Origin of the sequence: Picosynechococcus sp. PCC 7003 (genome assembly GCF_001693255.1) — a bacterium.
In the GTDB taxonomy this organism is placed as follows: domain Bacteria; phylum Cyanobacteriota; class Cyanobacteriia; order Cyanobacteriales; family MRBY01; genus MRBY01.
The window spans coordinates 2,229,828-2,345,170 of sequence record NZ_CP016474.1 but is presented as its reverse complement, the minus strand read 5'-3'; the positions used below and the strand labels follow the sequence as shown (position 1 = coordinate 2,345,170).

Here is a 115,343-nt window from a genome sequence, read left to right as displayed (position 1 = left end):
ACTTCCATTGATTAGCGCTTGTGTCCCAATAAATGCCATATGCAGAATTTCTATTTTTAGTATCATCAATATTTTTTATTTTGAATTTCAACCAATAGCAAAAACTATTTTTAGAAAAATCAGGATGATTAAGAGCATATTCCTCTAATGTTAATTGGGCCAGTTTTTGCCTAGGAAATTGTTCAATAAAATCTTGCCTTGTTTTTTCTATACCTTCAGGTCTCTTTAGACTGTTTTTTTGCTTCCAACTTATAAGATATTCTCGCCAATTCATAATCTAAATTATATGCATTCAAAAAACAATAATTATCTGTAGCTCTTGTTTTACTTTTAGCGATTTGGCCAGAAATAATGAAATGATATGAGTTGCTTGATATATTTTTGTTTGAGCTGATTTTCGTTACTTTTAATATTTCTAAATTTATATTTCACTTATTCGAGCAAGTTTAAAAAAAAGTTGTCACTTGACAATGAGGCGAGTTATTCAATACTAAACCAATAAATTTGATATATTTTAAAATTGACTAAGTTTTGACATATTGCCACAGAGATTTTTCAAGTCAAAGTATTGATCGCTTTTTCAATCCTAGCTCGAACTCCTGCTTCTGGCTCTGAGTTCATAAACACTTGTAATTTCTCTTTAATCAGCATTTTCTGCGTATCATTAATGCTGCAAGCTAAACCTTCTAGTCCGGCGATCGCCCCATAGCGCACCACCCATTCACCATCCTCAAGGGCCAAAAATAGACAATCGCAAACTTTTTGCTGCTGTATTTCTCGCTCAGAATCGGGCACTTTTTGCCACTGAATATTTCCCAACCCCTTAGCCGCAGAACGACGCACACTAAAAGCAAAGTCTTTATTAGCGGCTTCGATCAGCAAATCTAAAGCGCGGGGATCACCAATGCCGGCAAAGACCCGCAGCATCCACGCCCGCGCCCCATAGTTATAGCCATCGACATTTTCGAGGAGGTAGGGCACAACGGCCTCACCAATATTGATCAAACCATTGACCGCTGCAACGGCCGCTCCTGGGTTATTAAACTTCAGCACCTCTACCAAAGTAGGAATGGCTTGCTCATCTTTTGTTGCCGCAAGCTGCGCCACATTTTTGACCAGGTCTTGGGCGGAGGTGGGGTTGTTAACGGCACGAATTAAAACTTCGACGGTCATGGGTTCAGAAATTAGCGATCGCAAAAAACTTAGGGATAGGGATTTGGTTAAAAAAGGTTCCTAGAGCAGACTATCCATTAAGTCGAGCAATTGTAAACCGTCCGCATCGAGGGTCATGGCAGTACGTTGTAAATGGGATTCGAGAATGCCCTTGAGGGAAATTAACTTGAGGCTATTTTCGGCATAGGCTTTGGCGATCGCCTGACCGGCTGGAACATAGCCGATGGCACCTAGATCGAGGAGGGCCGAGCGTCGCAATTGTAATTGAGGGCCATTCAGGGCTTCCATTAACTGTTCAGCATAATGGGCTTCCTGGGTCAGTTGATACAAAGCCCGTAACGCCGCATAGCGTATCTTGTCGAAGTCATGGTCTAAAAATGGCTTAATATCGGCGATCGCCTCCACGGCACCAATCGTCCCTAACGCCTCAATCACTGCTTCATAGGGCTGCACTAAATGGGGTTTGCCCTCAGCCTTAACCGCCGCCGCAACGCCACCGGCGAGTAGTTTTTGCAAAGCTGGAATTGCCTGTCGATCCCCCAACATCTCCAACGATTGGGCCGCCGACTCCCGCACATAATAATCTGGACTGGCTAAACTCTCGATCAACGGCGTCACTGCAGCCAGATTGCCTAATTTACCCAACGCTTTTGCGGCGTTCCGACGTAAAGGATAACCCCCATCTGGTGAGCGATCGGTTTCGTCCTTTAAAGCCTCCAGGAGAGCATGCACGGCCCGCTCATCTTGCACCCGGAACTTGCCAAACCACCAAGCCGCATAATAGCGTTTGCCCGGATCTGCTGTTTGTTGGATATTGGCGATCGCCTCCTCCAGGGTCCAGGCCTCTGCCATCTGCCAATCTGCCATTGTTAAAATCTTCCCCGAAAAAACAAACCGGAGTAACCGAGAGCCATAAACACTCCCCATTACCCCGCTGAAAAACATAAGTTAAATATCAAAAACTTTCAAATATCTAAGTTTATTCTGCTTCAGCTGCCGCAGCTGTGCCGCCATCATAGGGTTTAATCGAAACGATTTTGCCCCCCAGACGTAAAATCCGTTGCATCTCATCATTCATGCGAGCATAGGGCACATTGATAAAAACACTGCCACTGCGACGAAATGCGTATTCTTGATTGTCCGTTTCTTCTGTTTGGCGCAGCCCCTGTACTTCATAGGTAAAAACACGCGAAGCCGCTTCCGTTCCGTTCGCAAATTGACTCAACATGGTTCTTTCTTGGAACTCCGTAAAAGATTTATGTACAATAAACGCTTAAGGTAAAGTCGCCAAAACCAGGCACAAAATCGAGAAGCTTAGACCCCCTCTCAAATTTTGTCCCTGATTTTCATCAATTACCCACTCCGGTAACAATCAGAGATCACGCGCAAACGAGACCTCTAAGCTTTACTGGCCGGCAGGTGAAATACTGGCGACTCTACCACCCATCCGCTGAATTTCTTGCAGCTTCTGAGACAGACGAGATACCGGTACGAAGAAAACGCGACTGCTACGACGAATCCGAGGATAGCGAGGCGTAGACAACGCCGCAACTTCAACCCGGACAACTTGATCATCCGCGCTCAAACCAGTGGAACCACCAAGGGATTGACCAGGATGATAATCATCAGCCGCAGACCGGAAGGCCCAACCTTCATTAACACCAGAAGGACCAACCACCGCAGAGGTTGTGTTACGCGCGAGCTCTTGGGCTAAACGAGATGCACTTCCCGCGATTTGAGCGCGATCGCTGTTGGCATAACCCCGTTGTAGACTAAACATCCGGGTAAAACCAACGGTACGGTGTCCAGTTTGAACAACATAGCTACGGATGTAGGGCACAATATTGTCCCCGAAGTTTTCCGTGTATTCAGCGCTATCAATGTAAGAATTGATATCCGCTTCAAATCCCTCATTCTGGTAGCGATCGAGGTGTTCAACCACTTCAGACTCATCATAGGGAGCCCGACCCAATAAGTGCTTGAAGTTCAGTTCAATCACACGGGTTTGGAAATTGTTGTATAAAAACTTTTCTTTATATAGCTCAGACTGGGCCACGGCACGGACAAAATCCCGCACAGAAATAAACCCATTCGTGAACAAAGACTCCGCAGCTGTTAAACGCTCAGAGGACATGATGTAATCATTGCCCAAAACCTGGCGATAAACGGCGCGGATGACGGTTTGTGCATCATCTCGAGAATAGTTAGCGCGCAGTTCGACCGGTGATTGATCAAACGCAGCGGTTCCCAAGCGAGAGGCAGCGACAGTAACTGGCATGTGCCTAATACTCCTTGTTAAACCAATGTTTTTAGATAGAGCAAGACCCGGAAAAGTAAGTAGAACCCAACACTTAAGCTGAAAACCACTTACCCATCCGGGCCTAGACTAAGCAAAATTAGCTGAGAGCGTTAATTGCGTAGTCGATGTAGTTGTTAGTTTCAGTAGCAGCATCGCCAGTCAAACCGTGGTTTGCTTTGATGTGCTTGAGAGCTTCAACATACCAGCTGGGAGAAAGATCGAAAGTACGGTTGATTTCGTCAACACCAGCGATGAGGTACTCATCCATGGGGCCAGTACCACCAGCAACTAGGCAGTAGGTAACCATGCGGAGGTAGTAACCGATGTCACGAGCACACTTGTCTTTACCGCGCTGGTCAGCAGCGAAGTTGTTGCCAGGAGTGCTGGTGGTGTAGGGGAACTTGCTGTAAACCGCTTGAGCAGCACCATTAACGAGAGTGTCAGCTTTTGCAGTCAACGTTTGAGCCGCTTCAAGGGCGAAAGCACCTTGACGAAGACGACCATAGAGGTACTGGAGCTCAGTGTTGCTGAGGAAACGGCCTTGAGAATCAGCGAGTGCTACTGCTTCGGTAAGAGGGGTTTTCATTGTCAGATTATCTCCCTATGGATTATCAATAATTTTCTTTAAAAGGGCGCCTTACGATATGGGTAAGACTTAAAACGGAAAATGTCAGAGTTGAATTAAAAAAGATTATTCAACAGCTTTGGCAGCAGTTTCGAAGTAAAGTTCGATTTCCTGTTGGAGAGAGCTGCAGTCACCAGCAGTTACACCAGCGGGATCCATAACAATCGCTACAGCGGCTTTACCCATTGCACGTACACCAGCAGCAACGGAAGCACCGGGAACACCAAGAGCAACATAGGTTTCACGGAGGCCGTTGAGGCAGCGGTCGTTGAGTACGGACGCATCACCAGTGAAGGTTGCGTAGGTTACATAACGGAGGATGATTTCCATGTCGCGAAGACAAGCAGCCATGCGACGGTTGGTGTAAGCATTTCCACCGGGAGCGATGAGTTGGGGCTGGTCAGCGAAGAGTTGACGAGCAGCGTTGGTAACGATGGAAGACGCATTGTTGGTCATGCGGCTTACGGCATCAGAACGCTTGGTACCTTCGGCAACAACTTTTTTGAGAGCTTCGAGCTTGTCGCTAGAAATGAACTCACCTCGGGCATCAGCCTGAGAAACAACCCGGGTAAAAATATCAAACATGTTTTTATCTCCTACTTATATTTTGATGAGTGGGATTTATTTTGTGCGGTTTGCTTACTAACAAGAGTGAAGCAAGTGCTGAGGGGCTCTCTTGCTGAAAACAAAACCTTAGAGTCTGTCAAAGGTTGTGTTTTCGAGTTGGAAACTTAATCCCCAAAGCCAATTAAGAGTGTCAGCTATTTTTGCTTGTTTTTCACCTTGGTATTTAAGAAACTTTACATTCATTGAATTTTTCAGATTCTTAAAGTTACCAGATGAAAATCATGCTAGTTCCTTAGAACCTGTAGGGTTTCTAAGGAGTGCTGCGGATGACTCTTAATCTTAGGTAAATGTTATACAACGTCTGTCGGCCTTTAAACATTACATCTTGTAAAAAGATCTGTCACAAAAGTTCACATTTGCAGGCGATCGCCGCTGATTTTCTCAGGGAATCCTTGGGCTAGATAGAAGAATAGCAGGGCATTTGCAAGGTTGAGCAAAGCGGTTTCTAAGTGGACTCCCCCTAAGGTTAGATCTCTGGATTTTTAAAATTTCACAAAAAATCAACTCGGAAAACCAAACTGAAAGACCGGATTAATGAGTCGATATACTCAAGGACGTTCCTGACCTAGGGCATACTTTTCTTGTCGATCAGATATTGATCGGGGAACGTAACAAAATGTGAACTTACACAAAAAACCTCCCTTGAATAAGGAAGGTTGTGGAAGATTTTTTTAGATTACTTTAAGGATTTCCTGGGAGGATTTATCCTTCAGTTTCGGAACCAGTGGCAGTTCCTCGGAAGATCACATCGGACTCTTTAACGAAACCGCTGTAGGCTTCCATGCCGTGCTCACCAATGTCGAGACCCCGGAGTTCTTCGTCTTTTTCAACCCGAATACCACCGAGGACTGCCGATAGGGCATACCAAACAATGAAGCTAAAGGCGACGGTAAAGCCACCGATGGAGAGAATTCCGACGATTTGGGCAATTAACTGTTGAATACCACCACCAGTGAATAAGCCCCCATCCATCTTAAACAGACCAACGGCGAGAGTTCCCCAGATACCGCAGACGAGGTGAACAGAGGTCGCGCCAACGGGGTCATCAATTTTGATGGCATCAAAGAAGGCAACGGAAAAGACAACGATTACACCGGCGATCGCCCCGATGATTACAGCAGAAAGGAAGCTGACGCCGTCACACCCAGCCGTGATCCCAACAAGACCGGCCAAAATACCGTTAATGATCATGGATAGATCCGGCTTGCCATCCTTAATCCAAGAGGTTGCAGTTGCTGTGATCCCCCCAGCAGCAGCAGCGAGGTTGGTTGTAATCGCAATGTAAGGAACCGCAGCATCAGCAGCTAACTGAGAACCGGGGTTAAACCCAAACCAGCCAATCCAGAGAATCAAGCAACCCAAGGTCGCAATACTCATGTTGTGGCCAGGAATTGCATGGACTTGACCATCGCGGTATTTACCTAGGCGAGGCCCAACAATGGCAGCACCGACAAGGGCCGCCCAACCACCTACGGAGTGAACAATGGTTGATCCAGCAAAATCATGGAAGCCGAACTCAGCGAGCCAAGTACCGTCCCACTGCCAGTGACCAGTGATGGGGTAGGACACAGCAACGAGGAGGAAACTGAAGATTAAGAATGCATCGAACTTAATCCTCTCAGCAACTGCCCCGGAGACGATGGTTGCGGCGGTTGCAGCAAAAGCAACTTGGAAAAGGAAGGATACGCTTTCTGGAACAAAGTTCAGAATTTGCGTGTCACCATCCATGGTGTACCACTCTTCACCAGCGTAGGGAACGCTACTGCCGTTAAAGAAGAACCCTTGCGTACCAATGAAGGCATTCCCTTCACCGTACATAAAGGCATAGCCAATAGCCCAATAAGCAATAGTAGCTACAGCAAAAACGATCAAGTTTTTGGAGAGGATATTGACCGCGTTTTTCTGACGGCAAAAGCCGGCTTCAAGCATTCCGAAGCCTGCGTTCATGAAGATAACGAGGACAGAAGCAATCAGAAGAAAAATAGTGTCAAGAATGATTTGTACTTGACCGGCTGCATCAACGGCATCGGATTGCGCCATTGCAGCAGTACTCCAAACGACGGTGATAATCGCCGCTAAGGGAATACAAGCAAGCCAGGCAGGAGAGAAATGGCGGGAGAGCTGACGGGCAAAACGAAGCACCACACTGTTATCTGTTGTGTGGGGAGACTGCAGGTTTTCCCGTGCCCATCCACGTTGTTGAAAAGTTGACTTAGGCATTAGTTTGAGATGTTGTTTAGGCATTCACTCAATGGAATAACACAGGCAAAATTCGCTAATGGTAGCAGAAGTAACCTTTTGAAAAGCCATCAACGAAAGTTGCCGAAAAATCATCTATGGTCTGAAGCTGCACCAAGCTCGGTCTGGCACCTAAGGGCCTTAAAGTTTTCATGGTGATGGGATTTGGGGTTTTCACCATTGAGGACTTGCTGACATTTATTCAGAGCAAAGATGTTTTTAAAAAATCAAATCCCAACGCAAGTTTAAGGACTGATTGCGGTTATTCTAAGGCACCCTGGTTTTTAAAATGTTTACCACTAACATTCTGTATAAAATGATACGCTTCAAGCAGGCGAAAGGGGGGATCAGAATAGCTCTAACCCTTGCGATGTAAGCTTTTTTTAAAGTACGTCCTAGTGCTACTGCGATTTACCAAACGGGATCGCTGAAGAGGTGAATGGTAATTTCAGGGCGATCGCCAGGGATACCACTAATGCAAGCGCAGAGATTTGTACCATCGTCTAATTCCACTTCACAGGCATGACATGAGCCCATCAAACAGCCTGTGGGGATCGCCACCCCAGCCCGCCGTGCCACTTCGATCATCGGCTCTCCTGCTCTGGCAGCGACGGTAACATCATTGGGCATAAAACGAACGGCGATCGCGGACATAAAAGCGCAAAACTCCAAGAGTTAGGAACAATAAACTAAACTAGGGAATCCCAGCCAACCGTAGACTAAAGAATTCCATCGGAAAACATTTTGGAGACCGTTACTGCGTAAAATGATAATCCGTTATAATGGCTCCCTGCATTGGGATGCTTTCCACGAAGCCATCAGAGCCTCTTATTTTAACAAAATTAAGCTTTAAGAAAATTTGCGACAAGGAGAAAACGTTTGGTGACTACAGCCTTAAACACAACCAAATCCGAAGAGATTTTTAGTGCCGCCCAAAAGCTGATGCCTGGTGGTGTTAGCTCCCCGGTGCGGGCCTTTAAATCTGTTGGCGGACAGCCCATTGTTTTTGATCGCGTCAAAGGCTCCCGCGTTTGGGATGTCGACGGCAACGAGTACATTGACTATGTGGGTACTTGGGGGCCTGCCATCTGTGGCCACGCCAATGATGAAGTTAATGCAGCGCTCCGGGAAACCCTCGAAAAAGGAACCAGCTTTGGCGCCCCTTGCCTCAAAGAAAATATCTTGGCTGAAATGGTGATCAATGCAGTCCCCAGCATTGAAATGGTGCGCTTTGTAAATTCCGGTACAGAAGCTTGCATGTCAGTGCTGCGTTTGATGCGGGCTTTCACCGGGCGGGAAAAAGTCATCAAGTTTGAAGGTTGCTACCATGGCCATGCTGATATGTTCTTGGTACAAGCCGGATCTGGGGTGGCAACTCTGGGTTTACCCGATTCTCCTGGTGTGCCCAAAACCACCACTGCCGCTACCTTGACGGCTCCCTACAATGACCTTGAGGCTGTCAAAAAATTATTCGCCGAAAACCCTGGTGAAATTGCTGGGGTCATCCTAGAGCCAGTGGTGGGGAACTCTGGGTTTGTGGTTCCCGATGCTGGTTTCCTCGAAGGATTACGGGAAATTACAAAGGAACATGATGCCTTACTGGTTTTTGATGAGGTGATGACGGGTTTCCGGATTTCCTACGGTGGTGCCCAAGAAAAATTCGGGGTGACGCCGGATCTTACAACCCTAGGTAAAGTGATTGGCGGTGGGCTACCTGTGGGAGCCTATGGTGGCCGCAAAGACATTATGTCCATGGTTGCTCCAGCGGGGCCTATGTACCAAGCAGGCACCCTCTCAGGGAATCCCTTGGCGATGACAGCGGGCATTAAAACCCTTGAGTTGCTGCAGCGCCCTGGCATGTATGGACAATTGGAAACCATCACGAAAAAGTTAATCGATGGCTTGTTAAGTATTGCGCGGGAAGCGGGCCATGAAGTCACGGGTGGCAACATCAGTGGTATGTTCGGCATGTTTTTTACGGGAGAACCTGTCCGTAATTACGAAGATGCGAAGAAATCGGACTTACACAAATTCAGCCGCTATCACCGTGGAATGTTAGAACAAGGGATTTATCTCGCCCCTTCTCAGTTTGAGGCTGGTTTTACGTCCCTTGCCCACACCGATGAAGATATTGAAAAAACCTTGGCTGCGGCTAAGGTAGTCTTGAACAATATCTAAGGTTCAATTTTCGATTCTGTTTTTGAGCTACAGTGTTCCCTCTTTCTGTCACGAAAGGGGGAATTTTTCTGGGGATTGTGAGGAGATGAATCCGCTACAATTGCTTAAAAATTCTGTTTTCAAGGGTTTATGAGCCAAGCGAAACCAAATCCATCGTCTGAGGGAACTGAGCTTGATGGGAAGCCTCCCGAATCTGGATTAACGACGGTCTCAGAACAGACGGGATCTCAATCTGTGCGCATTCCCCCCCCCCGTTCGGATTTGGCGGAACGACATTTTTATCTGCGTAAGATTGATCCTGGTAGTCCTTGGCTTATTTCAACGGCGATCGCCGTGATGGCATTGGGTCTGTTGAGTCATTGGCTTTGGCTTGGCTTATCCGGCACCCTCGTCACTCTCTTGCTTTCGTTGCGGATTATTTTGCCTTCCCTGAAGAATTGGCTCGGGACTTTTTTGACCCCCGAAGAACGGCGTACCCTCATTGGTGTGGTGGCCTTTGTGGTGGCGATCGCCAGTTTATTGAGATTTCTTGGTTTCTATCGGTTGATGGGCCATTGGCTCAACCAGATTGTCTGGGATGAATTTGGCTCTTGGGCAGACTGGGTAGGGGCCCTGGGGCAAATTATGATCGCCGTGCTGGCCGTTTATGTCGCCTGGGAGCAGTATGTCATCTCCCGCGACTTGACTATCCAGCAAAATCGCATTACTCAGCAGCAAACCATTGATACCTATTTCCAAGGGATTTCTGACCTCGCCCTGAACGAAGAAGGACTTTTAGAAGACTGGCCCCAAGAAAGGGCGATCGCCGAAGGGAGAACTGCCGCTATTTTGAGCAGTGTCGATGCTGGCGGTAAAGCAAAAATCCTGCGATTTCTTTCCCAATCCCGATTTTTGACTCCTCTGAAGCGGGATAGTCGTTTGGGACGCGCAATCCTCGATGGTACGGGGAGCTACGCCGAAGACCGAGAATGGGGCATCCGCGTGATCGATTTGGGGGTAATGCTGGCAGGGGCAGATCTTGCCAATATGGATCTGCGTTGGACAGACCTCAGTGAAGCTAATTTAGTCCGGGCAAATTTACAAAACTGCGACTTAGTCCGGGCAAATCTTTCTCGCGCCATTTTGGTTGATGCGAATCTGCGGCTTGCGGACATGAAAGGCACAATTCTTTTTTATGGCCCCTTGGAAACGGCTAGTCCCCGCATTAAAGCAAAATTACCCAACTATCGCACTGGCGAATATACCGGAGCCGTGGTGGAAAACGTTGACTTTACAGGGGTAAAGCGCATGAGTGAAGAGCTGCGTTACTATTGCTGTGCTTGGTGCGGCGAAAAAAGTCGGGCCACGATTCCTGGAGGCTGCGAGGGAATTCCGAATAAGTTGGGCCGTTAAGTTAAATGTCTAACCCGTTTCCACTTTCACCCAGAGGGCCAAGCCGCCACCCCGACCGCGCGCCGCAATCACATCGGGAGAGACGTAAAAGTAACTGAAAAAAGCCTGTTTCCCAATGCTTGCTTCGTAGAAATCTTGCCTAGCTGTTTCACCGCCCCGGATCTGTCCTTGGTAGAGCTTCAGGCTGACCAAGCTTGCAGTTAATTGAGTAAAGTCAAAAGCCAGTAACCGCTTTTGGGCCTGAAATTTTAGCGGGCCAGTTAAAGATAAGTGCAGCGGCCCGAAGTGAACTTGATTGGTAACATTGCCCTGCTGCCAGTGCGTTGTTGGATTTTGATCCGTCAGGGCGTCATAGGCGATCGCCACCGTAACCCAAGTAGGCAAATAACGGCCCTGACCCAGCACTTTTCCCGCTTGTTTTTGGGCTTTTTTGGTGCCCGTAATAAAGGTGAGCTGCCAAGTGCCCAAGAGAGAAGCAAAAGGATAGGTCAGCTTCTCCCGCTTGGCTATTTTTTCCAACCCAAGCAACTGTGCCGTTAGGGCCTCTGGGGTGGGTCGCTGTCGCGAATCGAGAAGGACAGTGCGGGTCAAAACATCGGCTTGGGCAGTCATAAAAAAAGGGAATTCATCTTTGGTATATTGTTTGCCGATCATGCCGATAAAAGTCTAGCCCTGGCGGTGACAACCATTGGCGCTAGATTTCTCAAAGAGGCGATCGCCTTTGGATTTATTTCAAGAACTCCACTAGGGCCTGGAGTTTGTCCCAAGCTGCACCGCTAGCCATCACCGCCTGGGCTTTTTGGACACCCGCTAGATGATCCCCCCAAGGCACGACTTCCGCCACCTGGAGCGCTAAACCCGCATTCAAAGCCACCGCATCCCGTTGGGCCTGGGTTCCTTTCCCCTGGAGGAGATTCGTTAAAATTTCTTGGTTAACGGGCACCTCGCCGCCCTTCAACTCTTGCAGAGAAGCAGGAGTTAAACCCAGAGTGATTGGATCTAAAACGGTGGTGGTGACTTCGCCGCCATTGACAAGGGCCAAATCCGTTTTGTCCCCAAGACCCGCTTCATCCAAGCCTTCCCGACCATGGAGCACCATCGCCTTCGGTGTTTCCAGTTGATTGAGTGCTTGGGCCATCCGTTCAATAAATTGCGAATCATAAACACCAATAATCTGGCCCGTGGGCTGGAGGGGATTGACCAACGGCCCTAACAGATTAAACACCGTGCGAATCTTCAGTTCTCGGCGGATCGGCGCTACACTTTTCATCGCTGGATGCCAGCCCGGAGCAAACAGGAACGTAATTTCTACTTCATCGAGGGCCGCATGGACTTTTTCGGTGGGTGCTCCCAGATTAACCCCTAGGGCTTCTAAGACGTCCGCTGAACCGACTTTACTTGAAGCTGAGCGATTGCCATGTTTCGCTACTTTCACCCCTGCGGCTGCTGTAACAAAAGCCACCGCCGTCGAAATATTAAAAGTAGAGGAACCATCGCCTCCGGTGCCGCAGGTATCAATTACTGGTTGCCCGTGGTTTAACCGTTGCTGTTGCCGAGATTGGCCTTTGAGGACTTGGGCCATCCCCGTAAGTTCATCAGCCGAAACCCCCTTTGTTTGTAGGGCCGCAAGCATGGCTCCGGATAGGGCTGGAGAAATGGCTTCTTGTAGCCAACCTTCCATGAGTTGAGAGGCTTGGGTTTGGCTGAGGGATTCGCCGTTGATAAGTTGTTGGAGTAGGGCAGACCAATTTGGAGTTGTCATAGATTCGAGGCAAACGTGCTAGAGAGGTTTTCCAAAAACTTTATCGGATTCCCTCCCTTTCCGAGAATCTTTTAGAATATCCTTTGGAAAAATTTTGTTAAATGTCAGGCGAGTTGAGGGTTATGAAGGTTTTAGCGCGCATTGTTGTTTTAGGTTTCTTTATTTTCGGGCTTTGTTTGGGGACGCCGGCCTATGGGGCCAGTCCTGCGGCAACATCCCGGTCGGCGATCGATAGTGAAGATCTCGCTGGCGGCAATTTTGCAGGACAAAACCTCCAGGGGGTTGAATTTTCCCAGGTAAACCTCACCAACGCAGATCTAAGTGGCAGCGATCTCCGGGGGGCGGTTTTCAATAGTACACTCCTGGAAGCGACAAATCTCCACGGGGCCGATTTTAGCAATGGCATCGCCTATCTTTCCAAGTTTACGGAGGCGGATTTAACCGATGCGATTTTTGTGGAGGCGATCCTTTTGCGATCTACCTTTGAGAATGCGAAGATTGACGGCGCAGATTTTAGTTTTGCCGTGTTAGACGGGCCCCAACAGAAGAAGCTCTGTGCCGTGGCTACAGGGGTGAATCCAGTGACGGGGATTGCCACTGCTGACTCTTTAGGCTGTTAGGATGGACTGTGTCTTTTGATTTTCATTGGGACGAATTTGGGGGAATAGCTTCCCCCTTTTTTTATGGTAATGGCAGTAATTTAGAGGGCTTCTAAGGGATTAACGGTATCAATCACCGAGAGACTGGCATCGTCATTGACCGTCCAAACATCATAGTTTCCAGCCACATCGCCATTTTCATCGAAGTCAACGTTCCCGCTGGCACCTTGGTAGTTAATCGCTTGGCCTTCACGGACTAGGGCGATCGCCTCACAGGGATCACTCACTTCCTGACCATCGCCACTGGTGACTTCCCGGAGTTTATTTTTGATGCCTTCACCGGTATTTACATCTGCTGCTTCAGCAGCCAACATCATGGCGATCGCCGCATCCCAGGAGTGGGGAACATAGGCGGTGACATCCTTGCCTGTTTTTTCTTTCCAGAGGGCGGTAAAGGCTTCTAATGCCGGGCCATCCGCACCGGGCACCGTCCCCAAAGCCCCCGCAATAATTGACTGACCAGCGGCGGTCGTGCCCACCTGTTGCGTAAAGTCTTCGCTGTAGACGCCATCGGTCAAGAGAATAGTGATCCCTTCGCTTAGGCCCTGTTCATAGGCCGCTTTGAGCAATAAACTACCAGTCTCTGCATAGAGCACCCCAAGGACAGCATCGGGTTCCCCAGCAAAAGCCGCCGCCGCTTCACTATCGAGGGTGGCCGCTTTCGGGTCATAACGCACCGGATTATCTTTGTTGACAATGGTACCCCCGAGATTTTCAAAGGCTTTGATGAATTCTTGCTCAAAGCCCACGCCATAGTCGTTGTTAATTACCACGGTGGAGACCCGTTCAAACCCTTGTTTTTGCGCCAACACAGCCAATGCAGGGGCTTGGTAACTGTCAGGGGGCGCAGTTCTCGCCCAATAGCCATCGAAATCACCATTAGCAGCTCGTTCTGTGAAAACAGGACTGGTACTGCCGGGGGAAACGAGCATCACTTGGTTCCGAACTGCAACATCAACAGCAGCACTAGAAACGCTGCTGGCAAAGGCCCCCACAACCCCGGCGACTCTATCGACTTCTGCCAGTTTCGTCATCGCCGCGCCCCCGGCGGTGGGGTCTGTTTGGGAATCTTCTTGGATGAGCGTCACAGGTTGCTCATTGACGCCCCCGCAAGCGTTAATTGTCTCCACGGCAAGTTCCACGGCGATGGGCATATTTTGACCAATGGAGGAAAGGTCGCCAGTGGTGGGGGTCAGGGAGCCCAATTTCAGGCCCTCAGCGCCGGTATTGGTACTGGTTTCGCCGTTGCCATCGGTGGGGGCAGTGGTGTCTTGGCAGGCTCCGGTGAAGGTTGCGATCGCCGCGAGGGAAAGGGCGATCGCTAAATTAAATTTCGATGTTTGCATGGTTCAGAAATTTTTCAAAAAAAGATTAAAATCCCTCTCATTTTATGCACAAACCCCAGGATGCAACCCCAAGAAAGGGGAGAAGGCAATTTACAATAGTTAACATTGCTTGAGGGTAAAACTGACTATGGTTGCTGCGCCAAATTCTCCACAACTATCGACCCAGCCGGCTTGGTCACGACTTTTTTCGAACCCCGCCCAACCGTTTGATTTAACGCCTCTGCCCGTTCTAGAGGGGGCAATTCCAGCAGGATTACGGGGGAGCTTGTTCCGCAATGGCCCTGGACGTTTGACACGGGGAGGACAAGCCATGGGCCATTGGTTTGACGGCGATGGCGGCATTTTGGGGGTGTACTTTACAGAAACAGGCGTGCAAGCCCAATATCGCTATGTAGAAACCCCCTACTTTCAGCAGGAAGCGGCAGCAGAAACCTTACTCTATCCCAACTATGGCACCCTCGCTCCGGGACAAATTTGGCAGCGGTGGGGGAAACCGGCGAAAAATTCGGCGAATACTTCTGTATTGCCCCTAGGCGATCGCCTTTTAGCCCTGTGGGAAGGGGGAAAACCTTACGGTCTCAATGCCCAGACCCTCGAAACGTTGGGAGAGATCGACCTTGGCTTTGCTCACCCCAGCGATACTTTTTCGGCTCACCACAAAATTCATCCAGCAACAGGAGAAATTTATAATTTTGGCGTGACCTTCGGCCCTAAGGCGACATTTCAGCTTTACTGTTGTCACCCCCAGGGTGAAATTTTGCAGCAGACCCATTTTTCTGTCCCAGGCTTAAAGGGGTTGCCAATGGTGCATGATTTTGTCTTGGCCGGGGACTATCTCGTCTTTTGTATTCCGCCTGTGCGCTTGCAACTGGTGCCGACGTTATTGGGCCTCAAAACCGTCAGTGACGCCCTCCAATGGCAGCCAGAATTGGGCACGATAATTGTGATCATCGACCGCCATACCCTGAAGCCGATCAGCATTTCCCGCCACGATCCTTGGTTCCAGTGGCACTTTACCAATGGTTACGTGAACGACCACGGGGAAATTGTCCTGGAGATGGTGCGTTTTTCCGATTTTGCCAGCAATCAACAGTTTGTGGAAATTCCCCAGGGAAAAATCCAAACCTATACGAAGGGTACCCTCTGGCGTTATCGCTTAGAACCTAAAACAGCCAAAGTCATCGAAGCCTACGAAATTTGCGATCGCTCCTGTGAATTCCCCATTACCCTTGAATTGCAAACTGGGCAGCCTTGGCCCAAAACCTTTATGGGCGTCCACTGCCAGGAAACGGACATCGGCCACGAGATTATCAATGCGATCGCCGCCTTTGACCACGGCACAGAAACTTTCGCCATGGCAGACATGGGGGCAGACCATTACCCCTCCGAGCCAATTCCTGTTCAAAATCCCCAGAACCCCGATCAAGTTTGGCTGTTAACCGTTGTCTTTAATGCCTCGGCTAACCGGAGTGAACTCAGAATCTATGACGGCGATCGCCTAGAGGCAGATCCCCTTTGTATTCTGGAATTTCCTGAAATGATTCCCCCCAGCTTCCATGGCAAATGGCAGCCCGCCCTTTAAAATTACCAAGTAAAAATTCCAAGAAAAAACCCTCCAACTTGGAGGGTAATGGCTAAACAATTGAATCTTTGAAAAGTGTTCTTAGAGCGCGTTACCACGGGGTAGAACTTCTTCAGGGAATACAAATTGTTCGTGAATTTGGTCTTGCGGTGCCATCCAGGCCCGCATCCCTTCATTCAATAGGATGTTCTTCGTGTAGAACGTTTCAAATTCAGGGTCTTCCGCTGCGCGGATCTCCTGGGATACGAAGTCATAGGCTCGTAGGTTTAGTGCCAAACCCACAATACCCACAGAACTCATCCACAGCCCGGTTACAGGTACAAACAGCATGAAGAAGTGCAACCAACGCTTATTGGAAAACGCAATCCCGAAAATCTGCGACCAGAAACGGTTTGCGGTCACCATGGAATAGGTTTCTTCTGCCTGGGTCGGCTCAAATGCCCGGAAGGTATTTGCTTGGTCACTGTCTTCAAACAGGGTGTTCTCTACCGTTGCACCGTGGATCGCACAGAGCAGGGCACCACCGAGAATCCCGGCAACACCCATCATGTGGAAGGGGTTCAGGGTCCAGTTGTGGAAACCTTGTAGGAACAGAATGAAACGGAAGATACCAGCGACACCAAAGCTCGGCGCAAAGAACCAGCTAGACTGACCCAAGGGGTACATCAGGAATACACTGACGAATACCGCGATGGGGCCAGAGAAGGCGATCGCATTGTAGGGACGAATCCCCACCAGACGGGCAATTTCAAACTGACGCAGCATGAAGCCGATCAGACCGAAAGCACCGTGGAGGGCAACAAAGCTCCAGAGTCCACCGAGTTGGCACCAACGGGCAAAGTTCCAGTTGGCTTCGGGGCCCCAGAGGAAAAGGAGGGAGTGACCGAGGCTGTCAGCGGGGCTGGATACAGCAACAGTCAGGAAGTTACACCCTTCGAGATAAGAGGATGCTAATCCGTGGGTGTACCAAGAAGTAACGAAGGTGGTACCAGTCAACCAGCCACCGAGAGCCATAAAGGCGCAGGGGAACAGGAGGATACCGGACCAACCGACGAAGACAAATCGATCTCGCTTTAACCAGTCATCGAGGACATCAAACCAGCCTCGTTCCTGGGGCGCGCGTCCGACTGCAATAGTCATAAGGACGAAGTCTCCAAAATAGTAAGCAACAAAAAATTACATATAATTTCGGGTGTTTTTTTGATGAAACACCTTACTTTCGTCTAGGTTCTGTGCAAAAAATGATAGTGAATCTAGACAAATGTGAGAAAAGTTTACCTTTCTTAATACCCTATTCTAGGGGATAAATACTGGTTTTGCCAAATGTTTTTGCTGTCCTCACTCCCCTGAGACCCTTGAAATTGCCTTGATCTTGTCTCTAAATAACACCGTTATTCACCGCGCTAAGGTGATGCCTTGGCGAGGAATGTATTCTTCAATATCCAGCAGGCAATGAGTCATGTATCGCCGGAGGGTCTCACCAAAAATAAAAAGATGCCCTCATTTCATAAGGACATCCACGACTACTTAACTTTCCAGGATGTGAGCTATTTTTTTTGTTACTTTGCCGGAGCGAGGCGGATATTTTTAGCCAAACCCAGGGCTTGCAGAAAACGAATCGTCATCCAAGTCATATCAATTTCCCACCAGTTAAGACCATGGCGCGCGGAATATTGATAAGCATGGTGATTATTGTGCCAGCCTTCTCCGTAGGTTACGAGGGCAACCCACCAGCAGTTTTTCGAGTGGTCGTTGGATTCATGGCTCTTATAACCAAATTTATGGGTGGCGCTATTCACAAACCAAGTGCAGTGGAAAACTACAGCGAGACGGAGAAAAATTCCCCAAATCACGAAAGACCAGCCGTTGCCCACCCAGGCATCTCCCCAGGCGTAGAGGGCCAAACCCAGGGCCACCTGGATTAAAACCATATATTTTTGGCAAAAATTGTAGAAAGGATCGTCTTTGATATCTTTGATGTAGCGATCAATGTCACTACGGGCGGGAATCTCAAACAGCATCCAACCGATGTGACTCCACCAGAAGCCTTTGTTGGAGTCATGGGGATCAGGGGTATGGTCAGAGTGTTTGTGGTGAATGCGGTGCAGTCCAATCCAATCAATCGGCCCCCCCTGACAAGCAAGGGTGCCACAGAAAATCAAGAAATACTCAAGCCACTTTGGTACTTCAAAGCTACGGTGGGACACGAGGCGATGGAATCCTAGGGTAATTCCAATGCCACCGGTAATCCAGTGGAACAATAAAAAGACGCCCACGGCTTGCCAACTAAAGTTACCGGGTAAAAAGGCAAGGAGGGCGACTAGATGGATCAAGCTAAAGTAAATAATCGTTGTCCAATCTAGGGGGAGTTTTTGGGAAGTGGCAACAGTCATGAAATATCCTTTCTGGAAATTGTACTGTGGGACATGGTATGCGGAGACTCCGTATTTTTTCCACTGTCCTACATGATAAACACAAGCACGGTTCAGCAAAGGGAAGCTAAGAACACTTTCGAAAGACGGTGCTTATCTTGGGAGAAGTCTTTCAAAGCGAAGCACAAAAATCTTGAAAATTCGGAACTTTGGGCTGAAATGGCGCTTGGGTGTTTTCTAAACTTTACTTGTAGATGTAACCGGGTATTTTCTTCGTTAAATCAGATTTAAATTTAACATTTATTTACGAATTTAATCAAGATTTGCTGAATTTTAGCGCGGAATGATCGGAGCGTCCATTCCCTAGGTTAGAAGTTTGGGGGCTTGGTATGATTGGCTCGCTCTTACTTTTTTGTTTGTTCGTTTTACTATGAATTCTGCTGAGATTGTTCGTCGGGCGATCGCCTCCTTGACCCCTACCTTCCAAGCCATTGACCAACAAACCCAAACCAATCTCCGTAAAGTCTTGGGGGCCTTTCAAAAATATCGGGTGGGCGTCCACCATTTCAGCAGTGTGAGTGGTTATGGTCACGGGGATCTGGGGCGGGATACCCTCGATCAGGTTTACGCCGAGGTGATGGGGGCAGAAGCGGCTCTGGTGCGGGTGCAGTTAGTTTCGGGAACCCATGCGATCGCCACTGCCTTGTACGGTGTATTGCGGCCAGGGGATGAAATGCTCGCCGTGGCGGGTACCCCCTATGACACCCTTGAGGAAGTAATTGGTTTGCGGGAAGAAGGTCAAGGTTCCTTGGCGGAATTTGGCATTGGTTATCGGCAGTTAGAACTCACCCCCACGGGAGAAATCGATTGGGAGGCTCTCAACACGGCAGTGAAGCCGAAAACGCGGCTGGTGTTGATCCAACGTTCCTGTGGCTATTCCTGGCGCAAAAGTCTGTCTACGGCAGAAATTCAACGGATTGTTGAAATTGTGAAAGCTCAAAATCCTAACACTGTCTGTTTTGTGGACAACTGCTACGGGGAGTTTATCGAAACCCAGGAACCGACGGCGGTGGGTGCGGATCTCATGGCGGGATCGCTCATCAAAAATCCGGGGGGCACCATTGTCACCGGTGGGGGTTATCTAGCTGGCAAAGCGGACCTTGTCGAAAAAGCGGCCTGTCGGCTTACGGCACCGGGCATTGGTAGCCATGGGGGAGCGACCTATGATCAAAATCGGCTTTTGTACCAGGGACTCTTTCTCGCACCCCAGATGGTGGCCGAAGCAGTGAAATGTACCCATTTGGTCGCTACAGTATTTGCTGATCTCGGCTATGAAGTGCAGCCGCAACCCTTGGAAAAACGACAGGATGTGATTCAAGCGATTCGGTTGGGTTCGCCGGAGAAATTGCTAGCCTTTTGTCGGGCTTGGCAAAAGTATTCTCCCATCGGCTCTTACCTCGACCCGGTGCCGGCCCCCATGCCCGGTTATGCCAGTGATTTGGTCATGGCCGGAGGGACATTTATTGATGGCAGTACCTCAGAATTGTCGGCGGATGGGCCGTTGCGAGAGCCCTATATCGTCTTTTGCCAGGGGGGCACCCACTACACCCACGCGGCGATCGCCCTCGAAGCGGTACTGGATGCCTTTGCGGATCTCTAGGGGGTGCGGTTGGCGACGGATTGTACCAGGCCGATAGCAATGAAGTTGGTCAGGAGAGAGGAGCGGCCATAGCTCAGCCAGGGAAGTGGAATCCCCGTGATCGGCGCAATACCAATGGTCATGCCGACGTTAATCAAAACTTGGAACAAAACCATCGACAACACCCCGACGGCAATTAATGAGCCGAAATTGTCTTCGGTTTTACAGGCGATGCGGATCAAGCGGAGACACAGCAGCCAGAATAAAAACATCACGGCGATCGCCCCGATAAAGCCGAGTTCTTCGCCGATCACTGAAAAGATAAAGTCTGTGTGTTGTTCCGGGACGTAGTTGAGCTGGGTTTGGGAACCATGGTAAAGACCCGTGCCCCACAGTTGACCAGAGCCGATAGCAATGCGGGATTGGATTAGATGATAACCTCCGCCGAGGGCATCTTGTTCCGGGTGAAGAAAAAGGGTGAGACGGTCTTTTTGGTAGGGTTGGAGCATATTCCAGAGAATACCCGCCCCCACCCCGGCGATCGCATTACTCGCCATCGCCCCAACAGTGCCGATCCAGCGCCAAGGGAGAGTTAACCAAGCCGTCAGCCCCATTAAGCCAAACCAAATTAGCCAAATCGGAAAAGCAACCCCAAACAAAATCGCCGACACAATGGGCGAGATGATGAGTAAAATCCAGCCAAAATTGGCATTGGCCCAGTAGAGCATCCCCAGGGTGATCGCCCCGAAAACCAGGGAGGTACCGAGATCCTGGAGCAAAATCAGACTGCCAGGAATCGCCGCGATCACAAACACCTTCAGTAACATGGGCAGGCGTTCGGCCGTATCTTGATGGAGAGTCGCCGCCAAAGAAAGAATCAGGCTCACCTTGGCAAACTCCGAGGGTTGCACGTGAAAGCCCGCAACATTGATCCAACTCTGGGCACCGTTGGCACTCACACCAATGAACAACACAGCGATCAAAGAAAGAATACTCAGACCATACACTAACCAATGGCCAACAATCATCGTTTGGTAGCGGGAACGGGCGATCGCCAAACAAACCCCTAGACCCACACCACCCGTGACCCAATGTTGCCACCAGTCCGTCGAACCAATGTTGAGTTGAGTACTGCGGATCGCCAAACCGGCCAATACCGTGAGGCCAACGGTGACGGTCATGAGCCACCAGTCGATTCCCCACCAGGGGGCCAAAGCATTCACCAAAGGTTCCGCAAAATAAGTCCTGAACGGATGACGACGTTGGGAGCGACGAAACATAAATCATGCCCGAAAAAATCACTCCTATCTTGCCACAGACAGATGGCAGTCAACAGTAATTTGCTAGTTGTGCGGATTGGCCATCCCGATCGCCTCGGAAATGTGATTGAGATTGTGGGTTTCTAATTTTTCCAACAGACCCCGCAGGATATTGGGGATAATCCAGGGGCCTTTGTAGATCCAGCCGGTGTAAAGCTGCAATAAGCTCGCGCCAGCCGTAATTTTTTCCCAAGCATGGTCAGCGGTAAAAATCCCCCCGACGCCAATAATCGGTAAGCTGCCTTGGGTTTGTTCGTAGATGAAGCGAATCACTTCAGTAGAACGTTGACGCACCGGCGCGCCACTAATTCCCCCTGCTTCTTCGGTGACGGGGTTGCCTGTTTTTTCAAGGATTTGGGTCTTCAGGCCGTCCCGTCTGGTGGTGGTGTTGGTGGCAATAATGCCGGCGAGTTGATAGTCCTGGGCAATTTTGACAATGTTGGCGATCGCCTCCCAGTCGAGATCCGGGGAAATTTTGATAAAAATCGGCTGTTGTTTGTGATTTGCTTGCTGAAGCGCTTCGAGGATCGGCTGGATTTGTTCCCCAGCCTGGAGCGATCGCAAGCCTGGTGTGTTGGGAGAACTCACATTCACCACAAAGTAATCGGCCACCGCCTGCAACGCCTCAAAACTCCCCAGATAATCCTGGGCAGCGGTCTCAAGGGGCGTCACTTTTGACTTACAGAGGTTGATGCCGATGGGAATCGTCCGGGGTTCAATTTGCCAACTTTCTCCCAGGGTTTTTGCCATTACCGCTGCGCCAAGGTTGTTGGCTCCCAAACGATTCAATGCCGCCTGATCTGCTGGTAACCGAAATAGCCTGGGCAAGGGATTCCCCGGTTGGGCATGGAGGGTCACGGCTCCCATCTCCGCAAAACCGAACCCAAAGCGCGACCACATCCCTGCCGCCATCGCATCCTTATCACAACCCGCAGACAGTCCCACCGGATTCGGAAAATCAAGGCCCCAGAGAGTTTGCTGTAAACGTGGATCTTCAACGCAAAATTCCGCCACCATCTGCTCCTTTGCCAGGCGACTCCAGAGTAAATCCGGCGATCGCTCCAACCAATGGAGAGTATTAATCAGTTGGCGGTGCCCCTGTTCAGGGTTGTCCTTAAAGGCTGCAAGGACGAGGGGATAACCGGGTTTTGCAAAGTTCAGGAATGCCATGGCTTGGGAAGAAAAGAAGTTGGCTTGAAGGATTACTTGTTGGGAGACGAGGCTCCAGAAAAAATCCTTAGGTGTTGATTGAGTGATTCGTAATTTCTACAGGTGATGGTCATGGGGTGGTTTACGCCGCTGGAACTGTCGGGCGGCCCGCAGCGATCGCCAACGGTACATCAGCCAGAGAGAAAGAAAATAAGCCGCCACTGCCAACCCCACACCAACCACCGAAGAGCCGATAAATAAGGTACTGATAAAATTCATTCCCGCCAGGCTCAAGTCTGACCAGGATTCTAACTGAGCTTCATCGAAGGTGATCGGCTGTTGGAGCAGCACTTCTCCCACCTGAAAGTTGAAGTAAAAAATGGGCACATAGGTCAGAGGGTTACTCACCCAGGTGCCCGCCGCTGCCGTCAATTTATTGCCATTGAAGACCGTGGCCAAGAGTAGACCGATGATCGTCTGGAGACCGAAAAGCGGAAAACTTCCTGCAAATGCGCCACAAGCCCAGCCCCTGGCGATCGCCTCTGGTGTGCCTTCTTGACGCAATACCTTGAGGTACCAATACCGGATCCAACGACGCCAACGGGACAATACATATTTGAAACGTTTGTGAGGCAGCGGTTTCACAGTAACCATATGGATCTCAGCTAAAAAAAATGGGGAATTACTCCCCGACTTGATGGGTTGGATGGGAAAAGTGACTAGGCGCTCTTACCAAATTGGCGATCGTAGACCATTTCTTCCTTATCTGATTCTAGCTTGACGTCAGAACGAGGGTAAGCAACGCAGAGTAGCGCATAGCCTTCATCTTGTAACTCCGGAGAAAGCCCGATCCCCTCTTCTCGACTGACACTGCCTTCGGTAATCAGGGCGGCACAGGTGGTACAGACCCCAGCACCACAGGAGGTGGGGAGATCAATGTTGTTGGCATGGGCAACATCGAGGATGGTTTGATCTTCTGGAACGTCGATGGTGTAGGTGTTACCGCGATGTTTAATCTCTACTTTATAGGTGGTGGTCATAGGGAGAATTTTAACAATTATTTTAAGGTTTCTTTCGCTACATATTTTAAAGGATGGCCGCGCCTATTAAGAAATGTCGCTAAATCTAAACCTTAATTGCGTGGTCGCTAAGGCCGTAAAGTTCGGGTGTTAATTTGAAGGGCGAAATTCCCGTTGGAAAATCCTTTTAAAACGCTTTAATTCGTCCATTTCAAGATTAATTCCTATGTATAACGGCAATACCAAAAAAGACTATATCCAAGCTGGCCTTGTGGCTGGTTTAGGGGCTGGGGTGGCGACTTCCTTTGCAGTGGGCCAGGGACAAGATCCGGCGATCGCCGTGGCGATTACCCTAATGGCGGCGGTGTTTGCGATGGTTTGTCACCGTTACGATCTGATTTAAATTCATTTAAATTAAAAGACGAGCAGTTTAGTTTTTTTAATCCGCAATGAAGGCGATCGCCATGACCGCAGCGGGGAACCCCGATGTCCTCCAGTTAATCGAGGCGCCACAACCGCAGATCACAACCCCCCAGCAAGTCCTCGTGAAACTTCAGGCAGCCGGGGTCAATCCCATTGATACAAAAGTCCGCAGTCGAGGCACGTTTTATGATGATCCGCTCCCGGCAATTCTTGGTTGTGATGGAGCGGGCATTATCGAAGCGGTGGGCAGTGACGTCAAAAAGTTTGCCGTGGGCGATGCTGTGTATTTCTGTGATGGTGGCCTTGGCAAAGCAGGCACCGGAAATTACGCCGAATATGCGGTGGTTGATGCGCGGTTTATTGCGAAAAAACCAGAAAATTTATCCTTTGCAGCGGCGGCAGCAGCGCCCCTAATTTTAATCACGGCCTGGGAAGCATTAGGCGATCGCGCCCGGTTACAGTCCGGCCAAACGGTGCTGATCCATGGCGGAGCGGGTGGCGTTGGTCACGTAGCAATTCAACTGGCAAAACTGTGGGGCGCAACGGTCTTCACCACAGTCAGCACCCCCGACAAAGCGCGCTTAGCCCGGCAATATGGGGCCGATGAGGTGATTTTGTACCGCGACGTGGATGTGACTGAAACAGTGCACAAGTTAACCGATGAAGCTGGAGTCGATGTGGCCTTTGATACCATCGGCGGCCAAGTCTTTTGGGAGACGGTACCAGCGGTGAAAACCTACGGGGATTTAGTGACAATCCTTGAACCAGATTTTCAGCTTGGGACTCTCAAACAAGCACGCTTGAAAAATTTACGGATTAGCTTGGAACTGATGCTAACCCCCATGCTCACGGGAGATGTGGCCGGACAAATGCACCAGGCCAATATTCTCCGGCAATGTGCCCAATGGTTTGAACAAGGAAAACTCCATCTTCACTTAGGGCAAACGTTTCCCCTCGCTGAAGCGGCAAAAGCCCACGTCCTAATTGAACAAGGCTCCACCACCGGCAAAATTGCGCTCACCCTTTAGGCAAATTGTTGGGCATGGAATTGGGCATAGCGACCTTGGTGGGCGAGCAGTTCATCGTGGGTGCCGGATTCAACAATTTCCCCTTGGTCTAACACAATAATGCGATCACTACTGCGGACGGTGGCGAGGCGGTGAGCGATGACAAAAACGGTGCGGTCTTGCATAATCCGTTCTAGGGCTTCCTGCACCAAGGCTTCGGATTCAGCATCGAGGGCCGAGGTGGCTTCATCCAAAATTAAAATGCGGGGATTGAGCAAAACAGCCCGGGCGATCGCCACCCGTTGCCGCTGACCGCCCGAAAGATTGACACCCCGCTCTCCCACATAGGTGTGATAGCCCTGGGAAAATTCCGAGATAAATTGGTGAGCATTGGCAATTTTGGCGGCAGCCTCTACCTGTTCTAAGCTAAATTCCGTTTGACCAAAGGCAATATTTTGGGCGATTGTTCCGGAAAAAAGCACCGTTTCCTGGGGGACAATGCCGATCTGTTGGCGCAGACTTTTGAGGGTGACAGTGCTGGTATCGATGCCGTCGATGAGAATTTTTCCGGCCACTGGATTGTAAAAACGGGGCAATAAATTGACCAATGTCGTTTTGCCCGCCCCCGACGATCCCACCAGAGCGATCATTTCCCCCGGCTGTACCGTGAGATTGATATTTTTCAAAACAGGTTTAGCCGCTTCGTAGGCAAAGGAAACATTTTGATAGTCCACTTTCCCCGTCACAGCAGGCAACACCTGGGCATCGGCTGCTTCTACAATCGTTGGTTGAACCGCTGTCAGTTCAAATACCCGGTCAACGGAGGCTTCTCCCTCCTTAAATTCGTTGAAATTGCTGGTGGTAATTTGGATCGGGTCAATGAGCAATGCCACCGCTGCCACGTAACTCACAAACTCTGCCGCCGTTAAATTCTCCTGGGCAATTTGCCAACCCCCCAGGAAAAACAGAAAAATTACCGCCATCGCTTCCAGGAAACCCACCACCACAAATTGCAGGGCTTTAATCTGGGCGGTGCGGAACTTGGCACGACGGTTTTGCTCGGCTTCTTCGGTGAACCGTTGCAGCTCATAATCTTCAGCGGCAAAAGCTTGGACTAAGCGGATGCCGTTAAAAACTTCAGTCAAGAGAGAAGAAAGGTTAGAAGTACGGGTTTGGCTACGACGGGAAAAATCCAGGAGTTTCTCGCCAAAGGAACCAATCAAGATCGCCATCAATGGCCCAATAATCAATGCGGCCAAGGTGAGTTGCCAGTTGACATAAAACATATAGCCCAGCACTACGATCAACTGCAAAATGCTAGGCACAAACTGATGGAAAATTTTGTTGATCACTTCCCCCACCCGGTCTACATCCTCCGTGAGGCGGTAGGAGAGATCCCCCGTTTTTGCTCCCTCAAAATAGTGCAGACTTAGACGATGGAGGTGGCCATAGACCTGGGTTCGGAGTTGGATGGCAATTTTTAGGGCGGCCTTGGCCATCAGGGTATCTTGGCCGTATTGCACCGCCCCCCGGATCAAAAAGATGATCGCGGCCTGGCCTGCTAAGTTCACAATTCCCTGGATATTGCCCGCACCGATGTCGTTAGCGATATCACCCGCCAGGATCGCCAGAATCGGCCAAAAAATGGTGAAGCCGACGGTGCAAATAAGAGCTTGGCCAATGGTGAGCCGCTCGGCTTTGAGATAGGGCAATAACTGAAAATAGCTAGAACGGGGACGGCGTTTCAAGGGAATAGGTCTTTAAAAGGGTGAGCAGACCCATGGTAAGCGAATTCGGCGGAAATTCTTTAAGGAAAAATACATCCTGGGGACTATCGGTGGGATGATGATAGGCTATACCTTTATCTATTTTTTCCGGCTTCGATGAGTGTAGATTGGATTACGAGAGCAGATCGTCTCAGTGCTTTACCGCCCTATGTGTTTGCCCGGTTAGATGAGCTGAAAGCAAGGGCACGGGAACAGGGTATCGATTTAATTGACTTGGGGATGGGGAATCCAGACGGATTCGCCCCGCAAGAAGCCATTGATGCGGCGATCGCCGCCTTTGAGACGGCCCAATTTCACGGGTATCCGCCCTTTGAGGGGACTGCGAGCTTTCGTAAGGCGATCGCCACTTGGTACAAACGCCGCTATGCCGTTGAACTCAACCCTGATAGTGAAGCCCTACCCCTGCTGGGTTCCAAAGAAGGTCTTGCTCACCTTGCCCTCGCCTACGTTAATCCGGGAGATACGGTACTGGTGCCGAGTCCCGCTTACCCGGCTCATTTTCGTGGCCCACTTATTGCTGGCGCCAAGATCCACGAAATCATCCTCAAGCCGGAACAGGATTGGGTAATTGATCTCAGCAGTATTCCCGAAGAAGTGGCGAAAAAGGCCAAAATTCTCTATTTCAACTATCCCAGTAACCCCACCACCGCCACAGCACCCCGGTCTTTCTTTGAGGAAGTGGTGGCATGGGCGCACAAGTATCAGGTGATGCTCGTCCATGACCTTTGTTATGCGGAGCTTTCTTTTGACGGTTACAAGCCCACCAGTTTGCTGGAAATTCCTGGGGGGAACGAAATCGGTGTCGAATTCCATACCCTCTCAAAAACCTACAACATGGCAGGCTGGCGTGTCGGGTTTGTGGTGGGCAATGCGGACATTATTCAAGGTTTGCGTACCCTCAAGACAAACTTAGACTACGGCATTTTCTCGGCAATCCAGAAGGCGGCGGAAGCAGCACTAGGATTACCAGACAGTTATATCCAAGGGGTGCAGGAACGGTACCGGGAACGGCGCGATGCCTTGATTGAAGCCCTCGGGGAAATTGGCTGGAATATTAAACCTTCCAAAGCGACAATGTATCTCTGGGTTCCCTGTCCGCCAAGTATGAATTCCACAGATTTTGCGCTTTATGTATTGCGAACGACGGGCGTAGTTGTTACCCCAGGTAGTGCTTTTGGGGCTGGTGGGGAAGGTTATGTGCGGATGAGTTTAATCGCCCCAGTTGATCGACTTCGTTATGCCATTGGCCTCTGGAAAAAAGCAGGCATCCACTTCGATATGCCTGCCCCAGAAAATCATTAAACCCATAATATTTTCAGAATGCGTCCTCAACTGTTTGGAAAAGTTGGGGACTTTTTTTATGTAATAGATCGCGGAAATAGCCTTTAAATCAGAGTAAATAAAAGTCCAATATAGAATATAAATAATTTTCTACATCACTCAATCGATGTCGTGAGTACGTCATTGGATAAGAGAAGGTCAAAAAAAGTCGGCGTCATTGAAAGAATAATTTTTTCTATATTAGATTGTTTGTACGAATTATCAAATTTTGTATCTTAGCTTAAAAGGATTCTGGAATTTCACCTAGAGTAGGGAATTAGATAATAATCCACAATATCGTTCCCAATTTTAATTTAGAGAGTAGAAGCTTTTATGTCTAAGCTTAATGTTGATCAGAAAACTATATTTCAATTGTTATCAGATAAAAAAGCAGATTTTCTGATTCCAGATTATCAGCGTCCCTATGCCTGGGACGAAGAACAGTGTCAAACGCTCTGGGATGATCTTTTTGCATTTTCTTTCCCTAACAATAATTATGAAGAATTTGACAAAAATGACGAGTATTTTCTTGGTTCTATTGTCACCTTTAAGAATAGCAATGCACAATCAGAAGTTATAGATGGTCAACAGCGTCTTACTACAATAATGCTTATTTTGCGTGCATTTTACGATAAATTTGCTCATATGAAAGATACTAATTCACAACAAACACGTAACCGGATTGAGAAATGTATCTGGAAGACTGATGAATTTGGAAGTGCCGACAAATCAAAATTAAAAATCAATTCAGAAGTTGCTACAGATAGTGACAAAGATGAATTCCTTGACTTGCTAAAAACAGGTTCAGTAAAACCTGGAAGCAAAAGTCAGTATGTTAATAATTATCAATTTTATCAGGGGAAAATAGATATCTTTTTGCATGAATTTGCTAGTTATTTTCCGTATTTTCCAGCAAGAATCTTAGGGAATTGCATTCTTCTGCCAATAGAAGCTGAATCGCAAGACACCGCACTAAGAATATTTTCAACACTCAATGATCGTGGCCTGCCCCTCGCTGATGCTGATATATTCAAAGCTCAGTTCTATAAGTATTATGGTGATATAGATAAAAAGGATGATTTTATTGCTGAGTGGAAAATCTTGAAGAAATAACAAGCTCTGTTTTTTATCTGAGTGCGGGTGCACCAATGGATGAGCTTTTTGCACGCTATATGTATTTTCTGCGCGCTAAGGAAGGCAACAAAAGCACAACCACTGAAGCATTACGAAAATTTTATGAGCGCAATAAATACCAATATTTCAAAAAATCCGAGACAATCTTTGAATTAAAGTCTCTAGCTTTATTCTGGAAGAGCATTGCGAATCAAGATAAACAAAGATTTTCTGATTTGATTCTCAAGAAGTTATTCGTTTTGACTTACGCGCCAAATGGGATGTGGCAAAATATAGTTTCGGTATATTTTCTGCAAAATCAATCCTCCGATGGCGCATTGGAAGAATCCAAGTTTAGTCTTTTTCTAGATAGAATCACTGCCTTTATTTATGCCTATGCCATCACAAATCCTGGTGTTAATTCTTTACGCACACCTATATATGATGAAATGGTCAATATCATAAATGGTTTAGAAGTCACATTTGCGAAATATAAATTCAACAAAAGTCAAGCTAGATCATTCTTTGATAATTATAAATTCACAAATCAGCGCAACATAATACGCTCTATGATCACATGGTATGCCTATACATTTCCGGAGCAAAAACTTCTTGATATAAATGAAATATTTCACCTAGAACATATTTATTCCAAAAAAAGACAAGAAATAGAAGACGGACTAAAAAATGTGGAAGTCATCGAGTCTCTTGGAAACAAAATTCTACTTGAAGGAAACATTAATATCCGAGCATCTGATTATCGATTCGAGGATAAAAAAAAGATATATAGCGGAGAAAAAAGACGTGGCAAGAACCAAGAGCCTAGCAAGATTTCTGAAATAACTCAACTCATTGAGTACGACAAATTTGAAGAAAAACAGATAGTGGATCGTAATCGGAAAATTTTAGACAAGTTTTTTGAGTTTTTACAGCAAGAAGAATTAATCGCACGACAATAGTTGCACTCAGACGACCCTTTGTTTTCAGAAGACAGTAGGCGATGCGGACTGAACTTGTTATGTGTTCAGAACTAGGTGAGCGATCGCCCTTCACTATCGCCTTTCGTCCCCTCCCTTCGTTACACCCTTGATTACCCGTCAAAAGTCGATCCATAGCGAAAACCGGAGACAATGGGAGATAATCAGTAAAGAAATGTAAAAACCTCTCAGCAAAGGACAAACGCAACCATGCGCGTAATTTTAATGACGGGAAAAGGAGGCGTCGGAAAAACCTCTGTCGCAGCAGCCACGGGACTCCGCTGTGCCGAGTTGGGCTATCGTACCCTAGTGCTCAGTACCGATCCCGCCCACTCCCTCGCCGATAGTTTTGATGTGGAGCTTGGCCACGACCCCATCGAAGTGAAGCCAAACCTCTGGGGCGCAGAACTCGACGCCCTGCGGGAGCTGGAAGGCAACTGGGGCGCGGTGAAACGCTACATTACCGAAGTCTTGCAAGCGCGCGGCCTTGACGGTGTTCAGGCAGAGGAACTCGCCATTCTGCCCGGCATGGATGAAATTTTTGGCCTGGTGCGGATGAAACGCCACTACGACGAAGGCACCTATGATGTCCTGATTATTGACTCGGCTCCCACAGGCACTGCCCTACGTTTACTAAGTCTGCCGGAAGTGGGCGGCTGGTATATGCGTCGTTTCTATAAGCCGCTCCAAGGAATGTCCGTGGCTTTGCGTCCCCTCGTCGAACCCATCTGGAAACCCCTCACGGGTTTTTCGTTGCCCAACAAAGAGGTGATGGATGCGCCCTACGAATTTTATGAGCAGATCGAAGCCCTCGAAAAGGTGCTGACCGATAACACTGTTACCTCTGTGCGCCTTGTGACGAACCCTGAGCGGATGGTGATCAAAGAATCCCTGCGGGCCCATGCCTATCTGAGTTTGTATAACGTTTCGACGGATATGGTGGTGGCTAACCGGATCATCCCCGACAGTGTGAATGACCCGTTCTTCGCCAACTGGAAAGAAAATCAGCAGGGCTATAAACAAGAAATTCACGACAATTTCCACCCCCTCCCCGTGAAGGAAGTGCCCCTCTACCAGGAGGAATTATGCGGTTTGGCGGCCCTGGAGCGACTCAAAGAAACTCTCTACGGTGAGGAAGATCCGACCCAGGTCTATTACAAAGAAGATACGGTGCGGATGATCCAAGGGGATGGGGGCTATAGCCTAGAGCTTTATCTTCCCGGTATTCCCAAGGAGCAAATCCAGCTGAATAAAACAGGTGATGAACTGAATATCCGCATCGGCAACCACCGCCGGAACCTCGTTCTTCCCCAAGCCCTCGCCGCTCTCAAACCCTCCGGGGCGAAGATGGAGGAAGATTTCCTGAAGATTAAGTTTGCGGCCTAGACTGCCCAGAATTCTTTAAAGAAAAATTACCCAACTCTCTGTTCCGTCTCTAGAATGGGGAGTTTTTTATTGGGCCGAAAAATGTTTAGATTGCCCGACAATGGAGCGAACCCGGTAGATGGGCCGTCCCTGGGATTCGTGGTAGGTGCGGATCAGCAGTTCCCCCAAGAGGCCAAAACCAAAGAGTTGCACCCCGGCTAACAGCAGGATCGCCACCAGGAGCAACAAAGGGCGATCGCCAATCGCTTGACCCCAAAAGATCTTCAGGAACGATAAATAACCCCCCAGCATAAAACCGACGAGGATAAAAATAATGCCGAGATAACCAAAGACGTGCATCGGGCGGGTGAGGAATTTTTTCATAAACCACACCGTCAATAGATCAAGCAAGACCCGAAACGTGCGGTCTAGGCCATATTTACTGCTGCCGAACTGGCGGGCATGGTGCCGCACGGGGATTTCAGCGATGGTTGCCCCTTCAATAAACGCCAGGGCGGGAATAAAGCGGTGCAGTTCCCCATAGAGATTTAGATCTGCGAGGATTTCTGTGCGGTAGGCCTTCAGGGAACAACCATAGTCATGGAGATTGACCCCCGTCACTCGACGGATCAGAGCATTAGCGATTTTTGAAGGAAGAAGCCGCGTCCATTGGTTATCTTGCCGTTCCTTGCGCCAACCGCTGACGAGGTCGTAGCCTTCGTTCATTTTCTGGATCAGGTTCGGAATATCCGCCGGATCATTTTGTAAATCTGCATCGAGGGAAATAATGATCTCCCCCTGGGCATGCTGAAAGCCTGCCGCCATGGCTGGGGTTTGGCCGTAGTTGCGCCGCAAAATAATCGCCCGCAGGTCTTCCCGCTCGGTCGCTAATTGTTTCAAGAGTGCCGTAGAGCCGTCCTTAGAGCCATCATCCACACAAATAATTTCGTAGGCATAATTATTCCCTTGCATTACCGAAGCGATCGCCTGGATCAGGTGCGGCAGACTTTCTACTTCGTTGTAGATGGGTACCACAATCGACAGGGTTTGGGTCGTCGCGGGGGCTTCGGTAATCGGAACAGGGCTGGACATCAATGGTGGTTAAATTTGGCAGGCTAAGGATGGTGGAGCATAACTTTCCATCACGCGACCAAAACCACAGAGGGTTTGGTGGTAGGCGCGACTGATCATATCCCACGGCTCCCAAAGGCGATCGATACCAATACCATTGCGGCCCATCTCGATGCCGGAGCTATGGATATAATAGCCCTCTCCGAGGTACAGGGCGACATGGTCGATCCGTTGCTCTTTGGCAAAGAAAATCAAATCGCCGAGTTCGAGATCCTCTTGGGAGACAGGTTCAACAAAATCCCCCTGTTGATAGGAGTTGCGCGGCAACCAGATCCCCTGGGAAGCATAGGCCGCCTGAATCAATCCAGAACAGTCATAATTTGGTGCCGTTGCGCCTCCCCAAAGGTAGGTATTGGGCACTCGTTTGGCGGCGTGGGCAAAGATCAAAATATTTTCTATGCGGGCTTCGATCTCTGGCCGATCGACGGGGACAAATTCATAGGGTTCTTCGGCGACTTCGAGATATTGTAAATCCGTTTTTTTGAGCCAGGTACCATAGCCATCCTCGACCGTCATCACCCGGACAGCCTGTTCTGTTTCTTTATTGAGCATTTGCACCCGACGACCAGCGGCCGCTTGGGTACCGAGGGACTGACATTCGGGGTCGTCGTACAGATCGAGGGTTTGCAGGCAAAAGTATTCACCACTGGGAGAAGGGGACAGTTGCATAGATTTCAAAGGGGTTAGGGGGGATGGATTCAGGAGGAGAGAAATCAACGGTGCAGCCGTCTTTGCCGCCTATTCTATCCTGACTTCGGCCCGGTGCAGCGATAACTCTAGGCGATCGCCATAGGTGAGATTCAGAATGAAGGGGGCAAGGACTTCGAGGGTGGCAGGCGCTTGGAAATGGCCCAGTTTCGTTTCGGGGTGCGGGTAATAAATTAGGCCATCATACCGCTGCTGGCGGTGCTCAATGTAACAGGGACTGAAGGAAAAGGTCTCTGGGACAAAATCAGGGTGCCACTGCAGATCCGCGAACGTATAGCGGGGTTGAATCAGACTAAAGGTTTTGGGCGCAATGGAAATATTTAGAGTGCCGGGAAAATAGCCAGACAAATCTAACCCCAACCGCTGAAAATGGGGCGTTTGCAGGGCGATGGTGCCCGCTTCGTAGGGACTGTTTTTCGCTCGCCCGGAGGCCACCTGATGGCCCCGCTGCACAATACCAGCGACGCTTTGCCAAGTCATGGCTTAGTCCCGCTGGTGGGAAAATTGGTAAGCGCCGACAAAGGCTAAGGCGATCGCCACCCCTGCCAAAATGGGAATCGCGTGCCAGGGAAATTCCGAAAGAGGTAAATAGGCCGCCGCCCGTAGCCCGGTGGTGGTGTAGGTGAGGGGAATGCAATAAACAATCGCCCGAAACGCTGTGGGTAAAGTTTCTGGGTCGAAAAAGGTCGCCCCCAAGAAAGACATCGGCACGATCAAGAAATTATTAAAAATCCCCACACTTTCGAGGGATTTAACCCGCAGCCCAACAATCACCCCTAACCCCGCAAACACAGCGCAGTTCAACAGGAGTAACAGGATAAATAGCGGATTGATAAAGCTAAAAACTTTGCCCGTAAAGAGGATCGCCACAATCAGCACCGATCCTGCCGTCATCAGTCCCCGCAGGATTCCGGCCATCATTTTCCCCAGGTGTAACGCGAGGGGGTGGACGGGCAACAGAAGTAATTCTTCAAAGGTTTTGCTATAAAGGCGATCGCCGCAAATCGAGAAGGTCGTCCCCCCGAAACTAATGGTCATCGAGGACAGAGCAACCATTCCCGGCAAGATAAATTCTAAATAGGTATCTCCGGCGGGTGGGGTAATCGCTTGATCTAGGGCGCTACCCAGCCCTAAACCAAAGGCCAGAATGTAGATCAGCGGCGAAACCAAGCCCGTTGCTGCCACTTGTTTGAGGCGCACCCGCAACTTTAGCCAGTCCCCCCAAAAAACGCCCAGGGTATCTCCCCATAGATGGGCCAGTTCAGAGCGCTGACGGGGTGGCGGGGTTGTGGTGGTACGGACTTGATCGGAGACAGCTTCTAGGTTAGTCACGGTGCTTTGGGGGACAACTTTACATCGCTTCACATTATCGAATTTTACGCAAACTTGCCAGGGTTCATGTCCAGTTCACTAACAGCAGGGAGTAAATTCTGGGCTAAATTTTCAAACAAAATCAAACAGCAATGGGCCTTGAAGGATTTGGCATAAACGGGGTATTATTGTAAGCTGTGTCGATTTATAGAAACTTATATGCCTAAATTAAAGACTCGCCGTGCAGCTGCGAAACGATTCAAGCTGACTGGCAGCGGCAAAAAGATCGCCCGTCGCAAAGCGTTTAAGAATCACCTTTTGAACCATAAGAGTTCAGAACAGAAGCGTCGTCGTCTGTCTGGGATGGCCCTCGTGGACAAGAGCGATGAGAAAAATGTTCGTCTGATGCTTCCCTACGCTTAGAGACAACGAACGGTAGAAACTGTCTGGTTTCTGGAAAATCGAGAGTTTTATTACTTAAATTATATATAGGTAAAGTTTATGCCAAGAGTAAAGCGCGGTAACGTCGCCCGTAAGCGTCGTAAAAAAATCCTTAAGTTAGCGAAAGGGTTCCGGGGTTCCCACTCCAAGCTCTTCCGCACGGCGAATCAGCAGGTGATGAAGGCGCTCCGGAATGCCTACCGCGATCGCCGCAAGAAAAAGCGTGATTTCCGTCGTCTGTGGATCGTGCGGGTTAATGCTGCGGCGCGGTTGAATGGCCTGAGCTATAGCAAACTCACCCACCAACTCAAAAAAGCAAACATCGAGATCAACCGGAAAATGCTTGCTGAGCTGGCCGTTGTTGACCCCCAAGCCTTTGCTCAGGTGGTCGAAGTTGCAAAAAGTGCCTAGGTAGTGACACGATTTCGTCGGTTGTGGCATTATTAAAGGCGAAGAATTGAATTAGCCCCCAGAGTAGCCATTCTGGGGCTTTTTTGTTAGGGGGAAAGTTATGGCGCGCGGTGGAGTATTTGGATCTGGGTTGGCGATCGCCGCGAACATATTTTTCGGCTCAGCATCTTTAATCCAAGCAACGCCCCTCGAAACGATTCAAGAGCGGGGCATCCTCCGGGTGGCGGTCAAGGAAACGGTACGGCCCCTGGGTTTTCGGGATGAAACGGGGACTTTACAGGGCTTAGAGATTGAGCTTGCCCACCAACTGGCGGCAGAATTGTTAGGCGATCGCCAAGCGGTAGAATTGATTCCCCTCCCAAACCAAGAACGCCTCGATGCCGTGCTGACCGGGGAAGTGGACCTCGTGATTGCCCAACTGGGCCTCAATGCTTCTCGCCAACGGCTCGTGAATTTTAGCCCCTACTATTACCTCGATGGGATTGGCTTTGTGACGCAGGATCGCCAGATCCAATCCCTAAACCAGATTACAGATCAACAGGTCGTTGTTCTCGAAGGTTCCGAGGCGATCGCCGCTGTGCGGGCCTATTTTCCTGGGGTCACCCTCGTGGGCGCTAAATCTTACCAAGAAGCCTTAGATTACCTCGAAAATCACGAAGCTGCCCTCTTTGCGGGGGATCATTCCGTCCTTACGGGTTGGGTACAGGAATACCCCGAATATCAACTGCTGCCGGCTTGGCTCACGGGTAATCCCCTGGCGATCGCCTTTCCCAAGGGGCGACAACACCAAACCCTGAACCAAGCTCTGCAAACAACAGTGACTGAATGGCAAGACAGCGGTTGGTTAACGGAACGGATTGATCATTGGGGCCTACCCCAATAGCAACTTAGTCTCAAAAGTAACTAGCGGCGGCGAGTACCCGTCACAAAAGGAGCATTGGGTTGACCCGTGCTAAAGGAGACCGTAAAACGATCGTCACTAAATGTTCCTGTGGCAAACTTATATTCGTCTTGGCTCCAACCGAAAACTAAGCTGGGACTATTATAAAAAGACCCAAATTTAATCCCCGCATTAACACCATATCTAGCAACCACAGTATCTTCATCAAACGGTGTGTAATAGCCAGACAGAGAAAAGTTTTCCCCTAATTGAGTGCCAACCCTGAGCGTCAGACTACTTTCATCAGAATTGGGCAAAAGGCCCCCAAAGTTTTGATCTGCTGATAAAGTCATACCCCCAAGTCGGGCCGCCGCACTTATGGTTGCTCGGCTCCCGGTTGAGCCCACAAAAATATCACCAATCTGTTGATCTTGGTCAATTGCATAGTCCAAACCAGCAGCCAAAGTAAACGAATTACCATTATCCGCTGAAAAAGTCTTGGCAACATTCCCCCAAAGGCGACTGTAGTAGTCTTTATCAGGATTGAGGTAGCCAATGCCGCCTACTTCCGCTTGTACCCCAGAGTTTACATTTCGATAGCGGTAATCACCTCCAACGTAAGCCTTGAGCCAATCTTGCGTATCTTCGGCCGTGTAATCGATTAAAGCCCCTAGATAATAGCGGGTACGATTGCGATTATCTGTGCGGTTACCCGTGAAACTGAGGTGAGGTACATAGTTTGTTCGCTCACGGTAGCGAGTTTTGATGATTTGTGTTGCATCCCGTTCAAAAAACGCTAAACCAATTTGCGTATAGGCATTTTGAATATCATCAAAATCTAACAATAGCTGCTGATCGACGCCACCAACCTCGTTGAGTAATGTCGCCGCCACTTGAGCACTCAGATTATCTGCAACTTCGGCACCCCCTTCCCCATAGGCTGCTGCCACAAGACGCGGCCCACTGAAGTCCTTAAAGCGACTGCCATCTTCTAAGATTTCAATTTCACGATCTACTACAGGGGAAAGACCGACCCAAAAGCTATTCGATGTTGCCGCAGGAATATCTTCTGGAGGGGTATTCAGATCCGTAATACTTTCTGCACGGGAAACACTCCCTTGGTAAGCCGTAAAACTATTTGAAGGCAGACGGGAGTTGTTCGCAGCTGTGAACAAGTTTGCATTCACATTGGGATTAGGTGGCGCATCTCCCCCTTCCAGGGCAGGGTCAACGTCTGGTAAAAGTAACGTTGCCAACTGCACGGCGCTATCGAGGCCGAAATCCTCATCGTTGGGGATCGCCGCAAATCCGCGTACTGTGCGCCCTAAAACCGCTTCTTGATCATTTTGTTTGAGGACTTGCCGCACATTAGAAAGACCAACGCTATAGGTATTATCTAAGTTTTCCCGACGGATGGTTTGTCCTTGGCGGCCTGTCTCTGGGCCAATGGCAACAATCCCAGAGTTGGGTACATTCAGTTCAATGCCCACTTCTTGACCTGGTAAGCCCCGTTGAAAACCAGGCTGCTTGATAAAGGCCAAGTTTTCTTCTGAAACAACCCCACCGAAGGGAATGCCGGAGTCTAGGAGACGACCGGGGAGAAGGGTATCTGGATCATAACTTTGGGGATCGAAGGCAACCGGAGGTAAAAAACTACAGGTTTCGTCACTACCACCTCCTCCGGGATCAAGAATGTCACAGCCTCCTGTGAGGGTGAACTGGTATAAATAGCCTCCTAGGGTTACAGGCTGATCAATGTCCGTTTCCACCTCGCGGTCTTGGGGGGCAGAGCGTAAACGTACGTATGTGCCCCGAAAGTCTGTCACCGCGACGTTATCAGCGGTAGTTCCTTGGAAAATGTCAGAATCAAGCCGGGCAAAGCCATCAACATTCACATCACTCGTTGTGGAATCAGACACAAGGCCAGATGCGGCTATTTCCCAGTCAGAGAAATGAGAAATTGGTGTCCCATCCAGGTTTTGGGTGGTGATTAAGGGATTAACACGATTGAGAGGCATTTTTTGGAGGAAATCGTCAGTTCCGGGTTCTGGCGTTTCTTCTCTCTCTGGGGGAGGGACGGGAATTTGGGCGACGTCACTTTCTGTTTCGGGACTAGACTCCGTATTGGCAGTTTGTGGCGATGTTGTCACAGGACGAGAATTTTCTTGATTTGTCGCAACACTGTCTAGCTGCTGGACTGGCTCTGGGAGACGAGGGCGCTCCTGGGAATTAATCACACTCTCCTGTTGAAGATCGCGGACAACCGATCTAATCTCACTGAGCTCTTGTTGAATATTACTCAGTTGTTCTTGGAGGACGGAGAGATCGCCAAGCTGAGAGAGAAGCTGGGCTAACTGGATTAACTCGGCTGATGAGAGACCTGGTGCTGGTGCTCCAGAGCCACCTGTGGTGGGGATTTGGGCAACTAATTGTTCTTTCGGCAGGCTCTCTGGTGCTGATTGTGGCGTGTTTTTTGTCGGAGCAGTGGGAACACGGGCAATGAGTTGTGGACTAGGTAGAGGCTCAGAAACCGGGTTCTGAACAACTGTGGGATTTTCTACTGGAGGTGTTACAGCTTTAACTTCTGGTGCAGCAGGGGGCGAACTGACTTGCTCAAGGGACTTATCAACCCTGACACTGGTTACTTCCATGGCGGCGGCGATGGTAGCGAACGGGGTGGAGGCCATCGCGCAAAGCAGACTACGGAGAATAGGGCGAGATTTAGGCAAGGTCATTTTGCTGTGGATTGTCAAAGATAGATGGTAGCTATAAAAGTTTGCGACAAGAACACAAAGGTAGTGACGCGTAATACATTGAGGCTTAAATTAAATTCTTCTTTTAACTCAACACTATTTTGCTGCGCTAGTCGGTAAATTTCAAGGTCAATATTATTGAATATTTTTTTACAATGTTAATTTTGAGTTATCGACAAAATAACCCTATTGAAACAATATTGCAGATTGCCTGTACTGCAAAAATACAGCTAGATCTGTCGCAAAAAGTATCCACCTAGAGGAAAAAGTGCAAAAAAATCATCTTTATTAAGAAAACATCAAGGTATAGATACAATTTTTACATAACTGTTGTTTTTTTTAAATAGATGGGTATATTGTCTATTAGAGTAAAGTTAAAAGCCAGAAATCCCGATAGCTTTTAGTTATTTTAAGCATTGCTTCTCGCTTGTTTGCTCATATACCTACGTCTTCGAAATGAGCGGTGATTTCTTCTTATCAATTAAGTCACTGCTAGATATAACCAAGTCATCCATTCAATTTGGAGATATTCTAGATCCATGAAAAAACTCTCTCTTGCCCTAGCTGCTGCTAGTGCTCTCTCCCTTGGTCTCGCTTCCACTGCCCAAGCTGGTGAAGGTGGGATTGCTGCTGGTGCCGCAGCTACCTTTGATGGTGGTGATCTCACCAGTTTGTCTGTTGCTGCTGCTGTCGGTAAAGAATCTGCCGCTGTCGCAGTTCGTGCCAATGTTGGGGCCACTATTCTACAAGAAGTGGCAACGGATGGAATGGGCAATCCCATTGAGGAAGGCCAAACTCCTGATGTCACCACTGGTGCAGGAATCCCTGGAACTGGAACTATTGTCTTGGTGGATGTTGAAGGTCCGGCGACCGCCACGACTGAAGCCTATGCACTGGGTGGTTCTGGAGACATTACAGTTAATAGCATCGCCTCTTCCGAAGCACTTAATGCAAACAACGTAGCACCGAATCCCGTCCTCGAAGGCGGTGATGATACTAATCCCGGTGTTGCTCAAGCCAACAACCTTGGTAATGGCCCTGCTTCCTTTGTTGTTTTTGATCCAAGTAATGGTGGTTTTGTTACCCTTGTCGAGGGTGATGCTCCTATGTAATCCCTGATAGTTTTCCTAGACCTATTAACTATTAAGTCGATAGGGATTTGAAACTAATCAGATAAGGTGTATTGCTTAAGGGTGATGCACCTTTCTTGTATCTTTTACTAAGAGCTGATTTATAAAGCCCCCCGGCCCCCAGTTTAGGGGGGATTTAGGGGGCAAATCAAGAAATTCATTGACTTTATCAGAAGCCCCTAAGATCTATATCTGTATCATTTGTATTACCACAGCCAAGCCCGACAAGAAACCATGGCAAAGCAGCGATTGGTTAACGGAACGTATTGATTATTGGGGACGACCCTAAAGACCTGATAGACTAACAGCACTAAGTCACTGTCTAGTTTTCGGCCAGTTCGCTTAGGTCATAATCAAAAATTTTTAAGCCAAAAATTCATCATTGACTGCCTGCTGTTATGGATCAAGAGTTTCTGCCCATCTTTTATCTGTCTATCCTCGTTGCCCTGCTGGGAGGATTAGCCTTTTTTCTATTTCGCCAAGTTATTAAGACCCGGCGCGTTGAAAACACCTTTTCCCAACTACAGACCAAACTCAAGCAAGGCTCCGGCACTGCGAAAGAATATTACGAACTGGGTAGTCTCTATCTCGACAAAAAACTCTACGTCCAAGCGGCCCAACTCTTGCAAAAGGCTCTGAAAGTAGAGGATGAGCTAGAAGCTGAGAACCAAGCGCTCGTTTATAATGCCCTCGGTTATGCTTATTTCGCCCAGGAGCAATATGACCTCGCCATTCGCCAGTACAAAGCGGCATTGAAGGAAGTTCCGGATTATGTCACGGCTTTAAATAATTTGGCTAATGTGTACGAGAAAAAGCAAATGACAGCAAAAGCGCTGGAAACTTACGAGCTTGCCCTAAAAGCAGAGCCAGAGAATAAAACAGCGAAAAAACGGGCTGAATCGCTCCGAAAGCGGTTTGTTTCTCCTTAAACCCCTTCTGCCTGACAACATCTCCCCCAAGGCCCTCCCCTCTAGGGCCACCCCTCTAGCTCCCCTCTAGCTCCCCTCTAGGGGAGAATGGTACATTAGTTAGTTCTTGAACAATGTTGTAATGAGAACAGTAATGGTGGCACTGGCGATCAGGCCAAAGGCTAAATTAACCACCCAGCGCATCCCTTTTTCATAGACATCCAATTGCAGTTTAAAGGTATTGATTTGTTCGTCGACATCCCGGGCAAGACCATCGATTTTATTGTCGACATCCCGGGCAAGGCCGTCGAGCTTGGTGTCAAAATCTTGGGCGAGATGATCAATTTTATCGATCACGTCCTGGAGTGTGGGTTCTGCTTTGGGGCTGCTCATGGGGAGAAAAAAGAGGCGGTTTGTACTTTCTAAAATTGTATTTGATCCCAAGGTGCTCTTGTTGCAGCTAGAGGTCTTTTAGGGGACTGGGTTATTTCACTCGCGCTCGGAAACGAATAAATCCGAAGGAATCATCAGGATCGCCTGGGCCATCCGCAGGGGCAATGCTATCTAGCTCTACCCTCAGGGTACCATTGGGATTTGGCAGAGGAATAAAGGTGCCTGGATTGCCCGTGTCTTCTATTTGACACCCAGATGCTGCGAGCGCTGCGACGAATTCGCCACTATCTCCATCAACGCTATTGGTGAACGCAGTGGTTATGCTATTAAAAGACAGCTCAATCCCACGATTTATGTCGTAGGTGTCCGGTTCGTAGAGGAGATAATCCTGAAGTGCATCACATATCTGTACTGAACTTGCCGGTGCATTTCCTGCATTGAGGAAATAAATAGTGTATTCAACTTCATCGCCTGGGGCCGCGTCAACGGTATCTCCTGAGACTGCTACCGTCCCCGTCTTACCTTTTAGATAGTCGTTCGGCCAATTAGGATTGTTATCTTCATCTCCAGAAGCATCGATCAAGTTTATGAAGTTTATGTTGTTAACTGCCGTAATCCGTTTAACGAGAAGGACATTAGGATCGGTTCGTGGTACACAGACTTCTTCAAAGAATGTCTCCAGCTCATCTGCCAAATCCCCATAGCTTGTAATGGGGACATAATCAGCCTCAAAAGCATTACCCAAATTCGAATCATAAATATCAGGACCAGCAATCTCATCAAAGTCATTGACATCGTTGACCTCAGAACCAATGGCGATCGCATAAATATGAATGCCAGCCGCCTTAAAAACATCCGCCTCGTCAACCGCTGCTGCAATATTGTTTGTGGCCCCTAGGTCAACAGCTGGAATTCCGGCGCGGTTAGGCAGACCATCCGTGAAGAAGAAGACAGTCTCCGGAGTTATTGGTGGTTGGCTTTCTAAACTAAGAGCCGTCTGAAAAGCAGCTTCCCAGTTGGTGAATTGAGTACCAGAAAGATCGCCATAATCATCTAAAGCATCGTTAAAGGGGCCATCCACGTTTGCTTGCGTGAGTGCCGTATAGTTCAGCCGAACGATCCCATTAGTCCCAAAGGAGACAATTGCCGCTTGGCCAGTGACATTATTGTCAACAAGAAACTGTAGTACCGTTCGGATACCAGCGCGTTGTTGTTCTAGTTCAGTATTGTCAACAGATGTTGATTCATCTAGGATAAAAAGAATATTGGCATTGGGGCCACAGAAGTTTGAGGTGAGATCAGGATTCCGAATTTGAGAAATCTGGTAGTCCTCGACTTCACCATCGCTCGCCAAACCCACTGAACCCGTTGCAGCTGTCAGCGTGTCGCTCGTAATCCGGAAACGAGCATAGGTATCCCCTGGTGTGATGCCCGTTAACCCAGCCCCACTCCAAGTCAGTGCTAATGTTGGGTTGCTCGCGCCACTGTTAATTGTTGTGCTGGCATATTCGTCTGCTTCAAATACACCATTTTTATCGAAGTCAATCCAGCCATGGATTGTCTGAGAAGACCCGGTTGTGTTGGTCGCCACAATATTCGCTGCAGGGATAGTGTAGGTCGTCATCCCTGCTGTTAGTGGCGGGAATGCAGTAATGGCATCCTCGTCATCGGGAGCACCATTAATATCGTCTCCGTCTGCAGCGACTGTCGGTTGTCCGTCTGTTTCGCTGTCTGGTGGAGTTGTCCCCAAATATAGGTTTGGAGTCGTCGAGATGACATGGCGTGGCCCATTGTTAGCATCAATGGTCTGATAATCCGCTATTCCTGTTCCTGCTGAGGTATCTGGGGCATCCCCATAATCCAAAAAAATGCGACGAATTCCGAAATCTCGATTCTGAATATTATTACTACTATCAAAAGGATCTGTCTCTAAAGGACTAGTCGCCTCCCAACCCGATGGTAACGAAGCCACAGGGGCAGGGTTTCCCACAATACCAGGACTGGTACTTAAACGAATTCGAACATTTGTGTTAAATGGAACATCATCAAATGTGTACGTACCATCTGGTTGAACTGGAGCACTCGCGAGAACATTGCCATTACTATCTACTAAAATTGCATTTAAAAGGCTATCAGCATTTGTTCCTACTTCAGAACCTGTTTGGATATTTGTGAAAGTGTTATTGGCAGAATTATCAACATCATTCCAAACTGTACCACTCAAAAATTCATCATCAAAAATAGTGTAAATGGAGCTTGTAATCGGTGCTGCGCCACAAGTAGTTGTGGAAAGATTGAAAAACTTAGTAGGATCTGCATTGATCACAAATTCAATTGTTTCATTTCCTTCCGACTCTTGGTCTTGAATAATTTCGATCGGAATATTAATTAAACTTCCTGTTGCTGCTGTTCCATCATAATTTCCAGGGGGAATGGTAATGGTGACGGTATTCCCATTAACAGTACCGCCTTGAAACTGAAAATCTGAACCTAATATTGCGGTACTGGAAGATTCAACTGTGATGGTAACGTCTAAACCGGAAGAACCGACTAGACCAACCACCCGAATTTGAGGTGGATTTGTTGTGGGAGTCGTTTCGGATTCTGGTGCATTGCCTGTCTGTGCGGCAACTTCAATGACAGGCAGACCGGCAAACTGAGTATTATCAATAAAATTACCGATTGAGATGCTACCACCGGCCGTGGAGATTGCCTCAAAACCGACTCGAACAGTACTATCTGCCCCCGTATATTCGAGGCTACCGGAATACTCTACCCATCCACCTCCAGGTAATGTTGATAGATTTGTTGAAAGGATTGTTGCATTGGGTGGTGAGAGGGGAGTGATGGAACGAGGATTTGCATCACTGGCTGTCCCAAATTCAACAACTCTTTGGTTGTCGACAACAAAGCTTGCCACATCCGCAACGGTTGCACTGCTTCTACCACGGTGGTTGACAGAAAATGTAATGGTTTCCCCGTCGAGTAAACAAAGGTTCTGAAAAAGTTTGGAGTTTTCTTCTGCATTAAGCTCTGCAAAAACATTGCCATCTGGTGAAACGACATTATTGAAGCCGCTTGTCCATAACTCAATTAAATTTCTTGGTCCTGGAGTCTGAGCGGGAGTAAAACCAGAACAATTACCGCCACCATTTCTAAAGTCAGAGTGGGTTGTATTCCAGGCAGGAACACTAGTTTGGTCGACTTGGACAAAGCAACCTGAACCTGAGGCCTGAGTTGCAGCACTAATCACAATGGAACCTGGGGAGCTTGAAAGAGGGACAGAGTCAGTTAAATTTTGTTCAAAGCTAGGATTTAAAAATGACCGCTGAATAAATTGAGCTTCTGCGGTTTGAGGGAGAATACCAATAGAGGCGGTTACTCCAATGATCACCGATAAAGTTTGTGAATTTTTTTGTCTTTTTACGCTTGTCATTCTTTTCAGCTAGCTTTGTTAATGGCAAAAGAAATTTTTGAAAATTGAAAAAGTCTTAGACAGTCTAATTGGCATCATTGATTTATCATTGAGAATTTTGATTCATAAAACGATCAAGATCGATACTTTGACCTAGTTCACGACTCCGCTGACGACCACTAATTTGAAAAAGATTATCTAAGCTGTCTAGATCTTCGCTGAGAAGGAAATAGAGAGCGGTTTCTAAACGGCGAATTTCCCGGGCACTGAGGAAGTTCGAGGTGGGTTCGAGGGTGAGCAGTTCGGGCATATTTTCGTCTAAACGGCGATCGCCTAAGATTTGCGTTTCTGTGGTGTCATCGGTAATTAACGCTTCTTCTGTCGAGTCATCCAAACGGCGATCGCCCAGGATTAGTGGTTCGGTGTTGGCATTACCAAAGAAGAAACTATCATCGGTATCAAGGCGGCGGGCCTGGAGCTCACCCCCAAAGACGGCATCATAAATTTCAGGAGCGAGGGCCTGGAGCTCACTCTCACTCAACTCATCTAAGCGGCGATCGCCCAGGATTAGTGGTTCGGTATTGGCGTTACCAAAGAAGAAACTATCATCGGTATCGAGGCGGCGGGCCTGGATCTCGCCCCCAAAGACCGCATCATAAATTTCAGGAGCGAGGGCCTGGAGTTCACTCTCACTCAACTCATCCAAGCGGCGATCGCCCAGGATTAGTGGTTCGGTATTGGCGTTACCAAAGAAGAAACTATCATCGGTATCGAGGCGGCGGGCCTGGAGCTCGCCCCCAAAGACCGCATCATAAATTTCAGGAGCGAGGGCCTGGAGTTCACTCTCGCTCAACTCATCTAAGCGGCGATCGCCCAGGATTAGTGGTTCTGTAGCGCCATTGGTGATTAACGCCTCTTCTGTAGAGTCATCCAAGCGGCGATCGCCTAGGATTTGCTGATCCGCATTCGGTTCAGGCGGCGTAATCTCTAATGGGACATCGTCTAAACGGCGATCGCTCACAATTTGAGGCAGTGTCGGCTCTGGGTTAGATGTATTCGCACTTAAGCGTTGATCCTCTGATGGTCTCGCCGCTAGTGGGCCTAGTTCAGGTCGCAAACTCGTAGCAAATTCAGCCACCGGATCCTCAGTAATCGTTTCAGCAATCAAGAAGTCAGTAGGATTCTGGACTGGCGTAAAGCCCACAACCCAGTAGGGGAGATAGCCAAAGGTTGGATCAGTCGCGAGCAGACGATCATCAGGCTTATAAAAACGCTGTAGCGCAGGTGAATTCGTGGTGGGATCTGGCACAAAACGAGGCAGGATAGTCCCCACAGTAAAAGGCGTGTTGATGTCAGAGCGCCCAGGACGATTGATTGTCTGGGCAGTTTCGATTGGTGCTGTCTGAGCATTTGCCACTGCGACGGCGGGTGTGGGTGCCTGGGCCAACTGCGGCAGGCGTTCTGCCAACGCTTTCGTTAATGGATTATTGCCGCCAATCTGTTGATACATCAGTGCAAAGGTCTCACCGGAGGCATTTAACGCGAAGGTAATAGGACTCGTATTCGCCGCTGCCGCAGTCGAAGCAGTTTGGCTGAGTGAACGAATAATAATCCGATTGCTACCAACTCCCTTACGGATCAAGTAGTCACGGGCAACCTGGAGACGGCGAGCATTAAGGTTATCTGGTGTTAGCTCAGCTAAGGGCGGCAAGATACCTTGAATATCAATCTCCAGCTCGCGGTACTGGCGCATCACCGTCACTAAACTATCCAAAATTAACTGACCCTCCGACGATAACGCCATGCTCTCTGAGTTGAAGTTAATAGACTGGGATAGGTCTAGACGCATGGCCTCCGGTAGAGACGCTTGCGGTTGAGGTGATGGTTGGACGGCGGCGATCGGTTGCGCTGGCGCAGGGAGGGGCTCCTGGAAGCCAAAGTCACCAAAGAGATTATCAAGCTTTAACATTGCCCCTGCATAAAAGCCTCCGTCGGAGCGACTACCGCTAAAATCACGATCATTGTTCACCGAACCAGAACTGTAGCCAACCGAGACCCGTAGACTCGGAGCCAACGCATACCCCACTTCCGCTAGCCAACCCATTTCGCGATAGCCAGCGCTTGGTTGACTGAGCCAACGAATCCCCCCAGTCAGATCAAGGCGTTCATTTAGGTGGTGGGTGGCGCGCAATTGTGCAAGGCGCACCGTACTGCTGGCACTAAAGTCCTCGGCAAGGTTGATATTGGAGGTACGTACACCGAGTTTTCCGTAAAATTCCCATTGCCAGTTAGGGGCGTAGATCGCTTCGGCGGCAAATAAATGCTCCGTGATGTCATTGCCGCGACCAATGAGCAGGGTTTCGGGGATGGTATCGGGATTTTTACGATACTCATAGCGCAACAGGGCATTAAACCGATCCTGATAGGGATTGCGATAGGCGAGACCCAGGCGTAACTCTGTACTGGGGGGGAGGCCGCGTGTTGCTTGCCCTGCCGCAAACCGCCGATCAAAGTCAGCTAAGGCCGTCAGAGAAGGCGATAATTTTCCGAGCACTGAGGCCGTTAGATTACTTGTGCCGCTCCCATTTGTATTTCGCCATTCATAGCCTGCTTTGGCCTGAAAATCATTACTTCTCGCGTAGTTGCCCTGAACACTAAAGCTGGTACCACTCCTTGCACCAGTGACGCGGGATGCCCCTCCGCCGGCGGCACCGTCACTACCGACAAATAAATTACCGACAACCTTCTCAAACCGGGCATCAACATAAAACCCTGGAGAAAAGGTCACCCGCTGTTCAATGCCAAAGGCGGCAATATCTTCTAGGCCCCGACTGAGTCGCTCAATGCTATAACGGCCCGTCAGTCTGGTATTCTCCCAAGGCTTATACTCGCCCCTAAGATCGATACTGGTTGTCGACTGTCCTGCTAAAGTGCCGCTGTGGTACCAATTTTGATTAAGAGCGAGATTCACCCCTTGCCAGATGCGCCAGTCTAAGCCAACCTGGGTGCGATCACTGTAGACTGCATCTGATTCGGCAGATAGGGTGTATTGGTTTGTGAATTTAAATCGGAGACTATCGGTAATCGGTGTTGTGAAGTTTGTTCTGAGTTGGCTCGAACTACCGTTATTCTCAGGATTGATCCGGTCTTCTCGGTCTCGATAAATCCAGTCCACACTTAGGCTTGCTTTACCGAGCTTTTGGAGAATGCCGGCAGAAATGGTCGTGAGACGATTATCAACTGGGGAACCGTCATTCAGGACTTCATCACCTGCTTCTAGCAGATCCCCTAGGGAGACAATCGGACGAATGTTAACCCCTTCGTTATTTTCTTGGTCATACCGGAAGCGTAGTTGGGTGGTATCGGATAATTTGGCATCTAATTCTGCACCGTAGCGGGTTTGGCCAGGCACAAAACTGAGGGTGGAGCGATTCGAAAAACCGGTATCTGCCCGGCGGTAATAGGCACGACCTGTCAGACTGTCAGAAAACTTTGCATCGAGTTCAAAACGATAGGCTGAACCTGAAATTTCACCGAGGTCATCGGATTCGCTGGTGCTGTGGGCATACTCACCAATAAACCGATAATTCTCCCCCAGATAAACCTGGGCATCAAAGCCATAAAGGGACATATCGCGAGTCCCTTTGTCTTCTTTAAAGTAGGTGGCCCCCAGCCAACTTTGCTGGCCTGGATCGCGGTTGAAATGATATCTGAGGCGACCGCCATAGAGGCGACTTTCGGTATTACTGTCGAATTGGTAGGTAATGATGATGCGCCGCACGAGCAGTTGCCCTTCATTACCAATTTCGGTGCGGGAAACCGGTTCATCAAAAATAATGGTGCCCCGGTCATAGTCAATTTCGTAATCGGCATTCCGGCTGAGGCGATCGCGGCGAATGACTGTGCCCGGTCGTTCTAATTCTTCGAGTTCAAAATAAACTTCTTCACTGCCTGGCACCACAAGGCGCTGGGTCAGGAAATAAAAACCGCTGCTGCCATCCGGGGCGAGGGTATCCCGCTGAAAAGACTCTCCTCCTTGGCTATAAATGGCCGATACTTGTAGATCGCCGAAATTGTAGTTGAGTTTTGCCCCCTGGAGTTGCCGACTGAGGGCGCTAAATTCTTGGGAAGAGTTGGCAAATTCTGTGCTGGTGCCATAGCTCCCCCACATGATGTAGTCAGGCTCCGCGCCATCAATCCCTGGCGATCGCTCAAGGCGTAAAAACAGACTGTCCTGGGATGGGGTGAGGTTAGAGACCCGGGAGTTATCACCATAGATGGGGTATGGCTCTTCTGAGGGTTGATCTAGGCGGTTTAGGCGATCTGTACAAGTTTCACAGGCTTCATTGAGGCTGCGATCGCCGTTGTAGGCAGCGGTTAATAACCACTCTCCGATAGGGCCAATGGCAAAGGCGGAACCATCGATGTCGATCACCGTGTCGCCGTCGCGCTCAGGATTGAGAAAATCACGATAACTGCTGAAATAGTCGGTATTATCAGCACCAATCCGCAGGTTGATCACCCCAGTCAACAAACTCGGACGGAGGGCGGTTTCAAACTGCACCTGGGTATAAGCGTCCAGTTGATATTGGGACATCGTTGCCCGGATCTGAACAGTACCGCTATCGATCGAAGATTGCAGCGTTGCGGTAAATTCGCCATCATTGGCATCAACCTGAAACCCCTTAGCCTCCGGGCTAAGATCTTCTCCGACAAACTCACCCGAAGAGGCGGTCAATGTAACCCGTCCCCCCATATTCGCAGGGTTGCCGTTCTCATCTAGGAGAAACCCCTTGACAGTGACGGTAGAGCGACCATCGGCGGGTACCCGCTTTTCGACTGTCGTCAATCGCAAATTGGCGATCGCACCGGGGGCTTGAATGTTTAGTTCTTGGGAGGCAGTTTGACCATCGAGGCTGGCCGTGGCCCGCAACACATTATCGCCTGGGTCTAAGATGATCCCATACCAAGTTTGTTCGACCATCCCGGTTCTCGGGTTGTTTTCTAGCTTCCCGATTTGCAGTGGGTCGATGGAACGTCCATTCACCTCAAGGCTGACGCGACTACCATTGGAGGCACGGAGAACAACCGTGGTGGCATTCCCTGAGGTCACCGCATTCATCTTCGGCTCGACAAACTCGATGCTCAGGGCCTCTTTGGGTTCCTCTGCTGCTGGCGCGTCAACGGTTAAGATATCATCTGCCCCGGTTATGGGTGGGGATGCCTCATTTTGATCGTTGTCAGGGTCATTAGTTGGTGCTCCAGATTCATCTGTAGCCATCTTCCCTGAGGGAAACGCCTCGGGCTCACTCACTACGGGTTGCGGGTCAACCACTGGCACTTGCGCGATCTGCGGCGGCTGGAGTGTAGACCCATTGAGGTCTGATTCGAGGGTAAGAAGCTGTTCTGCGACGGGACTTTCCAGACTCACTTCATTTTCAGAGCCCGTTATCTCCGCCGCAACAACGCTCATCCAACCAGATAAAGTCACAATGATCGTGGCAATGGGGAGGCAGTAACAACGAATCTTCATTATTCTTTTGCCTCCTCAGTGTATGGCGTGACGGCGAAATTAAGCCGCGCCATCCCGCCGGGTTCTAGACGTACGGACCGGGATTGGCTTTCGTTCCTAAAGAGGGGGCCAGGCGCTAAGGTGTAACCCGGAACACTGGTAAAATCGAGCACTCCCACATGCCAGCCCGGTAGCACATTGCTAATCGAAAAGAGACCATTTTCGTCGGTGACCACTCGGTTGCCATTCTGCATGAAAATCACGGCGTTCGGAATGCCTGGCTCACCATACTGTTGTTCGCCGTCAAAGTTTTTATCTTCAAAAACGCGACCGATGATCGTGCCGAGATCGGAAATGAGTCCATTGCGGATGCCAACGCCGTAGATATCTGGCCCATCGCTGACATCAAAGCCATTGTCCTCGCGATCGCCATTCACAAAGGCGGCATTGCGTCCATCGCCCCGCAGGGCATCGGGAGTCACTTCCGCAACATAAACAACCACAGCAGCGGGATTATTGCTCGGAGGTGTACCACCAGGGAAAGGTTCTGCAAAGGTAAAGGTGACTAGCCGACCATTGGTTTCGGTCGTCACGGGAGTCGGTTCACCACCTAATTCCGCTTGTACCGAATCTTCGAGGAGATTGAAGCCGAGGGGTAAGCGGTCAGTTATCACCACATCCTGCAACGTCGTGGTGGTGAGGTTCTCAATATTTAGACGATAGATCACGAAGCCGCCAGGCTCGACGGTGGCGCGATCGCCGGTCTTACTAATCCGAATCCCATTATTTTGACAGACTGGTGTAATATCGCCGACGGGGAAAGCAAAGGCAATCAGTTCATCTTCGGCTGCTTTTTGTAGGATCACCTCTTCACTGAGGGGGGCGTCATCACCGATGCTGAGGGGCAAGCCATCGAGGGAAGTGGCCCGGTAACTAAAAGAATCAGCAACCACTGAGGTGATCTCGATGCGGATCCGGCGCGGGTCGAGAAAGAGATTTTGGGGCGGGTTGATCTCGAGGATATAGGCGGCCCCGACGCGAATTTGGTCCTCTGACAAGACAAAATTAAACTGCCCTGCGAACTTGGGAGGAAGATTTGGTGTCTCCCCCAGCAGGAAAGGATTGTTATTTTCAGGGTTGACATTGCGACTGGCCAGGATGACGCGCGTTTGGCTATCGGTTTCATCTAAGTCAGGGAGCTGGAGTAACGGGCCAGTCTCGGCTCCTGTCTCACCAACGGCTTCGTAGAGGGCGACCGAAAAGCCACTGTAATCATCTAAGAGCTCGCCATCGCAACCAACAATGCGCCCTAGGGGGTCAATTAGTGTATTGATACGAAGGAGATTACTCGCCGTAACGACAATGACACCACCATCATCCACTTGGTAAGTTGCAGTCCCCGTATTGTTGATAACGATTTCCTCTTCTTCATCGATGATTTCTGGTTCCACCTGGGCGATCGCCACCATTGGCCCTAGACTTAGCCAAGCCAAACTAGCTGCCAAAAGCTGGCGACCTAACCGTCTAGCAGTCGATTTAGGTTGCATTGGCTGGGCAAAGGAAAATGTCATCAAAGAGAAACTGCACGATTAATGGATAAAACGTCGAAATAATCAAGGCGAAAAATACTGTCTCTGACTGGGGGTCTATTGCTCAAAACAGACCCCAAACCGATTACTGCACCCGGACTTGATATTGACCAGAGACCGCTGATCTGGGGGGAACCGCGCCAGAAAAAGTCCAGCGAATATGGGTATAACGTTCTGGAGGAGCAGGCACAGTCGCCGTCCGACCATCCTCTAGGGTGACTTGAATGGTGGGGTTCGCTGTATAGGTTCTGCCGCCATCGATGCTGTAGGTAATCGTCGCACCACCAACGGTTGCGGCCGAATTCATCACATATACAGTGTTTGCTGGCAGATCATCGGTGAGCACGAGACCAGAAACCGCTTGATTGGTTTGGTTGTTGCCGCTGATAGTGTAGCGAACGATATCACCAGGCTTGACTTTAGGCGCAGGCCGTAGGGCAGTCCCTTCTAGAGAACGCCAAGCGACTTGTGTCTGACCGCGCCAGTTTCTTTCGATAACGCGGAGGTGTCCCGCGAGCTTGAGATCAACTTGACGATTTTGTTGTGCTGCGACGGGCTGGAGTCCCAAGAGACTGGTCGCTTTGGGCAAATTAACGACACCACATCCGAGGGCAATGGCACAAGCGGTTGAGAAGATTGCGAGAGAACGTTTCATGATTTTTATGTTTCACCTCTTAAGTTTAGATTTTGCGGACTTAGGGGCGAGGTTAATAATCGTTTTTTGCTGGACTTAACCGTCGCTGAGGACGGAGAAGCGGTTGGCCGACAAGGTGTTTCGTGAATCTAGGGAAAGACGCAGAAACACCTTGAAGGAAGTAAAAATCAACCCAGTACAAAGCAAGCGCTAGGGTAGCCTAGGTGGGCCGTGCCAACACCTAAGCTAAACCCTTTGCTCTCTTACTGGAGCTGACGGCGGAAAGTGAAGGCACCACTTTCGCCAGCGTTTAAATTGCCCACAAAGTTGACATAGGCTTCGATGGGCGTGCCGTTGGCCGGGTCACTGGTAACAGATGAAGTGCCAACATCACCTGATGGGTCAAAAGTACCGCTAGTCGGGTCATAGGTCGCCAAATTGCTACCGGCGATCACGGGATAGTAGTAAACCTCTGTGCCCGACTCGAAGGTTGTACCGCGCCAGTGGACGGTATCGGGTTCGCCATTGCCGTCGTTATCTAACGCCCAGTTATTATCATCTCCTCCACCTTGAGTAGCATCATTTACTCCGTCTGCACCAAGAGGAGCGACGTTAGTACTATCTGTACCATCCTCAAACACAGCAAAGTCGCTTGCGTCGAGGTTGGTGGCGAGGTTGCGATAGGTGACGCGGTACTCGATGATTTCACCCGGGAAGAGCTGAACACCACTGAGATCTTGGGAATAGGAAGTCCGCGGTGTGCCATCGGGGTTGAGAATTCGTGCTTCTTTGACTAGCTCAACAAAGGTACCCAGGATAACGTCAAAGGTGAGGTTCTTAGTGGTTTCAACGCCATCTTGGGTGCCATCACCATTGTCGTCAGTACCATAACCCAGGAAGCCAGTTCCGGTCGTACCATTGAAGTCATCGGTGAAGGCGAGCAATGGCACCTCAAAGGAATCCGTCGCTACGTTGTTAGCACAGGCAGTACTATCAGGGAACTGAACGTAAACTGTGTAGTTAAAGGTAGAGTCAGGGTTGGTGGCAGGTAAATCACCCAGGTTCAATGGACGGAAAGGAGAAGCCTCAGGAGTCAGTGTCGTTCCCGAAATGGTTCCGCTGCTGACCAAATTAAAGACCGTACCATTATAGGTATACTGTGCATACTCAAGAGTCGCAGTAGTAGTACCTTCACGGTTACCAACGATTGTGACAACGGAATTTGTCGGCAGATCGCCAACGCTAATATCCGGAGTGCCATCTAGGTCAATGTCGGTGATCGGCTCTACCGTGACATTGTTCAAGCTCGCATTCGCAGTCGTGTTACTGATAGTGTTGGTATAAACAACTGCATCATCGACACTGTTAGCTGTAGCTACAGGACAAACAGCATAGCTTTCTTCCTGGAGGTCGGTGTTGGTGGAGCCATCGGGGCCAGTGGCACCAGGGAAGCCATCGGGGCCATTGAGGATTCCGAGATCTTCATCAACCGGGGGCGCGACAGTCAAAATCGTTTCTACTGCTTCACCATCGGGGCCTTGGCCGGTATTGTTACCGTTTTCGTCAATACCTGTCACACCTTCTTCGTAGACACCGAAGTCTTCAGCAGGATCGTAATCACCGTAGGGATCACCATCGGGGAAGGTGCCATCGTCGTAGTTGTTCGGGTTGTTATCACCGGATTGGTCATAGGTGGTGATATTGTTCTCGTCCGCACCAAAGGCTTCAGCCAAGTTATAGACTTCTCTGACGGCTGCATCGTTAACTCGGACAGTGAAGGAGAAGCCGCTTTCAACGGAACCTGCAGGCAGGAATTCTGTTGAATCAGCGTCAAAACCATTTAGCGTCCCATCATTAGAAGAGCCAGTGTAAACAAAACCGATGCGGGTTACAGTCCCAACCGTATTAGTCGAGCCAAAAGCAACACCTTCGTCGTACCATTCAGCATTAGTTGCTGCAACAGTTGATGGATCATCAAAAGTATAAACAACTCTCCAGCCTGTAGGAGCTGTTGGTAGAGCAGTAAGCTCTGTCCCATCAGGAATAGCGTCAGAGATTAAGATCGCTTGGGCCGTAGTACCGCTATGAGCTGTATCCGAGTCACCAGCGGCATTATCGTAAAGAATCTCTGTACCGAAGAGGTCACCGGCAGCCTGACCCGAAGGTGGTGGATTGACGGGATCGACGTTGAGGGTTAGTTCATACGTAATCGTGTCGTCAGTGACGTCTGTATCCGTATTGCCATTGTCGTAGGCTGACTCTTCTTTCTGTAAACGAATCAGCGGCACATCAGAGGGCGCAGAGGCGAAGTCAACGAAGAAAGTTGCGGCTGCTTCCCGCTCACCATTAGTGGGGGTGGGAGTAGCACCAGTTACCGTATGGTCAGTTCTAACATCACCAGGATCAGTATTGTCCCAAGGTTGATCTTGGGTGGCGGCAGTGTTGTCGTTTGGTGGGGTATCACCCAAAGTAACGCGGAGATCGTCGTCAGCTTCGGCACCGGCCACCGGTGTCGTCACGACTTCGACATAGACCTCGGCATCATTACTCAGCAGTAAGACGCCTTCAGAACCAGCAGCAGCAGCAGAAGTGAAAGTGCCGTCTGCATTAACCGTTACATCAATACTATTGGCGGTGGTGCCATCACTGGTTAAGTCTCCAGTTGCTGGATCATAGTAACCAATTAACTGTGTACGCTCAGCATCAGCATAAATTTTCAGAAGCTCTGCTGCTGCAGTATTAGTGGGGTCAGCAGTATCATCAACACGCTCAAGGTTTTCGAGGGTAGGCGCTGGCAAAATTAAACCAGCATCAGTGTTACCAATATTGGTGATTTTGAAGATATAGCGGAGTACATCACCATCTTCTGCAGCCTCACCGTCATCATCGATGAACTCAGCAGGGACGTTTGTTAAACCGGCAATTGGCGCAACGGTGACGCTGACAGTGTTGGATTCTGTTGTCTGGGTATTACCAGCAGGGTCTTCGTAGGTCGCTGTCGCGGTGTTGTTAATCGTGGTGCCGGCAGCTGTCCCGACGGCAAGGGCCTGAGGGATGAGCTGGAAATTACCAGTCACCATTAGACCGGCAATGACAAGGGGACTCGCGAGTTTACGGATCATATTTTTTCTGGGGGCTTTGGGCTTTGGCGATCGCCAAACTTGATTGTTCACTGAGAATTCCTCAAACGAAAATTTGCTAATGCAGGGGGAGCGAGAAAATATTTACGCAATTAAGAGCACCAAGAGTCTTCAATGAAGACATAGATAATTAGTGATCTACTGTTTTTGTTAACTTACTCTGCCTAAATTACCCATTAATCGCAGGCGAACATCGCTATTTCTGTAAAGATTTGGAGAAGATTTTTGGCCTATGTGAAGACTTAGTAAAGATTTCACACCAAAAACAAAAAAAATTAAGAAATGCCTAAAAGCTTGACTAATGGGCCTTAATCAGCAGTGTGTGTAGATCTGTCCACAAATTTCCCCATAAAAATCTTTGACCGCTGATTTTCTCAAAAAAAGGCTCAGCCCGGTTGATTTATTTGGTGGCGTGGCAGAATAACTTAAAAGTGCTTAAGCGAAAAAGAAAATTTGATGAAGTTTTGATGTTGTTTGAGTCGGCCCAAAATGCCAAGGGCCAGAGCTAGATCTTTTACTGTGCGTTGACAAAAGCCGTGCGAATTACGTCAATATGATTTTGAATCTCGACGGATAAAGGTGCGGGCGTTGCTGCATTTGACCAAGCCGCGCCCGAAAAAAATTCTTGCATTGCGGGGGTTGCGAGACGAGCATCCGGGTCGAAAAACTGAAGTTTCCCTTGGTCATATTGCGTGCCTTTGTTGAGTTTTAGACCCTGGGGGGTGTTGGCGCTGCTGAGGATAATTTCGCCCCACAAAACTTCAATGATTTGGCGGTTGTCCTGGGTCGTCACGCGGACACAGATTGGTGTCTCTCCACTGGGTTGAATCACAAATTCCGCATCGCTGGGAATGCTACTGGCGACGGCGGGCGAGAGCACCATTTGATACACAAAGGTTTTGAGGCGTTGGGTTGGCGATCGCCCCTCGGCACTGGGACGAATGCGAATCCCTTCAGCGCAACCCCGTTGCTGACCTTTTTGCCAACTCAGGGTAATGGTGCCCCCTTCGATCACACAGGGAAATCGGTATTGGGTCTGTTGGGGGGCGGGGCCAGTTTGCAAAAGCAGTCCGTCATAGGTTTGGCGATCGCCTACAAGCACAAGGCGAGCAAAGGAATGGTTATTACCCGGCACGATCAGACTTTGGCTATGGTTTTCGAGGCGATCGCCCACCTGGGCCGCTTGTTGACGGTGGTTTCCCTGCTGCATCATTAGGCGATCGCCCGTGAGGGACACAATTTGACTCGCATCCGGCAGAGCGGCGATCGCCCCAGGCACGAATCCCAAATACAACAACGAAAAAAATTGGCTAATGGCCCCAAGCTTAAACATTCCTTGTTCCCGGTGCTCCTAGATATCAAGCAGATCGTTCCCTGAAAAAAAGCACGAAATCATCACCCAGCACGATTTCAGTCTAATCAGATCATAGTGGCCATCACCATTTACCGATGCACTTCGCCGTAATGCGATCGCCGAATCTGGTCGCCCCGAAAAATTTTGATCGCAAGAGGTTGTCTGAGAGCTAATTGATAGAGCCCCCCGGCCCCCAGTCTGGGGGAGATTTTCAGTCAATCAATGGGATCCAAAAATCCCCCCAAATGCCAGAGCTTTAGTGAAAAGATTTAGGGGGCAAATTAAGAAATTCATTGACGGTAGAAATAGCCGCTACGCCATGAGTCGCCACTCCAAGAGAACTTCCGGGGGAATCTCGATGGTCAACTGTTCCTTGAGGGGTAAGCTCAGTTGGACTTTCTGATCGGTGGGCAACTGGGGCAAAATATCCTTTAAATCAAACTGACCCACATTGGGCGCAGGAGCTTCGGTGGCAAATTGATCGGGTGCAGTGAGGGGAGCTTGATTGGGTACAGACAAACTCAAAGAACCTGGGTGAATAAAAGTCGCCTGACCGGGATAGGCCACAAGGCGTAGATCGACGGTTTCGACACGACCCGCTTTAACCCGTTTAAATAGCACCACTTGCCAAGTTTGACCGTGATTGTCTTGGATAGATTGGCGGGATTGGTAAAGAATTTGTCCGGGAGCCTCTTCCTGTTGGCGGATACTGGCGAGGCTGGGTTCTGCCCAAATACCGCTACCCACCAAGAGAAACAAGCTTAGGCTGAGGAGAATCAATCCTTTTTTGAGAAAAAACATTTGATCAATTTGGGGTGAGGGGTTTATTCGGGGTTAGTTTGAGCCGCTTCAAGACTAGGGATAATGACAGAATACATACCCCGTAGGTCGCCAGCTTTGAAGTCGTAGGCGAGATCATCTAAATATTTGGCTTTGATGAAATTAGGGCGATTGTCCTTCGGGCCGTGGCAGGCGAGACAACTGCTTTCGACATTAATCCGGCGATAGTAGTGGAGGCCATCGCCTTGGATTTGGCTATAGCTCAGGAGTTCGGGGTGTTGCGTCAATTTGGCGATCGCCATGGTTTCCTGGAGATTTTGGGGCGCATGGTCAGGATTGCGATATTTTTTGGCCACCTGTTTGACTTGCCAACCGTTGTCTTGGCTCAGTTGCATCGCTTTCATGCCCACCGGTTTACACACTTCCTGCATGGTTTGCGGTGTAATTTCTGCCGTCGGATCAATGGTTTTGGCTAGCTCAGACCGCATTTGGTCGAGATCTTCGATGGCCTGCACGGCCCGGGCAAAATCCGGGGGATTGGGGGCCGCTTGTACAGGGGCAATGGGCCAAACCAAGGTGGCGATCGCCGCCGCACCAATGAGAATGCCGATCAGGAAATGTAGAGGCTTTTGACTGCGCCTCTTTTGTCGATTGAGTTGTCTATTTCCAAAAATAAAACGTGAAATTTCCATGGTATTTTTCCCAATTTTTTCTTTAATGGTTAAGTCAATTCTTTAAGTGGCAATTTTGTGGTCTGACACTAGAGAAAAGAGCTTGCTTGACACCCCCAAACAAAGCCCAAAATTACTTGATATCGATGCTTTTATCTTAATGGCCAGAATTGCGACTGTCAAAATGAAACTCGAAAATTTCTGGCACTACAATCATTACAATAAGAGCTTTTGAGCGACAATATTTGCCTTAATAAAACTTCAGATTTCAAAAAATAATTGAGTGATTTATTTTAGGATTTAAATGTCTAACACAACCAGTTGAGTACACCATCAGATTTTTTAAACTCAAGAAAAACCCCCACTTAAATCGCAGGGGTTGAGAGCATTTAGAGTATATTTTTCCTTCAGGACTCAGAGCAAACCAAGATTATTCAAAGCAATCATCATTGCACTCAAATCCCAAATTTCAATTAGCCATTAATCGCCGGGGCTTGGAGGGCAACAGGCGCTTGATCTCCGGCCGCCAAATCAAGGGGGAAATTGTGGACATTACGTTCGTGCATGGCCTCAATCCCCAGATTTGCGCGATTAAGAATATCCGCCCAAGTATTGATCACCCGTCCCTGGGAATCCAATAAAGATTGGTTGAAGTTGAACCCGTTCAAGTTAAAGGCAAAACAAGCCACAGCCAAAGAGGCAAACCAGATACCAATCACTGGCCAAGCCGCGAGGAAAAAGTGGAGGGCGCGACTATTGTTAAAAGAAGCATATTGGAAGATCAAGCGTCCGAAATAACCATGGGCCGCCACAATATTGTAGGTTTCTTCCTCTTGGCCAAATCGATAGCCACTATTTTGGGACTCAGTTTCCGTGGTTTCGCGGATCAAAGAAGAGGTCACGAGGGAACCGTGCATCGCCGAGAACAACGCGCCACCAAAGACACCGGCAACCCCCAACATGTGGAAAGGATGCATCAACACATTATGTTCAGCTTGCAACACAAACATAAAGTTAAAGGTGCCAGAAATACCCAACGGTAAACCATCGGAAAAAGATCCTTGACCAATCGAATAAATCAAAAGCACGGCAGTCGCCGCCGCCACCGGTGCGGAATAGGCAACCGCAATCCACGGACGCATTCCTAAACGGTAGGACAGTTCCCATTCCCGCCCCATATAGGAAAAGATGCCAAGCAGGAAGTGGAACACAATCAGTTGATAGGGGCCACCGTTGTAGAGCCATTCATCTAAATTTGCGGCATCCCAAATGGGGTAAAAGTGCAGACCGATGGCATTAGAACTCGGCACCACAGCAGCGGTAATAATATTGTTGCCATACAGCAAAGAGCCAGCAACCGGCTCGCGAATCCCGTCAATATCAACCGGGGGCGCAGCGACAAATGCCAGGATAAAACAAGTCGTTGCAGTCAGCAGTGTGGGAATCATTAAGACCCCAAACCAGCCCACATAAAAACGATTTTCCGTGCTTGTAACCCATTGGCAAAAACGCTCCCAAAGATTGGCAGAGCCTTGCTGTTGTAGAAGTGTAGTCATAATTGCATGTACCAGTTTAAAGTACTGGGGACTAAGCAAATTACTCAATCGCTTTATTGCTTAATCACTTTTTGATTATATAGCGTCTTTTCTAAAAAAGGCAAGGCTTTCGGCAAATAAAGCTGCAAATAATCTTTTCTGTCTGGCTCTTGGAAGGCGATCGCCCCACTAGACTAAAGTCATTCCCACCACGCAGCACCATGTCAACCCTGTTCACCAGCATTGCCAATCGCCTCCAAAACGTTTTTAACCTAGAGGTGATCGGTGACCAAATCGCCCAGGGCCTGATTAATCTCGTCGTCGCCCTGGTTACCTTCGCAGTGTTCTACGGCCTTTGGAAAATTGTTGATGTGCCCCTCTATGCTTCCTTCCAAAAATCAAAACTCGATAAAACCTCTGCCCGCTTTTTGAGAACTCTCGTTCGCTATGCCATTTTGACCTTTGGCGCGATCCAAGCCCTTAATGCAGTTGGGATTAACATGGCCGCAATCGTTACCAGCCTGGGACTTGTGGGGTTAACGGTCGGCTTTGCCGCCCGGGATGCCCTTTCAAATTTGATTTCTGGACTGCTAATTTTTTGGGACAGGCCCTTTGTCATTGACGACCTTGTGGAAATCAATGGTCTCTATGGTCGCGTCGAAACAATCACCCTGAGGAGTACGCGCATCGTTACCGTTGATGGCCGCATGTTAGCGGTGCCCAATTCTGTTGTGATTAATTCGACGGTAATCTCCTACACCAATTTTCCCCAGTTACGCCTCGATATTGATGTTACTGTGGCTGTCCATGAGAATTTAGACCGGGTGCGACAGATCCTCTTGTCTTTAGTCGATGATCACAGCCTATTTGCCGACACACCGCCAGCCAAAGTCGTGGTGACGGCTCTCAATGACTACAATGTGGCCCTCCAGCTCCAGGTTTGGTTACGCAATGAACGCACCCATATTTCAGAACGCTTTGCCCTCCGGGAAAAAGTTTTTACCGCTTTAACCGCAGCAGGGATTGATATGCCCTTTGAAACGATTCAGCTCACTCCCGTAGCCGTGCAATTGCAATCAGAAGTCTAGAGCAAGCTCGTTAAACTGCGAGCAAAAATCAATAGGTTTGTCCTGGTGGGGGTGCTGAAACTTTAGATAATAGGCATTAAGGGCATAGCCACAATCCCCTGGCAAAGGCATGTTATTGGCATCTTTGTAAATGGTGGGTAAACCCCCTGGAAGATAAAGTGGATCGCCGAGCAGGGGGAAGCCCATCGCGGCCATGTGAATGCGAATTTGGTGGGGACGTCCAGTGAAAATTTGCACTTCAACAAGTGAAGCTTTTTCTGAACGTTGTAAAACCCGCATTTCACTATGGGCAAAACTGCCGTCCTCTTTCGCCGCAAAAATGGTTCCCAAAGTTGGGTGAAATACTCTGCCGATGGGGGTTTTAATTGTCAGCTGATCGGGATAATCCCCCGCTGGAATTAAGGCGCGATAAATTTTTGTGATTTTATGGTCTCGTAACTGTCGTGTTAAAAATTGCCGCCCCAAAGGCGATCGCCCCAGGATCATCAACCCAGAAGTTCCCCGTCCCAAGCGATGAATCGGCGCTAAACTTTCGTGGGGAAATTGTCTTTTAAGCTGTGCTAACAACGTATTTTCCAGGAAGTTTCCCGCTGGCAGCACCGGTAAACCCGCTGGTTTATCAATGATCCAAAAATGGGGGTCTTGGTGCAAAATTTGGAAATTTAACGGCACATCTGGCTCCTCCCAGGGAGCGCGATGATACTCTAGCCGCTGGTTCTTTTCTAAAATTTGGGTCGCGGTAGCCGGTTTGCCGTCCACGAAAATTTGTTGATTTTCAATCCGTTTCGCCCATTCTTGTCGCGTTGAATGGCGATAAAATTGCCCATAAAAATCCAAGACCGCTAGTCCTGCTTGGGACGGTTTTATTCGATCCCGGTAGACCCAGCCTCGATTGAGCATTTTACGAGTTACGAATACTGATAAATATTTTTGCGGGGATTAAAACTTTCCACTTCCCGCAGCTTTTCATACAAGGCCCGTTCTTCTTCGGTAATTTCTGGGGGTAAAACTAACTGCACTTCCACCAGTTGATCTCCCCGAGAACCAGAGCTACGGGGATATCCCTTATTGGCTAAGCGCAATCTTTGTCCTGGTTTGACGCCCTTGGGTACGGTCATTTTCACGAGGCCATCAATAGTCGGGATTTCGATGGAACCGCCGAGAATTGCTTCACTGGGACTAAGGGGCACTTGGCAGTAAATATCAGCACCTTGCACTTCAAAGAAAGGATGGGGGGCGACAGTAATTTTGAGATACAGGTTGCCGCCATTGATGCCCTGATTCCGCAACCGAATGCGCTGGCCGTCGACCATGTGGGGCGGCATATCGACTTCGAGCGATCGCCCATCTTCGAGGCGAATCCGTTCTCGTCCCCCCCGATAGGCTTTCTCTAGGGGAAGGGTGAGGCGTGCTTCGACATCGCGTTTGGCGGGGGATTTTGGGGTCGCCACTTTGGTTGTTTTTGTGGTGCCGGGGCGAAAATCCTCATAGCTATTGCTCCGGACCCGGGTGGTGGTCTGTTGCCGGTCTTTCGGCCCAAAGGGATTGACACTGCCAATATTGGCAAATTGGCTAAAATCATTGCGCTGGGGTCGGTTGGCGCGGTTAAAACCGGGACGACTGTATTTCCCCCCCATGGCCCGGGTGAACTGGTCATACTGCGATCGCCGCCCATCATCGGACAGCACCTCATAGGCCTCGTTGAGATCCTTAAACTTTTCTTCTGCTACCTTATCCCCTGGGTTGACATCCGGATGATAGCGCCGCGCTAACCGTCGAAAGGAGCGCTTAATCTCATCACTGGAGGCATTACGAGGAACGCCTAAAATTTCATAATAGTTACGCAAATTGTTCATATTTAGGCGACAGAGTGAGGAATTCTCTCCTTAGATAATGACGCACTGTTCCCAGATGTGATGTTTATTATGCCGGAATTACGAAGTAAAACAACTGTCTAGAACCATTCATCGTCCTCATCCCAATCATTTTCGTAGGGGATATTGCGCCCCTGTCCTTGGCTGTAATACTTGCGGGAAACGTTCCGTTGCTCGTAGGGATCGCGACTGGTGGGCCGGGGTGGGCGAGCCGCAGGCGGTTCCACGGGGCGACGGGGGGCAGTGCCGTTACCATAGCGGTCATCCATCGGGCGATCGCCCCCATAATTTTGACGCGGTTGGGCAGCCCCATAGTCATAATTTCGCGTTGGTTGCGGTCTTTGGGGCGGCCGGGGGGCGTAATCATAATTACGTTGGGGTGGCGCATCATAGCCCCGCTGCGGTGGGTAGCCAGCCCCAGGTCGGTAGTTAGAACGGGAATCATAGTACAGATCATCCTCATCATCGCCGATCAAGGTTTTCTTAATCGTGTCAAAGAAAGAATCATCTTCCCCTTGGTCATACTGGAGACGCACCTCGCGGTTGAGTTCATACAAGGCATCTTGTAAATCCGCTTGGGCCCGATCCAAACGGCGATCGTCATTTTGTTTGAGGCTATCTAAAATTTCCTGGGACAAACTTTCAATGCGCCGACGATAATAGCTCGCAAACTGGCTCCCAAAATCAAGGGTCACTTCCTTCAGTCTGCGTTGGGCCTGATCCGTTAAGGCCTTTGCCCGGTTCCGTTTTTCGACCTTCTCCCGCCGTTCTCGATCCTCTTGGGCGAACTGTTCCGCATCCCGCATCATCCGGTTCACTTCACTGTCGGTCAACGTCGAAGAACCTTGAATTGTAATGCTTTGTTCCCGGCCGGTGGTTTTATCCCGGGCCGACACCTGTAAAATCCCATTGGCATCAATGTCAAAGGATACTTGAACCTGAGGGATACCACGGGGCGCTGGGGGAATTCCCGTTAACTTAAAGCGACCAAGGGATTTATTCCCCTGGGCCATTTCCCGTTCCCCCTGGACCACATGAATTTCGACGACGGTTTGGTTATTTTCCCCCGTCGAAAAAATATCAGAACGCCGCACCGGGATCGTCGTATTCCGGGGAATCAGCTTTTTCGTTACGCCACCGATGGTCTCTAGCCCCAGGGACAGTGGCGTTACATCGAGGAGCAGAATGTCTTTGACTTCCCCACCGAGGATGCCTGCTTGGATCGCGGCCCCTACCGCCACTACTTCGTCGGGGTTAACATTTTGATTGGGTTCGCGGTCAATGAAACTGCGCACGAGACCCTGGACGAGGGGAATACGCGTAGAACCACCCACAAGGACAACCTCCCGAATTTGCACAGGGCTAATACCCGCATCCTGGAGGGCGCGTTTGATGGGGCGACGCAAACGACTAATTAACTCCCCGCAGAGGCTCTCAAAGGTGGCTCGGTCGAGTTGGGTTTCGAGGTGTTTGGGCCCGTCCTCGGTGGCGGTAATAAAGGGAAGATTGATTTCAGTGACCGTCACCCCAGACAGTTCGATTTTGGCTTTTTCGGCGGCCTCGGTGAGCCGTTGGAGGGCCTGACGGTCTTTGCGGAGATCAATTTTTTCGGCTTCGAGAAATTTCTCAGCGAGCCAATCAACAATTTTTTTATCAAAATCATTCCCACCGAGTTGGGTATCACCGCTGGTGGCTTTCACTTCAAAAACGCCATCTCCCACTTCCAATACGGAGACATCAAAAGTACCGCCCCCTAGGTCAAAGACCAGAATGGAGGAGCTACCTTGTTGCTCTAAGCCATAGGCAAGGGCGGCGGCGGTGGGTTCGTTGATAATCCGCAGGACTTCGAGGCCCGCAATGCGTCCGGCATCACGGGTCGCCTGGCGTTGGGCATCGTTGAAGTAGGCAGGCACGGTGATCACTGCCCCCGTAACGGGTTCACCGAGGTAACGTTCGGCTTCATCGGCGAGGCGACGGATAATTTTGGCGGAAATTTCTTCGGGGGCGAATTCTTGGCGGAGACGGGGACAGCGGATTTTGACGGTATCGGTATCGGTACGGCGGATGGTGTAGGGGACTTGTTTTGATTCGGGGGTGAGTTCGCTGTAACGGCGGCCCATGAAGCGTTTTACGCCGTAGTAGGTGTTTTGGGGGTTGAGCACAGCTTGACGGCGCGCCATTTGGCCGACGAGGAGTTCGCCATCTTTGTTAAAGCCAACGACGGAGGGGGTGGTTCTGGCTCCTTCGGAATTTGCAATGACAAGGGGTTTGCCGCCTTCCATCACTGCAACGACGGAATTTGTGGTTCCTAGATCGATGCCGACTACTCTACCCATGCGTTTTTTGATTCTCCTTGGTGTGGCCCGACAATCTATATATATTAGGTTGCGCCACGATTGTTAACAATATTTGCCCTTTATTTTATCGAAGCGATTGGGGAATTTCAGAGCTGACCTTGGAGACTCTCAATAATTTTAAGGGCTTGGGTTTGGTTTGTGGCTTGATTTTGCTGCTCGAAAAGGGAAGCGGCTTGGGTCATATCGGCGATCGCCTGTTCGAGATTATCGAGTTTGTAGTGGGTAATGGCGCGATTGTAGTAGGCTTCGGCGAATTCGGGATTACCGGTAATGCTGGCGGTGTAATCCTGGAGGGCGGCGGTGTGATTTTCGAAACGGTTATGGGCGAGGGCGCGATTGTAGTAGGCCTTTGAGTAGTTGGGCCGGAGGGTCAGGGCGGCATTGTAGTCGGCGATCGCCTTGGCATGGTAACCGTTGGCGAGTTCGGTTTGGTTAGCATTGCGGGCCTGGAGGGCGAGATCGTCGTAGGCATTGCCCCGATTAATAAAAAAATCTGGATTGTTATTTTTGAGGATGATCGCTTGGTCACAATCGGCGATCGCCTGTTCATAGTTGTCGAGCAGATAAGCAGCATAGCAGCGGTTCCCGTAGGCGTCGGCAAATTCGGGCTTGAGCTGGATCGCCTGGCTGTAGTCGTCGTAGGCAGCCTGGTATTCCCCCAGGACATGGTAGCTGTAGCCGCGATTGTAGTAGGCGTCGGGGTCGGATTCGTCGAGGTTAATCGCTGCCGAAAATTCGGCGATCGCCCCCTCAAAATTCCCTTGGGTGAGGGCATCGACCCCTGCGTTATACCGTTGGATCGCGTTGGCGGCGTTATTGTTTGTTTCAGGGGCGGTCTGGGACAGTCCGGGGGTACCGGAACCGAGAAGGAGGACTGTTCCCAAAAGGATCCAAGGAGTGCTGCTATTCATGGGAATTTGCGTTCGGGGCTGCGCATAGTTACTTAGTTCCATCTTAGAGGGCCAAGACAGCGTTAAGTTCCCTTTTTTAACTTTTGGTGGGTTCGGGAGGCAGTAAGTCCCGCGCTGTAATTTTAATTCAGCGTCGGGATACACGGACATCCCGCGCTTGTCGATTCTCTTCAATGGGGATGAGACAAGCTTTTTAGTTGATGCTATAATTTGTTTATCGGGTTTCTCCTTTTCTGGTAAATGTACCGCGCTTACAAGTACAGACTTTATCCTACTGCTGACCAACAGGTTTCCCTGGCGAAATCTTTTGGTTGTGCTCGTTGGTTCTGGAACTATGCGCTGCATTTGTGTCAACAGACTTACCAATCAACTGGGAAGGGTTTATCTCGTGGCTATCTTCAAGGGCTTTTGCCTGCTCTCAAAAGGGAGTATGAGTGGCTAAAAGAACCCTATTCTCAGTGTCTTCAGGTGGTCGCTCTCAATCTCTCCACTGCTTACAAAAATTTCTTTGAGAAACGGGCGATGTTGCCTCGGTTCAAGTCAAAGCATGGAAGACAATCCATCAGCTATCCTCAAAATGTCAAATTTGACGGGGATTATTTGCATCTTCCTAAGATTGGGGCTGTCCACTGTTGCGTCCATCGCCCTTTTGAGGGAACGATAAAAATGGTAACTGTTTCCCGTAATTCTGATGGGAAGTATTTTGCTTCTGTGTTGGTGGATGATGGCCAGGAAAAGGTTGAGTCGCTGCCGTCCGATAAGGCTGTGGGGATTGATGTGGGGTTGAATCACTTTGCGATTACCAGTGAGGGTTCTAAGTTTGCTAACCCCCGGCATTTTGCCAAGCATCAACGGAACCTAAAGCGAAAACAGCAAAGGCTTTCTCGGAAACGGAAAGGGAGTCGAAATCGACAGAAGGCAAGGTTAGCGGTGGCCAGAGTCTACGGCAAGGTTGCCCGCTGTCGGGGGGATTTTCTCCACAAGCTATCCCGCAAGGTAGTAAACGAAAACCAAGTGATTGTGGTGGAGAATCTCAATGTGAAGGGCATGGTGAGAAATCATAATCTAGCCAAGGCAATTAGTGATGCGGGCTGGGGAATGTTTTGCACGATGCTCAAGTACAAGGCGGAGTGGGAAGGAAAGGTGTATCTGGAGATTGACCGCTTCTTTCCTAGTTCTAAAACTTGTCATGTTTGTCTAAACCGGGTGGGAAGTTTGCCGTTAGAGGTACGAGCCTGGACTTGTGAAGGGTGTGGCACTCATCATGACAGGGACATCAATGCGGCAATCAACATCAGGAATGAAGGCTTGCGGATATTGTCGTTGGGAACCAGCGATACTGCCTGGGGAGGGAATGTAAGACAACCTGGCAAAACGTCTGTTTTGTTGGATGCAGTTCCCGTTGAATCAGGAAGCCCGCGCTCTAATCTTTGATTGAGCGTCGGGTAGTTCACGACTTTGCATTAGTTTGGTGGTTGGGCGGTTTCTGGAAAATGAAGTGGGGAAGGATTTTTTTGGAAATATTGAGGGGCGATCGCCTGATTTGCCAAATTCCAAACAAAAGTCTCTTGGGAAAATTTAGCTGCGCAATGGCGGACAAGCAAAATTACAGTTCAATATCTTCGTAAATATCGGCCAGAGAAAGCTCACAGTCAATGGAGACGAGGCGAATAACTTCATCGATGGCTGTGTATTCAGTGAGGCTCCATTGTTTCGGGCCTTGGCGATGGTAATGCTCCACAAATAGCCGTTCCGGTTCGATCAGCAAATAGTCTTGAAACTCTGGGATGGAGCGATAGTAATGAAACTTTTCGCTGCGGTCATAGTTTTTGGTGGCGGGGGAAAGCACTTCTGCGATGAGACAAGCATTAAGCACAGTATCTTTGCGTCCCTCCTGCAAGACTAAAGGTTTGCCAGTGACCATCACATCGGGATAGGTATAGATTTGCTGGGACGGAATCCAAAGCCGCTGATCAACGTGAAAAACTCGATAAGGACTTTTTTTGAGCCCTAGTTTTAAAGCAACATACAAATTGCCACTAACTTCATTGTGAATAGGTGTCCCACCAGCCATGGGCTTGATTACTCCTTGGATATATTCGTGGCGATCGCTCGCCTGTTCTTCCTGGGCTAAATAGGCTTCGGGGGAAATGGGTTTTGCCAATGTTTGTGGAGTCATGGTTTTTTTACCTGGGGCTTTACCGTTCGCCTTGCCTTCAAGCTAGCATAAGTTTTTTCGCTCGGATTGCCTTGGTGATCAGGACTTGGTGTTGCTCTGGTCGTCGGGTGATTCCTTTGATTTGAAAACGGTCATGATGCCTTTGTCATAGTTGGAGGCGATCGCCAAAAAAGCGCCCCCTAAAATGTAGAAAGGCAAGGGCACAAAAAATCCTTTGATCAGCTGAAAAACTTGTACTGCGATAAACAGGACGACAACACTTGTTAACCAAACCTGCATTTACTTTTCTCCTCAAATCCCGAAAGTTTAGATAATTTTTAGCGCATCCAGGTTGGCGATCGCCAGACATCTGACTTAAGTGATTCGCAGATCGCGGCGTTGCAAACGTCCCCTAGGAGTATCCAAACGGCTGGGTAAGCCGCTGTGATCGACCATCGTCAGGCGATCCATATCGTAGGTAGCGTAGACCAAATTTGAACGATCCCGGAAAATATCAATCACCGTTAATGTTCGATAAGGAGAAAGATTCCCTTGAATTAAGGAACGCGGCCCATCCCCCAAAGCGCCAGTGTGGAGAAGTTCTAATTGCCCCCGGTAAGCAGGATAGTAGGCGTGTTGGTGGCCACTGATGTAGGTGTGGACGTTGTATTTTTCGAGGAGAGTCTGGAGGCGATCGCCTTCATGGAGATAATTCCCTGGTTCTGAGCGGCTCCCCGAAGCGACGGGATAAAGGGATAAATGTCCCAGGGCGAATCTGAGACGGCTCCGTTGGGCTTGGTCACTGGCGAGGCTTGCCTCGATCCAGGCCAGTTGCTCCGGACGAATGCGAGCAGTGGACGCATCCCACACGGAGTAAAAAATATCGTTTTGGGTAAAGCTGTAATAGAAAGGAAAATGACGACGGTCGATAAAGTTTAGGGTTGGGGTGTGGGCTGGGTTGCGCCAATACTGACTTGCCGCCTGACGATCCGCCGCAAAAGTATATTGTCCGTTGCTGAAGGAGCCGGAAGCATCATGGTTCCCCAGGGTAAAGGCGAAGGGAATATTGACCTGGCGCAGGGGCTGGGCAATGTATCGTTCAAAGGCCTGCCACATGGCGGCGAGCTGGGCGGGGGTAAGGCTACTTTTTTGACCTGCAACCATATCGCCTGCACAAAGGACAAGATCCGGTTGCCAATCGGGAATTAAGGCGATCGCCCGTTTCACCTGGGGCAAATAATCTGTAGAACCATAGGCACTATTGAGATCGCTGATCACAACTAGGCGCACATCCCCTTTGGGGGGCGCACTCAGTCCAGCAGGGGCAGGATTAGCCGCTGGTGTCTGGGCGATCGCCTGGGGTGAAGCAGGTAATCGCCGTGAGAGCAATACACTCCCCAAAGCCAAGCTCCCATAGGTTAAAAATTGTCGTCGATTCCCGTGCATTGGTTTAGCTCGTCAAAATTTTCACTGCATCCAGGTTGGCGATCGCCACATCCGCCGTTTCTAAATGGGCCTGGGTCGCATCCCCCCAACAAATGCCCACAGTTCCCGCTGCCCCTGCCGCCTTAGCCATTTGAATATCCCCTGGGGCATCACCCACCATCAGGGTTTGGTGTGGCTCAGTGCCTAGGGTTGCACAGGCTTTAAGGAATAACGCGGGGTCGGGTTTGAGGCCAAATTCTGCCCCCATTTCCAGTTGGATGTAATCTTGCAACTGGTAAGTTTTGACGAAAATTTCCACGTTGGCGGTGCTGTCCATGGAGAGAATCCCCAGTTTCAAACCTGCATCGTGGCAAAATTTCAGCACCTCTAGGCTCCCGGCAAACAATGGTGATGTATGACTGCGATCGCCCAACATCTGTTCCGCTTCCGCAAAGGCTTTTTTAGCAATATCGAGGGCTTCAAACCAACTGCGACCGGTTTCGGCAATGTAGGCGGCGGCGGCGATCGCATTTTCTGGGTGACTGCCCACGGCCATTAGTCCCGTTGGGTCGAGTACCCCATCCACCATCCCGAAGGCCATCAGCAGCGGTTCCCCCACCCCTGGAATTTGGGCATCGATCAACCGGGCGCGTTTTTGGGCCAGTTCCCGCAGATAGTTCTGGGAGTCGGCGAGGGTGCCATCTTTATCGAAAATGATCCCCGTAATATTTTCAAAAAGGCGATCGCCCACTTGCACTGTAACCATAGTAAATGCCGCTAATCCATTGCCAAAGTCAATAACATTTTAGGTGCCGACGGTGAGTCGATATTTCAAACTGAGCAGACTTAGCCAGAGAGACGGATATTTTTTCCCTAGCCAAACTTCAGATTTTTCGAGCCACTGGGGCAACCAACCCATCAACAGCAAGCTCAACACCGCATCAAAACTAAAGGCCAAGTAAGCACCGACCCAGCGGATAAAGTCCTTTGCTCCCGCCATTTGCCAAATCCACACCAGCAACGCCGGATTTTGGCGAGCCGCAACCAGGGCCAGCTTATTAAACATCAGCCAAGTGGTGCGGTCTTTAATAAAGGTTTCAGCCACCTCTGGAGGAGAATCTGCCAACAACCCAAAAAAGGTGTTTAGCATGGCGTTAATCCGTTGGGGCGGTAACTTCATTCCCGTCGGCACCATCATCCCCTTAGAAAAGAGCCAAGTCACCGCAATATTACTTTGGTAGGCGCGAATTTTGCTTAAGTTTTGTTGGTTGAGGAGGTCTTTTTGGAGGGCAATATCCAGCAGTTTCGTCAGACGGTCTAAATTGCGCACCAGAGACCCAAACCCTGTGAAAACAAGGGGAGATTGCAACGAAGCCGCATCCCCAATCGCCAGCAAACGGTCAAAGGCCACTTGGCGATCGCCTGCCCCCACATTGAAATAACCCGGAATATACCCAAACGTCGCCTTCTCAAAAGTGAGTTGTTCCATGTCACAGCGGCGGTACTCCGGCAAAATGCCGAAAAAATCTTCGTACATTTCCAACAAAGAACCCGGATTCTCCGGGTGTACCTCGTGGTAGTGGAAAAGATAAATGGTCATCTCATCCCCTTGGCCCGGAAACAATTCCCAAATCAACTGTCTACCCCGGGAAATATCCCCATGGGAATTTAAAACATCCCCATAATTGCTATCCCACACCGCCGGATCAAACCCCTTCACCACGGCTCCCACCGTCGGACAAACGCTATCAAAAGGGCGTCCTTGGTTCAATTGCGCCGCAATGGGAGAAGCCGTCCCCATCGCATCCATCAGCAACCGAGCCTGGATCATTTTTTCTTCCCCCGTCGCCAATGATTTGGTGTAGATCTGAGCCCGTTCACGGCCAATATCCGCCCGGATAAATTCTGTCTGATCCCAAATTTCACCCCCAGCGGCCCGTAGTTTTTCCCCACACTTTTCGAGCAACAGTTCCGAAGCCACTGCAATATTCAAGACCGTCGGTGTATAGAGAATATTCGCTTTCAGGTGAGACGGATTGTTTCCATCGAAGAATTTATTAAACCCATTTTTGTATTCACGGGCGACTAAGGTTTCAATTTCTGCTTCGTCAAACAAGCCCAGGTTAATCAGGCTTTGGAGCTCGCTGCGGGAAATATTCCACTCCCGATTCATCCGGCCGAAGGGTAACCGCTCAATTAACAGCACTTTGTAACCCAGTCGCGCCATGACGGCGGCATGGATCACCCCCAAAGCTCCGCCCACATAAACCAAGTCATATTGGGTTAACTGGGGATCGACGGGATGGTTTTTCTCAAAAATAACGGGTTGGGGTGCTTGGGGATTTTTCACCGTTTCTCGCCAACGTTTTTCCCACCAATAGGCCCGTTGTAAGTCAAATTCTCCCTGGGGAAATTTCTGGAAATATTCGACTGTTTTGGGATAATCTGCGGCTAAAGCGTCAAAAATGGATTGGCCTGGTTGAATCTCCGGGGGAGCAGGGTACTGATTGGGGAAAGCCTGCTCTAGATCTGTTTTGAGTTGGCGACAAAGGCCCTGGGGCTGGGGGAATCCTGGCGACCAAGCAAATACCTTCACATAGGTGGTACGCTGCAAATTCCAAGTAAAGATTGAGAGTTCGGCCCCATTGGCGACAAGACGGATGCCTGTGGGGGTCTGCTGCTTTTCTCCGTGCTGGGGTTGCCAACTGGTCTGTAGCCAATGGCAAACTTTGTCGGTGTCTGGGGTGGGGACTTCAAGATAAAGCAGTTCTTCCATGGGAATTACAGGTGGGTGAGGTATTGTGTCGCTCTGGATTATCATACCTGCTTTGATTTGCCCAAGGGAAAGGGCTTAGGATCGAGAAAACAGCGTTGAGTTCGTAAATTTTCTTATAAAAACTTAACCTTGTTAAAATAGAATTGATCATTGATTCAACACAGGAGGGTTCATGGCTAATATCACCTACGTTCCGGCAAATAAGGACGTGATTGCGGCAGATGGTGCAAATCTACGGGAAAAAGCCCTACAAAATGGCGTGGATTTGTACACTTTCGGCGGAAAATTAATGAATTGCGGTGGTGTTGGCCAATGCGGAACCTGCATTGTCGAGATTCTCGAAGGCATGGAAAACCTGTCACCCAAGACTGATTTTGAAGAGCGGCGTCTCAAGCGCAAGCCCCCCACCTATCGCCTTGCTTGCCAAACCTTAGCTCATGGGGATGTGGTTGTAAAAACCAAACCCTAAGAGCTGATTGATCAAGCCCCCCGGCCCCCAGACTGGGGGCAAACGAAGAAATTCATTTACTTTATAAATAGCCTCTAAGGCTCCCTTGAGGTCTTTTGCTTGGGAAGATATTCTTGGGGAATACCAGAGGCGATCGCCCCTGGGAAGGAGCCAGAGGTGATATTCTTGATATCATTGTGATCTAGCTCGACGAAGAGGCGATTATTCAATGCAAGTTAACGATCTCGGTTTCATTGCAACGATTCTTTTTGTACTCGTACCCACCGTTTTTTTGTTGATTCTTTATATTCAGACCAACAAAACGGCTTCCTAAGAAACACCTTTTTAAAAAAACACGATAAAAAACAATGGGGGACAGATCCTTGGCGATCGCCCCCTTTTTTATGACTTTGAATCAGTTTTTATGCAAGCTAGCTGGCATCAGTCCGGGCCAAGAGCACAGGACAAGGCGCATTTACCCGCACATAATCAGAAAGAGACGTGCCCAGCAAGCGATCTAGGTCGGGCATACTCTTAGCAATGGAAGGCCGGCGATCTGGGGAACCCAGGACGAGGAGATCAATATTTTGGTCTTTGGCAATATTGCAGATCGTGGCCCCGGGGCGACCCCCAGCGACTAATGTTTTGTACGCAACACCCATCTGCTTGGCCCGCTGAATCGCTGGCGCAAGGGCCGGATTTGCATCCATTTCTGCTTGGGAAAGGGAAAGATTCGCTGGTAGATCCGGGTTGACCCGCAGGAGCAGCAGTTCGCAACCACTGTAATCCCGCAACATTTGGAGGGCTAAATCTAAGCCATACATCGCTGCATCGGACTTATCGATGGCGACCATGACTTTTTTGACCGTGCGCACATAGATGTCATCCTTAACCAGGAGCATTGGGCGGTTGGTGAGTTGGAACACGTATTGGCTCACAGAATTAGCGAGAATCGACTGTAGCCGTTTGAGTCCTCGAGAACCCATTAAAATTAGGTCGGCATCAATTTCATCGGCGACCTTGCAGACCACATCTTTGGGATCTCCTTGGCGCAGAATGGTGTTGACATTACTCGGATCGAGCTTGAGGTCTTGGAGGGCTTGGGCAAGGAGTTTGCCACCGGTTTCGTAGCCTTTTTGTTCGATGTCGGGAGTCAGCTCTTCCTTCACGACGTGGAGGATGTTAATGCTAGTGTCTTTGAAGGCAGGGAGCTTGAGCAAGTTTTTCAACATATCCTGGACTTGCCCGGTGCCAGAATCAGCGAAGAGAATTTTTCTAATCATGGGACGACTGTTAACGGGGTTTTTCAAATGGGCTTTTATCCCTAGGATCCAGCATACTCCCTTCTGAGGGCGGGAAATTTTAAGGCTTATTACATAATGGAAGTTGATTTTTTTACGGAATTTTCACCACGATGGATTTAATGCGATCGCTGCCCATTGGGTTATATCTGGAGCAGCCCCAAACCTGGCTCCACCGACTAGACCCCCGGGTAAAACTCGCTTGGTTGATGAGTTTTTTGATTGGGCCGATTTTAGCGAACAACCTGTGGCGCTTGGGGTTGGTGGGTCTGTTGATCGCGATCACCTTAACGGCATTAATTCCCCTGCGGGTCTGGAAACAGCAGATGGGGTTATTGTTGATTTTTTGTTTGGTGTTGTTTGGGGTGACGTTAATTACCCCCGATGGCTTAGTGCTCGATCATCAGCCCCGTTTACCAGCAGAAGACTTAGACATTCGGCAAAACTATGAATACGTGGTGTGGCAGTTTAAATTTATCTCCATCACGCGCCTCAAACTGGATTTGGGTATTAAGCTCAGCACCCAAATTTTTACGCTGCTCTACAGCACCAATCTCTATCTTTTGACCACGGCAGCGGAAGAAATTACCACGGGTTTAGAGTTTCTTCTGGGGCCGCTGCGCCGACTCAAGGTGCCGGTGACCGAAATTTTGCTGACCCTGACCCTCTCGCTCCGGTTTATTCCCCTCGTGTTAGAGGAAATTCAGAACTTAACGCGCTCCGTCCGCACAAGGGCGATCGCCTGGAAAACCCTGGGGTTTAAACAAAGTATGCAACTGTGGCTCATGGTTTCCGAAAAACTCCTCGAAAATCTCCTGATGCGGGCCGAACAAATGGCGACGGCGATGGATATCCGGGGCTTCACCAGTCCGAACCAGCACCTTGTTCGTTGGCATCAACTGCGTTTTCACCGCTGGGATTGGCTGATTCTTATTTTGCTGCTGCCCTTTTGGTCATTGCGCTTCCTCTGGGGTTAGTTAGTAACGAATACGGGGGTCAATCAACGCATTCACAATATCAATCACCAGGCTCACCATCACCACAATTGCCCCAAAAAACACCATAATTCCCTGCACCGTCGGATAATCCCGGAGGGAAATCGCTTCATAGAGGCGGTTCCCCAGGCCTGGCCAAGAAAATGTCACCTCCGTTAAGACCGCTCCCCCCAATAAGGCCGCAAAGGTAAGCCCCAAGACCGTGATCACCGGAATCAAAGCATTTTTTAAGGCGTGGTTCCAGAGAATTTTCCGTTCGGGAATGCCCCTGGCCCGCGCCGCTTCCACATAGTCTGATTGCAACGTCTGACGCAAATTTACCCGCACAATGCGCTCAAAAATACCACTAAGGAGGATCCCCAAGGTGCAGCAGGGCAACACCAAATAATACAAAGCTGTTTTAAGTTGTAAAAAATTTCCCGTGAGCAGACTATCGAGGGTATAGAGACCCGACAAGGTCGGCGGCGGCGGCACATCCAACGGAAAGCGTGTCCCCAAGGGAAACCAACCCAACTGCACTGAAAAAATAAGTTGCACCACCATCCCCATCCAGAACAAGGGCAGGGCATAGGTAATAATCCCGAATAATCGCCCGCCCACGTCCAACCAAGTGCCCTGGCGGGAGGCTGCGAGCATTCCGACACCAGCCCCCACTACCACCGCAACAATCATGCCAAAGAGGGTTAATTCTACTGTGGCGGGAAAATGCTGCTGAATCACCTCCCACACCGGTAAACCACGACTGGTGAGGGATGTTCCTAAGTCAAACTGCAACAGACTGCCGAGGTAGCGGACATACTGTAGCCAGAGGGGGAGATCTAAGCCCAGTTGTTCCCGGAGCAGGGCCTTGGTCGCTTCAGGAGCACGGTTGCCGAGGATGGCATCGGCAGGATCACCAGGGGTGGCCCGGAGCAGCAGAAAGACGACGGTGATAATGGTTAACAACATCAAGGGAGCAAGGAGCAGACGCACCAAGATGTAGTACTGGAGAGCTTTACTGCGGGAGGCCATGGGCAATGGGTGGGGAGAGATTGGACTGGAAAAATTATAGGAAACTGCGGTCGTTCCTCAAGAAAATTATTCTGGAAAGGTAAGGGAAATTCGCATAACGGCAGGCGGTAGGGTCAGGGAACTGGGTTACAATACAGTCTCGAAATTTTCTGAAATTTCAGCACAAATTTTTCTATTCCATCACTGCGATCAGACCTATGGGCAACAGCTTCGGACATTTATTTCGGATTACAACCTATGGTGAATCCCATGGGGGCGGCGTTGGTGTCGTGATTGATGGCTGTCCGCCCCTAGTAGAAATTTCTGAAGCGGAAATCCAAGCGGAGTTAGACCGCCGTCGTCCAGGGCAAAGTCGCATCACCACCCCCCGCAATGAGGCCGACCGTTGTGAGATTATGTCTGGGGTCTTTGAGGGGAAAACAACGGGTACTCCGATCTCAATCTTGGTGCGCAATAAAGATCAACGCTCCAAGGATTATTCGGAAATGAAGGAGAAATATCGTCCTTCCCACGCAGATTTTACCTACGATGCGAAGTATGGGATTCGCAATTATGAAGGGGGGGGCCGTTCTTCGGCGAGAGAAACCATTGGTCGGGTGGCGGCTGGGGCGATCGCCAAAAAAATCCTCAAGCAGGTGGCCGGGGTGGAAATTATCGGCTATGTGAAGCGCATCAAAGACTGTGAAGCCGTTGATATTGATCCGAGCCAAGTCACCCTCGAACAGGTAGAAAGCAACATTGTCCGTTGTCCCGATGCGGCGGCGGCAGAAAAAATGATCGCCCTCATCGATGAAATTCGCAAGCAAAAAGATTCCATTGGTGGGGTGGTCGAATGTGTGGCCCGAAAGGTGCCCGTCGGTTTGGGGATGCCTGTATTTGACAAGCTAGAGGCAGATTTGGCGAAGGGGGCGATGTCGCTGCCAGCTAGCAAAGGCTTTGAAATTGGTTCTGGGTTTGCAGGCACCCTACTTACAGGCCAAGAACACAACGATGAATTTACCGTGGATGGCCAGGGCCAGATCCGCACCAAAACCAACCGTTCCGGCGGCATTCAAGGGGGCATTTCCAACGGCGAAAATATTGTCCTCCGGGTGGCCTTTAAACCCACCGCAACCATTGGGAAAGCGCAACAAACGGCGACGCGAGCCGGTGAAGAAGCAACCCTCGCCGCCAAAGGCCGCCATGACCCCTGTGTGTTACCCCGTGCCGTGCCGATGGTAGAAGCGATGGTCGCCCTCGTGCTGTGTGATCACCTGCTGCGGCACCAAGGGCAGTGTCGCACTCTCAGCTAACGAAACCACAAGAGCCAAATGGGCAGCGTTCCCAACAAAAGGAGGGTGCCAGTGGCCAGGGAACTAACAGCTAACTGGCGATCGAGGGCATAGGTTTCGCTAACGATCAGGGTGGCAAAGGCAGGCGGCATCGCAATCTGCAACACCAATACCAAACAAATGACGTTGGGCAGGTTAAACAAAGGCAAGATTAAGCCGAACAGAAACGGGGCGATCGCCATTTTAATCAAGAGACTACTGCGCACTGGCGGTATTTCTTGGCCCGGTTCCAATTCCCCCAGGCGCATCCCGATCAAGATGATCGCCAAACCAATCACCACCCAAGACGCCACTTCTAGACCCCATTCCACAGGTTCCGGAAAAACCAGCGGCTTACAGGCCAACCCCAGCACCAAACTCCAGAGGGAGGGGTTGATTCCCACCTGGGTACCCATATTTTTCAGGCGTGTTAACCAAGTTTGATTTTTCCCCTGGCCGTAGTAGGTGGCCACCATTACCCCCACTCCGTAACCCCAAAGCAGACTGCCCAGTAAATCGTAAAACAACGCCCAGGCAAAGGTTTCTGGCCCGGCGATCGCCAAACTGATCGGATAGCCCAGATAGCCCGTATTACCAATGCTCGAAACCAACAGGAAACTGCCTTGGGAGGGGAGCGATAAATCGGGGCTACGGTACCGCAACCACAGCCAAGCCACCCCAAAACAAAGTCCCATCGCCAACCAAGCAACGACCGGCGCAAACCAGAGAGTCCCCGTCAAATCCACCTGGCGCACAAAGCCAAACACACTCAAAGGGATGCCGAACCAAAACAGACCCTTTCCCAGATTGCGCCCCAAGATTGTAGGGAGATATTTCCCCAGGAGCCAACCGCCCCCAATCCCTAGCCCCAACTTGCCGTAGATCAACGCCAATTGCAGCAGCAATTCTGTCATAGAGTCCCCAGTCCGTTATCCTTGCCTGAGGCTAGCACCAAATCGGGGTTTTGCCAGAGAATTTTTCCATTATGCAAAAAGCAACATAAGATAGAACCACAAAATATTTAGGGAGTGCAGCGGTAGGAATTGAGCGTGTCCGAAGAATTTGATGACCTCTCTGTCCTGGATGACATTGATATTCCTGAGGTCGTGCGGGATGAAGATCCAGAGCAAAGCGAAAAAACCACAGGATCTAACCCCAAACAACGCCTACTGTTAGGGTTGGGGGGAATTCTCATTGTCGGGTTGGGGGCGATCGCCTCGCGCCAGTTTTTTCAGGCAACCCCAGACCCCGTTGCTCCAGAGGATGTCCCCAGCGATGTTTCTACGTCCGAACAAGGCACCAGTGACGCCGAAACGACCGAACAAATTCTCGGTCATTTCCCTTATCCCGAAGCCGAGGCCAGTGAACTGGTAGCCATTAGTGCTGATGGTCGCTTGAAATTGCGCCCTGCCGCCGCTGAAAAATTTCTCCAAATGCAAGCCGATGCCAGACAAGCTGGGATCAATTTAGCCTTACTTTCTGCCTTTCGTACCATCGAAGAGCAACAATATCTATTTTTTGACATTAAAGAACAACGCGCCCAGGACACCACCAAACGGGCCGAAGTGAGTGCGCCTCCCCGCTACAGTGAACACCATACGGGCTATGCCATTGATCTAGGGGATGGCAATGTGCCAGCGACCCATCTCCAGGAAAATTTTGAAGAGACAGCGGCGTTTCAGTGGCTCCAAAATAATGCCGCTCGCTATAGTTTTGAGTTGTCTTTCCCCAGGGATAATCCCCAGGGTATTGCCTACGAGCCTTGGCATTGGCGGTTTGTGGGGGATCAAGATAGCCTCGAAACGTTTTATAAATCCCGCAATTTGAATCCGTAGCCCATTTCTTGGGAAACTATTCGGAGAGACAAAGGTGATGGGCGTACATTCTCAGAGGAATATTCGGTTATGTTAGAAACCCTCGATCAACAGCGTTGGTGGGTACAGCGGTGGCTAGAATTGTTAGATTCTTACCGCTTTAAAAAACGCCTCGAACGGGCCCGCATCTATGCAAAAGCAGGCAATGTGTTGCAAATTGATTTCGTCGAGGCCCAGGCGATCGCCCTCGTGCAGGGGAGCGAACCAGAACCCTACCGTGTTTCCCTAAAACTAGAACCTTTTAGTGACGAAGCTTGGGGCTATGTGGTGGAAAGTTTAGCCCAAAAGGCGCTATTTTCGGCCCAACTGTTGGCCGGGGAGATGCCCGCAGCCATTGAGCAGGTCTTCACGGAAAATGGTTTGAATTTGTTTCCCTTTACCCTGGCGGATATTCACTCCCGCTGTACCTGTCCCGATAAAGCCAATCCCTGTAAACACATTGGCGCAGTCTACTATCAACTCGGCGATCGCTTTAACGAAGATCCCTTTGTGATTTTTCAACTGCGGGGCCGTACCAAGCAACAAATCCTCGATGCGCTTCGGGACTACCGACGGCAACATTTCGCGACGGAAACTGCGGCTAATTTACCCAGTCATGACCAAGCAGAAATTGAAACATCCCAACCGCAACAGCTCCCTGAGACCATCGATGTAGAACAGTTTTGGCAATATGACCATCCCCTCGATCCAGATTTGGTTGTGATTACGCCGCCCACTGATGGCACCACGAGCCTCGATCTCCTGGGGGCGATCGCCCTCAATCCCGAAGATGCCCAAGCTTTCCAAAGTTACCTCAATTATGTCTATGGGATGGCGAGTCAAAAAGGGTTAATGCGGGCCTTACAGGGGTTGAATGCGAGCGAATCAGCCTAAATCCAGAAAAATTCGCTAGAATCAGAAGCCGATTGCCTTGAAATGCAGAAAAAAGGCCACAATAGATCTGTTTTTTAGTGGTTTTGCTTGGAGCATATTGAAATTATGTGGATTATTTCCTTTGTGATTGGTTGTGGTGTTGGTGCGGGGGCGTTTTACCTCGTCAAAAAAGATGACCTGAATCGCCTAGGCACCTTAGAGACGGAACTTGGTCAACTGCGGCGGGATTTGCAAACCAGCGAAGCCAACCACGAGCAACGGTTACGGGAGGCGATCGCCACCTTGCAACAGGAATATCAAAGCAAAATTGCTACCCTCGAAGCACAACTTGCAGCGGCAAACAATCCGGCCCCAGCAGCAACAGCCAGCCCGAAGCATACAGTCCCTGATACCCTAGAACCGCCGATCCTGGCCGCCACCATCCAACCCCGCACGGACTCTACCCCCGTCTTGGTCAGTAGCCCCAGTGGCAAACCCTGCATTCCGCCAATTCTCGCCCAAGGAGTAACTTTCCAGACCGTCGAAGCGGCGATCGCCTCCTTTGAACCGCCAATCCTCGCTGCAGAAATTCGCTGTCGCCCCGAAACCGCTGGCCCCAACCTCGCCACCCCCAGCGGCAAACCCTGTATTCCACCGATCCTCGCCCAAGCCTAAAAATCTTTCCCTAGAGAAAAGCCGAAAAAATCCTCCCTTGAGGGAGGTGGCCGTCAGGTCGGCGGGTGCCATTCTCCCCTTGAGGGAGGCGGCCGCCAGGTCGGAGGGTGTTATTCCCTAAGACAAAATAGCCCCCTTACTCCCAATCTTGGGGGCAACCACCTAAGAATTCACAAGAAAAATCTCCTAAACTGCCAGGGTTTTAGGGGTGAAGATTAGGAAACAATCAATTGTTTTTGACATGCTCAGACTTTAGGCCGCTTGAAGAATAGACCAAAATTGAGCGATTTCAATCTGAAGCTGGGAAAATAAATATCCCCCTAGGGCAAAGCTCCCCAGACCCATGCCACTAAGGATGAGAAAAACCTGCCACACCCGATAACCGCGAATCTGCAAATCTAGGTGACACAAAATCCCCGCTGAGAGCAATACGAAAAAACGGACAAATTGCTCTAACCAACAAACAATCAATACTGCCGCAAAGGCCCAAGCTAAGACCGAAATAAAAGCCTTGGCATCGGAGCGCAACCAAGTGCCAAATAACAAGTGCATCATACGCATGGGGGCCATTAACACCACCATCAGGAGAAGTACAAGTCCTCCCCCGAAACCCCAGGCCATCTTTAAGGCGATCGCCTGATCAATGGGCCAGAAAAACCACGTTTGATGCTCTAAAAGCCATGTCTGCCATGCTGGGATCATTTCTCCCACCAGCCAACCAAACACCCCATAGGCTAAACAAAAAAGCCCCAGGGAAATCCAAGGAAAGTCATGCTTTTGGGCGCGTGATGCTGTCATCTCTATTCTTTACCCATGGACGAATCTGCTACTTGCTAGCATACCCAACAACAACCCTTCCCTGGGGAAGGTGGCTGAAAGCCGGAAGGAATTCTCCCTTGAGGGAGGTGGTCGTCAGGCCGGAGGGTGTCATTCTCCCTTGAGGGAGGTGGTCGTCAGGCCGGAGAGTGTCATTCTCCCCTAGAGGGGAGCTAGAGGGGTGGCCCTGGGGAAGGTGACTGAAAGCCGGAAAAGCAATAAAAAATCAGGGTGCGAAAACAGCCCTGATCCCCAACGGAATAATTTAGTTGCATTAGACCGCGATCGCCTAGCTCGAACCTAGGACATCGCTTGGGCAATGAAGTCAAAGTAGGGAGCCGCAATTCTTGCTTCCTCTGAATCAAGCACACCAAGAGCGGCATCCTTGAGACAGCGAATCGCATCGACCATCCCAGGCACCGGTACACCGAGGGCGTTATACATTTCTTTCACCCCAATCAAGCCAATCCTTTCGATGGGATCCTTATCGCCAGCGAGGATACCGTAGGTGACCAGACGTAGGTACCAACCGTAGTCCCGCAGACATTGGTTATATTGCTTAGTGGTGGCCGCATTTCCGCCCGCAGTTCGATACTCTGGGTGGATGCTAAACAGTTGCTTTTGGGCTTGGTCAACGATTTTCTTTTCGTTGTCGGCAAGGGTCTCCGCAATGCGGATCCGTACCGCCCCAGTGGCTAAAAAGTTTTTAATCCCCGAGAGTTCACCGCTGCTGGGATAGCGGAGTTCGTCATCGGCTCTCAGGATAACTTGACTAACGACGCTCATATTATTGCTGTTTTAATAAATGGATTCTTGCTTAGTTTAATAGCTTAGACTATTGTCTCACAAGGCATTCAGGCTTTAATGATTGCCCGATAATTTTAAGAAACGTAAACTCTCTCAGGGAAAGTTCTTCCCCAGTATAGGGGTAAATTGCCATTGGGATAGTCTCTCGGACGGTTTGTCCTAGGCCCACCGGATGAGACGGGGCTCGGTGGCATCGTCTAGGTGGGGATGGTGGGGGAGGATACGTAAGGCCATGCCTTGATAGCCACTTCTTTGGTATTGCACAACCCCTTGGTAGATCGCTTTTTGGTCGGGGGTCATGCCCTGGAAGGTCATGGGACAACTTTCGCCGTCAATGAGTTCGTCTTGGTCATTGATAGTGCCGAGGTAAATTTGCACGGCCAGATCGTTGGGGGTCAGGGCTGCAAGATCAAGGATCGCTTTGACATGGACGGGCTGTTGAATGTCTATTTCAGCAGACTCTGCGACATCAAAGGCTTCGATGCGGATGTTGTACCAGGCCTTAAAGAGTTGGGATTTCCAATCGGCAAGTTCTTGGACGGCTTGGTAGTGATTGTCGCTGAGTTCAAAATGGCGATCGCTCAATTTAAAATAGGCTTTTTGGGCATAGTCCCGGAGCATTCGCGACGTATTAAACATGGGGCAATTCAGGCGAATCGCTTCCTTCATTTTATTGACCCACCCTTCCGGCACATCAAAGCTATTGCGAGTGTAAAAGAGGGGGACAATTTCTTTTTCTAACAATTCATACAGGGCGCTGGCTTCTACCCGGTCTTGGTAGTCTTGATCATCGTAAATTTCCCCGTGGCCGATCGCCCAACCGGTGCGGGTATAGTCGGCCTCATCCCACCAGCCATCAAGCACGCTTAAATTTGGTAAGCCATTCATCGCCGCCTTCATCCCAGAAGTCCCAGATGCTTCCCTAGGTCGTCGGGGAGTATTAAGCCACACATCGCACCCAGATACCATTTTACGGGCAATGTGAATATTGTAGTTAGGTAAGAAGACGACGTAATCTTCGAGGCCTTCTTCCTGGACGGTATGGATGATGTTGCGGATTAGCTCTTTCCCCGGAATATCCTTTGGGTGCGCTTTCCCGGCGATAACAAACTGCACTTGCCGCTCTGGATGACCGAGAATAATTTTTTTAATTCGTTCAATGTCATACAAAAAGAGGTTGGCCCGCTTGTAAGTGGCAAAGCGGCGGGCAAATCCAATGGTTAAAAGGTTGGGCTTGAGCACTTGGCGGGCTTTGGCGATCGCCGCTTCGGTGGCCCCTTGTTTTTGCAGTTGCTTGGCGAGGTGCTGTCGAATATAGACAACCAGATCGGAACGTTGGCGCTCGTGGTTACGCCACAGTTCTTCGTTGGGGATGGTGCTCACTTTCTGCCAAATGTGACTTTCGGCGGGGGCTTCATCCCAGGTGGGCGCTAGATAACGGTCGTAGAGATCTTGGGTGGCGGGGGCGGTGACACTGCGGGCATGGACACCATTTGTGATCGAGGTGATTCCAACTTCATCACGGGGAAAATCAGGCCACAAACTATGGAACATTTCCCGGGAAACTTGGCCATGGAGTTGACTTACACCATTAATGAACGCACTGTGTTTGAGGGCAAAGATCGCCATGTTAAAGGGTGCTTCTAAATCCCCCGTATTTTCCCGGCCCAGGCCCAAGAAGCGGTCTGGAGAAAGGCCAAATTTTTCGGCATAGTGACCCACATAATGGAGGGTTTGCTCCGGAGAAAAGAGATCAAACCCGGCCGATACGGGGGTGTGGGTCGTAAACATTTGGGTCGAGAGGGCAAACTGTTGGGCATGGCGGAAGGTTAAGCCCTGCTCTTGCATTAGTTTGCGGATGCGCTCCAGGATCAAAAAGGCACTGTGGCCTTCGTTCATGTGATAGACCGTTGGTTTGTAGCCTAGTTTTTCTAGCATCCGCACGCCACCAATCCCCAGGAGGATCTCTTGGTGGAGCCGCAGATCGCGATCGCCCCCGTAGAGTTCGTCGGTAATGTCGTGATCGTAGGGGTTGGTATTCTGCTCAATATTGGTGTCAAGCATATAGAGGGGCACCGTCCCCACATCAATGCGCCAGACCCGTGCATAAACGATCCGCCCCGGAAATTCCACTTCAATAATTAACTCGTTCCCCTGGTCATCTTTTTCTAAATGGAGGGGCATATTGTAGAAATCATTGATCGGATACTCTTCCTGTTGCCAGCCGTCATGGTTGAGATACTGGGCGAAATACCCCTCCTGGTACAGTAAACCCACGGCTACGAGGGGTAAACCGAGATCGCTGGCAGATTTGAGGTGATCTCCCGCAAGAATCCCCAAACCCCCTGAATAGATCGGCAAACAGTAACTGAGGCCATACTCTGCACAGAAATAGGCGTAGCATTCTTTTCCTTTGGTTTCGCCCCGCGCTTTGTGGTACCAGGTGTGTTGTTGGAGGTAGTCATCGAGCTGTTCAATGGCCCGTTCCATGTGGGCAATAAAACCGTCATCCTTAGCCAGTTCATCGAGGCGGGCTTGGTCAACGCGACCCAACATGGCCACCGGATTATGGCTCGTCTGTTGCCATAGGTCTGGATCGAGGCGGACAAAGAGGCTTTTTGCGGCGACATTCCAATCCCAGTGGATGTTGTGGGCGAGGCGGCGCAAGGGTTCCAGGACAGGGGGTAAAACGGCTTTGACCTGAAACTTGTGGGTCGGTTTCATGGGAAAAATCCTTCAACGGACAGCGGAGTTATCTGTCTTTAATAAATAGCGAATTCCCTTTGATTTTCTGGCGATCGCCCCTGGGGAATTTATAAATCGATAGAACTCCACACATTTCTTTTGAAAGCCCAAGGGATTGGGCAAACACTAAAAAATCCCGTCAATCGTAGCGGTTTGCGGGAAGAAGTAGAAATATATTCAGTTAGGCTTGGTACGGAGAGAGAGGGATTCGAACCCTCGGAGCCGCGTACACGACTCGGCACATTAGCAATGTGCTGCTTTCGACCACTCAGCCATCTCTCCTGGCGTGACGATAAATGATTGTAGCAGACCTCCTTAAAAAAAGCTAACCTAAAGTCAGCAATTGTGAAAACGGCGAAATTATGGGTCTTTTTAGCGAAGTTGGGCAGTTTTTTGAGACGCGATTAGAGGAATTTCTCAAGGCGCATCCCCAGTTAGAACTCCAGGCGATCGCCGAGCAACTCCAGGAACAAGAACAAGAAGCCAATCGCCTCACCCAGGATCTACAACGGCAACTGACTCAGGTGGAGCAACAAATCGCCCAGGTGGCCCAGGATATCCAACATTGGCACCAGCGGGTACAACAGGCCGAAGCGGGCAGAAGACCGGATCTCGCCAGTGCTGCCAAAGCGAGGGAAGCGGCTCTCCTCCGCCAGGGGAACCAACTCTGGGGCAAGATGCAAGGCACCAAAAAACGCATTGAACAGGCCCAGTCTCTCTTGGTGCAGCTCCAGCAAAAACGCCAGGAAGTGAAGCAAAAAATGGATGAACTGCAAGCATCTCAAAAAGTGGAGGATGCCTACACCAGCAGTTGGGAAAGTTTTAGTGGCTCCAGTGGCGATCGCCAAACTTACAATAGTGCCACTGATCCCCTCGAAGCCCAGTTCCAAAAATGGGAAATGGATGAACAAATTCGGCAGATGAAGCAAAAAATGGGCCGCTAGTTTTTCACCAGGCGACTCAGCTTAGAATGAGGAAAATAACAATGATTGCAACACCTAAGTTTCCAGAAAAAATGACTGCTGCGGAATATCTCCAGTGGGAAGAACGGCAGGAACTTCGTTATGAATATATTAATGGTGAAATTATTGCGAGGGCTGGAGGAACGTTGCCTCACAATGATATTGCACTTAATTTTTATAGCCTCCTACGGCCTCATTTGAAAAAACGAGGTTGTCGAGTAAATGTATCTGATGTGAAAGTGCAGGGGAAAGCAAATCGGCGTTATTTTTATCCGGATCTGGTAGTAAGTTGTCATCCTGAAGATCTCAAAGCCCGTAAATGGATTCAGTATCCGAAAGTAATTGTTGAAGTTTTATCGCCAAGCACTTCAAATTATGACAGCAAAGAAAAGTTGAAATATTATCGACAAATTCCTAGCCTAGAGGAATATATTTTGCTTGATTCTGAACACATTTATGTGGATCTTTATCAACGACAAACGGGAGAAATGTGGGGTTATCGAGATTTTGGAGTTGACGATACGCTGGTTATTCCTAGCCTCAATTTTGAATGTGCGGTGGCGGATATTTATGTTGATGTAACATTGGCCGCAGAGGATAAAATATAAAAAGTGGTCATCAACAAAATTTTGTTGATCTTTCAATAAGCTATTGATGGACTTCCTTATAGTTTCCTAAAATTTGGGAACAAAACAATTTTCAAACTCTATACTGTAATGTTCCATAGTTGTAAAAAATTAACATAAGAAAGATCTTCACACAGGTTAGCCAAGCTTACTTCTAGAAAATATTTTAAGAAGGACATTTTTTTATTAATTCGATAGTTATCATCGAGGCTTAATAAGCTTAAATGACGTAGAATGACATCACTAAGGAGTTGAGGTCTTTGAAGATTTTGAAGAGACAATGAATATATTAATAAACTTACAGTGCGCAATATATCAAAATGGATAAAACTGTTATTCAAACAAAATTCAAGATATTTTTTGAAGTGGCTACAGGCAAATAAATCTATCTTGTGAATTTTCACAATTTCGATAAGAACATAGTTGAATGACAAATGAGCTTGAAGATTGAATGAATCCCGATTTTGCAGCATAGCATTCATAGTACTATCTAGCTTAGAAGTGTTTTCACCCATAATCAAAATCAATTGTTGTATGACTAAGCCATTCAAAAATAAGTCATTTCCTATTATAAAGAGGTAATTAATCAATTGAGATTGATCTTTTGAAATAATTTCATCAACTTTTTCTTTTGATAACTTGTTCTCTTCTTTGATTTTATCAAAGTTTTTTTCATATAAAGAAAACAAAAAATCATTTTTTCTCTTTATCGCTGTCCAAAAATCAAATGATACATTGTAAGGATTTTCGTGTTCACTAGGTCTAAAATCAATTCTACATTTTCCCTGTTGATGCATCCATACTCCTAATTTTTTAACGAGCCACTCTGGTTCGGTAAAATCTCTAGAGAATTGGTATTTATTGATGCTTTTACTATAAAATGAAGGAGTAAGGGCAGATAAAATGTAGATGTCACTTCCTAGATTTTCAGTATAACGCGGGTCAAGTTCTTGATAGGCATCAAATATTAGACCTTTAGAATATGCTGCTTTATAGTATTGAAAATATTTCCAGTTTTGTGTGTAGAATCTGCAAATAGATCTGATTAGCTCCGTCTTCTCTTGATTGCTTTCTGTCATTCCCATCCAAAATAAAAAGACTTCTCTAAATTTTGGGTTAAAGAAATTATATTTACTAGAGTCTAATCTCTTCAGAGGGAAGAAAAAAGAAGCTTCTCTAATTGCATAAGCTGCAAAATATTCGGCAAAAGTCAGATGATAAAAAGCATATATATATTTCCCTTTACTTTTACCAATAATATTCAGCCAGCCAAGCTTTTCTGCTAGCTCTAGTTGATCATTCAAGATTTGTACAACAAATGATTGATCTAATACTTTCTCTGCATCGAACATTCTCTTTGCAAGTTCACCTAAAGCTTGATTTAATTTTTCTTCTGCTAATATTGAAATATTGAATTTATTACGTCCACGCTCTCGCTCATAGACAAATCCAACAAATTCACTATAAAGTTCAGCTTTCGTCTGCGGTAACTCTTGATTTTCATCCCAGACACTACATAACATAACCAATCGCAGTGGATTTTTAATTAAGTCTCTTAATCGATTCGCTCGATCTTCTCTCAGTTGATTGATTAGCTTTTGACCTTGATCTAGATTTTGACCATACCATTGTTTAATAAAATTCGTAACTTGTTCATCGGAAAATGCTAATGAACGAAACACATCAAATGTAAAAAAGTACTGCCTACCCGAAGCTTCCCAAAGGTTTAAACGACAGGATAAAAACACCCGGACATTTTTCAAGAAGCCTTGTAGATCGTTACTTAAATCTCTTGTGGGATGTTCAGACCTCATTTCATCTAAACCATCCAACAACAAACAAAAATACTGACTACGCAGTAACCCTTTAAATTCTTTAATTATTTCATCTGAAATTAAAAGCTTTTGTAACTGTAAAGCTTCATCTAGCCAAGTTCCACAAAGATAATCTTCTAATTTTCGGTCGAGTAAAGATAAGGAAATAAAAATTGGGGGTGGTGAATTAGGTTGTTGAATTAAATAATCACCGATCTTTTCCATCCATGTACTTTTACCTGCCCCTGGCTCACCTACAATCACTACAGATTTAGAGGGTTGCCCTACGATCTCATCTAAAAAAGTATCATGCTCAAAAGTTTTTTCGATTTCTTCTTCTGGCACCTCATATTGACGCATCCCCCGTGAGCTATCAAAACCAGAGTATTTAGATTTTTCTTGCCTTGATTTTGGCTTGACTAATCCCAAAGGTACATAATCAAGATTAGGATTAGGATTTAACAGACCTCGACGAGTTCTCAATTTTTGCTGCTGATCTGCAAACTTATCCGAACAAATTTTATACCAATCATATTTTCTAATACTCTCTTTTTCAATTTGTTCGACTATATCTTCAATGTCTAGATCTAACACTTCACATATAGCAAGTGCATTTTTATATCTAACTGGTTCGCCTTTAAAAAATCTCGATACCGTTTTTTCAGATTGAAAGGAAGCTGCTTCTGTCATAATTTCCAAGTAACTATAGGCAGCTCCCTCATAGTTCAGCTTTTGTCTTTGCGCCTTAATTAATTCTTTTTTGCCTTTTGATGTTGCTTTTACGCTATCAGTGTCGCGATGTGTACTCATAGTGACTACTGCCGAGAACCTCTTCCTAGTCTAACTTTTTCCGAAATTTTCAACAGACAAATAAGACATTTAGATACAGTCCTATTTGTCGAGTCTTAGAAGAGATGAAATTTGTAATCTGGTTGCAGAGTTCAAACAGGTACAACATGACCACAACACAATTAAGTCTCTTCCCAGAGCAAAACACAATGCTTTCATTTCCCCACCGTAAAACCCCGCATTTACACGTCATCAAGCTACAAGTCACCACAAAACGTGCTGCTGCCATGCTTGGTGTCGGAGAATCGACCCTCTGCCAAGCAAAACGCCGAGGTCAGACCATTTACCGCAAGGACGATATGGAAGCCCGCTACGTCGGCAAAGGCAAAAAAAGCTTCCTCTGGATGATCGTCCAATACCGCTAAACACTACCCATTAACATTTTTTAGGAAATTTCCCATGAACGTATTACCGAATACCGATGCTTTCGTGACCTCTGCCCACAACATCAACTTTCAGAATGGTGAAATCATCAATGATTACGAAGCCTTTATTCTCGAACTGATTGAAATGTTGCTTGGCGATCGCTATCGATGCTGGGGACAAATTCCCTTGGGAGTTATCTGTGCTCGTCCCGATGATGTACCCTACTTGCCAACAGATTTATTCAAGTTTTGGGCAAATTCTAGAGTTGATATCGCCTTACTGGAAAAGAGAATCGGTGTAAGTCGCAAAGCAAAATTGGTAATCGAGTGCCAATCCCACTGGCATGACACCCACGAAGCTCAGATCCGCGATCGCCTAAAATCCCAACTACTCCAATCGGCGGGTATTCCCCTAATTTATGTCCGCCGTGTGGATACCGATAGCCGTTTTTATCGATTTTTTACTCCAGACCAAAGCCAAGAAGTGCTGTACAACATCATCACCCAGGCCGGAAAAGATGAACTAAACGAATTTCTTTGTCAATTTCTTTAAGTTCGGTGGCGATCGCCTTTTGGGTTAGTGCTGAGGGGCGATCGCTGCATTGAGTAATACGCAAAAAATCCTCCAGAAATATGGAGGATCTTTAATTATGAAGTTGGGCGATTACTAGAGGACGCGGAGAATACTGGGTACTTCCTTGATTGCCTCTAGACCTTCAATTTCCCGCAGGGCTTCCCGGAAGTTTGCCTCATGGACATCATGGGTCACGACCACAATTTCGGCGCAATCATCCTGGAGACCAATCTGAACGACCGATTCTAAGCTCACTTGGTGCTGCCCAAAGCAAGTCCCCAGGTCGCCGATCACACCGGGCAAATCCCGCGACAAGAAGCGCGCATAGAAACGCGTTTTTAGGGTGTCGATGGGCAAAATTTTGCTGTAATGCTCGTGGGTACAGCCCAGGAGCGGGTTGAGCTTCTGCACCACTTGGTCAGAATGCAACAGACCTACCACATGGACAATGTCAGAAACCACTGCACTGGCCGTCGCCCCAGCACCAGCCCCAGGGCCATAGAACATTACCTGGCCGAGGGGTTCTCCTTCCACGAGGATCGCATTAAAGACACCATTCACACTGGCGATAGGATGATCTTCTGGCACCAAAGTTGGGTGAACCCGCAATTGCAGGGCATCTTCTTCGAGGTCGGGCCGTTCGGCGATCGCCAATAATTTGATCACAAAGCCGAGCTTAGTTGCGAAACTAATATCCACCGCACTAATGGAGCGAATGCCTTCGCAGTAGACATCTTCCCGATTAATTCTGCCACCAAAAGCCAAGGAAGCGAGAATGGCAATTTTGTCCGCCGCGTCGCCCCCATCCACATCGGCGCTGGGATCCGCTTCGGCATAACCCAGTTTTTGGGCCTCGGCCAGCACTTCCCCAAAATCTGCCCCGTGCTGGGTCATCTGGGTAAGGATATAGTTTGTGGTGCCATTGATAATGCCAATGACACGGGTAATGCGGTTCACTCCTAAAGATTGCTTGAGGGGTTTGATGATCGGAATACCACCGCCCACGGCCGCCTCTAGGAGCACATAAACCCCTGCTTCGTTCGCTGCGGTGTAAATTTCTTCGCCGTACTTGGCAATGACTGCTTTGTTGGCCGTGACCACATGTTTCCCATGGGCGATCGCCTGAAGAATTAAAGTCCGTGCTGGCTCTAGGCCGCCCAACAACTCAACCACCACCTGAATCTCTGGATCTTTGACGATTGCCTCCAGATCGGTGGTTAGGCAGCCCGCTGGTAAATCAATGTTTCGGGGCTTATCCAGGGAGCGCACCCCTGCCCGTTTCAAAACCACTTCCCCCAACAGCGGGTGGCGGCCCTGGGGCGACAGCAAAATCTCTGCGGTGCCCGTGCCGACCGTTCCTAAGCCAAGTAAACCAATTCCGATAGCCACAATGTTTTCTCTAGTGCAACGTCAAGATAATGTTTCCATTATCCCCCATTACCTGATCTCCAAACTTCAGGATCAACTACTTCCGATAGTGAATTTCTAAAACATAAGGGTAATATTGCCGCTGTGTCCGGGAGCCAACCCAAACCTGATACTGTCCTTTCTGCCATTCGCCGCGAATTGCCGGATTTTGGCCCACCGCATCATCATTGCACCACACACCACCGGGGCCTTTGACCACGAGTACCGTATCCCCTGAACTTTCAACGCTCAGTTTTAAATCATTAAAAAATGTCATCAAGCTGAGGCGATGATCCGCATGGCTGTCAATAAACCCGACACAAGGCCCTGTGGGAGTATCTTCGATCCCCAAGAAATCTGCAGCCTGTTCGCTGCCACCACTGACTCCCCGCAATAGCTGCGGATTTGGGGCAAAACTCGGTCGTAACTGGAGATTTTCAAAGATGGCTTGCTTTGGTAACGGCTGAGCCATCACCGGGGCGATCGCCAGTCCCATACCCCAAGCCCCCGTCAAAGCCAATAAACACCGTCGCCACATATCAAATATTCTTCACTTATTGCCAATGTTATCTCGCTAGACGCGGATCAAAAGCCTGGGGTTCCAATGGCCCGCCCCTTCAATCTAACTAACGCAATAACATGACCAATAGACCCTGTTGACCCAAGAGCACCTCTCGCAGGAGGGTGACGATCCCGACCCAAATCACGGGGGAAATATCAATGCCTCCTAGGGGCGGCACCAGTTTTCTCGTCGGGGCCAAAAGCGGTTCCGTCGGTAACACGACCAAACTAAAGGGCAGTTTCGTTAACTCCGCCTGGGGATACCAAGTGAGCACAATGCGGAAAATGAAAAATAGCGTCATCGCACCCAACAGCAGGTTGAGGCCCAAACTGGTCACAGCTAACCAAGACATCGCATTCACCAAAAAAATTCATCACGTTAAGACTTCATTTAATTTAACTTAACTGCGACCTTGATTTTTAGCGAATCCATCGAGAATAGGGGCAAAGACCTGGGATTTTTAGAAACTGCATCAGTCTACCTGGGGAGCCACTATTAAAGTATTGGCTATCTGTTTTAACCATTGCCCCTAAAAAAACTGGAACGCATTATGCAAAGGGCGATGGTGAGCACCGTAAGCCAAGCCATAAACAAACAAAATTTAAGGACAAAAGCCGTGAAAAAGTTTATTCTACCCGTCTTCTTTCTCTGTGCCCTCAGCCTCGGTGGTTGCGGCATGGTTCAGGAAATGATTTTTGAAAAAGCAATTGAGGCTGGCTCCGGCGAAAAAGTTGATATTGATATGTCTCAAGAATCCGTCGATATCAAAACCAACGAAGGAAATCTGTCTGTCAGCAGTGGCGACAATGTCAAACTTCCTGACACTTTCCCCAAGGACATTTATTTCGACAAAAATGCAGAAATTAGAATGGCGATGGATTTACCGGAGGGGGTTTCTGTCACCTTTGTCAGCAACGAAAGTGTGGCTGCTGTCAAGGACAAATACACCGCAGAAATGGCGAAAAATGGTTGGAGCCAAGAGATGACCATGGATGTTAACGGGCAATCGATGTTTGGATTTCAGAAGCAAGACCGCGCTTCCCAAATCATGATCTACGAAGATCAGGGGCAAACCTTGGTGCAGGTGACTGCGAAGAAATAAAGGCGTTGCCAGCCTTCTAGGGCAACATGTGCTGCTGGATAAAATTGGTATCGACATCAGCCGCCAAAAAAGCCGGGTGATTCAGAATCTTTTGGTGGAAGCCGATGGTGGTAGACACCCCAGTAATGGCACATTCTCGGAGGGCGCGCTTCATGCGGCGAATGGCGGTGTCTCGGTCTGGCCCCCAGACAATTAGTTTGCCGATTAAAGAATCGTAGTAGGGGGAAATTTCATAGTCGGTGTAGACATGGGAATCCATCCGCACGCCGGGGCCACCGGGGGGAAGATAGCCGCTGATTTTGCCAGGGGTCGGCCGGAAGTCGTGGTCGGGATCCTCGGCATTAATCCGGCACTCGATGGCATGGCCATTAAGATGCACTTGGTTTTGATTCAGGCTGAGGCGATCGCCTTGGGCGACTTTAATTTGTTCAGCGATCAGATCTAGTCCTGTCACCATCTCCGTCACCGGGTGTTCCACCTGAATCCGGGTATTCATCTCCATAAAGTAGAAATCCCCATTCTTATCCACGAGGAATTCCACCGTTCCAGCCCCGACATAATCAATGGATTTCGCCGCTTTGACTGCTGCTTTCCCCATTTTGTCCCGGAGTCTGGGAGTGAGAATCGCGCTGGGCGCTTCTTCGAGGAGTTTTTGGTGTCGCCGTTGGATCGAACAATCCCGTTCCCCTAGGTGGATCACATTGCCGTATTGATCCGCGAGGATCTGAAACTCAATGTGGCGGGGCCGTTCAATAAATTTTTCGATATAAACGCCGCCATTGCCAAAGGCTGCCTCTGCTTCCCCCTGGGCCGCTCGGTACAAACGGGGTAATTCTTCGGCGCTCGGCACAAGGCGCATTCCCCGGCCACCACCACCCGCCGTGGCTTTGATCATCACGGGGTAGCCAATTTGGGCCGCAATTTCTAAGGCTTGTTCTTCGGAGGCCACTAAGCCAGCACTCCCGGGTACGGTGGGCACCTTTGCTGCCTGCATCGTTTTTTTGGCGGTGGATTTATCTCCCATGGCGATCATCGCTTCCGGGGAAGGGCCAATAAAGGTAATTTGGTGGTCGGCACAAATTTCTGCGAATTTAGCATTCTCAGCCAGAAAACCGTAGCCTGGGTGGATTGCGTCGGCGTTACTGCTGAGGGCCGCAGCGATGATATTGGGAATGTTGAGATAGCTTTTGCTGCTCTGGGGCGGGCCAATGCAAATGCTCTCATCGGCGAGCTGAACGTGGAGGGCTTGGCGATCTACGGTGGAGTGGACGGCGACGGTGGCAATGCCGAGCTCCTGACAGGTGTGGATAATGCGTAGGGCAACTTCTCCGCGATTGGCGATGAGAATCTTTGAAAACTGCATGGTGTTCCGTTGGCGTTTGCGTCCCCAGTGTGATGGGTAGCCAACATTATCATGGTAAGGGGTATCCCTCGGCAAGCGGTGATCGCCCCGGAAAAGACTTTCGCGATTTCTCTAAAACAAGCCCCGCCGAAATTCGTCATTTTCACCCCGGTCATCTGTTTGGTAGCGGGACGGGGGGCGATCGCTACTCCAGGCCCACCAAACAGTGCCACATTGACATTCATAAAACTCCTGCCAGCGACGACGGTGTAGGGCATCAGTCACTGGGGCATAACGATTTAACCAGGCCCGTTTCGCATCATGGGGGAGCGCTTCACAACTAGGACAATGGAAACTGAGGGCGTGGCTGGCATTTTTGATCCACTCAGGCGGATAGGGACTAAAGGCATCCATAGGCACGGACAAAAGAGGAACTTGCCTACCATGGTAGCGACTTCCCTGGGAATTGTTAGGGGCCTTGGTTCAGGCTTTGGGGATATATTTCCCAAGGATGACTGGGCCGTTTGATCTCAAAACGTATTAACTAAGCACTGATTAGGCACGGATAAACTCGTAGAGATCGATGTATTCATTGCCGGGGTTGTTCCAGGAATAGTCATATTTCATCCCCTGGATTTGTAGCTTTCGGAATTCTTCGGGGTACACCGTATATAAACCAATGGCCCGTTCCATGGCTGATTCAAGGGCGTGGTTATCTGTTTGGTAAAAGACATAGCCATTGCGCTCTTCGGGGGGATGCTTGTCGTCGTGATCCCGGTCAAATACGGTACTGACGAGGCCACCGACACCCCGGACAATGGGCACCACACCGTACTTAAGGGCGATGAGTTGGGTCAGACCACAGGGTTCATAGTTACTGGGGACTACCAGCATATCGGCCCCAGCATAGATCATGTGGGACAGTTCTGCGTTGAAGCCTAGCTCAATGTGACAGTTGGGGTTGTCGTTGAGGTGGAATTTTTCGTGCCAGAACCAGGAATTGATTGACCCTTCGGTGGCAGACCCAAGGAGGACAAATTGCGCCCCCCGGTTGAGGGCATAGTACATGGCATGGTGAACTAAATGCACGCCTTTTTGGTCATCGAGACGGCCAATGTAGGTGATGATCGGTCGGTCATTGTCTTCCAGTAAAAGGCGATCGCGTAGGGCTTTTTTGTTTTTTGCTTTATTTTCGAGGCTATCCCAACCGTATTGCAGCTCGATATTGTGGTCTACTTCTGGGTTCCAAGTACTGTAATCGATGCCGTTAAGGATTCCCTTGAACTTGTCTTGGTGGAGGTGGAGGGTATGGCTGAGGCCGCAACCAATATCGGTGTAGTGGGCTTCCCAGGCGTGGTGGGGCGAAACGGTGGTCACCGCGTTGGCATAGACAATGCCCCCCTTCATGCAATTCAAGGCAAAGGGATTAAAGTTATCCCGGAGGCGATCATAGTGGAAATAGTAGCCTTCATTATTGAGGCCCGTTGCCCACAGTACGTCAGCACCGACGATCCCTTGATGTTTAAAGTTATGGATGGTGTAGCACACCCGTTGATTCCACAGGCCATGCCACTTATACATTTCAAAGAGCATTACTGGGACAAGACCGGTTTGCCAGTCATGGCAGTGGATAATGTCGGGACGTTTGTTGGATTTTTGTAAAAATTCGAGGGCGGCCTTGCTAAAGAAGGCAAAACGCATGTGGTCGTCTAAGGCGCCATAAAAAAAGCCCCGACTGAAAAAGTTATCACCGGAGTGGGGTTCGATAAAGAAACATTGTTGGCCGTGAACCCAACCATAGAAGACAGTGCAGTGAACCGCGCCGCCAAACCAGGGTACCCACAGATCCCGATAGGCTTCGTGCATCCCCCAAATATGGTCATAACGGAGACAATCATATTTGGGCAAAATAATTTCAACACAATGACCGCGTAGACTAAGCTCGCGGCTGAGTCCGTAAACCACATCTCCGAGTCCACCTACTTTCGCGACGGGGGCGCATTCCGAAGCAATCTGGACGATGTACATAGGGACTCCTTTATGTTTCTGAAAGAATGGGAAATTCGTGAAAATTTTTTCAAAGATAAAGCATCTGTCTGTGAGCAGCAACTATACGGAGACGGAAGTTTGATTAGGATTCTTGAGGTTTGTTTGTCCCATTGTTTTGGGAACAAAATATTTGGCGATCGCCGTTGTGACTTCCCAGATCAGTGGGATGATCGAGAAAAGAGACCGCTGTTGGGGGCTGTTTTGGCGGCAATTTTTAGTTCCCCTAATCCCATCAATTTCAGACAAAAATGCAAGATCAACAACAGGTGATTCATAAAGCGCAGCCCTGGCACGGCAAGGTGGGCTTAATCTACGGGCAGCGTCAGGGCAAGACGGAAATGCAACGCTGTTTTACCCAGGCGCCCTTTCGGATTCAGCGGCCGTTTTATCCGGAGGGCGATCGCATTTGTCACACGGTATTGCTCCATACGGCGGGGGGCATTGTTGGGGGCGATCGCCTATCTTTAGATCTCGAACTGCAACCGGAAAGTCATGTTTTCCTCACAACAGCAGCAGCCAACAAAATTTATCGCACCAACGGGGAAACGGCGCGGCAGGATGGGGTGATTAATCAGGCACCGGGCAGTATTTTGGAATATTTTCCCCAGGAGATGATCGTTTTTGACGGAGCGGAATATCACCAGAGCTTTCGGATCAATCTAGCCCCAAGGGCGGTGTGGTGTGGCTGGGAAATTCTCCGGTTTGGGCGCACGGCCCGGGGCGAGAAATTTATCTCCGGTAACTGGCGGGGGATGACAGAAATTTGGCAGGGGGACGAACTGCTCTGGGGCGATCGCCAATGGCTACCAGGAAACCCAGAGGTCTTCGCGGCTTGGAATGGTCTCAATAATCAGCCGGTGGTGGGGAGTTTGGCCTTGGTGGGTTTAGAAGTTAGCGAGGCTCAAATTAGCGAGTTGCGGCAAACCATGGCAGTTCTTCAGAAAGGTTTGGGTGGAATCACACAATTACCGAAAGGTGTTCTCTGTCGCTACCGGGGCCACTCCAGCACGGAAGTAAAACGCTGGTTCATTAGCCTCTGGCAAAATTGGCGATCGCTCTATTCCCCGCAACCACCAGTTATGTCCCGCGTCTGGCAAACCTATTGACCAACATTCTCCCCTTTGAGGGGAGTTAGAGGGGTGTCCCTTGAGGGAGGTAGTTGACCCTCTCCTAACTCAATTTCAGATTGAACATACTCAAGCGCTCTGTCAGTGTCCCTTGAGGGAGGTAGTTGACCCTCTCCTAACCCCTCCCACGGAGGGGAACCAGAAAGATCTCCCCCTGGGGGGAGCTAAAGGGGGGTGGGGGTTAAGGCTGGCGACTGTAAGGAAAAGGCTGATCCCGTTCGATAAGGTGAGCTTGCATCCCCAATCGTTTTGCTGCTTCATAATCTTCCAGGCGACTGTCTCCGATGTGGAGCGCTTCCTCTGGTTGACAATCATGTTTGGCAAGGGCTGTCTGGAAAATTTTAGGGTCTGGTTTTGCCACCCCCGTTAGGGAGGAAATGGTCACACTCTGGAAATAGGAGGCTAGTTCTAAGGCATCTAACACCTGTAACAGGCGGGAGTCAAAATTTGAAATCAAACCCAACTCAATGCCCTGGGCATGCCAAGCCTGCACCGAAGCCAAAGTTTCCGCGAAAATAAACCAGGGTTCTGCCGTTGCAAAATGCTGATACAAATCCGTAAAAAAAGCACGAAAATCGGGAAATTGATCAATTACTCCCGCAGTATTAAACGTTTCCTGGGCGATCGCCTCCCACCAAAGAAATTCCTGTTTCGGGATCAACTCAGCACCAATATTCGGAAAGGCGGGGGCCGGTTTATGTTTAAAGGATTGGCGAAACCCTTGTTCCAAGCGATCTGGATCTGCGCTGACACCGTGGCGTTGGGCAATTTTGGCATAGGTCGCCCCAACTCCATCTCTGACCCCAAAGAGGGTTCCGACTGCATCGAAAAAAATGACCTTCGGCTGTGTTTCCATGAATTTTCACTTTGCTGACTGAGCCAATAATTTTGCGAGGGGTTGCACGAGCCAATTGAGCCCCACCTGCACTTGATGTTCCCAGGTGGGCAAACGGTAGAGATAAACCAAGCGACGAGCCACGTGGGCGAGATTACCTTCGAGTTCGAGGCCCAAACCGCTGAGGGTGGCATTATTTTCGCCGAGGGTGAGCATTTCACCGAGATTAAAAAACTTAAAGGGCAACAGAGGCTTATTTGTAATCAGGCTCCGTAGGTTCCAGGCGCACACATCGGCCTGCTGAATCGCCACCTGGGCTGTCATAGGTAAGGTTTCGTCTGTCTGGGCAACATCCCCAAGGGCGAAAATGTTGGGATGGTCTTGGAGCTGTAATTGAGCATTGGCCTCTAGTTTGCCATTGTCTGCGTGGGGGAGGGCGAGATCCTTCACCCAAGGGGCGATCGCCGTTCCGCCAGTCCACAACACGAGGTCAGCGGGAATGGTATCCACTTCTCCTTTGTAGCGCAGGCTGAGGCTATCGGCGGTGACTTCGGTGACTTCCGTGGCGTAGTCTACCCAAATCCCCCGTGCTTCCAGGGCTTCTTTGGCAGCCTGTTGGTTGAATTTGGGGGCATTTTTTAGGATTTCATCGCCGCGATCAATGATTCGTAGTCGCCCGCGATCACCCAAGCGATCCGCCAATTTACAGGCCAATTCCACGCCACTGTAACCACCTCCAACAATGGCAATGCGAATTTTTTCCGCTGCACTGGTTTCCAAGGCCCGCAATTTTTCCTTGAGGCAGAGGGCATCATTGAGGGTTTTAAAAGGTAGGGCGTATTCCTTGATCCCAGGCAAATCCACAAATTTTGTTGTCCCCCCAGCAGCAATCACCAGGTAGTCATAGGTGATTTGGCGATCGCCACAGACTACAGTTTTTTGCTCCGGGTCAATGGTTTGTACTTGGGCTTGGACAAATTTCACCGGGCCATGACGCAACAACTCCGTGTAGGTGGGAGCCACTTCCCAGGGCTGCATTTCCTCAGTGATCAGTTCGTAGAGGAGGGGACTAAAAACAAAATGATCCTGGCGATCGATTAAAGTGATTTCTGGCCGTTGGGAGGTTTCCCAAGGAAATTGCAACAGACGGAGAGCCGTGTAGAGTCCGGCGAAACCGCCGCCGATAATGACGATGTGGGGCTGACTCATGGAGAAATAAAAGGTGAGGGCGGGCAACGTCTAACTATTGTGCCTTAATTTTTCGGTCGAGGGGGCCAGCCTTTGGGCAATAAAAAACCGCCACTGGGGGGGACGGTCTAGCTTGATAAGCAATCGGAGGGTATTGCTAACCTAGCGCGGGGATCACTAGGGAAATGTAACCTTTTTAACTTCTTTGGCTTTTTTTTGTTTATTTTGAATGTAAATGACTTTTGGATTCTTTGCGGCAATCGGACTAGCCAAGACCCTAAATTGTGCTTAGAATAGTCTAGGCCCCTGGAGAGGTGGCAGAGTGGTTGAATGCGGCGGTCTCGAAAACCGTTACTGGGGCAACTCAGTCGGGGGTTCGAATCCCCCCCTCTCCGTTTTTTAAGATCGACCCCGATAAAAGGAGCGCTGCAGGCGTTTGAGCTGCTGCTTGAGGTAATCCGTATTGGCTGGCTGTTCACCATAGCGCCAGTTGACATAGGCTTCGGTCAGTTCCGTTAAAATTTCTAGGGTTTCGGGACGGTATTGCTGTTGGATCGCCCGCAAAAATTCCCAGGGAGTTTGAGTCCGTTGTTTCTGGTGCCCTTTATTTTGGAGCAGTAAGAGCATCTGTTGATAAAGCTGTTCCATCATGGGTAATTGGGCAAAACGTCGCCGCTGGAACCAACTACGAATTTGCTTAATGACAAACCAGCCGCCCATGCTGGCAATGACAACGGCGATCGCCCCGGTAACCGCCCCAACGAGACCACTAGAAACAAAGCCCCACAATCGCGAAACCACATAGCCCAGGATTTTAAGGGTCGTAAACCAAAGCCCCTCAAAGAAGCCAAGGATCGGCGACGGCACCCAACCGGCAACCCAGCGCCAAAACGATCTCAATACGCCAAAAGCACCGCTATCTTCAAAGGAAGGCGGGACAACCTCATAGCCCGGTAAGGGGTTGAACGCAAACCAACCCTGGCCCGGAAAATAGGCTTCGGTGACAGCATGGGCATCGGTGTTGTGGACGAGATAATAACCCGTAAATGGATTAAAATCCCCCTGGTCAAATCCTGTCGCAAACCGGGCTGGAATCCCAATAGAACGCAACATAATTGTGAGGACTGTCGCGTAATGATCGGCGTAGCCCCCTTTGTATTTAAACAAGAAGGCTTCAACGAGGTCTTCATCTTCTGCGAAGAAGGGAATTTCTTGGGCCTGGGGGAAACGCTGTTTCAAACCTTGGGCGAGGTAGAGAGCCTTTTCGTAGGGGGAAGTAATCGGGCTATTGGCTTGGGAAAGAATCTCCTCCGCCACGGCCTGTACCTCTGCTTTTAGTGCTGGGGGAACATCTAAATATTTCTCCGTGATAAAGGGCGGATAATCAGTTCCTGCTGCTGCCAATTGCGTCCGGTTACGATAGGGCACTTTAGAGACAGCGGTATAGGTTAAGCCTTCTAAAAGTCCCAAAGGCGATCGCAAATTGCCCTCTGGATCTTGACCAATCTCCGCCGTTGGAAAATAAAGTTCCGTCGGATACTGCATCGCCGGGACAATATTGGGCAAAGACAACACGGCGGTATAGCTCTGGATAATTCTTTTCTTTTCGACTTGGTTAGGAATAAAAGGCGTCAGGAAAAAACGACCCGCCCACCGAGAACGCTCCGTGAGTTGCAAATCATCGGCATTGGTGACTTCCCAGCCCTGGCCTGTATATCGGTCAAAGGACATCACGCGCCAAAAACCAGGAGCCTGCGATCGCACCCGCATCACCAGCACCTTTTCCATCTCCCCCCGGAGATTTTGATTAATTTTGCTATTGAAACCGTAATACTGGGTTTTATCGAGTTCCCCCTGACCTTCGCTGGGGCTGCTTCCTTCGCCAGTGCCCGGACTATTTCCAAAAGTTGCCCCATCGGTATTTTCACTCCCTTCACCGCCAGGATTTTCGTAACCAGGATTGACTAAGCTGAGGTTGGTGGGACTGAAACGTTCATTTTCAGGGGCATCGGCGGGCAAACTCACAGGCAAGGTGCTGAGCTGATAGCCAGGGAAACGGGGCATGATGCTAAAGAGTCCCAAGCCTAATACCAGCGTAATCCCTAAAATTGCCCCCAGGCGCTTGGGTGACAGGGGAGAATTTTTTAGCAGATCAGCGCGGCCTTTACGGGAACTGGAGCGCTGCGGCCAAAGAATTGTCTCCAAACCCGCTAGACCGAGACGTGAACGGTAGTCTAAAACTAAAACTGGGAGGGCGATCGCCAAAAATAAAATTAACCAGGGCGCAAAGGTTAGCGTTTGAGAAACGGTGCCAGCCACCCCTAGCAAAATGAGACCAATCACCATCGAATACCCTAGGTCTTTCCGGCGAGGCAAATCAAAGCTGTGGAGAATTTGCAGTTGAATGAGAAGCTCTGCTAGCACCAAGCGAGTATCGTTTAAATTGGCATACAAATTTCGGAAAAAGAGCAACAACATGCCCAACATGCCGATGGCAATAAAAAATTTCGCCCCCACATTCGCCTTCTGACGGTTCTGCCAACTCCAGACTCCCCCCAGGAGCGTTAAGGGCACCGCTAAAACACTGATTGGCCAGCCAAACCAGATCATATTGCCTTCTGAGGCCACATCCGTCGCAATAATGCCGACAACCACCAGTAGCTGCACCAAAGCCCGCAGAAGCGCAGAGTCTTCGCTCTGGGGTTTGGGAAAATTGCGAAATTGGGCCACTAGATCCGCAAAGGATTTCGGTTTAAGGCGTTGGGGAGAGGGAGATGTCATCGTGCTGTAGGCGGAAATCAAAAACCTTTTACTAGACTACCCCTATCCTTCGAATTCAGCATGAATCCCACTGAAGCCGTAAAGCAAAATAGTAACCTGTCAATCTTTTTAACTTAGGTATGAACCCATAGGATCCCAGATGATCTAGCTAGTGGGTTAATCAGCTAATCAGCAATTTAAACTTTGTACTCCCCAGGCAAGATTCGAACTTGCGACCAATCGATTAACAGTCGACCGCTCTACCGCTGAGCTACTGAGGATTGTGTGGAGCGTTGTCTTCCAACGGTTTAACATTGTAGCCACAGTTTTTGGATTTGGCAAGACCTTGATTCAAGTTTTTTTCTGAGCTGGTTGAACTTTTTGGGTTGAGGTTGAGTCTAAAGGGACGTGCGATGACTGGAGAGGGATATGCCCGATCAAGCTGTTGACCACCCTACTGCCATTTCGGATAGGGAATTGGTCTGTCTTTGCCAAGGAAAAATAGGGTCTATTCGGGGGCAACGCGATCGCCAAAGTTTCCGAATTTTGTACCGACGCTATCACCACAAGGTACGGTCTACCCTGTATCAACTCTGTGGGGTGGCGCTCTTGGATGATTTGGTTCAAGAGGTTTTTTTAAAGGCTTGGCAGGGGCTACCGCGCCTCAAAAACCCGGACTACTTTGCCACTTGGTTGTACCGCATTGCTTGGAATGTGGCGACGGATCAACGACGACGATTTGCAAAGCAGATGACCTTAATCACAGGCTTAGAGGCGCAAATTGGTGCGGTGGCAGATCCTGGGCCGGAGGGGCTGAGTCAAATTTATTATCAGGATTTGGTGCAGCGGGGTTTGCAATCGTTAAGCCTAGAGCACCGGGCGGTCTTGGTGCTCCATGATCTCAAGGATTTGCCCCAAAAAGAGGTGGCCGAAATTCTTGGGATTCCGCCAGGAACGGTGAAATCTCGTCTTCACCATGCCCGGCGATCGCTGCGTCAATTTTTAGAAGCCCAAGGAGTCAGTCTATGAATTTCCATGACCATGACAACTTAATCCGGTTTTTAAAAAACCATGAACCTTACGGGCCACCGCCACCAGCGGATCACGAAGACAGGCTGTTGGCGCGACTCAACCACACAGAACCGTCAAACTTGACAATCCCACCCCAGGGAAAATGGTGGTTTCCAGCAATGGTTGCTGCTGGGCTTGTGCTTGTGGTCGGCCACGGACAACTGCACCAGGAATTTGGGGCACTGCCAGAGGTGATGCCGCAACAGTATTGGGGGAGATCTGAACAACCCCAGCCAAAGGCGATCGCCGAGCGGGCCGATAAAGAACTAGAGGCTTTCCTCGAAGAGAGCTGGTCTTACTCCTTTGGGGAGCATCTCTATCAAGAACAGGAACTGTCCTACGAGTATGTTGATTTTGTGGTCGATACCTATCCTTAGATTTCTTAAAAAATATCCCTAAATACTGGGCCAAGGGTGTCCGATCAGAATCTGTGATTAGTTTTGGAGGTTAGTTTTAATCATGTTTAAAAAACAAGTATTGATGGCTTCTGCAGTAGCCCTCTCGTTGACGGGGCAAATGGCGATCGCCGACTCAACCACAACACTGACGAACTTCACGGCTTCACCAACACCAGTCCTCGTGAGCCAAGGAGATGATCGAGAAGCAGATCTCATTGACAAGCTCGATCTTAGTGCCGCTCAAAGACAACAAATCCAAGGGATCCGCGCCAACTACCGTAGTCAAATGGGGGCCAAACGGGCCGCAGTTCAACAGGCGAAAAATGCCATGCGGACATTAATGCGTAATAGCACCACCACCCGTAACCAATTGGAAGCTCAACATCGCACCATTACGAACCTACGCCAAGATTTAGCTAACCTTCATTTCCGGCAGATGTTAGACATTCGTGAGGTGCTTACCCCCGCCCAACGGGCAGAATTAGCCCAGCATATGGCCCAAAAACAGCAGAGTACTCGCTTCCAGCGGTGGCGGAGTTGGTTTGGGTGGCGGTAATAATCAGGATTTCTGGAGAGAACCTTGCACTTTGCGCCAAATTTCTCCGAGCCACAGCACAGCAGATGTCCCGCCGATGATCCACAGCCAATCGCGGTAAGTTAGGGGAACGGTGCGAAAGGCACTGCTGCCCCACTGCACCATCGCCACTTGACCGATAAAAATAGTGGCAATGATGGCGCTAAAGGCCGGGTTCTTTGAGAGCCCTGTAAAAGCAGAGATCGAAAGTCCAAAACAGCGGGCATTAAATAAATTCCACAGTTGCAGAAAGACAAAAATCGCAAAAAATACCGAAAGTTCATAGGTATTGATGGTGCCATCGCGCAGTTGATATTTCAAAATGCCCACCATCAGCACCAAGAATCCACACCCCAAAAAAGCAATTTGTTTGGCCATTGCCTCGGTGATGATAAACGCATCGGCTTGACGGGGCGATCGCTCCAAGACTTCTGGGTTGGGTGGTTCTGTGGCCAAGGCCAGGGCGGCAAAGGTATCCATGATTAAGTTTACCCACAGCATTTGGGTCACCGTTAGGGGGAGCTCGATACCAATGAATGGCCCTAAAAGGGCTGTCCCCAGGGCCACCACGTTAATGGTGAGCTGAAAGAGGAGAAATTTCTGAATATTTTCATAGAGCGATCGCCCCCAGAGTACTGCATTCACAATGCTGCTAAAGGAATCATCCAAGAGAATAATGTCACTGGCTTCCTTGGCGATCGCCGTACCACTCCCCATGGCAAGACCGACTTGGGCCTGTTTGAGGGCCGCCGCATCATTGGTGCCATCCCCCGTCACACCAACCACTTCCCCTGTTTGTTGGAGCAACTTCACCAAGCGTAATTTATCGAGGGGACAAGCACGGGAAAGAATTTTCAAGGACTTCACGGCTTCCCGGGCGGTGTCATCATCCATGGCGGCAAACTGCGGCCCCGTCAGATGAAAAGTTTCGAAATGTGCTTCCTCGCTTTGGTGCCAGAGGCCAATTTGTCGGCCAATTTCCCGGGCCGTTTGGGGGCTATCACCGGTGACAATTTTGACCTGAATACCTGCACGGAGACAGGCTTTAATGGCAGCGGGTACGTCGTCTCGCAGGGGATCAATAATCGCCAAAAAACCAAGCCATACCAAGTGCCGTTCGATCTCTGTGATTTTAAAATGCTTGAGATCCCCCAGGGGACGGTAAGCAAAACCCAGGGTCCGCATCCCTCGACTCTGGTGGGCTTGGAGAGTTTTGATGATCGAGGTTTGTTCAGTGAGAGGCACAACCCCAGCAGCGCTCAATTGATAATCACAATGTCGTAGTACCACTTCTGGAGCGCCTTTGACATATAAGACTTCTTCTTGCAAAATCGGTGATTTGCCGAGACTCGTCATGTACTTTTTTTCGGCAGAAAATGCTCCCTGGGAACTGAGGTCGAAATTGTAACGGTAGTCGAGGTAATCGAGGTTTTGCTGATCGAGCCAGAGTAAAAGAGCTCCTTCTGTGGCGTTACCAATGACCGTGGGCAGTGCTTGGGTGGCGTACTCTAGGTCAGCGGTACTGTTGGCGGCGATCGCCTCAGCGAGCACCTGACGAATATGGGTTGCTTGCTCCGGTTCCGCATCCACCAGCCCAGGAATACAGGTTTCATGGACATGCATTTGATTACAGGTCAGTGTCCCGGTTTTATCGGAGCAGATCACGGTGGTTGCGCCGATGGTTTCACAGGCATGCATCCGCCGCACCAGGTTATTTTCTGCGGTCATGCGCCGCATACTATAGGCCAAAGATAAGGTGACACTCATGGCCAATCCTTCCGGCACAGCCACCACAATAATCGTCACGGCCACCATGAAGTAATTGAGGAGGGCTAGCCCCACCTCTAGGGGAAGCCATTCTCCCACCGTAGGGGATAGCCAGCGGGTGGCAACACCATAGCCGAGGCTGCTTCCTAGCCAGAGGCTGCCCCCAAGCAACATTAAGGGGGTATTTTTCAGGGCCGCAGGGATCGGAAAATCTAAAACTTTGGGTAAAGCTCCCAAGCGTTTGAGTAGTTCTTGGCCATCTTCGAGTACCGGCAGCCATACGGGGGCTGACATCACGGCGATCGCCCCCAGTAAACAGGCCATGACATAGCCCTGGGATCCCGTCAGCATCAGTTCTTGGGTGAGGAGACCCCGGATAAGCAGGGCAATAAACGTCAAGAGGGCGACGGTTAAACCCACCACACCAATGGCTTTACTCAGGGTTTCGAGTTGTTGATTGAGGGGTGTATTGGGATCGTCCTCAACGGTGGCCACGGCTTGGGCTAACTTGCCAATTTCAGTGCGATCGCCGACGGCAATGACCTCACAAAAACCATGGCCCTGGGTGACGATCGTGCTGCGGTAGACACAATTAAACGGATAAGCAGACTGCTCGGCTTCCATTTCAAAAGGATCTGCTTGGGCCGATTTGCTAGCGGGTTCTGATTCCCCTGTGAGCTTTGCTTGATCGATATGGAGAGAAACACTTTCAAGAATCTTGGCATCGGCGGGAACTTCGTGGCCCTGTTCGATGTAGATAATATCGCCCACCACCAAATCCTGGCGCGGCAGACTGAGATATTGGGCTTCACGAATTACCTTAACCGTGACCTGATCATAAACATGGTTGAGGAGGGCAAATTCTTGGTTAGCTTTAAATTCATTGAAAAAAGCAATCACCGTGGCTAACAAAATCGCAACAATGATCCCCAGGCCCTCGGCATATTCCCCCCGCAATACCCCCACTGCGAGGGCCACCGCCGCCGCAATCATGAGGATGCGGATGACCGGATCAGTGAACTTCTCTAAAAAAAGTTGCCACCAGGGACGCCGCTGGGGCGGGGTTAAAACATTGGCGCCATATTCGGTACGATTCGCCTGAACTTGTTCGGCCGTCAACCCTGCATAGGGCAGATGGCGATCGCCTGGAGATGCAATAGTCATAGGTAGTAATGCTAGGAAAAGGCTGACCCTTACGGTAGTGGTCGCTACTTCTATCCCTATGGTAGGTTTCACCTTTTGGCCGGTGGGGCGGAACGTTAGAAAAATTTAGTCTCTGGTCGACTGCGCTGAGCCCTTTGTCCCCAGGAAATCATCCAGGCTCGCCAAAGGAAAAGATCACCGAAAAAAAATGCTGTACTTGATCACTAGGCGACGATACCTTCACTAAACACTCGCCCAATTACTTCCTCAACGGGAGGATCGTTAACGCTGAGATCGGCCACGGGTAAATTTTCTAAAATTTTGGCGATGCTCTGGGTCAAATTTTCTCGCTTTACCAAAAAGCGTACCGCTTGACCATCGATGTGTTCCACCTCCCCAAAAAAGCTCAGGGCCTCGCGGGAATAGGTTTCTGTGAGTTCGACCCGCACTTCTCGATAGGGGGCAAATTGATCAAGCAATCTCTCTAAATTGCCATCGTAAATTAGTTGGCCCTGGTAAATGAGCAATACTCGCTCACAGAGGGCCGTAATATCCGCCATGTAGTGGCTAGTTAAAAGAATTGTCGCCCCATAGCGCTGGTTGTATTCCCGCAGAAAGTCCCGTACCGCCACCTGGGCATTTACATCTAAACCAAGGGTCGGCTCATCCAAAAAGAGCACCTGGGGATGGTGCAATAGGGCAGCGAGCAGTTCCGCCTTCATGCGTTCTCCTAGGGAGAGTTTGCGCACGGGTTGGGTCAGTTTTCCCTCCAGGGAGAGCATCGTACTGAGTTCCTCTAGGCGTTCCTCAAAAACAGGTTCGGGAATGTCGTAGACGGCAGCATTGATGCGGAGGGAGTCGAGGGCAGGGAGATCCCAAAGGAGTTGTTGTTTTTGCCCCATGACCAGGCTAATTTGCTTGAGAAATGCCCGTTGTCGCTGAAAGGGAATCGCCCCCGCCACACGCACCACCCCCATGGAAGGATAAATTAGCCCCGTGAGCATTTTGAGGGTGGTGGTTTTTCCGGCCCCATTTGGCCCCAGAAAACCGACAATTTCGCCGGGTTCGATGGTGAACGAGATCTCTTCAACGGCTTTGATTTGTCGGTATTGCCGCTGAAAAAAGTGTTTGAGGGTTCCCTTAAAACCAGGTTGCTTGAGGGCGACGGGGTAGATTTTGCTCAGGGAATCGACTTCAATAATTGGCATGGTCAGGGAGCGGGCTTTGGCCGCACTCAAAATAGACCTAGATCATATCAGGGGCGATCACTTCTGGTTCGGGGGATTTTGGTTCCATGATTGTGGCTTTGTAGGGAATGACGCCTGTTTCTACGCTATTGAGACAGCGGGCGGCACCGAGGGACAAATCCAGGCTCCGGGGCGGAATATAGGGGCCACGGTCATTGAGACGAATGATCACACTACGGTTGTTGTTGAGGTTAGTGACCTTGAGGTAAGTATTCAGGGGCATCGAAGGGTGGGCCGCCGTCAGAGCGTATTGGTCGTAGGTTTCCCCATTGGCCGTCAGGCGACCGTGGAAGTAGGGGCCATACCAGGAGGCAAGTCCTTCGAGGGATTGACCCGTTTCTTCGAGCTGGTACATTTGCTGCTGGGCGGTGACCATATCCAGGGCCGGAACACCGAGGGCAAGGCGGAGATTATTGGCCCATTGGATTGCAAGGATCTCATGGTTGAGAACGTCCTCATGGGTAATCGTTTCGTCAACAACCAAAAGAATATCGTCACCAAAGGCGATCGCCGGTTTGTCTTGGTGCAATGTCGGGGTGATCGCCGTGGGTTGAAATTCTGCCATTGCCGTTAATTGTTCGAGGCGTTGGGCCAATCGTTCCGCCTGCTGTTGGGAGCGAATGGTAGCAACGGGCTTATTCTGGAGCCAGAGTTGATGGCTTTGGGGGTTTGTGGCGGGGCGGTCTGGGTCGTAGCTAATAAGCTGTGCCCCAGAATCAGAAGCAGTTTGGGATATTGCTTCAGGTGCAGGAACCACCGCGACGAGGGGGGCAGCGGCCATCGGCGCTTCTAACTGGAGTAGAGAATCGAGGCCCAGACTTTGGGTAAATCGCTGAAATAAATTAAAGGCCCACCACTTAGAGACTTGGGGCGTGAGTTGTTCCGGGTTTGTATCGGCCACGAGTTTCGCCTCTGGGGCCTTGTCCAGGGCACTCGCTAAACGGCATAGGGGATTTTCGGCGAGGGTTTCCCGTTGGGCCTTGAGGCTCACTGTTTTGACTTGATCGGGACTGGTGGCGATCGCCTTACTTTGAAATGGAGCGAGATTAACGGCTGCCGTGCCGAGGCCCATTACCAGGGAGGCTCCCAGGGTGGATAATAATCCTGTGAATTTCGGTAAATGCATACAGAATAAAAAGAAAAGCTAAAAATCACGGACGGCACCCGTCGTTCCGGTGAGATGATCTAAAAACTGGGTTTTAGGTGCCGCGTTACATTGCAGGTCCATCAGATAAATTGCTCTATGTTTTATAGCCCATGAATTTCCCTAAAAAGTTGGCATTGATCGATAATTCTGGGCAAAATTAGCAGGAAAACTCTCCCGCCGTTATCCCCTAAAATTCCGCCAGCGCTTACTGTGAACACCTTTAGGCACCGCGAGGAAAACCTCTGGTTAACACGACATTATGATTTCTTATTTAATGCCTTTACTAATGTAAAAAATCACCATTGATAACGAAAGCTAATTTAAAATCCTGATATTTTGTTCGTTCTGCGACAAAACGCCCAGGCAGTCAGTGAGACCTATGAACCACCTTAGTGTGCATCAACAGCAATTTTTAACGCAATTGGCCGCTGGCCTCCGCCCTGGTCAAGAGGCTTTGGCTCAATGGCAGTCTGGACAAATGGCGATCGCCGCCGTTCCTGGTTCCGGAAAATCCCATGCTCTGGCTGTTGCCGCCGTCCTCACCCTTGCTCGGCAGTCTTTGTACCATGGCCAACAGTTAGTCATTGTGACCTTTACGCGAGCCGCTGCCGAGGGCATTAAGCAAAAAATTCTAACCCACCTCAAGGCCGCCCAATTGCCTGTTGTGGGTTTTTCGGTACAGACGATCCATGGTTTAGCGTTGCAAATTGCCAGTCGGCACCCGGAGGTTTCGGGCGTTGATCTAGATAGTCTTTCTCTCCAGGATATTCCTGCTAATCACCCCATTCTTCGCACTGCTGTTGAGCAGTGGATTCAAACCCATGGAGAACGATATGAACGCCTTTGCCAGGGGGCACGCTCTGATCAAGAAAAAACGGAACAACTGCGCCGCCGCTTTGCCCTCAGCACAGAAATTTTGCCCCACCTCGCCCATACGGTGATCCACGAAAGCAAAAGTTCTAATCTCTCGCCCCAGGCCGTGGCCCAACTGGGAGAAACCCTGGAGGATCCCTACCAATCCTTGGCGATCGCCGCTGGCATTTATCAGAATTACCAACAACTGCTTCAGCAAAACAATGTCCTCGATTACGACGATTTGGTGTTGGGAGCCATTCGCGTTCTGCAACAACCGGAGTTACAGCAATATTGGCAGGGACAAATTTACGGGATTTTTGAAGATGAGGCCCAGGATTCTAGTCCCCTCCAAGAGCAACTGATCCGCCTCCTGGCCACGGTCCCCCAGTCTGGGGAATGTAACCTCGTGCGGGTGGGCGATCCAAATCAGGCGATCAACTCCACCTTTACCCCCGCTGATCCGTTCTATTTCAATCGCTTTTGTCAGGCCGTGAACTGTGCCGAAATTCACTATGCAGGTCGTTCTAGTCTGCCGATTATTACCGCAGCAAATCAAATGCTCCACTGGGCCAGCCATACCCTTTCGCCGCCGGATCGGTTTGCGTTTCGCTGGCAGGAAATTTTTCCGGTGCCCAACCATGACCCCCAAAGGAATGCTAATCCTGATCCTGTTGGCGCGGGGGTAGAACTCCATTACCCAAAGGATATTTACGCGACGGTGCAACAACTTGGCGATCGCCTCGAAACTTTATTAACCGCGAACCCAGACCACAGTGCAGCAATTCTCGTGCGCAAACAACGCCAGGCCAAATTTGTCATTGAGCAATTAAGGGAGCGATTTCAGCCAACCACGATTCGCCTTTATGACGCCCGCAGTGGTAATGATGCCAATCATCTAGTGCTGGAGCTTTATCAAATTCTGCGGTTTCTGGAACGGCCCCACTCCCCTGACTGCCTCAAGGGGGCCCTGGATGTTTTAGGCGATCGCCAAAAAATCCCTACTCAAGATCTGGCTCGTCTAGCCACCTATCCAGAACAATTTCTCTACCCAGGCCCCCTCGATCCAGCCCTCTCCTCTGACCCAGCCCAGGCGGCCCAAACCCTCTGTGTTCAATTGCTCCAGGCCCGCTGGCAACTGCCCCATTACCAGCTACTACCTTTTTTGGCGATAGCCCTAGACTATAGCGATGTCGAACTCGCCACGGTGCAAAAACTCGCCGAACGCATCGCCCAACAAACCCAGGGTCAAAAAAATCTCCGCCAGACCCTCGACGTCTTAGAGATGCTTCTCCGGGATGGTTTTGAAGGCATTGAACTCGACACAGACGCCCGCTACACTCGCCCGCAGCAAATTACGGTGATCACCATGCACAAGGCAAAGGGATTAGATTGGGACTATGTGTTTATTCCCTTTTTGCACAACTCCGAAATTCCCGGCACGAGTTGGGTACCCAGCGGGGCGCAATTTCTCGGTGATTATAACCTTGCAGAAGTCGCCCGGGCCCAAATTCGCCATTTTGTCCATGGCCAAGACCAGGGGCGATCGCCAACGGCACCAGCTACCATTTCGACCCTTTGGCAAGAAGCCCAACAGCTTAAAATCGAAGAGGAATACCGACTCCTCTACGTGGCCATGACCCGCGCCAAACGTCTCCTGTGGCTTTCTGCGGCTAAACAAGCTCCCTTTTCCTGGAGCACCTTCAAACCCCACCAGAGTTCATTGCAGTCCCAGGAACCTTGTCCGATTTTTGCCGTTTTACAAAAGAAGATTTAAGGATAAAACGCCAACTGAGGTAAGCCCGCCGTTTCTTCCCAGCCCAGCATGATATTCATACATTGGACGGCTTGGCCCGACTGCCCCTTGAGGAGGTTATCAATGGCGGACATCACAATCACGCGGCCCGTGCGGTGGTCTACCTCAACGCCTAAATAGCAGAGATTTGTGCCACAGGCCCACTTCGTCTGGGGATAGACACCGTTGGGTAAAACCTCAACACAGGGAGCCGCCCGGTAAAAAGCACTATAAATTGTCAATAAATCATCGCGCACCAAACCAGGATCCCGGAGAGTCGCATAGACCGTCGCCAGAATGCCCCTGGGCATCGGGATCAGGTGGGGAGTAAATTGAACGCGAATATCTTGGCTGGCGAGTTTACTACAAATTTGTTCAATTTCTGGGGTATGGCGATGGGAAGCGACACCATAGGCCCCTAGGGAAGCATCGGCTTCAGCTAAGAGTAAATTAATTTTTCCTTGGCGGCCCCCGCCAGAGGTTCCAGATTTGGCGTCAATAATCGCAGTTTCTGGCTGAATCAAACCCTGTTTGAAGAGGGGGGCCAAGGCTAAGAGGCTGGCGGTCACATAACAGCCAGGGCAGCCCACCAGTTGGGCGCGGCGAATGTCGTCCCGGTAGAGTTCTGGCAGACCATAAACGGCGATCGCATTCGTATCTTGGTCGGTGCGTTCTGTCTTATACCAAGCTTGATAGGTGTCGAGATCCTTGAAGCGATAGTCAGCCGAAAGGTCAAGGACTTTACAACCCCGTTCGAGCAGTTGGGGTGCAAGGTTACAGGCCAAACCATTGGGTAGACCGAGAAAAACCACCTGGCAGCGACTGGCAATCACATCGAGATCAATGGGCTCGACGATCATTTTGATGCGGTGGCCAACGTGGGGATAAAGTTCTGCGTAGGGTTTTCCGGCGCTGCTATTCCCACCCAGATAGGTCAGCTCCACTTGGGGATGATCACTCAGCAGACGAACGAGTTGCATCCCACCATAGCCCGACGCGCCGACAATCCCGACCGAAACCTTTTCCGAACTGCTCATAAATTCTGCTACTACCTGAACATTGCCTAGGGGCGATCGCCCTTGTTGGCTGCAATTGTACAGGGAAAAGCAAAAGACAACCGATTTAATTTTGAGTCATCACCATGGCCTCGAAAAACCGCCGCTCAGTCCGCCCCTAAACCAAGCGACACAGTTGATCTTGGTGGAGCACAACTTCCCCTTGGGATGGCAGCCAAGCGACCCAGGACTGTTCCCCATGGGGACATAACAAAAGCGCATATTCTTCTTCGGCGATCGCCTCAGGGGTTTGGGCTAACTTGACCCAATCACTATTTGCTTGGGCTGGCGCAAAAGCCGTGTCAAAGGGGTGTTCCCTTGTGTTAAGGCAGTAGCGAATACTAGATAAATCAAGGGAAGGGGTGCGTTGCATCAGAATCTTCTCCGAGGTGAGCGTTGGAAAACAGAAAATAAATGATTAGTCATTCTAATCACTGCAATGTTTGTATTTAATGATACAGAAAATATTCCAAAAATCAGGAGGTGCCACAGAAATTTACGGAGTGTTGCCTAGGGATTATCGCGCCAAGATCCGCTTATTTGCCCTCATGATTAAGTACAAATGAACAATGATTTATCCTAGAAGTAATAGTCATCATTGTGGACATAGATCAGTTTCTTTCGCCCCTCAAAAAACCTTGCCCCGGAAATTCCCCCTTGAATTGAGGGGGGGGTTAGATGTTAGGATGAAACCGGATAGAGATAATTAAATTTTTTAAAACCTTAGTTTTCTACACAGAGCAATAACCCCTTAAGCCCCAGTGAAACGCCATTGAGTCAATGCTTTTGGGATTTCCCCTTAAGTGGGTTGATCTATTTTAGATCTTATCTTATTCGAGAAAACACGGCCTAATTTTGGCATTTGTTTTCCTTAAGTATGTGTGTAGAAAGCGAAGAATGGGAATATTAAAGCTGTAAAGAAAAGCGCATAAAAGTCTCGGGTTGATCCCTTCGGGGCAAACCTGGGGACCCAACGTGATTTCCAGTTGTAATTTCGGATTATGGGGAACAAAAAAGCAATTTTACCTGTGGCATAAAGAGTGACCACCGGAAAAGTTAGTGCTTCGGAATGCAACTTTTAGCTGTAGTTGATTGTCTCTGTCCAGCACAGAGAGACACCATTTAGTTCAGATATGTGGGGGAAGATCATATGCCAGTACAAATTTATTTCTTGATCGTTGTTTATCTATTCACGATCCTGTGGGAGAAAATCAAATATCAAGATCCTCATTAGGCAGTTGC

General features: G+C 49.4%; 101 protein-coding genes and 3 tRNA genes (2 of these 104 cut by a window edge). 36 read left to right on the top strand and 68 right to left on the bottom strand.

What is annotated here, in order from left to right:
• The 9 genes from AWQ21_RS11210 to AWQ21_RS11170 all read right to left on the bottom strand — a co-directional run.
• Positions 1 to 274: the start of an McrB family protein gene (locus AWQ21_RS11210; protein WP_065714611.1), read on the bottom strand. 1,310 nt of this gene lie to the left of the window's left edge; only the first 274 of its 1,584 coding nucleotides appear in the window; the start codon lies at positions 272 to 274; its stop codon lies off the left edge, out of view.
• A gap of 281 nt (positions 275 to 555) precedes the next feature.
• Positions 556 to 1,173 carry a HEAT repeat domain-containing protein gene (locus AWQ21_RS11205; protein ID WP_065714610.1) on the bottom strand — a complete coding sequence of 206 codons (618 nt, stop codon included), beginning with the start codon at positions 1,171 to 1,173 and terminating at the stop codon, positions 556 to 558.
• Between the two features lie 60 nt (positions 1,174 to 1,233).
• On the bottom strand, positions 1,234 to 2,040 hold the full coding sequence (locus tag AWQ21_RS11200) for a HEAT repeat domain-containing protein (protein ID WP_065715321.1): 807 nt from the start codon (positions 2,038 to 2,040) through the stop codon (positions 1,234 to 1,236).
• A 112-nt stretch (positions 2,041 to 2,152) separates the two neighbouring features.
• The gene (locus AWQ21_RS11195; protein WP_065714609.1) at positions 2,153 to 2,401 is read right to left on the bottom strand and encodes a phycobilisome linker polypeptide; all 249 of its coding nucleotides are present in this window, start codon (positions 2,399 to 2,401) and stop codon (positions 2,153 to 2,155) included.
• A gap of 177 nt (positions 2,402 to 2,578) precedes the next feature.
• Complete coding sequence (locus tag AWQ21_RS11190) at positions 2,579 to 3,451, bottom strand: phycobilisome linker polypeptide (protein WP_065714608.1); 873 nt, start codon at positions 3,449 to 3,451, stop codon at positions 2,579 to 2,581.
• Between the two features lie 118 nt (positions 3,452 to 3,569).
• Positions 3,570 to 4,058, bottom strand: coding sequence for a phycocyanin subunit alpha (cpcA, locus tag AWQ21_RS11185; protein WP_012307809.1), 489 nt, complete (start codon positions 4,056 to 4,058; stop codon positions 3,570 to 3,572).
• A gap of 105 nt (positions 4,059 to 4,163) precedes the next feature.
• Positions 4,164 to 4,682: a phycocyanin subunit beta gene (locus AWQ21_RS11180; RefSeq protein WP_030007295.1), complete on the bottom strand. Its 519-nt coding sequence runs from the start codon at positions 4,680 to 4,682 to the stop codon at positions 4,164 to 4,166.
• 744 nt (positions 4,683 to 5,426) lie between these two features.
• Positions 5,427 to 6,944 (bottom strand): ammonium transporter, encoded by a 1,518-nt coding sequence (locus tag AWQ21_RS11175; protein ID WP_232314959.1) that lies wholly within the window; start codon positions 6,942 to 6,944, stop codon positions 5,427 to 5,429.
• Positions 6,945 to 7,373: 429 nt separating this feature from the next.
• Positions 7,374 to 7,616, bottom strand: a complete 243-nt coding sequence (locus AWQ21_RS11170; RefSeq protein WP_065714607.1) for a 2Fe-2S iron-sulfur cluster-binding protein — start codon at positions 7,614 to 7,616, stop codon at positions 7,374 to 7,376.
• A gap of 225 nt (positions 7,617 to 7,841) precedes the next feature.
• Here AWQ21_RS11170 and hemL point away from each other — a divergent pair, with 225 nt between their 5' ends.
• Both hemL and AWQ21_RS11160 read left to right on the top strand, forming a co-directional pair.
• Positions 7,842 to 9,140, top strand: a complete 1,299-nt coding sequence (gene hemL, locus AWQ21_RS11165; protein WP_065714606.1) for a glutamate-1-semialdehyde 2,1-aminomutase — start codon at positions 7,842 to 7,844, stop codon at positions 9,138 to 9,140.
• 129 nt (positions 9,141 to 9,269) lie between these two features.
• Entirely contained in the window at positions 9,270 to 10,532 is a 1,263-nt protein-coding gene (locus AWQ21_RS11160; RefSeq protein ID WP_065714605.1) for a pentapeptide repeat-containing protein, read from the top strand.
• A 9-nt stretch (positions 10,533 to 10,541) separates the two neighbouring features.
• Here the strand turns inward: AWQ21_RS11160 and AWQ21_RS11155 are convergent, their stop codons facing one another.
• Positions 10,542 to 11,144, bottom strand: a complete 603-nt coding sequence (locus AWQ21_RS11155) for a hypothetical protein (RefSeq protein WP_065715319.1) — start codon at positions 11,142 to 11,144, stop codon at positions 10,542 to 10,544.
• 115 nt (positions 11,145 to 11,259) lie between these two features.
• A complete protein-coding gene (trpD, locus tag AWQ21_RS11150) occupies positions 11,260 to 12,294 on the bottom strand; it encodes an anthranilate phosphoribosyltransferase (protein ID WP_065714604.1) in 1,035 nt (344 codons plus the stop codon).
• A 122-nt stretch (positions 12,295 to 12,416) separates the two neighbouring features.
• On the opposite strand from trpD, the gene AWQ21_RS11145 reads away from it, so the two are divergent.
• Positions 12,417 to 12,914 (top strand): pentapeptide repeat-containing protein, encoded by a 498-nt coding sequence (locus tag AWQ21_RS11145; RefSeq protein WP_065714603.1) that lies wholly within the window; start codon positions 12,417 to 12,419, stop codon positions 12,912 to 12,914.
• An 80-nt stretch (positions 12,915 to 12,994) separates the two neighbouring features.
• Here AWQ21_RS11145 and AWQ21_RS11140 read toward each other — a convergent pair whose 3' ends face one another.
• Positions 12,995 to 14,299 (bottom strand): ABC transporter substrate-binding protein, encoded by a 1,305-nt coding sequence (locus AWQ21_RS11140; protein ID WP_065714602.1) that lies wholly within the window; start codon positions 14,297 to 14,299, stop codon positions 12,995 to 12,997.
• A 127-nt stretch (positions 14,300 to 14,426) separates the two neighbouring features.
• On the opposite strand from AWQ21_RS11140, the gene AWQ21_RS11135 reads away from it, so the two are divergent.
• Positions 14,427 to 15,881 (top strand): carotenoid oxygenase family protein, encoded by a 1,455-nt coding sequence (locus AWQ21_RS11135; protein WP_065714601.1) that lies wholly within the window; start codon positions 14,427 to 14,429, stop codon positions 15,879 to 15,881.
• An 81-nt stretch (positions 15,882 to 15,962) separates the two neighbouring features.
• Here AWQ21_RS11135 and psbD read toward each other — a convergent pair whose 3' ends face one another.
• Positions 15,963 to 17,021 carry a photosystem II D2 protein (photosystem q(a) protein) gene (gene psbD / locus AWQ21_RS11130; RefSeq protein WP_012307174.1) on the bottom strand — a complete coding sequence of 353 codons (1,059 nt, stop codon included), beginning with the start codon at positions 17,019 to 17,021 and terminating at the stop codon, positions 15,963 to 15,965.
• 419 nt (positions 17,022 to 17,440) lie between these two features.
• Positions 17,441 to 18,274, bottom strand: a complete 834-nt coding sequence (locus tag AWQ21_RS11125) for an acyl-CoA desaturase (RefSeq protein WP_065714600.1) — start codon at positions 18,272 to 18,274, stop codon at positions 17,441 to 17,443.
• A 409-nt stretch (positions 18,275 to 18,683) separates the two neighbouring features.
• Between AWQ21_RS11125 and AWQ21_RS11120 the strand changes: the two genes are divergently transcribed.
• A complete protein-coding gene (locus tag AWQ21_RS11120; protein WP_065715318.1) occupies positions 18,684 to 19,913 on the top strand; it encodes a methionine gamma-lyase family protein in 1,230 nt (409 codons plus the stop codon).
• Here the strand turns inward: AWQ21_RS11120 and rodA are convergent.
• The 4 genes from rodA to AWQ21_RS11100 form a co-directional block, all read right to left on the bottom strand.
• Complete coding sequence (rodA, locus tag AWQ21_RS11115) at positions 19,910 to 21,172, bottom strand: rod shape-determining protein RodA (protein WP_065714599.1); 1,263 nt, start codon at positions 21,170 to 21,172, stop codon at positions 19,910 to 19,912. The genes AWQ21_RS11120 and rodA overlap by 4 nt on opposite strands.
• A gap of 63 nt (positions 21,173 to 21,235) precedes the next feature.
• Positions 21,236 to 22,381, bottom strand: coding sequence for a quinone-dependent dihydroorotate dehydrogenase (locus tag AWQ21_RS11110; RefSeq protein WP_065714598.1), 1,146 nt, complete (start codon positions 22,379 to 22,381; stop codon positions 21,236 to 21,238).
• Positions 22,382 to 22,477: 96 nt separating this feature from the next.
• A complete protein-coding gene (locus AWQ21_RS11105) occupies positions 22,478 to 23,014 on the bottom strand; it encodes a DUF2062 domain-containing protein (protein ID WP_065714597.1) in 537 nt (178 codons plus the stop codon).
• Positions 23,015 to 23,079: 65 nt separating this feature from the next.
• Entirely contained in the window at positions 23,080 to 23,400 is a 321-nt protein-coding gene (locus AWQ21_RS11100) for a 2Fe-2S iron-sulfur cluster-binding protein (RefSeq protein ID WP_065714596.1), read from the bottom strand.
• A gap of 205 nt (positions 23,401 to 23,605) precedes the next feature.
• Between AWQ21_RS11100 and AWQ21_RS16405 the strand changes: the two genes are divergently transcribed.
• Both AWQ21_RS16405 and AWQ21_RS11095 read left to right on the top strand, forming a co-directional pair.
• Positions 23,606 to 23,782, top strand: coding sequence for a hypothetical protein (locus AWQ21_RS16405; RefSeq protein WP_198159642.1), 177 nt, complete (start codon positions 23,606 to 23,608; stop codon positions 23,780 to 23,782).
• Between the two features lie 46 nt (positions 23,783 to 23,828).
• Complete coding sequence (locus AWQ21_RS11095) at positions 23,829 to 24,830, top strand: zinc-dependent alcohol dehydrogenase family protein (protein ID WP_065714595.1); 1,002 nt, start codon at positions 23,829 to 23,831, stop codon at positions 24,828 to 24,830.
• On the opposite strand, the gene AWQ21_RS11090 is transcribed toward AWQ21_RS11095, so the two are convergent.
• Positions 24,827 to 26,557 (bottom strand): ABC transporter ATP-binding protein, encoded by a 1,731-nt coding sequence (locus AWQ21_RS11090; protein WP_065714594.1) that lies wholly within the window; start codon positions 26,555 to 26,557, stop codon positions 24,827 to 24,829. The genes AWQ21_RS11095 and AWQ21_RS11090 overlap by 4 nt on opposite strands.
• 135 nt (positions 26,558 to 26,692) lie before the next feature.
• Here AWQ21_RS11090 and AWQ21_RS11085 point away from each other — a divergent pair, with 135 nt between their 5' ends.
• The 4 genes from AWQ21_RS11085 (at position 26,693) to AWQ21_RS11075 (ending at position 31,392) form a co-directional block, all read left to right on the top strand.
• Entirely contained in the window at positions 26,693 to 27,898 is a 1,206-nt protein-coding gene (locus AWQ21_RS11085; RefSeq protein WP_065714593.1) for an aspartate aminotransferase, read from the top strand.
• Positions 27,899 to 28,249: 351 nt separating this feature from the next.
• A complete protein-coding gene (locus AWQ21_RS16400) occupies positions 28,250 to 29,029 on the top strand; it encodes a DUF262 domain-containing protein (RefSeq protein WP_198159641.1) in 780 nt (259 codons plus the stop codon).
• On the top strand, positions 29,008 to 29,988 hold the full coding sequence (locus tag AWQ21_RS16395; protein WP_198159640.1) for a DUF1524 domain-containing protein: 981 nt from the start codon (positions 29,008 to 29,010) through the stop codon (positions 29,986 to 29,988). The genes AWQ21_RS16400 and AWQ21_RS16395 overlap by 22 nt, the downstream gene beginning before the upstream one ends.
• 228 nt (positions 29,989 to 30,216) lie before the next feature.
• Entirely contained in the window at positions 30,217 to 31,392 is a 1,176-nt protein-coding gene (locus AWQ21_RS11075) for a TRC40/GET3/ArsA family transport-energizing ATPase (protein ID WP_065714592.1), read from the top strand.
• A 66-nt stretch (positions 31,393 to 31,458) separates the two neighbouring features.
• Here the strand turns inward: AWQ21_RS11075 and AWQ21_RS11070 are convergent, their stop codons facing one another.
• The 4 genes from AWQ21_RS11070 to AWQ21_RS11055 all read right to left on the bottom strand — a co-directional run bounded on the left by AWQ21_RS11070 (position 31,459) and on the right by AWQ21_RS11055 (position 34,470).
• On the bottom strand, positions 31,459 to 32,463 hold the full coding sequence (locus tag AWQ21_RS11070; RefSeq protein ID WP_065714591.1) for a glycosyltransferase family 2 protein: 1,005 nt from the start codon (positions 32,461 to 32,463) through the stop codon (positions 31,459 to 31,461).
• Positions 32,464 to 32,472: 9 nt separating this feature from the next.
• Positions 32,473 to 33,171: a C40 family peptidase gene (locus AWQ21_RS11065; RefSeq protein WP_065715317.1), complete on the bottom strand. Its 699-nt coding sequence runs from the start codon at positions 33,169 to 33,171 to the stop codon at positions 32,473 to 32,475.
• A gap of 69 nt (positions 33,172 to 33,240) precedes the next feature.
• Complete coding sequence (locus AWQ21_RS11060; RefSeq protein ID WP_065714590.1) at positions 33,241 to 33,690, bottom strand: hypothetical protein; 450 nt, start codon at positions 33,688 to 33,690, stop codon at positions 33,241 to 33,243.
• Between the two features lie 3 nt (positions 33,691 to 33,693).
• Positions 33,694 to 34,470, bottom strand: coding sequence for an ABC transporter permease (locus AWQ21_RS11055; RefSeq protein ID WP_198159726.1), 777 nt, complete (start codon positions 34,468 to 34,470; stop codon positions 33,694 to 33,696).
• Positions 34,471 to 34,740: 270 nt separating this feature from the next.
• Between AWQ21_RS11055 and rpmI the strand changes: the two genes are divergently transcribed.
• The 3 genes from rpmI to AWQ21_RS11040 all read left to right on the top strand — a co-directional run bounded on the left by rpmI (position 34,741) and on the right by AWQ21_RS11040 (position 36,256).
• Positions 34,741 to 34,944: a 50S ribosomal protein L35 gene (gene rpmI, locus AWQ21_RS11050; RefSeq protein WP_065711104.1), complete on the top strand. Its 204-nt coding sequence runs from the start codon at positions 34,741 to 34,743 to the stop codon at positions 34,942 to 34,944.
• Between the two features lie 78 nt (positions 34,945 to 35,022).
• Positions 35,023 to 35,373, top strand: coding sequence for a 50S ribosomal protein L20 (gene rplT / locus AWQ21_RS11045; protein WP_012307780.1), 351 nt, complete (start codon positions 35,023 to 35,025; stop codon positions 35,371 to 35,373).
• Positions 35,374 to 35,473: 100 nt separating this feature from the next.
• Positions 35,474 to 36,256 carry a transporter substrate-binding domain-containing protein gene (locus AWQ21_RS11040; RefSeq protein WP_065714588.1) on the top strand — a complete coding sequence of 261 codons (783 nt, stop codon included), beginning with the start codon at positions 35,474 to 35,476 and terminating at the stop codon, positions 36,254 to 36,256.
• 20 nt (positions 36,257 to 36,276) lie between these two features.
• On the opposite strand, the gene AWQ21_RS11035 is transcribed toward AWQ21_RS11040, so the two are convergent.
• On the bottom strand, positions 36,277 to 38,940 hold the full coding sequence (locus tag AWQ21_RS11035; RefSeq protein WP_157094746.1) for a hypothetical protein: 2,664 nt from the start codon (positions 38,938 to 38,940) through the stop codon (positions 36,277 to 36,279).
• 605 nt (positions 38,941 to 39,545) lie between these two features.
• Between AWQ21_RS11035 and AWQ21_RS11030 the strand changes: the two genes are divergently transcribed.
• On the top strand, positions 39,546 to 40,118 hold the full coding sequence (locus AWQ21_RS11030) for a hypothetical protein (RefSeq protein WP_065714586.1): 573 nt from the start codon (positions 39,546 to 39,548) through the stop codon (positions 40,116 to 40,118).
• 416 nt (positions 40,119 to 40,534) lie between these two features.
• On the top strand, positions 40,535 to 41,065 hold the full coding sequence (locus AWQ21_RS11025) for a tetratricopeptide repeat protein (protein ID WP_065714585.1): 531 nt from the start codon (positions 40,535 to 40,537) through the stop codon (positions 41,063 to 41,065).
• 99 nt (positions 41,066 to 41,164) lie between these two features.
• Here the strand turns inward: AWQ21_RS11025 and AWQ21_RS11020 are convergent, their stop codons facing one another.
• The 10 genes from AWQ21_RS11020 to psbA form a co-directional block, all read right to left on the bottom strand.
• Complete coding sequence (locus AWQ21_RS11020; RefSeq protein WP_065714584.1) at positions 41,165 to 41,437, bottom strand: hypothetical protein; 273 nt, start codon at positions 41,435 to 41,437, stop codon at positions 41,165 to 41,167.
• A 91-nt stretch (positions 41,438 to 41,528) separates the two neighbouring features.
• Positions 41,529 to 44,873, bottom strand: a complete 3,345-nt coding sequence (locus AWQ21_RS11015) for a GEVED domain-containing protein (protein WP_065714583.1) — start codon at positions 44,871 to 44,873, stop codon at positions 41,529 to 41,531.
• 85 nt (positions 44,874 to 44,958) lie between these two features.
• On the bottom strand, positions 44,959 to 50,385 hold the full coding sequence (locus AWQ21_RS11010; RefSeq protein WP_065714582.1) for an Ig-like domain-containing protein: 5,427 nt from the start codon (positions 50,383 to 50,385) through the stop codon (positions 44,959 to 44,961).
• The gene (locus AWQ21_RS11005) at positions 50,385 to 51,935 is read right to left on the bottom strand and encodes a DUF11 domain-containing protein (RefSeq protein ID WP_065714581.1); all 1,551 of its coding nucleotides are present in this window, start codon (positions 51,933 to 51,935) and stop codon (positions 50,385 to 50,387) included. Before AWQ21_RS11005 ends, AWQ21_RS11010 begins: the two co-directional genes overlap by 1 nt.
• Before the next feature lie 103 nt (positions 51,936 to 52,038).
• Positions 52,039 to 52,608, bottom strand: a complete 570-nt coding sequence (locus AWQ21_RS11000) for a DUF11 domain-containing protein (protein ID WP_065714580.1) — start codon at positions 52,606 to 52,608, stop codon at positions 52,039 to 52,041.
• 242 nt (positions 52,609 to 52,850) lie between these two features.
• The gene (locus tag AWQ21_RS10995) at positions 52,851 to 55,760 is read right to left on the bottom strand and encodes a hypothetical protein (RefSeq protein WP_157094745.1); all 2,910 of its coding nucleotides are present in this window, start codon (positions 55,758 to 55,760) and stop codon (positions 52,851 to 52,853) included.
• Between the two features lie 481 nt (positions 55,761 to 56,241).
• Positions 56,242 to 57,060, bottom strand: coding sequence for a hypothetical protein (locus AWQ21_RS10990; RefSeq protein WP_065714578.1), 819 nt, complete (start codon positions 57,058 to 57,060; stop codon positions 56,242 to 56,244).
• Between the two features lie 333 nt (positions 57,061 to 57,393).
• The gene (locus AWQ21_RS10985) at positions 57,394 to 57,882 is read right to left on the bottom strand and encodes a DUF3122 domain-containing protein (protein ID WP_065714577.1); all 489 of its coding nucleotides are present in this window, start codon (positions 57,880 to 57,882) and stop codon (positions 57,394 to 57,396) included.
• A gap of 23 nt (positions 57,883 to 57,905) precedes the next feature.
• Positions 57,906 to 58,553 carry a DUF3365 domain-containing protein gene (locus AWQ21_RS10980; RefSeq protein WP_083998010.1) on the bottom strand — a complete coding sequence of 216 codons (648 nt, stop codon included), beginning with the start codon at positions 58,551 to 58,553 and terminating at the stop codon, positions 57,906 to 57,908.
• Positions 58,554 to 59,005: 452 nt separating this feature from the next.
• Positions 59,006 to 60,088 carry a photosystem II q(b) protein gene (gene psbA / locus AWQ21_RS10975; RefSeq protein WP_065714576.1) on the bottom strand — a complete coding sequence of 361 codons (1,083 nt, stop codon included), beginning with the start codon at positions 60,086 to 60,088 and terminating at the stop codon, positions 59,006 to 59,008.
• A 200-nt stretch (positions 60,089 to 60,288) separates the two neighbouring features.
• Between psbA and AWQ21_RS10970 the strand changes: the two genes are divergently transcribed.
• Complete coding sequence (locus AWQ21_RS10970) at positions 60,289 to 61,155, top strand: mechanosensitive ion channel family protein (RefSeq protein ID WP_065714575.1); 867 nt, start codon at positions 60,289 to 60,291, stop codon at positions 61,153 to 61,155.
• Here the strand turns inward: AWQ21_RS10970 and AWQ21_RS10965 are convergent.
• The 4 genes from AWQ21_RS10965 to AWQ21_RS10950 all read right to left on the bottom strand — a co-directional run bounded on the left by AWQ21_RS10965 (position 61,144) and on the right by AWQ21_RS10950 (position 66,297).
• Entirely contained in the window at positions 61,144 to 62,055 is a 912-nt protein-coding gene (locus tag AWQ21_RS10965; protein ID WP_065714574.1) for an RluA family pseudouridine synthase, read from the bottom strand. The genes AWQ21_RS10970 and AWQ21_RS10965 overlap by 12 nt on opposite strands.
• A gap of 8 nt (positions 62,056 to 62,063) precedes the next feature.
• On the bottom strand, positions 62,064 to 63,011 hold the full coding sequence (locus AWQ21_RS10960) for a DnaJ C-terminal domain-containing protein (protein WP_065714573.1): 948 nt from the start codon (positions 63,009 to 63,011) through the stop codon (positions 62,064 to 62,066).
• Positions 63,012 to 63,109: 98 nt separating this feature from the next.
• Positions 63,110 to 65,365, bottom strand: a complete 2,256-nt coding sequence (gene dnaK, locus AWQ21_RS10955; RefSeq protein ID WP_065714572.1) for a molecular chaperone DnaK — start codon at positions 65,363 to 65,365, stop codon at positions 63,110 to 63,112.
• A gap of 107 nt (positions 65,366 to 65,472) precedes the next feature.
• Positions 65,473 to 66,297, bottom strand: coding sequence for a tetratricopeptide repeat protein (locus tag AWQ21_RS10950; RefSeq protein ID WP_232314958.1), 825 nt, complete (start codon positions 66,295 to 66,297; stop codon positions 65,473 to 65,475).
• Positions 66,298 to 66,537: 240 nt separating this feature from the next.
• Between AWQ21_RS10950 and AWQ21_RS10945 the strand changes: the two genes are divergently transcribed.
• Complete coding sequence (locus AWQ21_RS10945; protein ID WP_065714570.1) at positions 66,538 to 67,731, top strand: RNA-guided endonuclease TnpB family protein; 1,194 nt, start codon at positions 66,538 to 66,540, stop codon at positions 67,729 to 67,731.
• A gap of 172 nt (positions 67,732 to 67,903) precedes the next feature.
• Here AWQ21_RS10945 and AWQ21_RS10940 read toward each other — a convergent pair whose 3' ends face one another.
• The 5 genes from AWQ21_RS10940 to AWQ21_RS10920 all read right to left on the bottom strand — a co-directional run bounded on the left by AWQ21_RS10940 (position 67,904) and on the right by AWQ21_RS10920 (position 72,656).
• Positions 67,904 to 68,476 carry a Uma2 family endonuclease gene (locus AWQ21_RS10940; RefSeq protein ID WP_065714569.1) on the bottom strand — a complete coding sequence of 191 codons (573 nt, stop codon included), beginning with the start codon at positions 68,474 to 68,476 and terminating at the stop codon, positions 67,904 to 67,906.
• A gap of 78 nt (positions 68,477 to 68,554) precedes the next feature.
• Positions 68,555 to 68,755 (bottom strand): hypothetical protein, encoded by a 201-nt coding sequence (locus AWQ21_RS10935; RefSeq protein ID WP_065714568.1) that lies wholly within the window; start codon positions 68,753 to 68,755, stop codon positions 68,555 to 68,557.
• A 75-nt stretch (positions 68,756 to 68,830) separates the two neighbouring features.
• On the bottom strand, positions 68,831 to 69,901 hold the full coding sequence (locus AWQ21_RS10930) for a metallophosphoesterase (protein WP_065714567.1): 1,071 nt from the start codon (positions 69,899 to 69,901) through the stop codon (positions 68,831 to 68,833).
• A gap of 4 nt (positions 69,902 to 69,905) precedes the next feature.
• Positions 69,906 to 70,646: an HAD family hydrolase gene (locus tag AWQ21_RS10925; protein WP_065714566.1), complete on the bottom strand. Its 741-nt coding sequence runs from the start codon at positions 70,644 to 70,646 to the stop codon at positions 69,906 to 69,908.
• 39 nt (positions 70,647 to 70,685) lie between these two features.
• Positions 70,686 to 72,656, bottom strand: coding sequence for a flavin-dependent dehydrogenase (locus AWQ21_RS10920; protein ID WP_065714565.1), 1,971 nt, complete (start codon positions 72,654 to 72,656; stop codon positions 70,686 to 70,688).
• A gap of 172 nt (positions 72,657 to 72,828) precedes the next feature.
• Between AWQ21_RS10920 and AWQ21_RS10915 the strand changes: the two genes are divergently transcribed.
• Entirely contained in the window at positions 72,829 to 73,125 is a 297-nt protein-coding gene (locus tag AWQ21_RS10915; RefSeq protein ID WP_065714564.1) for a 2Fe-2S iron-sulfur cluster-binding protein, read from the top strand.
• A gap of 74 nt (positions 73,126 to 73,199) precedes the next feature.
• Here the strand turns inward: AWQ21_RS10915 and AWQ21_RS16655 are convergent, their stop codons facing one another.
• Positions 73,200 to 73,334: a hypothetical protein gene (locus AWQ21_RS16655; RefSeq protein WP_257784280.1), complete on the bottom strand. Its 135-nt coding sequence runs from the start codon at positions 73,332 to 73,334 to the stop codon at positions 73,200 to 73,202.
• On the opposite strand from AWQ21_RS16655, the gene psbM reads away from it, so the two are divergent.
• Complete coding sequence (gene psbM / locus AWQ21_RS10910; RefSeq protein WP_012307751.1) at positions 73,334 to 73,438, top strand: photosystem II reaction center protein PsbM; 105 nt, start codon at positions 73,334 to 73,336, stop codon at positions 73,436 to 73,438. The genes AWQ21_RS16655 and psbM overlap by 1 nt on opposite strands.
• Positions 73,439 to 73,535: 97 nt before the next feature.
• Here psbM and AWQ21_RS10905 read toward each other — a convergent pair whose 3' ends face one another.
• Positions 73,536 to 74,387 (bottom strand): universal stress protein, encoded by an 852-nt coding sequence (locus AWQ21_RS10905; protein ID WP_065714563.1) that lies wholly within the window; start codon positions 74,385 to 74,387, stop codon positions 73,536 to 73,538.
• Positions 74,388 to 74,518: 131 nt separating this feature from the next.
• On the opposite strand from AWQ21_RS10905, the gene AWQ21_RS10900 reads away from it, so the two are divergent.
• Complete coding sequence (locus AWQ21_RS10900) at positions 74,519 to 75,382, top strand: energy-coupling factor transporter transmembrane protein EcfT (RefSeq protein WP_065714562.1); 864 nt, start codon at positions 74,519 to 74,521, stop codon at positions 75,380 to 75,382.
• Here the strand turns inward: AWQ21_RS10900 and AWQ21_RS10895 are convergent, their stop codons facing one another.
• Entirely contained in the window at positions 75,383 to 76,411 is a 1,029-nt protein-coding gene (locus tag AWQ21_RS10895; RefSeq protein WP_065714561.1) for an ABC transporter permease, read from the bottom strand.
• Between the two features lie 197 nt (positions 76,412 to 76,608).
• On the opposite strand from AWQ21_RS10895, the gene aroC reads away from it, so the two are divergent.
• Complete coding sequence (gene aroC / locus AWQ21_RS10890) at positions 76,609 to 77,703, top strand: chorismate synthase (protein WP_065714560.1); 1,095 nt, start codon at positions 76,609 to 76,611, stop codon at positions 77,701 to 77,703.
• Here the strand turns inward: aroC and AWQ21_RS10885 are convergent.
• Positions 77,700 to 78,635 carry an AEC family transporter gene (locus AWQ21_RS10885; protein ID WP_065714559.1) on the bottom strand — a complete coding sequence of 312 codons (936 nt, stop codon included), beginning with the start codon at positions 78,633 to 78,635 and terminating at the stop codon, positions 77,700 to 77,702. The genes aroC and AWQ21_RS10885 overlap by 4 nt on opposite strands.
• 135 nt (positions 78,636 to 78,770) lie before the next feature.
• Here AWQ21_RS10885 and AWQ21_RS10880 point away from each other — a divergent pair, with 135 nt between their 5' ends.
• From AWQ21_RS10880 to AWQ21_RS10870, 3 genes are all read left to right on the top strand, one after another.
• Positions 78,771 to 79,556, top strand: a complete 786-nt coding sequence (locus AWQ21_RS10880) for a D-alanyl-D-alanine carboxypeptidase family protein (RefSeq protein ID WP_198159639.1) — start codon at positions 78,771 to 78,773, stop codon at positions 79,554 to 79,556.
• Between the two features lie 69 nt (positions 79,557 to 79,625).
• Positions 79,626 to 80,468, top strand: coding sequence for an SWIM zinc finger family protein (locus tag AWQ21_RS10875; RefSeq protein WP_065714558.1), 843 nt, complete (start codon positions 79,626 to 79,628; stop codon positions 80,466 to 80,468).
• Positions 80,469 to 80,573: 105 nt separating this feature from the next.
• Positions 80,574 to 81,122, top strand: coding sequence for a hypothetical protein (locus AWQ21_RS10870; RefSeq protein ID WP_065714557.1), 549 nt, complete (start codon positions 80,574 to 80,576; stop codon positions 81,120 to 81,122).
• A gap of 252 nt (positions 81,123 to 81,374) precedes the next feature.
• Here AWQ21_RS10870 and AWQ21_RS10865 read toward each other — a convergent pair whose 3' ends face one another.
• From AWQ21_RS10865 to AWQ21_RS10850, 4 genes are all read right to left on the bottom strand, one after another.
• Positions 81,375 to 81,920 carry a hypothetical protein gene (locus AWQ21_RS10865; protein WP_065714556.1) on the bottom strand — a complete coding sequence of 182 codons (546 nt, stop codon included), beginning with the start codon at positions 81,918 to 81,920 and terminating at the stop codon, positions 81,375 to 81,377.
• A gap of 318 nt (positions 81,921 to 82,238) precedes the next feature.
• The gene (gene apcD / locus AWQ21_RS10860; protein ID WP_065714555.1) at positions 82,239 to 82,724 is read right to left on the bottom strand and encodes an allophycocyanin subunit alpha-B; all 486 of its coding nucleotides are present in this window, start codon (positions 82,722 to 82,724) and stop codon (positions 82,239 to 82,241) included.
• A gap of 180 nt (positions 82,725 to 82,904) precedes the next feature.
• On the bottom strand, positions 82,905 to 85,469 hold the full coding sequence (gene glgP, locus AWQ21_RS10855) for an alpha-glucan family phosphorylase (RefSeq protein WP_065714554.1): 2,565 nt from the start codon (positions 85,467 to 85,469) through the stop codon (positions 82,905 to 82,907).
• Between the two features lie 214 nt (positions 85,470 to 85,683).
• Positions 85,684 to 85,772 (bottom strand) — tRNA-Ser (locus AWQ21_RS10850).
• An 80-nt stretch (positions 85,773 to 85,852) separates the two neighbouring features.
• Between AWQ21_RS10850 and AWQ21_RS10845 the strand changes: the two genes are divergently transcribed.
• Both AWQ21_RS10845 and AWQ21_RS10840 read left to right on the top strand, forming a co-directional pair.
• Entirely contained in the window at positions 85,853 to 86,434 is a 582-nt protein-coding gene (locus tag AWQ21_RS10845; RefSeq protein WP_065714553.1) for a TIGR04376 family protein, read from the top strand.
• A gap of 41 nt (positions 86,435 to 86,475) precedes the next feature.
• Positions 86,476 to 87,060 carry a Uma2 family endonuclease gene (locus AWQ21_RS10840; protein WP_065714552.1) on the top strand — a complete coding sequence of 195 codons (585 nt, stop codon included), beginning with the start codon at positions 86,476 to 86,478 and terminating at the stop codon, positions 87,058 to 87,060.
• 98 nt (positions 87,061 to 87,158) lie between these two features.
• Here AWQ21_RS10840 and AWQ21_RS10835 read toward each other — a convergent pair whose 3' ends face one another.
• Entirely contained in the window at positions 87,159 to 89,702 is a 2,544-nt protein-coding gene (locus tag AWQ21_RS10835; protein WP_065714551.1) for an NACHT domain-containing protein, read from the bottom strand.
• A gap of 146 nt (positions 89,703 to 89,848) precedes the next feature.
• Between AWQ21_RS10835 and AWQ21_RS10830 the strand changes: the two genes are divergently transcribed.
• Positions 89,849 to 90,106, top strand: coding sequence for a hypothetical protein (locus AWQ21_RS10830; protein ID WP_157094744.1), 258 nt, complete (start codon positions 89,849 to 89,851; stop codon positions 90,104 to 90,106).
• 34 nt (positions 90,107 to 90,140) lie between these two features.
• Entirely contained in the window at positions 90,141 to 90,659 is a 519-nt protein-coding gene (locus tag AWQ21_RS10825; protein WP_065714549.1) for a DUF2726 domain-containing protein, read from the top strand.
• Between the two features lie 114 nt (positions 90,660 to 90,773).
• On the opposite strand, the gene AWQ21_RS10820 is transcribed toward AWQ21_RS10825, so the two are convergent.
• The 3 genes from AWQ21_RS10820 to AWQ21_RS10810 form a co-directional block, all read right to left on the bottom strand.
• On the bottom strand, positions 90,774 to 92,069 hold the full coding sequence (locus tag AWQ21_RS10820; RefSeq protein ID WP_065714548.1) for a homoserine dehydrogenase: 1,296 nt from the start codon (positions 92,067 to 92,069) through the stop codon (positions 90,774 to 90,776).
• A 76-nt stretch (positions 92,070 to 92,145) separates the two neighbouring features.
• Complete coding sequence (locus AWQ21_RS10815; RefSeq protein WP_065714547.1) at positions 92,146 to 92,625, bottom strand: hypothetical protein; 480 nt, start codon at positions 92,623 to 92,625, stop codon at positions 92,146 to 92,148.
• Between the two features lie 88 nt (positions 92,626 to 92,713).
• On the bottom strand, positions 92,714 to 93,001 hold the full coding sequence (locus tag AWQ21_RS10810) for a YggT family protein (RefSeq protein WP_012307731.1): 288 nt from the start codon (positions 92,999 to 93,001) through the stop codon (positions 92,714 to 92,716).
• Between the two features lie 264 nt (positions 93,002 to 93,265).
• Between AWQ21_RS10810 and AWQ21_RS10805 the strand changes: the two genes are divergently transcribed.
• Positions 93,266 to 93,751, top strand: a complete 486-nt coding sequence (locus AWQ21_RS10805; protein WP_157094743.1) for a hypothetical protein — start codon at positions 93,266 to 93,268, stop codon at positions 93,749 to 93,751.
• Between the two features lie 16 nt (positions 93,752 to 93,767).
• Here the strand turns inward: AWQ21_RS10805 and accC are convergent, their stop codons facing one another.
• The 3 genes from accC to glgA all read right to left on the bottom strand — a co-directional run bounded on the left by accC (position 93,768) and on the right by glgA (position 97,121).
• Complete coding sequence (accC, locus tag AWQ21_RS10800; protein WP_065714545.1) at positions 93,768 to 95,114, bottom strand: acetyl-CoA carboxylase biotin carboxylase subunit; 1,347 nt, start codon at positions 95,112 to 95,114, stop codon at positions 93,768 to 93,770.
• A gap of 111 nt (positions 95,115 to 95,225) precedes the next feature.
• Positions 95,226 to 95,507, bottom strand: coding sequence for a hypothetical protein (locus tag AWQ21_RS10795; protein WP_065714544.1), 282 nt, complete (start codon positions 95,505 to 95,507; stop codon positions 95,226 to 95,228).
• 141 nt (positions 95,508 to 95,648) lie between these two features.
• Positions 95,649 to 97,121 carry a glycogen synthase GlgA gene (glgA, locus tag AWQ21_RS10790; RefSeq protein WP_065714543.1) on the bottom strand — a complete coding sequence of 491 codons (1,473 nt, stop codon included), beginning with the start codon at positions 97,119 to 97,121 and terminating at the stop codon, positions 95,649 to 95,651.
• A 269-nt stretch (positions 97,122 to 97,390) separates the two neighbouring features.
• Between glgA and AWQ21_RS10780 the strand changes: the two genes are divergently transcribed.
• A complete protein-coding gene (locus AWQ21_RS10780; protein ID WP_065714541.1) occupies positions 97,391 to 98,248 on the top strand; it encodes an urease accessory protein UreD in 858 nt (285 codons plus the stop codon).
• Between the two features lie 202 nt (positions 98,249 to 98,450).
• On the opposite strand, the gene AWQ21_RS10775 is transcribed toward AWQ21_RS10780, so the two are convergent.
• Together AWQ21_RS10775 and AWQ21_RS10770 are read right to left on the bottom strand one after the other, a co-directional pair.
• Positions 98,451 to 99,125: an HAD-IA family hydrolase gene (locus tag AWQ21_RS10775; RefSeq protein ID WP_065714540.1), complete on the bottom strand. Its 675-nt coding sequence runs from the start codon at positions 99,123 to 99,125 to the stop codon at positions 98,451 to 98,453.
• 6 nt (positions 99,126 to 99,131) lie between these two features.
• A complete protein-coding gene (locus AWQ21_RS10770; protein WP_065715314.1) occupies positions 99,132 to 100,313 on the bottom strand; it encodes an NAD(P)/FAD-dependent oxidoreductase in 1,182 nt (393 codons plus the stop codon).
• 287 nt (positions 100,314 to 100,600) lie between these two features.
• Between AWQ21_RS10770 and AWQ21_RS10765 the strand changes: the two genes are divergently transcribed.
• Positions 100,601 to 100,687, top strand: a tRNA-Ser gene (locus AWQ21_RS10765).
• 4 nt (positions 100,688 to 100,691) lie between these two features.
• On the opposite strand, the gene AWQ21_RS10760 is transcribed toward AWQ21_RS10765, so the two are convergent.
• Positions 100,692 to 103,073, bottom strand: a complete 2,382-nt coding sequence (locus AWQ21_RS10760) for a DUF3488 and DUF4129 domain-containing transglutaminase family protein (protein ID WP_065714539.1) — start codon at positions 103,071 to 103,073, stop codon at positions 100,692 to 100,694.
• Between the two features lie 188 nt (positions 103,074 to 103,261).
• A tRNA-Asn gene (locus AWQ21_RS10755) sits at positions 103,262 to 103,333 on the bottom strand.
• A gap of 148 nt (positions 103,334 to 103,481) precedes the next feature.
• Between AWQ21_RS10755 and AWQ21_RS10750 the strand changes: the two genes are divergently transcribed.
• From AWQ21_RS10750 to AWQ21_RS10740, 3 genes are all read left to right on the top strand, one after another.
• Positions 103,482 to 104,081, top strand: a complete 600-nt coding sequence (locus tag AWQ21_RS10750) for a sigma-70 family RNA polymerase sigma factor (RefSeq protein WP_065714538.1) — start codon at positions 103,482 to 103,484, stop codon at positions 104,079 to 104,081.
• Positions 104,078 to 104,500, top strand: a complete 423-nt coding sequence (locus tag AWQ21_RS16245) for a hypothetical protein (RefSeq protein ID WP_157094742.1) — start codon at positions 104,078 to 104,080, stop codon at positions 104,498 to 104,500. The genes AWQ21_RS10750 and AWQ21_RS16245 overlap by 4 nt, the downstream gene beginning before the upstream one ends.
• Positions 104,501 to 104,603: 103 nt before the next feature.
• A complete protein-coding gene (locus AWQ21_RS10740; RefSeq protein WP_198159638.1) occupies positions 104,604 to 105,077 on the top strand; it encodes a Spy/CpxP family protein refolding chaperone in 474 nt (157 codons plus the stop codon).
• A gap of 3 nt (positions 105,078 to 105,080) precedes the next feature.
• Here AWQ21_RS10740 and AWQ21_RS10735 read toward each other — a convergent pair whose 3' ends face one another.
• From AWQ21_RS10735 to AWQ21_RS10725, 3 genes are all read right to left on the bottom strand, one after another.
• The gene (locus tag AWQ21_RS10735; protein ID WP_065714535.1) at positions 105,081 to 108,026 is read right to left on the bottom strand and encodes a calcium-translocating P-type ATPase, PMCA-type; all 2,946 of its coding nucleotides are present in this window, start codon (positions 108,024 to 108,026) and stop codon (positions 105,081 to 105,083) included.
• Between the two features lie 203 nt (positions 108,027 to 108,229).
• Positions 108,230 to 109,213, bottom strand: a complete 984-nt coding sequence (locus AWQ21_RS10730; RefSeq protein ID WP_065715313.1) for an ATP-binding cassette domain-containing protein — start codon at positions 109,211 to 109,213, stop codon at positions 108,230 to 108,232.
• Between the two features lie 37 nt (positions 109,214 to 109,250).
• A complete protein-coding gene (locus tag AWQ21_RS10725; RefSeq protein WP_232314957.1) occupies positions 109,251 to 110,378 on the bottom strand; it encodes a septal ring lytic transglycosylase RlpA family protein in 1,128 nt (375 codons plus the stop codon).
• Between the two features lie 400 nt (positions 110,379 to 110,778).
• Here AWQ21_RS10725 and AWQ21_RS10720 point away from each other — a divergent pair, with 400 nt between their 5' ends.
• Positions 110,779 to 113,028 (top strand): ATP-dependent helicase, encoded by a 2,250-nt coding sequence (locus AWQ21_RS10720; protein WP_065714534.1) that lies wholly within the window; start codon positions 110,779 to 110,781, stop codon positions 113,026 to 113,028.
• Here the strand turns inward: AWQ21_RS10720 and argC are convergent.
• The 3 genes from argC to AWQ21_RS10705 form a co-directional block, all read right to left on the bottom strand.
• On the bottom strand, positions 113,025 to 114,083 hold the full coding sequence (argC, locus tag AWQ21_RS10715) for an N-acetyl-gamma-glutamyl-phosphate reductase (RefSeq protein ID WP_065714533.1): 1,059 nt from the start codon (positions 114,081 to 114,083) through the stop codon (positions 113,025 to 113,027). The two genes, AWQ21_RS10720 and argC, sit on opposite strands and share 4 nt — an antisense overlap.
• Positions 114,084 to 114,219: 136 nt before the next feature.
• Positions 114,220 to 114,474, bottom strand: coding sequence for a hypothetical protein (locus AWQ21_RS10710; protein ID WP_065714532.1), 255 nt, complete (start codon positions 114,472 to 114,474; stop codon positions 114,220 to 114,222).
• Positions 114,475 to 115,312: 838 nt separating this feature from the next.
• Positions 115,313 to 115,343, bottom strand: partial view of a PAS domain-containing sensor histidine kinase gene (locus AWQ21_RS10705; protein WP_065714531.1) — the final stretch only. The gene runs 1,265 nt beyond the window's last position; 31 of the gene's 1,296 nt are visible here — the last part of the coding sequence; its start codon lies off the right edge, out of view; the stop codon is at positions 115,313 to 115,315.

Excerpts from the sequence above, each read along its gene's own strand:
- AWQ21_RS11190 (WP_065714608.1), bottom strand. The coding sequence starts at position 3,451 with ATGCCAGTTACTGTCGCTGCCTCTCGCTTGGGAACCGCTGCGTTTGAT.
- AWQ21_RS10900 (WP_065714562.1), top strand. The coding sequence starts at position 74,519 with ATGGATTTAATGCGATCGCTGCCCATTGGGTTATATCTGGAGCAGCCC.
- AWQ21_RS10875 (WP_065714558.1), top strand. The coding sequence starts at position 79,626 with ATGTTAGAAACCCTCGATCAACAGCGTTGGTGGGTACAGCGGTGGCTA.
- AWQ21_RS10835 (WP_065714551.1), bottom strand. The coding sequence starts at position 89,702 with ATGAGTACACATCGCGACACTGATAGCGTAAAAGCAACATCAAAAGGC.
- AWQ21_RS10920 (WP_065714565.1), bottom strand. The coding sequence starts at position 72,656 with ATGGAAGAACTGCTTTATCTTGAAGTCCCCACCCCAGACACCGACAAA.
- AWQ21_RS10895 (WP_065714561.1), bottom strand. The coding sequence starts at position 76,411 with ATGGCCTCCCGCAGTAAAGCTCTCCAGTACTACATCTTGGTGCGTCTG.
- AWQ21_RS10830 (WP_157094744.1), top strand. The coding sequence starts at position 89,849 with ATGACCACAACACAATTAAGTCTCTTCCCAGAGCAAAACACAATGCTT.
- AWQ21_RS10775 (WP_065714540.1), bottom strand. The coding sequence starts at position 99,125 with ATGGAAACACAGCCGAAGGTCATTTTTTTCGATGCAGTCGGAACCCTC.
- AWQ21_RS11135 (WP_065714601.1), top strand. The coding sequence starts at position 14,427 with ATGGTTGCTGCGCCAAATTCTCCACAACTATCGACCCAGCCGGCTTGG.
- AWQ21_RS10825 (WP_065714549.1), top strand. The coding sequence starts at position 90,141 with ATGAACGTATTACCGAATACCGATGCTTTCGTGACCTCTGCCCACAAC.
- AWQ21_RS10735 (WP_065714535.1), bottom strand. The coding sequence starts at position 108,026 with ATGACTATTGCATCTCCAGGCGATCGCCATCTGCCCTATGCAGGGTTG.
- AWQ21_RS10770 (WP_065715314.1), bottom strand. The coding sequence starts at position 100,313 with ATGAGTCAGCCCCACATCGTCATTATCGGCGGCGGTTTCGCCGGACTC.
- AWQ21_RS10795 (WP_065714544.1), bottom strand. The coding sequence starts at position 95,507 with ATGGATGCCTTTAGTCCCTATCCGCCTGAGTGGATCAAAAATGCCAGC.
- AWQ21_RS11180 (WP_030007295.1), bottom strand. The coding sequence starts at position 4,682 with ATGTTTGATATTTTTACCCGGGTTGTTTCTCAGGCTGATGCCCGAGGT.
- AWQ21_RS11070 (WP_065714591.1), bottom strand. The coding sequence starts at position 32,463 with ATGTCCAGCCCTGTTCCGATTACCGAAGCCCCCGCGACGACCCAAACC.
- trpD (WP_065714604.1), bottom strand. The coding sequence starts at position 12,294 with ATGACAACTCCAAATTGGTCTGCCCTACTCCAACAACTTATCAACGGC.
- AWQ21_RS11085 (WP_065714593.1), top strand. The coding sequence starts at position 26,693 with ATGAGTGTAGATTGGATTACGAGAGCAGATCGTCTCAGTGCTTTACCG.
- AWQ21_RS10945 (WP_065714570.1), top strand. The coding sequence starts at position 66,538 with ATGTACCGCGCTTACAAGTACAGACTTTATCCTACTGCTGACCAACAG.
- AWQ21_RS10990 (WP_065714578.1), bottom strand. The coding sequence starts at position 57,060 with ATGTTTAAGCTTGGGGCCATTAGCCAATTTTTTTCGTTGTTGTATTTG.
- AWQ21_RS10750 (WP_065714538.1), top strand. The coding sequence starts at position 103,482 with ATGCCCGATCAAGCTGTTGACCACCCTACTGCCATTTCGGATAGGGAA.
- AWQ21_RS10930 (WP_065714567.1), bottom strand. The coding sequence starts at position 69,901 with ATGCACGGGAATCGACGACAATTTTTAACCTATGGGAGCTTGGCTTTG.
- dnaK (WP_065714572.1), bottom strand. The coding sequence starts at position 65,365 with ATGGGTAGAGTAGTCGGCATCGATCTAGGAACCACAAATTCCGTCGTT.
- AWQ21_RS10925 (WP_065714566.1), bottom strand. The coding sequence starts at position 70,646 with ATGGTTACAGTGCAAGTGGGCGATCGCCTTTTTGAAAATATTACGGGG.
- AWQ21_RS10840 (WP_065714552.1), top strand. The coding sequence starts at position 86,476 with ATGATTGCAACACCTAAGTTTCCAGAAAAAATGACTGCTGCGGAATAT.
- AWQ21_RS11010 (WP_065714582.1), bottom strand. The coding sequence starts at position 50,385 with ATGAAGATTCGTTGTTACTGCCTCCCCATTGCCACGATCATTGTGACT.
- AWQ21_RS16405 (WP_198159642.1), top strand. The coding sequence starts at position 23,606 with ATGTATAACGGCAATACCAAAAAAGACTATATCCAAGCTGGCCTTGTG.
- AWQ21_RS11200 (WP_065715321.1), bottom strand. The coding sequence starts at position 2,040 with ATGGCAGATTGGCAGATGGCAGAGGCCTGGACCCTGGAGGAGGCGATC.
- AWQ21_RS10950 (WP_232314958.1), bottom strand. The coding sequence starts at position 66,297 with ATGAATAGCAGCACTCCTTGGATCCTTTTGGGAACAGTCCTCCTTCTC.
- psbA (WP_065714576.1), bottom strand. The coding sequence starts at position 60,088 with ATGACTACACTTCTACAACAGCAAGGCTCTGCCAATCTTTGGGAGCGT.
- psbM (WP_012307751.1), top strand. The coding sequence starts at position 73,334 with ATGCAAGTTAACGATCTCGGTTTCATTGCAACGATTCTTTTTGTACTC.
- AWQ21_RS11160 (WP_065714605.1), top strand. The coding sequence starts at position 9,270 with ATGAGCCAAGCGAAACCAAATCCATCGTCTGAGGGAACTGAGCTTGAT.
- glgA (WP_065714543.1), bottom strand. The coding sequence starts at position 97,121 with ATGTACATCGTCCAGATTGCTTCGGAATGCGCCCCCGTCGCGAAAGTA.
- AWQ21_RS11040 (WP_065714588.1), top strand. The coding sequence starts at position 35,474 with ATGGCGCGCGGTGGAGTATTTGGATCTGGGTTGGCGATCGCCGCGAAC.
- AWQ21_RS16400 (WP_198159641.1), top strand. The coding sequence starts at position 28,250 with ATGTCTAAGCTTAATGTTGATCAGAAAACTATATTTCAATTGTTATCA.
- AWQ21_RS11170 (WP_065714607.1), bottom strand. The coding sequence starts at position 7,616 with ATGTCCGCGATCGCCGTTCGTTTTATGCCCAATGATGTTACCGTCGCT.
- apcD (WP_065714555.1), bottom strand. The coding sequence starts at position 82,724 with ATGAGCGTCGTTAGTCAAGTTATCCTGAGAGCCGATGACGAACTCCGC.
- AWQ21_RS10940 (WP_065714569.1), bottom strand. The coding sequence starts at position 68,476 with ATGACTCCACAAACATTGGCAAAACCCATTTCCCCCGAAGCCTATTTA.
- AWQ21_RS11020 (WP_065714584.1), bottom strand. The coding sequence starts at position 41,437 with ATGAGCAGCCCCAAAGCAGAACCCACACTCCAGGACGTGATCGATAAA.
- argC (WP_065714533.1), bottom strand. The coding sequence starts at position 114,083 with ATGAGCAGTTCGGAAAAGGTTTCGGTCGGGATTGTCGGCGCGTCGGGC.
- AWQ21_RS10845 (WP_065714553.1), top strand. The coding sequence starts at position 85,853 with ATGGGTCTTTTTAGCGAAGTTGGGCAGTTTTTTGAGACGCGATTAGAG.
- AWQ21_RS11205 (WP_065714610.1), bottom strand. The coding sequence starts at position 1,173 with ATGACCGTCGAAGTTTTAATTCGTGCCGTTAACAACCCCACCTCCGCC.
- AWQ21_RS11075 (WP_065714592.1), top strand. The coding sequence starts at position 30,217 with ATGCGCGTAATTTTAATGACGGGAAAAGGAGGCGTCGGAAAAACCTCT.
- AWQ21_RS11105 (WP_065714597.1), bottom strand. The coding sequence starts at position 23,014 with ATGGTTACTGTGAAACCGCTGCCTCACAAACGTTTCAAATATGTATTG.
- AWQ21_RS11195 (WP_065714609.1), bottom strand. The coding sequence starts at position 2,401 with ATGTTGAGTCAATTTGCGAACGGAACGGAAGCGGCTTCGCGTGTTTTT.
- AWQ21_RS10725 (WP_232314957.1), bottom strand. The coding sequence starts at position 110,378 with ATGCATTTACCGAAATTCACAGGATTATTATCCACCCTGGGAGCCTCC.
- AWQ21_RS11100 (WP_065714596.1), bottom strand. The coding sequence starts at position 23,400 with ATGACCACCACCTATAAAGTAGAGATTAAACATCGCGGTAACACCTAC.
- AWQ21_RS10720 (WP_065714534.1), top strand. The coding sequence starts at position 110,779 with ATGAACCACCTTAGTGTGCATCAACAGCAATTTTTAACGCAATTGGCC.
- AWQ21_RS11060 (WP_065714590.1), bottom strand. The coding sequence starts at position 33,690 with ATGACTTGGCAAAGCGTCGCTGGTATTGTGCAGCGGGGCCATCAGGTG.
- AWQ21_RS11110 (WP_065714598.1), bottom strand. The coding sequence starts at position 22,381 with ATGGCATTCCTGAACTTTGCAAAACCCGGTTATCCCCTCGTCCTTGCA.
- AWQ21_RS11095 (WP_065714595.1), top strand. The coding sequence starts at position 23,829 with ATGAAGGCGATCGCCATGACCGCAGCGGGGAACCCCGATGTCCTCCAG.
- AWQ21_RS11140 (WP_065714602.1), bottom strand. The coding sequence starts at position 14,299 with ATGCAAACATCGAAATTTAATTTAGCGATCGCCCTTTCCCTCGCGGCG.
- AWQ21_RS10780 (WP_065714541.1), top strand. The coding sequence starts at position 97,391 with ATGCAAGATCAACAACAGGTGATTCATAAAGCGCAGCCCTGGCACGGC.
- AWQ21_RS10970 (WP_065714575.1), top strand. The coding sequence starts at position 60,289 with ATGTCAACCCTGTTCACCAGCATTGCCAATCGCCTCCAAAACGTTTTT.
- AWQ21_RS11175 (WP_232314959.1), bottom strand. The coding sequence starts at position 6,944 with ATGCCTAAGTCAACTTTTCAACAACGTGGATGGGCACGGGAAAACCTG.
- AWQ21_RS10915 (WP_065714564.1), top strand. The coding sequence starts at position 72,829 with ATGGCTAATATCACCTACGTTCCGGCAAATAAGGACGTGATTGCGGCA.
- AWQ21_RS10815 (WP_065714547.1), bottom strand. The coding sequence starts at position 92,625 with ATGTGGCGACGGTGTTTATTGGCTTTGACGGGGGCTTGGGGTATGGGA.
- AWQ21_RS10960 (WP_065714573.1), bottom strand. The coding sequence starts at position 63,011 with ATGAACAATTTGCGTAACTATTATGAAATTTTAGGCGTTCCTCGTAAT.
- AWQ21_RS10710 (WP_065714532.1), bottom strand. The coding sequence starts at position 114,474 with ATGCAACGCACCCCTTCCCTTGATTTATCTAGTATTCGCTACTGCCTT.
- AWQ21_RS10740 (WP_198159638.1), top strand. The coding sequence starts at position 104,604 with ATGGCTTCTGCAGTAGCCCTCTCGTTGACGGGGCAAATGGCGATCGCC.
- AWQ21_RS10730 (WP_065715313.1), bottom strand. The coding sequence starts at position 109,213 with ATGCCAATTATTGAAGTCGATTCCCTGAGCAAAATCTACCCCGTCGCC.
- cpcA (WP_012307809.1), bottom strand. The coding sequence starts at position 4,058 with ATGAAAACCCCTCTTACCGAAGCAGTAGCACTCGCTGATTCTCAAGGC.
- AWQ21_RS10810 (WP_012307731.1), bottom strand. The coding sequence starts at position 93,001 with ATGTCTTGGTTAGCTGTGACCAGTTTGGGCCTCAACCTGCTGTTGGGT.
- AWQ21_RS10870 (WP_065714557.1), top strand. The coding sequence starts at position 80,574 with ATGTGGATTATTTCCTTTGTGATTGGTTGTGGTGTTGGTGCGGGGGCG.
- AWQ21_RS11000 (WP_065714580.1), bottom strand. The coding sequence starts at position 52,608 with ATGAAACGTTCTCTCGCAATCTTCTCAACCGCTTGTGCCATTGCCCTC.
- accC (WP_065714545.1), bottom strand. The coding sequence starts at position 95,114 with ATGCAGTTTTCAAAGATTCTCATCGCCAATCGCGGAGAAGTTGCCCTA.
- AWQ21_RS10760 (WP_065714539.1), bottom strand. The coding sequence starts at position 103,073 with ATGACATCTCCCTCTCCCCAACGCCTTAAACCGAAATCCTTTGCGGAT.
- aroC (WP_065714560.1), top strand. The coding sequence starts at position 76,609 with ATGGGCAACAGCTTCGGACATTTATTTCGGATTACAACCTATGGTGAA.
- AWQ21_RS11005 (WP_065714581.1), bottom strand. The coding sequence starts at position 51,935 with ATGACATTTTCCTTTGCCCAGCCAATGCAACCTAAATCGACTGCTAGA.
- AWQ21_RS10980 (WP_083998010.1), bottom strand. The coding sequence starts at position 58,553 with ATGGAAATTTCACGTTTTATTTTTGGAAATAGACAACTCAATCGACAA.
- AWQ21_RS11120 (WP_065715318.1), top strand. The coding sequence starts at position 18,684 with ATGAATTCTGCTGAGATTGTTCGTCGGGCGATCGCCTCCTTGACCCCT.
- AWQ21_RS11025 (WP_065714585.1), top strand. The coding sequence starts at position 40,535 with ATGGATCAAGAGTTTCTGCCCATCTTTTATCTGTCTATCCTCGTTGCC.
- AWQ21_RS11065 (WP_065715317.1), bottom strand. The coding sequence starts at position 33,171 with ATGCAACTGTCCCCTTCTCCCAGTGGTGAATACTTTTGCCTGCAAACC.
- AWQ21_RS10905 (WP_065714563.1), bottom strand. The coding sequence starts at position 74,387 with ATGATTAGAAAAATTCTCTTCGCTGATTCTGGCACCGGGCAAGTCCAG.
- AWQ21_RS10885 (WP_065714559.1), bottom strand. The coding sequence starts at position 78,635 with ATGACAGAATTGCTGCTGCAATTGGCGTTGATCTACGGCAAGTTGGGG.
- AWQ21_RS10965 (WP_065714574.1), bottom strand. The coding sequence starts at position 62,055 with ATGCTCAATCGAGGCTGGGTCTACCGGGATCGAATAAAACCGTCCCAA.
- AWQ21_RS10935 (WP_065714568.1), bottom strand. The coding sequence starts at position 68,755 with ATGCAGGTTTGGTTAACAAGTGTTGTCGTCCTGTTTATCGCAGTACAA.
- AWQ21_RS11035 (WP_157094746.1), bottom strand. The coding sequence starts at position 38,940 with ATGGCCTCCACCCCGTTCGCTACCATCGCCGCCGCCATGGAAGTAACC.
- AWQ21_RS11030 (WP_065714586.1), top strand. The coding sequence starts at position 39,546 with ATGAAAAAACTCTCTCTTGCCCTAGCTGCTGCTAGTGCTCTCTCCCTT.
- AWQ21_RS11145 (WP_065714603.1), top strand. The coding sequence starts at position 12,417 with ATGAAGGTTTTAGCGCGCATTGTTGTTTTAGGTTTCTTTATTTTCGGG.
- AWQ21_RS11125 (WP_065714600.1), bottom strand. The coding sequence starts at position 18,274 with ATGACTGTTGCCACTTCCCAAAAACTCCCCCTAGATTGGACAACGATT.
- psbD (WP_012307174.1), bottom strand. The coding sequence starts at position 17,021 with ATGACTATTGCAGTCGGACGCGCGCCCCAGGAACGAGGCTGGTTTGAT.
- AWQ21_RS11155 (WP_065715319.1), bottom strand. The coding sequence starts at position 11,144 with ATGACTGCCCAAGCCGATGTTTTGACCCGCACTGTCCTTCTCGATTCG.
- AWQ21_RS16245 (WP_157094742.1), top strand. The coding sequence starts at position 104,078 with ATGAATTTCCATGACCATGACAACTTAATCCGGTTTTTAAAAAACCAT.
- glgP (WP_065714554.1), bottom strand. The coding sequence starts at position 85,469 with ATGAAACCGACCCACAAGTTTCAGGTCAAAGCCGTTTTACCCCCTGTC.
- AWQ21_RS10985 (WP_065714577.1), bottom strand. The coding sequence starts at position 57,882 with ATGTTTTTTCTCAAAAAAGGATTGATTCTCCTCAGCCTAAGCTTGTTT.
- AWQ21_RS11015 (WP_065714583.1), bottom strand. The coding sequence starts at position 44,873 with ATGACAAGCGTAAAAAGACAAAAAAATTCACAAACTTTATCGGTGATC.
- rpmI (WP_065711104.1), top strand. The coding sequence starts at position 34,741 with ATGCCTAAATTAAAGACTCGCCGTGCAGCTGCGAAACGATTCAAGCTG.
- rodA (WP_065714599.1), bottom strand. The coding sequence starts at position 21,172 with ATGTTTCGTCGCTCCCAACGTCGTCATCCGTTCAGGACTTATTTTGCG.
- rplT (WP_012307780.1), top strand. The coding sequence starts at position 35,023 with ATGCCAAGAGTAAAGCGCGGTAACGTCGCCCGTAAGCGTCGTAAAAAA.
- AWQ21_RS10865 (WP_065714556.1), bottom strand. The coding sequence starts at position 81,920 with ATGACAGCATCACGCGCCCAAAAGCATGACTTTCCTTGGATTTCCCTG.